Origin of the sequence: Thermocoleostomius sinensis A174, from assembly GCF_026802175.1 — a bacterium.
GTDB lineage: Bacteria > Cyanobacteriota > Cyanobacteriia > Elainellales > Elainellaceae > Thermocoleostomius > Thermocoleostomius sinensis.
The window spans coordinates 3,860,721-3,976,063 of sequence record NZ_CP113797.1; the positions used below are offsets into that span (position 1 = coordinate 3,860,721).

The window sequence follows — 115,343 nt, forward strand, 5'->3', positions numbered from 1 at the left end:
GCCCCAATCCGGGCATATATCGGGCCCGCGACCCTCTAGCATAGAGATCAAACAATCGATCGTGTTGTTCCACTGGAATGCCCACGCCGTTGTCTTGAATGATGCAACGTAGCCACAAAAACGGCTGAGATGAATTGCGAGCGTCTTTAGTCAGCCCCAACCCTGGCTGCCGCCCTGCATTGGGCTGTCCCCAACTTAGCGGCACCACATCAGCCGCTAAGGTTAAACAAATGCCGTTGGGATTGTGCTTTAGTGCATTGCCAATCAGGTTGCTAAATACGCGCCAAAGCTGATGAGTGTCTGCGTAGACAAGCGGTAACTCTGAGGAGACTTGATTACATAGCTGTACTTCATGACGAGTGAGGGCGTGGTCTAACTCAGCCAACACGGATTCTACTAGCAGACTTAATTGCATGGGTTGGCGGTTCAGCGAAACGGTTTGCATCTCGCTGGTGTGGGCTTCTAGAAGCGAATTAATCAGAGTTAACTGCCGATCGCTACCTTCCAGAAGCCGTTTTAATACAGAGCGATGCACGGCAATGGTAGAGTCAGGACTGTTTAACAGACCCTTCAATACCATGGATGTTCCCATCACAGGTGTGCGCAAATCATGAGAAACTGAGTGCAGAAATACCTGAAGCTGTCGCTGTGACTCAAATTCCGATCGCTTCAAACGTTCATATAAATACACTGCCAAATTGCAGATCAAACAAACCCAGAATAGGTTAGCAAAGTTGCTAATCGAAAACGAGTCGTAAATCGATCGCTCTCCCAGTTGAGTAATTCCTAGCATCGGGTTAACGATCAGGGAATAGGCAATGGGCAGCAGTTGAGACAGCAAATGCAATCGCCAGTGTACCGGAATGAGAATCGCCTGAGCTAGCAACACGAATGTATCTGGAAACACTGGAATTTGGAAAACTGTTCCGACTATTTGATCAGTTAGCGTCAAGCTTAGGGAAAAACAGAGAAATATGACTTCCGGATGCTGTCGTAGTCGGGTACGCTGCAACATCACGCAACCCAGCAGCAAGCTAGTGGTGATCAGAATGGAAGTGATCAGCGCAATGCCATAGCGTTCTGCCAGGGTAGAATCTTGAAAAAGCTGAGTAATATCTTGCTCAAACCGCTCTGGATTGGAAAAAATGGCATAAAGGTTAAAGCCTGCCAAGGTCAAGAAACAGGGAATCGCAATCCAGAAGGTTAAACCGAGGCGATCGATCATAAACTGATGTCGCCAAACCCGATAATCTGCTGTTTCTACTGGAAACAACAGCCGCTTTAACGCTGCGCGCCAGCCTTCTGAAGGCTTGGATAGAGACAAAGGAGTCCGTCTCGACAAAACGTTTGACAACGGGTTCGATCGCCTAACATGAAAAGACATAGCTGTTCCTCGTCGGCCCATCAAAACCCTAGTTCAGCCCTATAGGTTACACATCCTCCAATCGGTCATTAGCTATGTTAAGACTCGATTCTTGTTCAACTTCCGTTGCAGCCGCTCTTAATGAGAATGAAACTTTGGATAAAGCATTGGCTCGATCGGGGTTCCCTGTTGCAAATGCCGCTGAATAATAGCGGGTACTTCGTCGGGATTGACTCGGTTGTACCAGATTCTTTCTGGCAATACCAACACCATTGGCCCATTGCCACATTCTCCTAGACATTGAACAGGCACGATCGCTACATCAGGTAACGGTGAGGTTTGAAACAAAGCGAAAACCTGCCTGGCTCCGGCTTTGCGGCAAGCTTGATGCTGACACACTAAAACTGTGCGACGGACAGGGGGGTCAATGATGTTATTCACGTCTTACCACTAGGAGAATGCGAGCATCTAAGGTCAAGGAAGGCGATCGCTCAGTACCCTCCCTCAGCCCTCCCATTCTAACCATTAGGAAACGGCTAGACCTTTTGATGCCAACCACTCTGGATTAAACAACCGCGATTGATATCGAGCACCACCATCACACAGAACCGTAACAATGGTGTGTCCGGGACCAAGTTGCTTCGCCAAGGCTACGGCGGCTCCGACATTAATACCCACTGACCCGCCCATAAATAAGCCTTCTTTGTTCAGCAGTTGGTAGATAACGCGCAAGGCCTCGCGATCATCTACTTGAATCGCATCGTCCACCGGAGCACCTTCCAAATTGGCGGTAATGCGGCTAGTGCCAATCCCTTCAGTAATTGAGCTTCCCTCTGATTTCAATTCCCCAGTTTTAAAGTAGTTATATAAAGCACTGCCCATTGGATCGGCTAAAACACAGCGAATATTAGGATTTTTTTCTTTTAAGAACATTGATACGCCTGCATAGGTGCCGCCAGTGCCAGTAGCGGCCACCCACGCATCAATTTTTCCGTCAGTTTGAGACCAAATTTCGGGTCCGGTGGTTTCATAGTGAGCACGACGATTAGCTAAATTGTCGAACTGATTGGCCCAGATCGCATTTTCCATGTCCTCAGCTACTCGACCTGATAGCTTCACATAGTTATTTGGATCGCGATAGGGAACAGCCGGAACAGGTCGCACTTCTGCACCCAAGGTGCGCAGCATGTCCATTTTTTCCTGTGACTGGGTTTCTGGAATGATAATCAAACACTTGTAACCCTTGGCGTTGCAGATGTGCGCCAGTCCAATGCCCGTGTTTCCTGCTGTACCTTCGACAACGGTTCCTCCCGGTTTAAGTAGCCCCCGCTCTTCAGCATCTTTAATAATGTACAACGCTGCCCGATCTTTTACAGAGCCGCCGGGGTTAAGAAATTCAGCCTTGCCCAAAATGTTGCAGCCTGTTTCTTCGCTAAAGCTATTGAGCCGAATTAGTGGGGTGTTGCCAACCGTACCAACAAATCCATTCGTAATATCCATGCTGTGTTCCTAAGGTCTTTCCTTGCCAAAATTCTAAGGCTTTGCTTGAACTTCTTTCGTGATGATCTGCAATATGCATTGTAAGCAACAACCGTTCAAGGAAATAGCAATTGCCGTCGCCGAGTCGAAGGGGACACTTGTGACGGCTCAACCTGCACTACGGCTGTTTCAAGTGGCAGCGATCGTTGCTGGGACTGAAACACATTCACCTGATAAACTTGCTGATTGGTGTAATCAACCCCAGTCAGCCAACCGCTTTTGGGATGATACGCTCCGGTATCAATATCCAACCAACCCTGTCCAGATGCCAATTCCCCTGGCAATACTCCTGGCAAGGTGAAGGTAATTGTATGACCTGTGATGATCAATTTGTCAGAGAAGTAGGGTTTTTTGCTGCAATGAAATTCTTCGCGAATCCAACAAAACTCTTGAGTAGTTTGAGCATGGATCGGTAGCTTAGGATGTAACCCAGCATGAACGAGCCAAATATCTCCAAGGTCAAGATGAGTTGGCAGCGATCGAAACCAACTTAAGCTGTCTAATAAGTGTTCAGGGTCATCAAAACTGGCGACGGTGGTGTGCCCACCGCTTTGCAGCCATGCTCTTAGGGCTAGCTCCGAGACTTTGTTATCGGGAAATGCATCCAGCAAAAGTTGCTCATGGTTCCCCAACACGCAAGCGTAAGCATTTTCACGGATAAACTGAACCACTTGCGCACTTTTGGGGCCACGATCAATCAAGTCGCCCACAAAATACACTTGATCGCTGGCATCTACCGCCATAGACTCCAGTAACTGCATCAGTCCGTCGTAGTGGCCATGCACATCACCGACAAAAATTCGACGCCCGTTTGTCACTCAACCCATCCTCAAGCGATGACCGACACTAGATTAAGCTAGTCACTCTACCATAGCTTTCTATCTCCCTTCATGACTGAATTGCTCACTTGGTTAGTAGCAAAAGCTACGGCGTTGGGCATTCGCTGTTTCGATGTTAGTCAAGTCTATTGGCTCAAGGCTCTGAGGAATTGTTGCATCGATGCCAACAGTCCTCGCCGTCGAGGAGCGGTTCCTTCCAAACTGGATGATTCGGCATTCTCACCGGCTAGCAGTCGATCGAGCGCTTCTCCAACGGGTTTGCTTGGGGTTTCTGCCAAGAGTTCGTAGGTATCGCCTTTTTCGACCCATACTTGCCACGGGGACGGATAGGCTCGAAATACCGCTGCACCATCCAAGGGACGAATGTAATAGCAAGATTCGAAAGTATTCAAAAATCGCTCGCGCAATTGCCGCCCTGCATAGCCAATGCCAATAATGGCAATATCTTCCATGCGTGGGTTCAGTAACACCACCGATCGATCGAGGGCTTCTTGACACAGTTGTTCAACCGCTTGCACCTCTACCGAAGACGGCTCCACAAACAGCAACATCTCTTCATCGGGCTGAATTGCTGCATTCATATCGCTAATGCCCCGAATCGCATAGGGTTTCTCGCCCCAATCTCGGCGCGCCAATGCCGCCGCTCCGGCATCGGGAAAATAAACCCGGAGTTTATTGCCTAAATCTTCAAAGGCGGGTAAAAATTGCTGAGCCACTGGCATGACTTTCAGCTCTGGAAATAGTAATTCCACTTGCAGCCGACCCCGGCCATCGGCGATCGCGGCTTTGGTGGATACTTGGGCTTGAGAGATAGCTTCTTCGAGGGATTGGGGGAGAGGCATGGGAAAGAAAGGCTAAAAAGAATACAGAGATGAGGGAGGAAGGAAAAAGGACAGAGAGAACGGGAGGGAGGAGTTATACGCTATTGGGATCAACGTATCCTTGCAGATTTTCGGGTTTGGCTTGGCGTAAAAGGCTGGTTGCTTTGTTGGTCAAATTGGGAGCGCCTTTGACCACCACAAGATATTTACCTTGTTTGAGGCGATTGCGGTAGGGTAGAGCATCGCCACCTCCCAGGGATAACCCGACTCCACCTCCGACAAAAAAGCTGCCCATAGCGCCAGCGATGGCTCCTAGCAACCCGCCAATCATCTGATTGCCAAAAGCACCTGCCGAAGGAACGAGTTGGTATTGGGTGGAAAGGTTGAACGCTACTCCGGCAATGAACCCGAATGGAATTAACCAAATCGACATGAGTTTGGCTTGCTTGCGTGCCTGCTGTCCGGGATCAATCAGCCCAAACTCGTCGGCGCTTTTGTACCCTTTGCCGAGAATGCTGACTTGCTCCATTGGCAATTCTGCTTTTTCAAGGGCAGAGTAGGCGGCTTCGGCTTGAATGCGATCGGGAAAAACAGCAACAACGTAGTTCATAGCGAGTGTTGAAGCGGAATCCTAGCTTCAAAGTCATTCATCTACAAGCTTAACCATACCAGCTATGCTGCCGCTTGTGAGTAGCCCTGCTTGATCCGTCGTTCTATCGCCCCACCAAAATCACTACCGATCGGGCACCTACCATGATCCAGTTCTGTTCGGCGATTGGGGGTTCGGTTCCTGGTTCATACACATCATCGGGCGGTTGCATCCAAGTATTGGCAAATACGTGCCACTGCATCAATGGTGGTAATTTCGGCAGTTGAAAGCCATGTGGTTCCCAATGCATATTCATCGCCACGTAGATAAAATCATCTTGAGCCGTTCCCGCTTGTGCATGTTTGCCACACAACAGAAACGCCAGTGTGTGGGTCTCATCTGACCAGTCTGGATGCCAAGCTTCTACCCCATGCCAGGAAATATCGGGATAGCCGCTGCCCATATAATCTTGATGGCGGAAATATTCTCGGCTGCGTAGGGCGGGATGGGCATGACGAAAGCTGATGCAAGATTTGACAAAGCGAAACAGAGCCGCATTGGTTTTCAGCAGATTCCAATCAAGCCAGGATAGCTCGGAATCGTGACAGTAAGCATTGTTGTTGCCCGCTTGCGTCCGTCCCATTTCGTCGCCCATTAAAATCATGGGAATGCCTTGACTCACCATCAAGAGCGCGATCGCGTTACGAATTTGTCGGCGTCGTAGGGTATTGACCTCAATATCGGTGGTTGGGCCTTCAGCGCCACAGTTCCAGCTTTCGTTGTGGTTGTCTCCGTCTTGATTGTTTTCACCATTGGACTCATTGTGCTTCTCGTTATAGCTAACTAAATCGGTCAGGGTAAACCCGTCATGGGCGGTGATGAAATTGATGGAACTGCTGACTCGTCGCCCGACTCGACCGTACATATCTGGCGATCCTTGCATTCGTTGCGCCACATCTTTCAGGCACCCTTGAGACTTCAAAAACCGCCGCATGTCATCGCGGAATTTGCCATTCCATTCGCCCCAGCGATCGTAATCTGGAAACGATCCGACTTGATACAATCCGCCTGCATCCCAAGCTTCAGCAATGAGCTTGCACTTAGCCAAAATTGGATCAAATGCCAGAATCTCTAACAGGGGTGGATTAGCCAGCGGAATGCCGCAAGGATCACGTCCCAAAATGGAGGCCAAATCAAAGCGAAAGCCGTCGATGTGATATTCCGAGGCCCAGTAGCGCAAGCAGTCTAATACAAAGTTGCGCACTACCGGGTGATTGCAGTTGAGCGTATTACCACAGCCGCTGAAGTTATAGTAAAAGCCTTCGGGCGTCAGCATGTAATAGGTTTTGTTGTCTAACCCGCGAAACGAGATGGTGGGGCCGTACTCATTCCCTTCAGCCGTATGATTGAAGACTACATCTAGGAATACTTCAATGCCGTTGCGGTGCAGCTCCTTCACCAATGTTTTCAGTTCTTGCACCTGTCCACCCGATCGCCCCGTCGCGGCATAGCCAGCTTTGGGAGCATAAAACCCTACGGTGCTATAGCCCCAATAGTTGAACAACCGATCGCCCGTGAGCGGATTGTGGCGCGGATTGTCAAGTTCATCAAACTCAAACACAGGCATCAACTCGACACAATTCACTCCCAAGGATTTCAGGTAGGGAATTTTCTCTTGTAATCCGGCAAACGTGCCCCGGTGGGCGGGTGTAACCTTTGAGGAAGGATGACAGGTAAACCCCCGTACGTGCATTTCGTAGATGATCAAATCTTCTTCAGCAATTTCCAGGGGACGATCGCCCTCCCAATCAAAATCATTGACAATCACCTGCGCACGATAAGGATAGATGTCATTGTCTCTGGGAGTTTCTCCCCACACACCGCGACCGCCGATACTCTTGGCATAGGGATCGAGCAGAATTTTGCTTTTGTCAAACCGATGACCGGCTCTAGGCGCATATGGCCCGTCTACGCGATAGCCATACTCAATATCTTCATAATCTAGGCCCATGACGACGATGCTGGCAACGTTGCCAAGGCGAAACTCTCTGGGAATGAGGATTTCAGCAAATGGCTCTGGCGTGTTTTTCTTGAATAGAACCAGCGTAATGGAGGTGGCATAGTTCGAGTAGATGGAAAAATTGATGCCACCCGGAACGGGAGAAGCCCCAAAGGGAAAGGGTTGTCCCCGCAACAGAACAAAGTTGCCGTAGGTGTAGGTGTGGTGAATTGACATAAGCGCAAAATTAGGTGCAGATGCGATCGACAACCAACTTTCCTTACAGATGGGCAAGCGTCAACCGAACAATTCTCTCAGATTCCCACCCACTTCGGAGGCAGTGGACCCTCTCGAATCGACTTTTCTTGGATGACTTTCTGACGCATCAGCCTAGAGCATTTGTTTGTGTCATTTTGTTCACGTTGCGAAACTTTCGTTCAAACTCACTCTAAACTGCAACAAATTTAGAATGACCTCGATTTTTTTAACTTTGGACTACTGTTAACCTGCTAGTTTTGAGGTAGTTTGGTACGATAGCCCGCGCTTCATCCGCAGAGAAGCCTGTTTGGACATCACCCGGTTCAACCTATCTTAATTCCGTCATTCCATCCAAAGAAGCAAACTAAAGAAGCAAAAAGGACATTGTATGGCGTTCGATTATCCTGAAGATTTGAGATACCTCGACTCCCATGAGTATGCTCGTCTAGATGGCGAAATCGCGACGATCGGCATTACGGCTTTTGCGGTCGATCAATTAGGCGATATTGTGTTTCTAGAACTGCCAGACGTGGGCGATGCTCTAGAAAAAGGGAAAACTTTTGGTACGGTAGAATCAGTGAAAGCCGTTGAAGATTTGAAAGCTCCTGTTTCTGGCACGGTCATAGAGCGCAATGATGCCCTGCTTGATACACCTGAACAACTAGCAGACGATCCCTATGGTGAAGCTTGGATGTTAAAGGTGCGGGTCGATGAACCGGATGAATTGGATGATGCGATGACCGCCGATGAATATCGAGCGCAGGTTGAAGGAGAGTGATAGAACAAGCTCAAGGCTGAAGGTTGAAAGGGAAAGGAGGATAGGTGAGGGAAGACTCAGCAGATCGTGGCGCCCCCTGTTAGTCTCTGTGCACTTGTCAAGGTTGTACAGATGCCGTTAATGAGACATCACTGGGCTTGTCTAAGCTGGAGATCTACCCATCAGCCAATACGTCAGCATCTCACCTTTCCCTTTCACCGCGATCGGGCCTCTGGCTTGAAATTCATAGGTTGCTTTCAGCAGTTCATAAGTAGCAGCGGAGACTTGAATCTTGCCAGGCTGCCCGTGAGATTCCATGCGGCTAGCAGTGTTGACTGTATCTCCCCATAAATCGTAGGCAAACTTTGTCGTGCCAATGACGCCTGCCCCAACTGCGCCTGTATGAATTCCAATCCGCATTGTCAGCAAGTTTGCATCTGGATAACTGGGGGGCAAAGCAATCTGGGTGATGGTTGCTTGCATGGCCAGCGCTAACTCTGCAATGGCAGCGGCATGATCACCCCTAGGAGTGGGTAACCCTCCAACCACCAGATACGAATCTCCGATCGTTTTAATTTTTTCAAGCTGATAATGTTCCACTAGGGCATCAAATTCAGAAAAAATTTGGTTGAGCAATGTCACTAGCTCGGTGGGCGTGAGGGCTGCTGATAGCTTGGTGAAGCCCACAATATCGGCAAACAAAACTGTTACTTCTGCAAAATTATCGGCAATGGTTTGCTGTCCTTGTTTAAGGCGATCGGCAATCGGTTTCGGTAACACATTCAGCAAGAGGCGTTCGGATTTTTCTTGCTCAATTTGAATTTGTTTCAGAAACGCTTGTTCTTGATCGCGTAACCGTTTCTTTTCTAAACAAGCGCTAATTCGAGCCTTTAATAATGTTTGATTAAAAGGTTTAAACAGGTAATCTTCAGCCCCCAATTCAATGCAGCGGATGACACTATCCATATCATCAATCGCAGAGATCATGATGACAGGAATATGTCGCAAAGTTGCATCAGCTTTGAGATATTCCAATACCTGATATCCGTTCAACTGCGGCATCATCACATCGAGCAAAACTAGATCAAACGGTTGCGATCGAATTTTGTCTAGGGCTTGTTGACCGTCGGCGGCCATCATAATAGTAAACCCTTGGCGCTGTAGCCGTCGCGATAACAGATCGCGGTTCATTTCATTATCGTCTACAACAAGTACTAGCCCCTGATTTAGCATAGTTTTTCAATGTTCTAGTCACCGCGATACCCTATCCCGCTTTATTGCCAATTTTGATGGAATGCAGTTAGTCTACAGAGTTCCCCGAATTGTGCATTGGGTAACTAGACGACGAACGGTTGTGAATAACTCTTCGCAACTGTAGGCTCCTTTCTCTAGGATGCAGTCTACCCGTCCTCGCAGCAATTGTTCATCGCGTTGTGTGATGTGTTTAGCCGTCACCACCACAACGGGTAACGATCGCCAAGCTTCCTGTTTTTGAAGTTCTGCCACAAAGTTAAATCCATCCATTTCGGGCAACATCAGATCAAGCAAGATTAACCCTGGTTGATGATGGTGGAGTTGATGAATGCCATCGCGTCCATTTTGAGCTTCAATCACAGACCAACCTTCGTCTTCAAGCATAGTGCGCACCATATCGCGAGTGACAAAATCATCTTCTACAACCAAGATGGGTGGCTTTGTAGAGGGTTGAAGCTCAACCCCAGTAGGGGCAACTTGCTGCACGGCAATGGGTCGCCGGGAGATGGATTGGTATGACACTTGCTGGTGTAAAACTTGCAATAACCGTGATCGATCGATCGGTTTGATCAAATAGTCTGCTGCACCCAAGGCATATCCAATCGGTTGATTATCAAAAATCGTCAACATAATCACCGGAATCGTTGCCAACTGTGGATCACTTTTCAATGCGGATAGCATAGTCCAACCGTCGATACTTGGCATTAACACATCAAGGGTAATGACACTCGGCTGTAGCTTTTTGGCTTGCTGTAATCCTTCTTGGGCACTATAAGCGCTTTCGATGTGGAAGCCTTCTCGATCGAGAAAACGATGCATCAAAGCATGAACGGTTGGATCATCATCAATGACTAAGATAGTTGAAAGAGTTTTAGAAGGGGTTTTAGAATCGGTCGTATTTGCAGTAGAACATGGGGAAGCAAGTCTGGAAAACGGTTGTGAGTCAATTTTTGACAAATTTGATGACTGTTTGGAAGGTTGCACAATCGTCGGCAGTTGCATGGTAAAACAGCTTCCTTGTCCAAGTTCACTTTCGACGCGAATCTCTCCTCCCATTAGATGACAATATTGCTGAGTAATAGCTAATCCTAGCCCTGTACCTCCATACTTGCGCGTGGTTGATGCATCAGCTTGAATAAACGCTTCAAATATTCGCTCTACCTGTTCTGGCGTCATGCCGATACCCGTGTCAGAAACTTGAAAAAGCGTCAGTGATGTATCTTTCTTGACCTCATTTTTGTTGTTATCTCTATCTGGAGTTGAATCGTTTTGAACCGATTGAACCGTAAGTGTAATCGTTCCATTTTCTGTGAATTTGCAGGCATTACTTAACAGATTCAGCAGGTTTTGCCGGATCTTAGTTAAATCAGCGTGCATTGTTCCCAAATTCGGTGCACAGTTCAACACCAATGTATTTTGATTGGCCGCTGCCAGTGGTTCGATCGTGCCAATAATTTCCTGAATTGCTGGCAAAATCTCAAACGTTTCTAAATACAAGTCCATGCGCCCTGCTTCAATTTTGGATAGATCCAGAATGTCATTAATGAGTGTCAGTAAATGTTTGCCAGCCCCATGAATCTTTTTGAGGTCAGAGATGAAACTGTCTTGGGCTAGATCGATCGCTTCTTCTTGCAACATTTCGCTATAGCCGATGATGGCATTGAGCGGTGTACGTAATTCATGACTCATGTTCGCCAAAAATTGGCTTTTGGCTTGATTAGCCTGCTCAGCAGCTTCTTTAGCGGTTTTCAATTCTTCAGCCTGTTTTCGTTCAGTAATGTCGCGCAGGTTGAGAATGATCCCAGCAATGGCCGGATCATGCAGCAGATTGTTGCTGATGGCTTCCATGATTACCCAGGTGCCACTGCGGTGCCGAAACTGAAGCTCAAACGGCAATCCTACTCCTTCCTGCAACTGTTGATGCAACGCGGCTTGCACCGTTGCCACAGAATTGGGGTGAACAAAATCAAATAAGGAATGTTCCCAAAAGTCAGACAAGGAATAGCCCAAAATGGTTGTAAACGAGGGGCTACCGTATTCGACATTGCCTTGCCGATCCAAAATTAAAACAATATCAGAGGAGTATTCAATCAACGATCGGAAATAGGCTTCGCTGCGATGTAGGGCTTCTTTGGCATCCCGTAACCCCTGTTCTCGTTCGTGCACCTTATGCATCATGCGCTGGAACATTTGGGCTAACAAACCGAGTTCATCTTGACGAGTGGTGGCCGAGGCAAGGTGGCGGGGGTCAAATTGATCGCGCTCAACAGCCGCGGCAGCCGCGGTCAAATCAGCCAGGGGTTGAGTGACCTTGCGCGCCAATATAAAAGATGCTAGCAATCCAACGGCAAAGACCAGCCCTGTCATGAGCGCTGTTTGTTCTAACCCGTTAATGATAGCGTCGCGCAAATGCTGGGTTGATAGATACAACAGCGTTGCTCCACTGACCCGATCGCGTTCATCAAACATTGGCACAATGACCTTAAGCAACAGCTTGTCTCGATAGCTCAACGTTTTGCCCTGCTCGATCGCGGTGCGCAGATTGACCAAATCCGTTGGATGATCTAGGCTGGCGGTACCGTGAAACCCAGATGTAACACTGCGAGCCAAGTTCTTTAAATCTCGATCGACAATGCGAACCGCTATGATGGTTTCGCCATCCACGAGTTCATTCACCAAGCGAACAACGCCTATTTGTTGCTGCAAACGCGCCAATATGTTCACTTCCTCCCCTACTTGAACAATGCGAGGTTGATCGACACCGCTAACGCCCACATACTTAAAGATCCGATTGTCCACCTCACGCTGACGCGCCTCTTGCGTTACCACAGTCTCACCCCTTAGTAAGGGCCAGAAGGCACTAGCTTGGGGTTGCTTCACGGGATCAGGGTCAAATTTGAAGTCAATCTCTGGATCAGTGCGGAGATAGGCATGGCCGTGCTCATCTGTCACCCACACTTCATCAATCACCGTCTGTTCAGCGATAGCTCGCAGGTGAGCATTTATTTCTTCCGACGAGCGCCCGGCTGCTTCGGCCACAGCAATGAAACGACTGACAATCGCCGCCTGCGCCACCATTTGTTCACCAATAGCTTCATCCACGTCATGGGGAACCCGATCGGAAAATCGCGCCATGCGAGCCAAAAATTGCGCCACCAAAATGCCATTCGCTTCGGTTTGTTTTAGGATGGCTTGCCGTACCCCTAGTACAATCATTGTTGTGGTTAGCATCACGGTTCCTGCCAGCAAAGAGGTAATCATTAGCAGGATGCGAATTCGCAGTTTCATAAGGAGATCCAGAAGAAAGAGCACGTAGCGAAAGCGAACGGAAAAATGTTCGGAATATTAGAGGAGGTCTGTGCTACTGGAGAGCGCCCCAACTCAGGACTAACTCGCCAACTCTTTGATGAACAAGCAAGCACCAACTAGCAATTGCCCGTGCAGCCAGGAATGATTCTGATTCTATAGTTCCCATCTGGCATAACCGAGCAACAGCCATCACGTCGATCGTCTGAAGTGACCCTCAATCGACCGTGCTTTAGATGTTGGATTCAGCCTTAGATTCTAGAGCCTGATCCAAATTCCTATGTCAGTAGTTCTCCACGCAAAACGGTAATGGCCTGCCCTGCCAAAATCACCCGATCGCCCTCGCAGCGCACCTTAATGATCCCCCCCCTTGGCGATGCTTGATAGGCCAAAAATTCCGTTTGATTGAGCCGATCGCGCCAAAATGGGCCTAGACAACAGTGGGCCGATCCAGTAACCGGATCTTCATTCACGCCGATTGCAGGTGCAAAGAAACGCGAAACAAAGTCATAGTCTGACTGGTCGCCCACACTGGTGACAATCACTCCGTGAACAGGTAATTCGCTGAGCAGGCTAAAGTTTGGCTGCACTTGGCGAACGCAAGCTTCAGAGTCTACTTCAACCAAATAGCCAAGCGAATTGATATAAACTTCCCGAATGGGTACATTCAGGGCTTTGATCAATGTTGGTAGAATCCTGGCATCTTGGGACGGTGTAGCCGGAAAGTTTAACTCAATCCAACCTGCTTGATGTTTTGCTGTCAGCAGACCACTGCGTGTATAAAATCGAGCTTCTTGATCGATCGGTAAATGCCCTTCCGACCACAATACATGGGCACTAGCTAGCGTCGCATGTCCACACAAATCGACTTCTACTTTTGGCGTGAACCAGCGTAGCTCAAACCCATCTTCTTGTTTTGACACAAAGGCCGTTTCAGATAGGTTCATTTCCTGGGCTACCTGTTGCATCCAGCCATCTGTTTGAGGCGTTGGCATGATGCAGACAGCCGCTGGATTTCCTGCAAAAGGCTTGGATGTGAATGCGTCAACCTGAACGATCGATAGCCCCATAGTGTCCTAGCAGAGAGTGCATATTTTAATAACGATGAAGGGTGATTTAGGGAGCGAGAGGGATGGGGGAGTTGAAGATTAGAGGTTATTCGACTCATCCATGCGATCGACTCATCCACCTCTGTACATCCCTCTCATCCTACCCTGTAGCTGACACAATCACGACGCGCTGACAAGACGACCGTATTACGGCTGTAAAATTACGGCTGTACAATCACCGTTGTTCCCACATCTGCCCAGCCAAACAACCACGCCGCTTGATCCACGGGAAGATTGATACAACCGCTGCTGACTGGCGAGCCAAACTGCTCATGCCAGTAAGCTCCGTGAATGGCGTAACTGCCGGAATAAAACATTGCATAGGGAACATTGGGGATATCGTAATTCTCCCCTTGCATCCATGCTCTTTCCGACTTCTGCTGAATAGCAAAGATGCCGATCGGTGTTGGTTCATCCGATCGTCCCGTTGACACAGAGGCCGAGTAAACCAGCGTGTCACCTTCCCAAGCATTGAGTTGTTGATTCGAGAGATTGATGACAATCCAACGCGCATCCGATTGCTTCAAGTCGTCAATTTGGGCAGCAATAGCCCTTTCTCGGGGTGAAAGGAACGCTTCTTGGGCAAAGACGACGGTCGATCGCACTGTTAATAGTGCAGATGCAGACCAGCATAAGCCGATCAAAGTAGCAAACGACGCTCCCTGTCTCAACGATTTCATAATAAATTGAACTCGCTTTGCGCCTCCGATAGCTTTCACTGTTGTAAAACTCCTACCAGTCACTTCAATAACACAGTTGAAACAGCGCGACAATTTCTAGAAACGCTACATATAGCGTTTTCTGTGAGGTTGTCACACAAATCGTATTAATTCTAGAAGTTTTATGGCGGCTTTGAATCCGCAAACCACCTATTTTCTGTAAAGAAACAATAAAGATTCAGCCCAGCTAGTTGGCATATTAAAAAGTGTTGCGCCAGTTGGCAGATTTGCTCTTCGTCTCCAAGAGCATTGCTCTACGGTAGTAGGATGGCAGTATTGCTGTGCGTGGCTGAAGGTATTCTATGCGCTCATTCTGGGTTGATCCTTATCTCTGGATTCACTTAGTTGGTATTGCTGCCGTCCCCATTTTTCTAGAGTTTTGCCTGTTGGGATTGTCACTCGGCGAACCGCTCTTTCCTGTATGGTTTGAGCTTTTGTTCGTAGGAACGATCGGCATTTTGCCGATTCTTTGGATGCAATGGCAGCGCCCATTTTCGATATTCAGCTTGCTGGTGCTGGCCCTCAAACCTACCCATCTCACCGAAGATCAGCGCCGGATTTTGGCTCTATTTAAGGCTCCTCTGAATCGGGTACTGGCAGTGCTGGTTGCGGTTGGCATGACTTGGGGATTGTGGCAGCTTTACCAGCTTGCACCAGCGGTTTCTCCAAATTTATTTCCTGGAATTGCACGGGGTACAGCCTTGCTAATTGCTGCCCTCGCTTTCTTTGGGGCTAATTTGTTTCTCCAAATTCCCATCAGCGTGTTAGGTGTCTTGTGGACAAGCAATAGCCAATTCGCGGCCACGACTCCCTATCCAGTTGAGCACATTCGCCAAAGCTTCACAATTCCAGGCATTCGAGTTGGAGCGATCGTGCCACCGCTGTTTTCAGAACCAGTTCAAGCCACAGTTTCTACATCTCCACCACCTCCCACCGTTGCCCCACTCTCTAGCACGCCATCGGCGACCGCCGCCGTTGCAACCCCTAGCCCAGCAGCGTTAGAGGAAGATGACTTTGAGGATGAAGAGTTCAACACGGGTGTCGAGGATGCGATTGAACCCTCTGATGTAGATGTAAATGTATCAGATGCTACCCCAAACGCTGAACTCAGCGCCCCAGCCGATATCAGCCCAACGGATGAATTTATTGATGCAGACGCTCCGATTGCAGCAGAATTTGTGACCGATGCGGCAATTGCTGATTCTGTAGACGCAATTGAAACAACCGATCTTGAAACGGCAAGAGACACTATTGAAATAGAACCCACGCCAGATGCCAACGAAACGGCAGAAAGTTCCGACGATGTGACTGCTAGCGCTGGTACAGTAACCGACGAGTCAGGAGTAGAGCGACCTCCATCTTTCGACTCAACTCAAGTTGAGCCTCCCTTGCCTGATCCATCAACACCGACAACGCTGTTACGAGAGTCGGAACCCTTGCGTCTGACTGAATCGGCTGATGTTGCTGAAGAAATACCAATCGCAGAATCCGTTGTAGAACGCCTTGTCAGCCCTGAAGGCTTGCAGGAAGACGCTATGATAACGGAGACAACGGGGGGCGCTTCAGAGTTTGATCCCGGCTTTGATCCCAATTTTGGGGATTCCACCTTCGCTCAAGAGTTCCAGCCCGAACAGTCTGATGCCATCGATCGCACCTTAGATCCAGAGGACTCTGTAACCAGTAGCGCAGGTAATAGGGCTGAATCGCTCGACCCACCGCCTGATCTAGTTGAAGATGCAACTCTTAGCGAAACGATCGAAGGGCACGATGAAGAAGAAATAGCCGATCGATGAGGTTGGCGGCTCGGCGATTTCAATGCCTAATTTCACCGCTAAAGCCGCCAGCGATCGATATCTAAATCGGTCATTTTAATCGGCATCTGCCCCACGATACTTAAAAACTCTTGAGCATCAATTTTGCGCTGCTTCAAAAGTTCGTGCAGGACGCGGCTAAGAGCGATACAGGCAGTTTCTAGCCCTTGATGGTCGAAATTGTCTTGGAGCATTGCAGATCTCCTAAAGGAACGATTGGCAAGCAATCTTCATTGATCTTTACCAACACCATTTCGCTACATCCGTACAAATTTGTCAGCAAATTTTTGTCAGCAAATCGGTTCCTAGTCATCACACACCAGTTATCACACAATAGAGCAAAGAACCGTCGCGATAGACTATAGTAACCCACCCGTAGTGACATAGAAACTACTCTGTCACATGACTGTCACATTGACCCAGCATAATAGAACTATCGAATTCTACTTGAATATCTATCTACCTATGTCTGGTAATGGTTCACTTCACAAATTGATTGCTAATGTGTCTTTGTTAGCAACCACCATAATCGGTGGTGGATTTGTAGAACCAGCGTTGTCTGTTCCAGCTTCACAGTCAGGTTTGCAGCCTGTCCCCCAAGTGATGCAAATTGGTGGATCTCAGGCTATTCAGAAATCAGAAGATTCAGTGAATGGCCTAGCTGTGATTGGCATCGCCCTCGCTGGCAGTGCAGCGATCGGGTTAGGATTAAGTGCAATCGTAGACCGCAAGCGTCCTACTAAGCTAATGTGGAGCACTTCGACCGGAAGAACGATGCCCCCTCAGCATCCAGTAGTAGTTTTGATCAGATGAGTTCCAGTCTTCAGCGAAAACTACTACGACTGCTGCACGACGATCGCGGGGCCGCCCAACGCCTGTTTGCGCACACCCGGTTGAAATATCCTGGCAAGTCGCCTAACTGGTACGCTGAAAAGATTATTTATGACCTAGAGCGCGATCGCGGGAAGTACTAGCATTTTCCCTTAGCCCACCACTTGCGACCAGGTTGAAAGGACAAATACTGCCATTGCCAAAACGGCTAGTAATCCTTCAATCAATTTCCCGACGATCGACCCGACAACAATACCGATCGCTGACTTTGCCGCTACCTTCAGGTTGAGATCGCGACGATACAATAATTCGCCGATGATGGCACCCAACAGTGGTCCAATTAACAAGCCCAGTAATGGCCCGCCAAAGGGCAAAGCTGGCAGAAGCCCAAACACTCCTAATAGAAGCCCAACAATAGCGCCAATTTGCCCCCACTGGCTGCCTCCTGCCTGTTTGACGCCCCAATAAGCAGCCAAAAAGTCGATGCCAATACTAGCAGCAAACACGAGCAGCGCCACTGTCAAAGGGATACCTAACCCAGCAAAGCCCTGGGTAAAGCCCCAAACAATAATGCCAATCACAATCAAAATTGACCCTGGAATCCCTGGAACGAATGCTCCAATCACCCCAATTGCCATCAGTGCAACTAAAAACCAGTAGAGTGTCACCATTGTTGTCTCGCGATAAAAGTTTCAATAAAGACCATTTCAATACAATCGATGGCGTAGCATTTATGCTAGCGGCAGAAAATAGCCGATTCTATTGCAATTTAGAGTTGCCTAATTTCCTACACTGGTTGCGCTTGCCTCAGCGTTATCTCTAGTTTATCGGCAATGCCAGCAATCCAGTTCTCGTCTTGTTTGGTGTAACTGCGAGGGGCATTGGCTGCCAAAATTAATACCCCTTGGCTGCCAATCGGCTGACAAATCACGCCCTGCGTATTTTCCGGTAAGTAGTTAAACTCGATTTTGCCTGGATACAGATTGAGATTCACCAAATAGACGGGGCGTTGTGTTGTGAGCACCCGCTGTACAATTGCACCTGGTTGAACCTCAACCGCTGGTCCCAAAATGCCGCGTCGTAGCAGGACATGACCGTCATACCAGAGGACGATCGATTTTGTCACCGTATTTGTTAACAGCAAATGGGTGGCCCAAGCGAGTTCGGTTTTGACCCCTTCGGATAGGTCCGGAGCTAGCTCGAACCCTTCTTCTCCGGCTAATATCACAGCATCCGGCGGTGTTGGTTGAATGCGCTGCCACAGCAACCCAGTCAAAATCAAGAGCGCACTTAAGATCACCCCCAGCACATCTGAACGGGCTTGAGAGTCAGTTAAGACGGGCGTCAGCAGGCGATTAATCAGCAGAAGGGTTCCAGCTAATATTCCCGCTACGATTGGCAACTGCCGCAACACTTGATTTTGATCTGGTTTTGCCATTGTTCAATTGCCCTGGATGCGATTACCGCTATGTCGATCTTGACACAAAGCTTGCGCTTCACCCTGACCATTCCAGCAATCGTGTGTACGATATCTAGAGGAATGGTTTGAATTGCTCTGTAAAAATCCTTAAAAAGGAGCAGTCGTGTGGATCTACTCAGTAGTCTACTTTCGTTGTTTCTGGGTGGGCCGCCCAACGTTGGAGCGCAGTCTGTGAATTGGTCAGGGGTAATCAGCGAAGCCACGATCGACTCGCTAATTATGGAAGTAGCAGACCCCGATCCGATGGCCACAATAGCCGTGCAGCAACATCTAGAGGCACTTGCAAGCCAAGGGCTATCGAGCGAGCGGCAGGGAGTTTGGCTGCGGATAGGAGATCAGGTTGTGGCAGAAAATATGGGAACGGTACCCCTACCAGCGGCCTCTCTGACCAAAATTCCCACCACGCTAGTGGCCCTGGCAACTTGGGGTCCGGATCACCAGTTTGAAACCATTGTTAGTACGACTGGAGCCATCGAAGCCGGAGTGTTGCAAGGGAATTTAATTGTGCATAGTGAAAGCGACCCCTTCTTTGTGTGGGAAGAAGCGATCGCCTTAGGAAATGCATTAAATCAAGCCGGGATTCAACAGATAGCAGGTGATTTGGTGATTTCTGGTAACTTTGCCATGAACTTTGAAACCGATCCGATCACTGCTGGAACGTTTCTAAAGCAGGGGTTCGATTCTAACCTGTGGACGGACGAAGTAGAAGCACAATATCAACAGTTGCCACCTGCTACACCCCGTCCTCGCCTTGCTTTGGCTGGAACTGTGCGCCTTGCTACTGCCGCCGATCGCGAGCGTTCAACGCCGATTGTGAAACATCAATCGCTGCCGTTGATTAATATATTGCGAGGAATGAATATTTACAGCAATAACATTATTGCTGAGATGTTATCTGACATCTTAGGAGGGGCTGCCGCCCTAGCCGAGCAGGCCGCTACCATCGCTAACGTACCACCCGAAGAAATTCAGTTAATCAACGGATCGGGACTTGGTGAGGAAAACCGGATTTCACCTAGGGCGGTTACCTCGATGCTGGTCTCAATTCAAAAATATCTGCAACCGCGACAAATGTCGATCGCAGATGTGTTTCCAGTCATCGGACGAGATGGCGGCACGCTAAATGGGCGCAACATTCCACAAGGAGCCGTTTTAAAAACAGGAACGCTGAATGCCGTCAGTTCCCTAGCAGGTGTGATTCCAACTCGCAATCGTGGCCTAGTGTGGTTCACAATCATTAACTTAGGGGCGGGCGATCTTCAGTTCTTTCACGATCAACAGGACTTTCTGCTGCAAAAGCTGCAAACCGCCTGGGGCGTCGCCGCGGTCGTACCGCCTACGATTACCCCTAACCCTGCCCGACTCAGAACCTTCCAGTTAGGAGCCGCCGATCGCAATCAGCGAATTTAGTTCCATCCTAAGGCAGGGCTTTATTGCTGATGGGGGGTGAATGGGTAATGAGTAATAGGACTACCATTTCCCATCACCCACTACCCAGTTCCGACCTTTATTACACCGCTGCGAAGAATTCCTTCGACTTCACCGGGTCAGGATTCATCGTGGCATCGCCAGGTTTCCAGTTAGCGGGGCAAACTTCATCGGGATGCGACTGCACATATTGAATCGCTTGCAGGGTGCGCAGCGTTTCGTCTACACTCCGACCAAAGGCTAAGTTGTTCACCGTTGAGTGCTGAATTACACCATCTTTATCAATGATGAACAGACCTCGCAGGGCTACACCTGCTTCTGGGTCAAGAACATTGTATGCGGTGCTAATTTCTTTTTTGATGTCAGAAACCAGCGGATAGCTAAGATCGCCAACACCGCCCGATTTCCGATCGGTTTGAACCCAGGCTAAGTGCGAGAATTCGCTGTCTACCGATACGCCCAAAACTTCGGTGTTGATCGCTTTGAATTCTTCGTAACGATCGCTAAAGGCAGTAATTTCGGTTGGGCAAACGAACGTGAAGTCTAGCGGGTAGAAAAATAGCACCACGTACTTGCCACGATAGTCAGACAGCTTGATCGTCTTAAATTCTTGATCGTATACAGCGGTTGCTGTGAAATCTGGTGCAGATTGACCAACCCGAAGACAACCTTCAGTCGCGTAAGCCATGAACGACACTCCTTAAATATGCAACTTGCGTCTACTTGATTTCGTTCGTTTTGATTCGTTCTGTACTTGCTGATTGGACCGAGGGATTAAGCCAAGCGTTGGAAAGCACGCGAACCCCTTGCCAATTCATAAATTACGAACTGTTACAACTATATCATACTCATAACGATTTTGAGTAGGGGTTCCAAGTTGCTACGACAAATGTCTGCCTGCTTAACGTAACATCAATGACTTACATGATGCGTTCAATAACGCCATTTTGTCCCCCTTACATGCCCATAATTTCATAGCCAGCGTCAACGTACAAAATTTGTCCGGTGATGCCGCTTGCGAGATCGCTGCACAAAAACGCGGCTGTATTTCCAACTTCACCTTGAGTGACCGTCCGACGCAACGGTGCAACCGTCTCTACATGGTGGATCATATCCAAAATACCGCCTACTGCCGACGACGCCAATGTGCGAATGGGCCCTGCTGAAATGCCGTTGACTCGCACCTGTTGCGGTCCTAACTCAGAAGCCAAATAGCGTACATTCATTTCTAATGCGGCTTTGGCGATCCCCATCGTGTTGTAGTTAGGAATGACCCGCACGCCTCCCAAATAAGTCAGCGTCACAATGCTGCCTCCTTCAGTCATCAGGGGTTTGGCAGCACGGCTAAGACTAATCAATGAATAGGCACTGATCTCGATCGCTTGCGTGAAATCTTGACGAGAGACGCTGCTAAAGTCACCACTGAGGGACTCTTTGCTGGCAAATGCCAAGCAGTGAATTAAGCAATCCAATCGTCCCCATTTTTCGCGGATCGCCTCAAAGGTGGCTTGAATCTGTGCTTCATTTTGGACATCGCAAGGCAAAAACAAGGTCGGTTGCAGTGGCTCAACCAACTCGGCCACTTTCTTTTCAAACCGTCCCTTTTCGTCGGGTAGATACGTTACCCCAAGATTGGCGCCAGCTTTATGAAGTTGTTGTGCAATGCCCCAGGCGATCGATCGGTTATTGGCAATGCCCGTTACTAGGGCGTTTTTTCCGGTCAAGTCCAGCATGTCATGTTACTCATTGCAAGGTTTAGCAATAGGAGAATACTGAAAAATGGGGACGGAAGGCTAGCGAGGAGAGGGTGGGGAGTAGAGAGTCGGGAGTCGGGGAGAGGAATTCACCTCATCTACTCATTTACTTGTCTGCTCTCTTTTGCTCCTATCTTTTCAAAGTTCTGGTTTTTGCTCTAGGTAGGTGTCTAGGTCAAGGGCGGCTAGTCGTTCGTAAGCACGATCGATGTAGCGTTGTCCGCGCAAAAAGCCGGTGTTGGCTCCGGGGCACAGATAATGCAACGTTTCGGGAGAGAATCGATCGCGCAAGTATTGTACGCTGTTAAGTTGTCTGCGCCAGTGAAACGTTTTGCCGATACGAAGTGGAACTGGATTGCCTTGCTGATTAGGCAAGAGGTGTCGCCCGGTGAACAGAACCCCACCTTGATCGCAATGATAGAGACAGGACGAGCCAGGAGTATGGCCAGGAGTCCAAATGGCTTGACTGGTGGGGCTAAGCGTAAAGTCATGCTGGAATCGGCTAACCTCTATGCCAGGGAGTAGGTACGCTTCTTGCTCTTGAATTAGAATTTGACAGTTGAGAGTTTGCTGTATCTCCTTAACATTGGCGATCGCGGTGCGATGGGTCAAAAATAACCAACGGACGCCGTGCTGCTGCAAAAACGATCGATTGGGTTCGTCCCAGACTGGACAATCAATCAGGATATTTCCTAAGTTTTCTAAAATAAAGTAAGACGTGCCTCCCATTGTGTCGCGATTTGGGGGAAAGGCAAATATTGTATTAAAAACGGGACGGGGGTTTTTGGGCGGAGTTTGCTGCATTCGCGTGTATGAAGGCTTTCAGCGGACTGATTGAAGAGGGTATCCTGGAGATCTACCCACTGTAGGTATGAGTGTGGTTTTTTATTAAGGGTTGTTTCTGGAAGGGCGGTTTGTCGAAGGATTGTTGATTGCTTCGCTGGCCGACTATGATTGACCGATTTGATGACGCTGGCCTGCTTAAAAAATTCTGTTGAGATTCACAGCATGATTTGGTTCATTCTTCTGCTACTAGGAATCCTAACGTACTTCTCCTACTTCATCGTAGAACGAAGCGTGGCGCATATTACCAAGACTCCAGTTTGGGTGCTTTGGCTGGTTATGATGTTTCCTGCCTTTGTCTGGGCAGGATGGATCGTTATCAATGGAGAGGCCCGCACGCCGATCGGACTGATTCTTGGCGCTATTCTGCTTAGTTCAACACTGTATTGGTTCCTAGTGCAGTGGGGACGTGTACCACAGCCCAATTCAACCCAGTCTCAACCGAAGGACACGGAACAGAAACAAGACACTTTAAAAGCTTTAACTGCTGTGACTGAACGACAACCAAGCCCACGCCCAATTAACAAGGAAGAAGAAGCCAATCTGCAAAACTGTTTTCCTTGGTCGGTTTACTATCTACAAAATATTGAACACCGTCCCCAAGCATTAATTTGCCGAGGTCAATTGCGAACATCGCCGGAGGTGGCGTACAACACGGTGCGAGACAACATTGAGTCGTATTTTCACGATCGCTTTCTGGTGGTGTTTCAGGAAGGATTGAATGGCAAACCATTTTTTGTGCTGGTTCCTAATCCTAGAGCCAAAACAAAAACAGCCGCCAACGATCGCTCCGTTCGCCCCGGCTTAGCGCTGGGATTGCTATTTGCCACGCTGGTAACGACCACGTTGGCAGGCGCTATGTTGCTCAATAGCAGTGATACTTCTCAATTGCCTAGCGATCTGCCGTCTTTGTTGGCGGGCTGGCCCTACGCCTTGGCGCTGATGACCGTGCTAGGCATCCATGAGCTTGGCCATTACTTAGCGGCTCGCTATTATCGGGTTCGTGCCACGTTGCCCTATTTCATTCCGGTGCCGCCAGCGGCCATCTTTCCATTCGGTACATTTGGCGCTTTTATTCAACTGCGATCGCCGATTCCTAACCGTACAGCGTTGTTTGATGTCGGTATTGCTGGCCCCCTATCGGGCTTCATTGCCACAATTCCGGTGTTATGGTGGGGATTGGCCAACTCCGAGATTGTCGATCTCAGTGAGCAGTCGAGCATTCTCAACTTTGATTCCTTTCAACCAACGGCATCTCTGTTAATTGCCCTACTTAGTAAGATTGCCTTGGGCAGTGCTTTGACCAGTAACCATGCGCTCAATTTGCATCCAGTGGCGATCGCAGGCTGTTTGGGGCTAATTATTACAGCATTGAATTTAATGCCTGTGGGCCAATTAGATGGTGGGCACATTGTTCATGCCATGTTTGGGCAGCGAACAGGAGCCATGATTGGGCAAATTACTCGCCTATTAGTGCTGGCGCTGGCGCTGATTGTGCAGCGAGAGTTATTTCTGTGGGCAATTTTGCTGTTTTTTATGCCTGTGGTTGATGAACCTGCCCTTAACGATGTCAGCGAATTAGATAATGGTCGTGATTTTCTGGGTCTCTTGGCGCTAGGACTGTTGCTGATTATTATTTTGCCGCTTCCACAACTGTTGTCCCGGCTATTGTTTTAAGGGATAGACTCGATTGAGTTGGTTGAGTTTTAGAACCTGTACGATCGTCACCAGCGCAAGGCTCTACAGCTAATCATCAAGTTTTGCTACATGACTCTTGATTCCCAAAATCCTGTCCTAGCATCATGGCAATCAGTTTAGAGACTTGTTAGAGACTTGTTAGCGATGACTCAAGACGTTCGGCCATGGCTCAATGAAATTCAAGGCTTGCAGGAGAAATTAGCGGCAGCACATCAAGAACGCGACGAAGCGTACGCCAGTGCGGCGAATTGGCGACGTTTGTATGAATGTGAAGCGAATCAGCGGCGCGCTGACACAACCCTAGCACAGCAAACAATCGACGCACTCAAAATGCAACTTCAACAGATGCAAACCCTTCCGCCCGAAACCGAGACGGATAATGCAATGCTCCTGAAACAGTTGCAACAGGAGCTTGAACAATTACAGCATCCAGAAGAGCTAAAAGCTGCTCTGTTAAAGGCGCTGTTGGAATGCGATCGCATGGCGCGGCGGTTGCAAGCAGAACAAATGGCCCACGCCAAAACACGAAAAACCCTAACAGCCGCCCTCGGCGATACGGTACAAATGCTGAGTAAAGAGCGATCGGGGCGCCAATCCCAGCTATCCTCTAGGAACCTGTCATCCAGGGCTGCTTCAAAATCAGCAACTGAGACAAGTGAGGGAATGACCACCGTTGCCATTTCATCAGTGTCCTCCGTAACCACAACGGCTGAAACTACTAAAATCCCATTGCTTGAGCTACCGCCGCTCGAGTAGGTTCAATGCCGGTTTTGAACTGGTTATTGCCATGTTTGATGGCAGTATCTGGGTCTTTTAGCCCATTGCCAGTCAACACACAGACGATCTTAGCGTGGGCCGGCACTTGGTCTTTAACTTTCAATAAACCTGCTACCGAAGCCGCGCTGGCTGGTTCACAGAAAATACCTTCTTGAGATGCCAACAGTCGATAAGCCTCTAAAATTTCCTCATCGGTGACAGCATTAAATTGTCCTTGGCTAGCGTCTTTGACAGCCATAGCCTTTTGCCAACTAGCGGGATTGCCAATACGAATAGCTGTGGCCAAGGTTTCGGGATGGTCGATCGGCACTCCTGTCACCAACGGAGAAGCTCCAGCCGCCTGAAACCCCATCATTCGGGGTAATTGACGGCAACGTCCTTCCTGGTGATACTGGCAGAAGCCCATCCAATAGGCCGTGATATTTCCAGCATTTCCAACAGGAATACAGAGCCAATCGGGGGCATCACCCATTATATCGACGATCTCAAAGGCGGCGGTTTTCTGTCCTTCTAAGCGATAGGGATTGACCGAATTCACTAGCGTCACTGGGTAATGCTCTGCCATTTCGCGCACAATGCTGAGGGCACAATCGAAATTTCCCTGAATGGCCAATACTTCTGCACCATACAGTAGGGCTTGTGCTAGTTTACCCAACGCCACATAGCCATCGGGAATTAACACATAAGCCCGCATTCCCGCCCGCCGAGCATAGGCGGCGGCAGCAGCCGAAGTATTCCCCGTGCTAGCGCAAATTACTACCTCGGCCCCGTCTTCTTTCGCCTTCGAGACCGCCATTGTCATACCTCGATCCTTGAAACTGCCCGTGGGGTTAAGTCCGTCGTATTTCACCCACACCTGCACTTGTTTGCCAATCTGCGCAGCAAGAGCAGGGGCTGGAATCAGCGGCGTGTTGCCTTCTAATAACGTGACAACCGGGGTCCGATCGCTGACGGGCAAATACGATCGATACGTTTCAATCAAACCTTGCCAGCCGTTCTGGGGTGGAATTGCTGCTATCGGAGAATTAATCGATGTAGTCGATGAAATCGGAATCACAATGATGCTCTAGAAATAATGAAAATATTCAGCAGTAGCCTTTGAGATCCAAATTAAAATCATTCGGCTTTCTCAGTGTATCCTGAGGCTACTCTTCTAAAACCAACAGGGCCGATTTCACCGGACGCTCTATACGAGTTCCGCTTTCAGCAACTTTGCCGTAATGAATTTGTCCAGCATAGAACAGCGACGACGAACTGCCACCGTCTAGGTTTAGCGCTTTGACCGCACCCAAGGTCGCCATGAATTCGGCTAGGGCGGGCAGCGACAGTCCAGAACCGATCGGTGTATCTGGTGTCTGTGCCGCCATCACGAGAACCACATCACCTGTGGAGGTGATACCGACAGCGGTTCTAGCATTGGGTTGAGCACTGCCCAAAGCATCCCGCACGAGTTCCCCATCCGCATAGTCAGCAAACGCTTCTTCCACAAGTCGCAAGGTTGGCAACAACTGTGGTCCTCCTCCGAGAGCACTGACCAATTGACAGGAACTTGGAATAACCGCGTCGTGGGGCGCGATATCATACTGCACCGCTTGACCACACTGATATTGTCGAAATTCCGATCGCCGAAAGATTCGATCGAGATAGGGAGTCAGATCAGGGTTGCCAACAAGTCGTTCATTCAGACGCGGATCAGCAACTACCTCGCCCTGTAACACGACATAAGAAGTCGTTTGTTGATTCACTGGGTCAAAAAAACCGCCGTTAACCGCTGCGATCGCCCCAGTTGACTCGACAAACTCCGCGAGAGAAGCCGTTGTGTCAGCCACGGCTGGGTACAAAATCAACGGCGCATCTGCCGCCACTTGCAGTACATGCACCAAGCTTTGCTCGATTGTATACTGGCGATAGGCTAGCCCAGTCGAGAATGTGACTGACTCTGCCTTTGATGAAACTGCTTGCAAAGGCACTACTGCTGGTGTCAACTGCTGAGTCGGGGGCGTTCTGATGCTACAGGCATAGCATAGCCACAACGCTAACCCAAACAGCCACAGGGATCGACGACGAGACTTCACCACTTGTCTGCCTAACCGAACGAATCCAAATCCAGTGCTTTAGAACCCCCTTGCTCTAGTTGCACCAGAATTTTACCCAATTGCGACCAAACGAGTAGCCCAGTTCCAATTGTGAGAGGAAGTGCGATCGCATACGCCAAATTGGTAGGAAAGCCAAAGATTTGTACACCCGACGCCAAGAACACACAGACACCGATACAAATTCCTAGATAGGGCAACCGCAATGCCGCTCCTTGCAGTGTGGCCAGCGTGCGGGTCGATCGCTCATTCGACCATTTTTGAACGCCCTGTTTCAGCGTGGCATCAAAGGCAACCCCCGACGTAATTCCTACCAACAATCCAGCAATCAATAGCACATAGGGTGGCTCTGGAAAATAATAATAAGGCACTCGCAGGCTCCTTGATGGATAAGGGACGGATAAAGGGTGAGAGTAAAAAACAATGAAAGAAAGAATAAAGCAATAAAAGAAAGGGCAGCGGATCAAAAGCGATGGTGGGTCGATGAGTGAGTAAGCGAAAAAAGTTTCTAGCCTTTCGCCTGACATTCTTTCGCTTTTTCTTCAACCTCCAATCTTCAACCTCTAGCGACTACTCCTCGCGGAATGGCATAAATGCTGATACTGGGGGGATCAGAGTAGAGGTCTGCTCATTCGAGAAACCCGCCAACGCTCCTATAGCCACACTGAACAGACGACCCGGTCTAATGTCGTCTTTGATCAGGTTCCACAAACGCCGGACCTCTTCGGTATGAAGCCGATCGTCCTCAACCAAAGCCAGAATTAGCTGACGCCGCAGGTATTGCCCTTCTTCTGATAACAGGTATTGTAAGCCGAGTTGGGCTGTTGGCAAAATATCGAAGTTTGTATCGGTACGAGCGATCGCAATCAGGTTCTCTAACCGCTCCCACTGAAACTTACCATCTTTAAACAGCACTTCCAACAATCGCCGCCGCAACTCTGCCGACTCACTGGTTAACAATCGCCGCGCGATATAGGGATAAGCAATGTCAATAATCTTAAATTCAGGGTTGAGGCTCAGCGCCAGTCCTTCCTGAGTAATTAGCGAACGAATAATCAGCGCAAATTTAGCAGGCAGACGGAACGGGTATTCATACATCAATTCAGCGAACTGATCGGTGATCGTTTTGAAATTGAAGTCCTTAACGCTTTCTCCCATCGCATTGCCCAGCACTGACTCTAATGCTGGAACGATCGGCGTAATGTCAGTATCGGGGGTCAAAAAGCCAAGCTTGACAAAGTCGTGAGCCAGTGCCTCATATTCTTTGTTAATGAGATGAACTACTGAATCTACAAGAGTTTCCTTAGTCTCCTGGCTGAGTTGATCCATCATGCCAAAATCGATGAACGCCATCTGCCCATTCGGTGTGGCAAACAGATTGCCCGGATGCGGATCGGCATGGAAAAAACCAAACTCTAGAAGCTGCCGTAGTCCAGAGGTAACGCCAATTTCAATTAAACGATCGGTATCTAGATTAGATTCTCGAACTTTGGTTGTGTCTGTCAGCTTAAAGCCATCAATCCATTCCAAAGTCAGCACCCGTCGGCTGCTGTAGCGCCAGTAGATGTCTGGAACCTTGACAGTCGCATCGGCTTGAAAATTTGCGGCAAACTTTTCAGCGTTGCGCCCTTCGTTGATGTAGTCAATCTCCTCAAATAATTTGGTGCCAAACTCATCAACAATCAGTGTCAAATCGTGCCCTAAGTTCAGCGGTAGCCACGGTCCCAACCATCTAGCCGCCCACCGCATCAGGTATAGATCCAGCGTCAGGGTTGGCAGTAAATTAGGGCGTTGCACCTTCACTGCTACTGCTTCTCCAGTATGCAGCTTAGCGCGGTACACTTGCCCCAAGCTTGCAGCCGCAATTGGTTCAGCAGAAATTTGACGATATACTTCCTCAATACTGCGATCGAGTTCTCGTTCAATAATGCTAAAAGCTAAAGGCGATGGAAACGGGGGCAACTGATCTTGTAACTTGGTCAATTCATCTAGGAAATCTTTTCTAACCAAGTCGGGGCGGGTAGAGAGTGCCTGACCGACCTTAATAAAGGTTGGACCCAGCCGGGTTAGAATCTGCCGCAGTTGAATCGCCCGCGTTGACCGATTCCTTTCAACCTGGTTGAACCACTCATCTTTCTTTAAGCCAACCAAAAATCCTGTAAATTGCCAAATGATATTGAGGGTACGCCACAGCGCTCTCCAAGGATGGCGACGATAGTAGCGATCGATGGTTTCCCAATCGTAGCGTCGCATCTGACCAAACTGATCTTGACTCACGTCGTTATCTGCCTCTCTAACCGGGATTAAATCGTCATGCATAGCGTGCAATACCGAGCTTACCCCTCGTTATTTTGCTCCAGGGTGGGCATGTTACCGCTCAGACTTTATACCAAGCAAGTACAGCTTTCTGGAGACAAAGTCCGGGCAAGTCTATACCGGCTTCAGATTTGACCCCGCTAAATTGCCCGTTTTTCAGAAGGTTAACTCTAGTATAAGAAAATACAAGTTTTTACTGCTCAAACCATAGATAGAGTTAACTTTTACATCAATTCTGTTTGAAATCTTGATGTATTGTTTGTCATGATCCCATAAAACTATAGACTTTAACTAAGTTTCAATACCAGGAAATCTTCAACCCCTTTTATGAATAAATATTAAAATAATTGAAGCTTTCATGAGCAAAATGACGTTTTATTGCAAAAATCTGGGATGCTCAGCGGAAATGGCGATAGTTGAGTGTTTCGTCGCAGATAAAGCGGATGTCGAGGTTGTCCGTTCTGCGTCACGCCCAGACAGTAGAGTGGTGGAACAACACAGTGGTTGGCACGGTGATGAGTCAACAGTTGCAGCACTGATCGATCGCGTTGATATAGGCTACCGCCCTTTCCCCACGCCAGGATGACTCGATCGGCTCGAGAAATAGCTCCTATCAAATGCCGATCGCACTCTACCCCCACTGGATCAGTCACCTGTTGAAGTTGACGGGGATGGGTTGCCATTCGCGCAAATAAGTTGACAACTTCTAAAGATCCATAACCCCAGCTTTGGGCAAAGCTAATACAGCGGCGAATCGTAGGGTCATTGGTATGAGCGTCGGCAGTGCTTGGGTTCAGCATCACAAAGGCGAGGCGAGGAGCCGCAAGTTCCCAGGTTCGCCACAGCAAGTAGCGATACCGATGATCTTGATCAAAGATTGCTCCCCCCTGAATGTCTTGATTCTGTATAACCTGGCTTTTCAGCATCGATTGTCGGCATCTAGGAGAAAGACCAATTTTGTACCTGCTTATGTACTATGCCAACTTATGACCAACTCTGAACCGATCTCATGAACCGATTCGATCGGGGCTGTTGGCAATTGCATTCATTCGTAGAATACAAGTAATTGGTAGATACAAAAACCGGGTTGTCTCTATCCTGCGTGCCCATTAGGTAGACTAGTAGAAACGCTTTAGAACGCCCAAAAATCTTGAGCTTCCCCTCGTACACCCCAAGAAGGAAAAGAGAGTCATGGGACTATTTGACCGTGTGAGCCGAGTTGTTCGGTCTAACCTGAATGCTGCTGTCAGTTCTGCCGAAGATCCTGAAAAAATCTTGGATCAGGCCATCATTGACATGCAGGAAGATTTGGTACAGTTGCGTCAAGCCGTTGCTACTGCGATCGCTAGCCAAAAGCGGGTACAACAGCAGTACATGCAGGCTCAATCTGAAGCTGATAACTGGCAACGTCGTGCCCAACTAGCCCTGCAAAAAGGCGACGAGAACTTAGCTCGGGAAGCCCTAAACCGCAAGAAAGTCCAAGCGGAAACAGCAACTGCGCTTAAGACTCAGTTTGATCAACAATCCGCTACTGTCGATACGTTGAAGCGGAATTTGATTGCCTTAGAAGGCAAAATTTCAGAGGCGAAAACCAAAAAAGACATGCTCAAGGCTAGAGCGCAAGCGGCCAAAGCCAACGAGCAACTGCAACGCACCGTGGGCAACTTGGGCACCAGTACTGCCATGTCCGCCTTTGAGCGTATGGAAGAAAAGGTGATGCAAATGGAAGCTCGATCGCAAGCTGCTGCTGAGTTAGCTGGGGCTGATTTGGAAAGTCAGTTTGCTCAATTGGAGGCAGGGGGCGATGTTGATGCCGAATTGGCTGCTATGAAGGCGCAACTGTTGGGTGGATCGGCTGCCGATCAAGCTCAACTCCCGTCTGAAACTGCTGCTCCTAAGGATGCTTCAGTCGATGCAGAACTCGAAGCCCTCAAGCGACAACTCGATCAGCTATAGGCGGCTAACGTAGATGGGTTGACCTCAAACTCCTCAATCAACGAACGGCGCTTAAAGCAGGGGTGAGCATTGACTCACCCTATGGCACGGACAACGTTAAGCAAACGTTAAGCAAACGTTAAGCAAACGTTAAGCAATAGTAAAGTGGGGATCGATTATCCGCAACAGCAACGATATTCTTGATGTTGTCGATCGATCGCATCAGTCACTAATCTAGAGAAGGACAGTCTGTATAGATTTACAGTCTTTGTTTACTTAAGATTCAGAGTAGCAAGTTACCCCTGTGTTATCTGTGTATGATCAGCAGTACTCCTACAACCGTCACCGATCGAGATTTTGCAACAGAAGTCCTGAGTGCTAATCAGCCTGTGTTAGTCTACTTTTGGGCAAGTTGGTGTGGCCCTTGCCGCCTGATGTCGCCCATTCTCGATAAATTAGCGGCTGAGTATGGTGATCACTTAAAGATTGTGAAGATGGAAGTCGATCCCAATCCTGAATCTGTGGCTGTCTATCAAGTGGAAGGCGTACCTGCATTTCGCCTGTTTAAGGCAGGGGAGGTTGTGGAATCCTCGGAAGGAGCCATTAGTCAGCAAAAGTTGCAAAGTTTGATTGCTCCCCATCTTGCTGCCCCAAATTAACGAAAAAATGCTGTATGGAATTTACTCCACCGCCTGCGGCTCCTCTTTCCCCAATTTAGGCAGCACAACACGACAGGCTAAAGCAGCCGTCTGGCCAGGCTTTTGGTATTCTTGCCACAGCGGTTGTTGCGCGATTGGAAGTTGTCGGAGCGCATCGAAAAACTCCAAAGCAATAACGTGACTATCGGTATCCAGGACCATCAGGAGAAATCGAATAACGCTTTCCTAATTTTGCTACCTTTCCTCCCCTTGATGAGAGATAAAGTTGAGCTTAGGCGATCGGGTGGAGTCTGCGAATTCTTCAAGGCAGACATGCCCAAGGTTTCTAGATCCTTAATCTAGCGCTTCAAAATTTCATCATCTACAGAGAAATCGACCTCTACTTTGTCACGGCCGGTTGACAAGTAATCATTTTCAAATGAATCACGTAACCCAGAAATGAGATCAAATTCCGGCTGCCAGTACAGATCTTTTTGCGCTTTGTGAATATCGGTAAAAAAGTGTTGTACACGCAGCGGAAAGGCTTTGCGCTTGCCAAAATCAAACGCTTTGGGATCATAGTGAACTAGTTTCAGCGTATCGGGGTCTTTGCCTGCGGCCACAGCACAGGCCCGTGCCAATCCATCAAACGTCACCGATCGATCGCCCGATAGGTTGTAGATTTGCCCCACTGCCCGACGATTTCCTAACACGGCAGCCATCGCGGCGGCCAAATCCTGCACATGTCCAAACTGCGTCAAGTGCAACCCATTACCCGGAATTGGAATTGGACGATCGCGAACAATGCGATCGAAAAACCATGCTTCCAGATCGTTGTAATTTTGTGGCCCGTAGATATAAACCGGACGCACCGATGTAAAGGGAACGCCTTGTTCCTGTAAATACTGTTCGGTCTCAAACTTGCCCTTGTGGCGACTATTTGGATCAACCGGATCACCTTCTACATGCGGCATTTGATCTGATTTGAGATACACGCCTGCTGAACTGACATAAACAAAGTGCTGAATTTTGTCTTGGAACAATTCAACCAGTGGTTGAGTGTCGCTGAGTTCACGGCCGTTGTTGTCAAAAATTGCATCAAACGACTGAGCGGCTAATTTTGCTTTTAGGTCATCTGCGTCAGTGCGATCGCCCTGAATTTGCTCAATGCCTTCGATCGGTGCAGGCCTGTTACCCCGATTAAACAGTACCACTTCATGATCTTGATGATAAAGCAGGCGCGTTAGATACACACCAATAAACCGCGTGCCGCCCATCATCAAAATTCGCATAACTGCCTACTCCAACACATTGCCTGTTTTCATCCTACGGCGTAATGTCGATTTTCTAATGATTGCTGCAAATCTTTCATGAAATCTGGAACCGAGGATTGTACTCAGAAATCAGGCATCTTAAAGAAGGAACCTAATCCATGCATCGAGGATTGCAATTTATTTCTGGAATGGCGATCGGGGGGTTGTTTATCATCCTCTGCGCTGGAGTCGTGGCGTTGCTTTCGATGGCCCCCGTTTTAGTGCAAGGGGGAATTGCTAGCGTGTATCTGGGAGAACCCGGGCAAGGTGTGCGAATATCTGGACATCACTTGACTTGTGCTCAAGCGCCAACCATTGATCGCTGTACGATTCAACTTGAGGGGACTCCCTTAACGCTGCAAGTCAGCTATGGTGACGCCGAACGCCGAATTTTTCACGAAACCGCCCGCTGTGAAGCCACCTATGGCGATCGTCCGCTTGGCTGCGATCTGCATTACTACTATGGCACCGGAAAATTACCCATACTGACCATCCGAGAATCCTTGGGGCTGAGTCCGTCAACCTTGCAACGCCTGTATCAAGATAATTTTCTGATTCAATTCGGCGGCGATAACTTGCTGAAGCAGAGTACTGTCATTGTAGTCACTTGCGGCGTATTGGCCGCCCTCAGTCTCTCGATTTCCTCGTATCCTGCCAATCCATGGGTTGCCATTATGATGAACGGTATGGCAGGGTTGTTAGGAGCGCTGATGATTCGTAACCCACTTCATACTCTGTGGGGTGAATGGTCACTGCTGGTAATCACAGGAGGAGCGATGGCGGTGGGAACAATTGCATGGTTTTGTAGCCGCCGAGTTTCTAGAATTTTATATGGCTTCAGTGGCGGACTAGTTATTACGGGATTTTTATGGGGGTTCTCGTTGCTGCTGCTGATCCTATTGGGCTATGCAGCTTAAGTGAGCATACTACAATGAGCAAGGCAATCAGCAAGGCAAATCGTTTTGCATGAGACGATCGAGCCTTGCCATCCCAGCGTAGTATTAGAACGCTCATTTATTCGGGAAAGGGGGTCTATGCTGTTTTCGAGTTCAAATCCGGCTCTCCTCGTCCTAGCCGACGGCACCGTCTTTAAGGGGTGGTCGTTTGGGGCAACTGGAACGACGATCGGCGAAGTGGTCTTTAATACCGGTATGACGGGGTATCAGGAAGTGTCAACTGATCCCAGCTATCTGGGGCAGATTGTCACTTTTACCTATCCAGAACTAGGGAATACAGGCGTCAATTTAGAAGACGAAGAATCAGAGCGTCCTCAAATTGCCGGAGCGATCGCTCGCAACGTTTGCTTCAAGCCGAGTAACTGGCGATCGACACAATCGTTTCCGGACTATCTCAAGCAGCATGGCATTCCAGGCATTTATGGCATTGACACGCGCACACTGACGCGCAAGCTGCGATCGAGTGGAGCCATGAACGGGGCAATTTCTACCGAAATTCTTGATCCAGCCGATCTATTGATGAAGGTGCAAGAGGCCCCTAGCATGGCTGGTCTTAACTTGGTCAAGCAGGTTTCTACTAAAAAAGTCTATGAGTGGTCTGATCCAACTAGTCCAATTTGGGAATTTCGTCCCACTCTCGATGTGTCTACTTCTGAACAGCCGCTTACGGTAGTGGCGATCGATTTTGGCATTAAACGCAACATTTTGCGCCGCTTGGCTAGCTACGGTTGCCGCATTATTGTTGTGCCTGTCAATACATCGCCTGAAGAAATTCTGAAGTACAACCCCGACGGTATTTTTCTATCTAATGGGCCAGGCGATCCTGCGACCGTGACAGAAGGCATTGAAACGGTACGTGCCCTCATGTCTAGCCAGAAGCCGATGTTTGGTATCTGCATGGGGCATCAAATTTTGGGCTTATCGTTGGGTGCAGAAACCTTTAAGCTGAAGTTCGGGCATCGCGGCTTAAATCACCCGTGTGGCTTGAGTCAGCAAGTAGAAATTACTAGCCAAAACCACGGCTTTGCTATTGATGCCAATTCCCTATCCGCGTCTGAGGTAGAAATCACTCACCTGAACTTGAACGATCGTACAGTGGCAGGCTTACGCCACAAGAGGTTGCCTGTTTTCTCAGTGCAATATCATCCAGAAGCGAGTCCTGGACCCCACGATGCTGACTACCTGTTCAATCAGTTTGTTCAGTCCATGCGAGACTATCGCCAGCGACAGCAGCCCAGTCTATCGCTTTAAGCGTCAAGCAAATCTCCATCTAACGTTTACTAACTGCCCCCTGTGCTTAGGCAGGGTATGGGCACAACTGAGTAGGGACACCATTGTCGTGTCTCTTTTTTTGAGCCAGCGAGGTTAAAGTTTGACTGGCTCTGCGCGATCGATTCTGGGCATCCTACAGCTACCTAGCTTGGCGATCGGTGTGCTCGATGCTTTGCTAAGAGTCCAATTCCGTCCTCATCGCTCATTACTCCTCCCTTCTACAGGACTGTACCCATGCTTTGGAAGCAACGAACTTGGTTTCAGCTAGCCCTTCAACTACGCGGCTCGGTTGTTCCAGCGGTTTTGCCTCGTACTCTACTTTACGGACTCTTCGCCACCCTGCTGGTGCTGCTGAATCAAAATGGACGATCGTTCAATTTGTCATCGTCTGCCAGCATTCTGCTCAACCTTGTACTGGGCTTGCTGCTTGTTTTCCGCACCAATACAGCCTATGAGCGGTTCTGGGAAGGGCGGCGGTTATGGGGAATGATGATCAACACTTCCCGTAATTTGGCTCGGCATATCTGGGTTAATGTACTTGAAAAAGATCCGCAAGACCGAATGGAGAAGAAATCCGCGCTGGACCTCATCGTGGCGTTTGCTGTGGCAACCAAAAACCAGTTGCGACAAGAACCAGTGAATGAGGAACTATTGCCCTTGTTATCTAGCTCTCGCTATCAGTCGCTAAAATTGATGAATAATCCAGCTTTGGAGATTGCGCTTTGGCTTCAAGATTATCTACAGCAGCAATATCATCAGCAATGTCTAGATAGCTATCAATTAGCTAGTATGAATAAGCTAATTAATGATCTGGTGGATTGTTTAGGCGGCTGTGAACGGATTCTGAAAACTCCCATCCCAATGGCCTATGCAATTCATCTGAAGCAATTGTTATTAGTGTATTGCCTAATTTTGCCGTTTCAATTTGTTCAGGATGTCGGTTGGTTAACTGTTCCGATCGTTGTTATTATAAGCTTCACCTTGTTTGGAATTGAGGAAATCGGCATTGAAATTGAGAATCCATTTGGAAAAGATCCCAATGATTTACAACTAGATGCTTTTTGCGAAACCATGAAGCGTAATACCGACGATTTAGCCACACTCGAACCAGTCAGCGCCCGCAAAGCTATTTGGAATGCTCCTTCAACAAATCTTCCTTGGGACCATTAAACAATTAAAAAACTATTAATTAACAAATTGCAAGATAATTAGTTTCAGAGTAGTAATAACTGTAGCAATAACTGATTTTGCTACAGAGTTTAAGCGACAACTAATTCAGCACACGCCCGTTACATGCACTTTACTATCAAGGAATTTTATGTTAATCATGTTCTGAATTAAGTAAGGCTGCATTGCCACTATAGAGTTACATGCAAAACAGCGTGACCTTTGTTTCAGTAAAGCAACCAGCAAAAAAACTAATAAGAACTTGCATTTTATTAAGCCCTATTCAAATTAATTTGAGAATGTTTTGCATTAATTTAGCCGTAAAGATGAAATTCGGTAATTCTAAACATTGACTCTTGAGTTGAACCTCGATACATTAATAAAAGAACGAAAACGTTTGTGTTAGAAATGCGCTAGAAAAATTGAGAACGCGCCACAGATTTTGACAAGGAGGTCAAGATGTCTACCACCGAAACGCTGATCCAACCCTTTGATCAAATGCGTGAAAATCCAGTTCTTCTGGAACTGAATGTGACAAAAGCCATCTGCGAAGGGTTAAACATTGCGTTAGCTAGTTTTCAAGCTTTGTATTTGCAATATCAAAAGCATCATTTTGTTGTTGAAGGCTCAGAATTCTATCAACTGCATCAATTCTTTGAAGATGGCTATGACGAGGTACAAGGACACGTTCATGACATTGGCGAACGCTTGAATGGATTGGGCGGTGTACCGGCAGCTGGCTTCATGAAGTTGGCAGAGCTTTGCTGCTTTACCCCTGAGGAAGACGGGATCTTCAACTGTCGGCAAATGGTGGAAAACGATCTGCGGGCTGAACAAGCAATTATTCAGGTAATTCGCCGTCAGGCTGGTCAAGCTGAAAGTTTGGGCGATCGAGCAACGCGCTATCTCTATGAGAAGATTCTGCTAGAAACCGAAGATCGAGCGTTCCACCTCGATCATTTCTTAGCTCACGATAGTCTCACCTTGGCGTTTGTGGCTGCTCGCAACGGCAACTAATTAAACGATCAACTTCTAACTTCTAACTATCCACTTCCAACAGAGAGGATGGTTGAGCCGTTTCAATGCTGGCTCAAATGCCCTTACTCTCATCCTTTCCCGGAGAGGCAACCGGACATTCGCCGCCCTGCTCCTGTAAGAGTAGAGGTTTGGGGATGAGGACGTAAACTTTGCGACGTTTCAGCTATCCTCTGATGTCATGAAGCAGCAGGGTAAGTTCTGGCTTACTCTGTTTGTCTTATCTGCGCCCGCGAACGCCGCCTAGCAGTGTTTCTACTCTTCTTGACCTGATGCAACCAGCAGATTGGCACAATTCTATATAAACTGTTAGGAAGACCTTAAAGTTTGTTCCTGTCGGTTTAGGTGTTGCCTTTGAAGTCTTCTGCCTATCTTTTGATTACACATGGCAGTCGTGATCCTCGACCTCAAATAGCCATCGAGCATCTAGCCAATTTAATCGCTCGGCGGCTGTTGGAGTATGCGTGGTCATCGGTGGCGGTTGCCCCTACCGCCGAGAAGAACATCTATGGTCAGTCTCGATCGCCTAAATCTATTCCTCTGGTAGGAACAGCAACCCTCGAACTAGCCCCGACGCCACTTCATCATCAGATTCAACAGTTTGCGGAACAGGCTTTGTCCCAAGGCTATCACCATCTCCAAATTTTGCCCTTGTTTTTGTTGCCAGGGGTGCATGTGATGGACGATATTCCAACGGAAGTGGCGATCGCTCGACAAGCCCTATCAGCAGATTTGACATTAGAGATTCGCCCCTATGTAGGTAGCCATCCGCAGTTAGCCCAATTGCTAGTTAATCCGATTGAACCACTGGAAACATCCGCAACAGCCGGCAAAATTGTATTAGCCCACGGGAGTCGTCGATCGAACGGCAATCAACCAGTCGAGGACATAGCCATCCAGCTAGGTGCAATGCCTGCCTACTGGTCTGTTTCGCCTAGCCTTGAAGATCAAGTCAGTGATTTTATTCAAAAGGGCTACCAGCAAATCACAATTTGGCCCTATTTTTTGTTTGAAGGTAGCCTCACCGATGCCATTGAACAAGAGGTGCACCGCTTAGCGCATCAGTTTCCTTATGCCCAGTTGCATCTTGGCCGGGCAATCGGCCCCACACCTCAACTAGCAGAATTAGTGATTCAGTTATTGCGCGATCGATTGAGTGGGTGATAGGGTGCAAAGACGTGGCTGAATTCAGACATGATTGCCAGCCTTGATTCAGATAGTCAGGGGATTTCGCGAAACGCTCCTACAAAATCTATCCAATCAGCAACGCCCATGCAAAAAATACATCGAGCCGTATAGAGAATCGCATGGCAGCGCAGACTGAGAGGTTAATTTGCCATACTTGATACCGTTTGCCAATTTTTGCCGACCCATACTGAGAATAGGTCTAAGTGCTAGGGTTGATGCAGCTAAATACTCAGTCTCCTAACCATCACTCTTCTACGATAAACCTCGCGAATTAGCGTTGTATAATAAAATACTCCGCTGAGGCGCGCTGTGTGAAGTAATCCTGGTTCAAGCAACATTGTTCCAAGCAATCGTCCTTATGGTTCAAGGCTCTACGTCTATGCAACAAATTGGTAAGGTTTATTTAGTGGGAGCGGGCCCTGGTGATCCAGGATTATTTACGTTAAAGGGAAAAACGCTGCTAGAGTGTGCGGATGTGGTTGTGTATGATGCACTGGTTAGTCCTCCCATCCTGGCGATGATCAATGCCCACGCTGAGCGAATTGATGCGGGTAAACGGCGCGGACGGCATTCAATGGTACAGGAAGATATTACCCACTTACTAATTGAAAAAGCGCAAACAAATGCGATCGTGGTGCGGTTGAAGGGGGGCGATCCGTTTGTGTTTGGTCGTGGGGGTGAAGAAATGGAGGAGTTGCTTCAGGCGGGGATATCGGTGGAGGTTGTGCCGGGCATCACCTCAGGCGTGGCGGCTCCAGCGTATGCCGGAATTCCTCTTACTCATCGAAGCTATAGTTCATCTGTCACATTTGTTACCGGGCACGAGTCGGTCGGGAAATATCGTCCGACTGTCAATTGGCACGCAATCGCTCAGGGGTCTGAAACGATTGTGATCTATATGGGAATCCACAACATGCCCTATATTGTGGCGCAATTGCTGCAAGCGGGGCTGACTAGCGCAACTCCGATCGCACTAGTACGGTGGGGCACTCGTCCTGATCAAGCAGAATTGATTGGCAGTTTGGGTACAATTGTGCAGCAAATTGAAGAAAGCGGCTTTGAAGCACCTGCAATTGCCGTGATTGGCTCGGTTGTTAAGTTGCATGAAACGCTGTCGGTCTGCCGACCCGTTATAGTGGGAATGAGATAGCACTAGAAACATTTAGAAACATTCTTTTGAATTCGCCAGTTTTGAATTCGCCAATTACTGTCCACGTTCAATCTGCGGCCGATCGCCTCGATCGCTACCTGTCTGAGCACTTGCCAGACTTGTCTCGATCGCGTATTCAAAAATTGATTGAACAGGGGCAGGTTTGGATCAATGGGCAGCCTTGTCCATCCAAAAAAGTGGCTGTGCGAGTGGGCGATCGGGTAGACATTACCATTCCCGCTGTTGCACCGCTGGAGCTACAGGCCGAAGCAATGGCGCTCGATATTCTCTATGAAGACGAGCACCTGATTATTTTGAACAAACCGATCGGGCTAGTGGTGCATCCGGCTCCTGGTCATGCAGAGGGAACGTTGGTGAATGCGTTGCTAGCTCATTGTGGTGATCAATTAGCGGGAATTGGCGGCGTGCAGCGACCAGGAATTGTGCATCGCCTAGACAAAGACACCAGTGGAGCGATTGCCATTGCCAAAACCGATCGCGCCCATCAGCATCTGCAAGCTCAATTCAAAGCTAAGACGGCTCGGCGTGAGTATCTGGCGGTTGTTTATGGTGCGCCTTCTAGGGCCACTGGAACGATTGACGCGGCCATTGGTCGGCATCCAATCGATCGCAAGAAGATGGCTGTCATACCGGAAGATAAAGGAGGCAGGCGAGCCATCACCCACTGGCAAATTCGCGAACGCCTAGGCAACTTCACCTTGATGCTGTTTCAATTAGAGACCGGACGTACCCACCAAATTCGCGTGCATAGTGCTTATATTGGTCATCCAGTGGTGAGTGACCCAGTCTATGGGTCAGGGCGATCGATCGGTGTTAACTTGACTGGACAAGCCCTGCACGCCTGGAAACTACGGCTGCAACATCCTGTTTCTGAACAATGGCTCGAAGTCACTGCACCTCTGCCACCAGAATTCCTGACATTGCTAGACATCTTGCGACGGCGAGCCGGAATTTAGGAGTGGTGGAGTCAGGGGTAGGGGTTAGAGAATCGATCGAACAGAAAAATGCCACCTCCTAGCAGCCCTACCTACTTCAAGGGCAAGAGGTAAGCTAGCCCCAGCAACCAATTCGAGACGTTGGAGCTAGCTTCAATCAGGTCATGATTTAGGCGATTAATGAATTTCAACGGTTTGTTGCTCCAGTACCTGGGTTAAATGTCCGGCCAATCGCAGCGACAGAGCCACGATCGTTAGGGTAGGATTGGCGTAACTGCCCGTTGGAAATACAGAGCTTCCAGTCATAAATAAATTCGAGATGCCATGCACGCGCCCATTGACATCGACCACCCCTTGCTTTGGATCGGGGTGCATCCGAGTTGTACCAAGGTGGTGGGCCAACCCTGCCGGATAACAAACGTCTGGTTGCCCATTGGCATTTCGCTTGATTTGATAGGTTCCTAGTCCAGCCCGCGACAGTTCCTCGGCAAGAATTTCCTGCGATCGGGCAATGCTTTGGTTGTTAAAGTCTCCCCACTTCCAATGCACTTCTGCCTTGGGAACACCGAAGCTATCACGCTGCGAACTTAGCGTCACGCGATTGGCTGGATCGGGAGCTTGCTCTGTCAAAAAGAAAACTTGAAACGCCTTGAATCGTCGCTGATTATTGGATAGCTCTGACCAGCCGCCCCGCCCAAACCCATGCGCTAGGGATTGATGCTTGGTAGCCGCTAGATAACTGGCCAGGACAACATAATCAAGCCCGGCAAGAATTTTAAACACTTCTGATGGAAGGTGAGAAGGCAAAGTTTTGTCAAGCAGGGATTCTGCCAGTCCCTTGAAGGCAACAATCGCGTCAAACTGTCGCTGGCTTGGTCGGGGAAATAAAACGGCCGCAAAATTCAAGAGATGCTCTTGTTGCATTGTTTGCTTCGATAATCCCAACCTGCCCAGAATAGGAGCATTATTCACTCGACGCAGGTCATACAATGCCATGCGATCGTACAAGCCAGGCTCAGACGGAGTAAACATGCCGCCATCCACTAGCGCATGATCCATGAAATATCGCCCTACTAAATCATGGTGGTTGCCCAAGCCAGTTGGCTGTTGCTGATTCGACGCTAGTAGGAGCCGGGCGTTTTCTATACCGCCTGTGGCCAAAACAAATACTTTCGCTTCTACCCAAAATTGCCGATCGGGAGTACTTGCGACCCGAAGCCGCTTAACGGTTTGTGCCAACTCGTCAGCTTCAATATCTAATACCGTTGCATTGACGCAAATTTTGATGTTCTCTGCCTGTTTAAGTTCTTCGCGATAGTGCTGATAGAACACATGGCGGGGGCCAAACTGAAACACATTTGTAACCAGTCGATCGGTTTTGAGCGGTAACGGGGCCGCGTCGTCAGTTTGCCAAAAATCCGCGCTATAGGCATAAGGTCCCGCTTGACACACTACTTGCGCTCGCTCATAGAACGGATCGAGATCGGCTTTTGTCAACGGCCAACCGCTATAGGGAAGCCAATCGCGTTGCTCAAAGTCAATCTCATCCAGCGGCACATAGCGAACGCCAATTTCTCCATTGCCAATCTTAATCGACCAAATATTAGAATTACCGCCAAACTGTCGATGGCGCGTTAAGTGAGGCGCTAGATAAGGATCACCCGTCGTTTCTGCTTGGCTCAGTGCTTGAACTTGAGGATTGAGTTCAACTCCACCACTTTCTAATAAACAAACTTGCTGGCGTTGACCCAGAAACTCACGGGCAAGGGTAATTCCGGCTGGCCCTGATCCCACGATACAAATGTCTACAGAGATAACTTGTTCACTCGAAAGCTCATGGGCATCAATTAACATAGATTTCTGCTCTATACCTGATTAATTAACCTGCTCAACCTGTTCCAATTGGATGGAAGTTAAGATGCGTAAACCCCACATCAACTAAATCAATTCCTAGTTCATAGCAAGTTCAACGACTTCTCGAAAATGGGAAGAACCTTTGGTTTATCGAATCTTTATTTGCCAAATTCTTAAAGTTTGTCCTTAAATTTGATTGCATTTATTTTTTTAATCAAAAAAGGCAGGCGGTTTACCTGCCCAGAGCATGACCCAAGGTAACTAAAGCGTTGTCAACGAATTTTAAGTGAGCGCTTCTAGATAATCTCGCACTCGATTCCGGCGCTTCGGTTGTCGCAATTTTTGCAGAGCTTTGGCTTCAATTTGACGAACTCGTTCACGGGATAAATCTAAGGCACGACCAATTTCGGCTAGAGAATAGGGCTGACCATCACCTAGCCCAAACCGCATTAGAATTACGTCTCGTTCGCGGCTAGTTAAATCGGTAAGCAACTGCTGTAAATCTCGATGGAGGGCTTCTCGCATGAGTCGCTCTTCCGGAGATGCGCTGTCTTCTGCTACCAGTTCACCCAGTTCTGTATCTCGCTCTTTACCAACTTTGGTTTCCAGCGAAACGGCACGCGGCACGCGCAGCAACACTTCTCGTACTTGTGGCGCCGACATGTCGAGTTCTGCGGCAATATCTTCGATCGTCGCCGTGCGTCCCTTTTCTTGAGAGATTTTGCGCTGTGCTTTCTTGATTTTGTTTAGCTTTTCAGTGATGTGAACTGGCAGGCGAATGGTGCGACTTTGAGTTGCAATTGCCCGCGTGATGCCTTGGCGGATCCACCAGTAAGCGTAAGTACTAAACCGATAGCCTTTAGTGGGGTCAAATTTTTCAACAGCGCGTTCTAGCCCCAACGTTCCTTCTTGGATCAAATCCAGCAGTTCTAGTCCACGGTTTTGATACTTTTTGGCGACCGAGACTACCAAACGCAAATTCGCTTTGATCATGTGATCTTTGGCGCGAGTGCCTTCGGTTTTGATTTGATCTAGTTCTTCCAGTGATAGCTCAGCTAGTTCAGCCCAACGGCGTTTGCCACTAGCAAGGATGGGTTTCAACGACTCTACAGCAACACCCGCCTCGGTTGCCCAGCGTTCCAAGGAGGGACGATGCCCCAAACTAGAGGCTAAGCGATCGTGTGTATCAATCAACTGAACATATTGCTGAATGGTTGCATCTCCTTTTTCCGCTGCCTCATTGCGCAGATCGACCAGCCGCATATAGCGCTGCACCCGTTGCGCCTCTGACACTTCCTCATCACGACCCAGCAGGCGGACTCGACCAATTTCCTGGAGATATAAGCGCACTAAATCAGTGCTACGCCGCCCCATTCCTCTAGTAAGACCAGTGGCAGAGCTTGCGTATTCTGCTTCGAGGGTTGCCAAATCACTCTCTAGTTGAACATTCAGTTCAACATCGCTGCCTAGGGGAAACTCGACAACGTTTGGAGATTCATCATAATCGGCATCTGTGTAAAAGGGTTTTGCAGACATAGTGCTCGTTTCAATTGCTCCAGGTAACAATGGGGCTGTTCTACTGCTTACTGCTATTGTTCCCAAGTTTCGGGATCAAATCATCATGACTTAGCAGAGAGACAAAAGGTTGCATTCCTTAAGTCAACGTAGCAGTGATAGGTCTAAGTAGCTGTGATCAGATCACTCGACCATATACTTTCGATTGATTTGTTTGTAGCTGTTTCTTGCTTGTACCTTGATGTCTGGTTAAGTTGGCGTGAACGATTTTTTGCTTGTTGCCTTTGGTGAATCTTCTATAGATAGTTTGTAAATGAACAGAATCAGCAGCTTGATCACAGTTGTGATGCTCGTTATTAATGACGTTGATCTGCGGTTTTTGAGTCCATTTGCTCCGGTTTACATCTACTTGATTCAGGTGACAACACGACAAACTACATTCCTTTTACCTCTAATTCCAGACGTTTTTCTTGAAAGATTAATAGTTTTTCTATCAAGTAAGAGTGAAGATCTAGGGGCGATCGAAAATTATCGGTTCGCAATTATTTCCCTCACGAATAAGTTGTGATCCTGCCCACTCTGGGAACTTGAAAATCTTTGACATTTCAAGATTGCTAAAAGGGTATTTGAAGCGTCGCAACTTTTACGCCCTCATCCTCCAACCCCTGCTCCTACAATAGAAGGGGAGCGAGTGGTTGAAAGAATAATGCTTAACTTGGTTCTTGTTGAGGGGCTGATTGACGGAGAAAAGGTTTCCGCCCGCACCCTACATCCCGCTCCCAGAGACAGAGAGGGACATTGAAACCCACTCAGAAATTCACTTAATCGTTGTGACTTCCCTTCCACCACCTGAGGAGAAGGGGGTGAGGGATGAGGGGACAACGAGTGGTCAGCTAGGTTGAGGGGGAGTTTGAGGTTGAGACGGAATCAGGTAAATAGCTCCTGAAATCACAGTCAAAACCACTGCAATCCAGAAGGCCCCAATTGCAACCTGTTCCCAACTAGACGGCAACGGCGCAATTAACAGGGCAATAGCGGCAATTTGGCTCACGGTTTTCAGTTTGCCCCAAATGTTTGCCCCCGAAATTTTGGTTTGATTGACCCGCCACCCGGCGATCGTTAACTCTCGTGCCAAGATCACAAACACGCCCCACGCCGGGATTTGTCCTAGTTCAATTAGACAGAGCAATGGTGCAAACACCAGCAGTTTGTCAACCAGTGGATCGAGAAATTTTCCCAGATCGGTGATTTGGTTTAATCGTCGGGCTAAGTATCCATCCAACCAATCCGTTCCCGCTGCCACTACAAACACCACAACGGCAATCCAGCGCATTCGATCGGTGGGCTGAGAGAGTAAATAGAGCAGGAAGGGTACGCCCAGTAAGCGAGAAACGGTGATCCAGGTAGGGAGGTTCATGGGGGTTAGGAACTGGGGTTGGGGGTAGCATCACGATCCAAAGGGTCTCGGCTCGATCGCCAATTCTCGCACGATTGCTTCAAAAAATTTGCTGGCCAGCACTTGATTCGCCTCGTCTGTCAGGCTGGTAGGGCTTTGAAACGCTTGTCCCTCATAGGTTTCGTAGAGTTTATAGAGATCCAGTAATTGAGCATTAGCAGACGATTGGGCTACCTGCTCAGCGGCTTCGGACAGTTTGGTATAACCCACTTGCATGCGTTGGGCGTAGGAGTCTCCTAATTTGGTCAGAATGGCGGCTTCTTCGGGCGGCATGGCATTGGCAGCGCGCCCGGTGATTTCGGGCTGTAATCCTATAAACAAGCGTTTGCGCGTGGCGGAACTCCATCGCACCATTTGCAGCAGATGATTTCGGTAACGAGCAATGCGCCGATCGAGTTCAGCATCATCGGCGGCCAAGGCTTGATCAAGCGGTTGAGGGTTGCCTGCATTCACCAAATTGAGTGCAATGGCTAGTTCTTCTTCTGGCGATTGAGATTGCAACACATAGCGATCGACCGCCCGCACCACATAGAGCCGATCGAACCAATCCTGTACTGACTGCGTGAATTGAGCCGTTGGGCTTTCCCGTTCGCCTTGAATCAGAGCATCTAGCCCTGGAATATCAGCTCCTACTTGCGAACTCGGCAACATTAGATCTTGATAGCTGTTCAAAAGCACTACCATATCGGGATTGTAGGCCACAACCTGCTGCATCAGCATAGCCAATTCATTCCCAGAGGCATAGCCTGGTACAGCGGCATTGATAACGCGATACTGCTGTTCTGGAATCCGTGGTGGCAAAGCTAGCACCTCTGCCACCTGATCGGCCCGATAGGGCAATGTGGCGGGTTGAAAGCGTGTAGGATTGGTTTTCTGGTTCGTAACGCGATCGTTCAATAGCTTTTCCAGATGGCTCGCAAGCGTCATCTGATTGTCAGAATTGAGTTGCCCAAAGGCGGTTGAGCCTCCCAAGACAAAAATTCGCACTTCTCCTGCGGCTTTCTCAGGCGTTACGGGTTGATCATCGCGGAAGCCTTGAGCGTTAATCGTCCAGAATTCGCTGGTTTGATCGGGCAATAACTGATATCCCATCAAGGGATTTCGCACAGCCATCAGATGACCTTGATTGGGTAACGCTTCATAGGGTTGACCATCTGGACTCAGAAACCCCAAGCGATAAGCTTCGATTAGCTCTGATTTGCCAGCCGAGTTAGCGGTGAGTTGCTCGCTTGTACCTGTAGCATAAGCAATTCCGCGTACCAATAATTCCAACGCGATTGGTACTCCAACCAAAAGCAAAACTATTGGAAACCAGGAGCGGCGACGTGATTTCCGCTTCCAACTACTGCGTCGGCGCGTAAACATGACCATCAATCCCCATAACTGCAACTAACTGCAAAAAATCTCGAAATCATTGCCTGTAATGCCTAAGGTTTGAATGAATAGCCAGTCATCTTCCTCACAATGAAATCTTTGCCCAACGTGAAGGGCATCATTTTTCAAACATCATTTTTCAAACAAACCGTTCATTCAATGGTTAGCACCCGTTCAAGAATCACTAAAAAATCTGCAACAATTTCTGCCTTGTTAGTCGGAGTGAGGATGGGAACATGCACAAAAAGACATTGTACGGCGGGATGGTGACTTTGCAGATGATTTAGTATCGCATAGTATAGACCATTACAAACAAACCGGCCGGCATCTTGGCTAATCTCGGTTTTTCTCAGATTTTTAACTAATTTTTCTAACGACAAAGAAGTAGAAATGATGCGATCGCCGACCACGGCTCTCGATTCTAGATGAAGCTGATGCCGGGATTCTGCCATCCCACAGCAAATCACTACCTGTGGTTGCAGTTGTTGAACTTTGTCTAGAATCAATGCCTTTGCAACTGGGACATTAACAGGCAACTGTCTCAAAACATGAATAGCAGAGAATTGTTTGACTTTCAACACTTCTGACAGTAAGTCATCGGAGGCATTCGAGCGTTGATGAGGTCTCCAAGGGGCAAAAGATGTCACCAAACTGGTTGAGGCAGTCTTTACTGAAGTCATTCAAAAATAACGTCAAATCTTATACGCTTCATTCACACTATATCTGAATTAATATTATTGATTTCTGCCATTTTGACTCGATTGAAGCATCAAAACTCATCTCTGAATCTGCACCGCAAACGTTGGCATAAATCGCTACATCTTTCTGATTCAACTCCTTAAAATCCACTGTGTCTTTGGCGGTTCTTTGCGGTAATGTCTACATACTCAACTATGAAACGATCGATTCTCGATAAAGTCTTTCAATTTAATTGGGGACGCGATCCGGAGCGCTTGCTGTTGAAATATCGCAAAATGCAATTAAGTAGTTTTGCCTTTTTTCGGGCTACCTGCCATTTGTTCTATGAAGATTGGGTTGTTAATACACCACCTATTGAGTCGCCACTGGCTTGGATCTGTGGAGATTTACACCTAGAAAACTTTGGCAGTTTCAAAGGAGATGATCGGCGAGTATATTTTGGTATGAATGATTTTGATGAAGCGGTGCTCGCTCCCTGTGTCTGGGAATTGGGCCGCTTTCTCACCAGTGTCTTGGTAGCCGCACATCAACTCGCCATTGAGCCAGCCGCTGCCAAACACCTGACACAGGTTTATCTGACGGCCTATACTGAGGCGCTGAAGCAAGAAAAATCCAGAACTATTCGCTTGGAAACCGCAGAAGGACTAATTAAGCATCTACTTAGAGAACTGGAAGAACGCAAACGTAAACAATTTCTCGATCGCTACACCAAGCTGAAGAAAGGAAGGCGGCAACTTACCATTAACCCCAAAAAAATGGTGACGGTTTCAGCCGATCGCCAAGCTCAGATTGAAGCTTTTATGGACACATGGGCCCAAACTCAGAAGAATGCGCCGTTTTTTCGGGTGATTGATGTGGCAGGGCGCTTGGCGGGCACGGCTAGTCTTGGGATGATGCGCTATCTGCTACTTGTAGAAGGAAAAGGTGCTCCCGATCGCCATTATCTGCTGGATCTCAAACAAGCCCATCCCTCTTGCCTGCACCCCTTAGTTCCTGTTCCTCAGCCCCAATGGACCAGTGAAGCCCAGCGCATTGAGACAATTCAAGCCCGAATGCAAGCTGTTCCTCCGGCTCTGCTGCACGGTGTGATTCTAGACCACATTCCCTTTGTATTGCGTGAACTGCAACCAACTCAAGATAAACTGAGCCTCAATCGCTGGAACGGTAAGCTGAAACGATTAGAAGTGGTGTTGAAAACCATGGGGCAGATCACCGCCTGGACCCAGCTTCGCAGTACTGGCAGAGATGGTTCTGCCACAGCCGATGAATTGATTGAATTTGCTAAACACTCTGATTGGCACAAATTACTGCTCGACTATGCTGAAGATTATGCTATCCAGGTAGAGGCAGATTATCAGAAATTTCAAGTCGAATTTGCGGAATTCATAACAAATGAATCGTTGAAAAACTGCCATACAAATAAATGATTTTAAAATAAAAAAAAGATGTTTTCTGCGCTGCTGTCATGAGGGAAGAGATCGGCTATGATCACGGTCGAAGCGACGTTCGGCAGCAGAGTGAAAAGGTATCCTATTATTCAATTCCTTGACTTTTCTCCGAACCGCCCCCTGTTTCATATGGTTTGGAGAGGATCGTGACTATTTACATTGGCAACCTGTCTTTTCAGGCTACTGAAGACGATCTGCGGGAGGTTTTCGCGGAATACGGCAAAGTCAGCCGGGTCAGCTTACCGACAGACCGAGAAACTGGCAGGAAGCGCGGTTTTGCGTTTGTGGAGATGGAGACTGAAGCTCAGGAAGATCAAGCAATTGCTGAGCTTGACGGTGCTGAGTGGCTCGGTCGAGAAATCCGGGTTAACAAAGCAAAGCCCCGCGAAGCAAGTAATCGGCGTAATGGTAGCTTCTAAGCAAATGGGATTTTAGAACTGAACCGGATTGGGTAGACGATCGGACCGCGATCGAGGCCCAGGTTGGGCAAAGGGCGCTTCTTGCCGCACGGGTGATTTAGGGGTGGGAACGTCGTCCCCAATTCTGAAGCAAACTTCTAAAATCTAAAGATGTACGCACTCGGAGCCGCAGATGACTGGGTCACGCCTGCTGACGGTTGTAGTCGGTCTTATCCTATTTTTGGGATTGGTGGTGTGGCTGATCGATTCGCTCTATCGGCTCTACATCAGTGTATCCTTCACTTCGCCACTACTAGGAAATCTCCTGCTGGTGGTGTTGCTTGTGTTGCTAGCAGCCCTATTAATAGGCATTGTCTATTATGCCCTGCTATTTCTCAAACCTCGATCGCGCCGCCCTCCTCCACAGGTTTCAGCCCAACGACCGGATGCGGCTAGGGAATCGCTTGAGGCTGTGCGGCAGCAGGTCACTCAAATTCAAGATGAGGTGGCTCGTCAAGTTCTGCTAGAACGATCACAGCAGTTAGAAGCTAGCTTTTCACGGCGCGCTTTTCGTGTGATTGTGTTTGGCATTGGCTCTGCCGGAAAAACATCTATCGTCAATGCTATCTTGGGGCGAATGGTTGGGGCTATAGGCGCACCGATGGGAACCACCACCATTGGGCAAACCTACCAATTTCGCTTTAAAGGACTCGATCGCGACATCGAAATCACGGATACACCGGGAATTCTGGAAGCAGGGATCGTGGGCACCGATCGTGAGCAACAGGCTCGACAACTGGCTGCTGAAGCCGATTTGCTGCTGTTTGTCCTCGATAATGATCTGCGCAAGTCAGAATTTGAAGCCTTGCGATCGCTCAGCGAGATTGGCAAACGCTTGATTGTCGTCTTCAACAAAACAGATTTGTATCCAGAGTCCGACCTTGATGCTATTCTGCAACGACTATCCAATCGATTACAGAACTTGGTATCCCCCGAAGACATTGTGGCAATTGCCGCTAATCCTTCGCCTATACCGCTAGAGACGGGCGAATGGGTGCACCCCGATGCCGATATTGTGCCGCTGCTGCGACGGCTAGTAACGGTGTTGCGAGCAGAAGGCGAGGATTTAATCGCCGATAATTTGTTGCTTCAAGCCCAGCGCTTGGGGGAAGAAGCCCGTCAACTAATCGACGCCGAACGACTGCGGCAAGCTGAAAAAGTCGTCGATCGGTTTCAGTGGATTGGAGCTGGTGTGGTGTCGGCGATGCCGTTACCGGGCATTGATCTCCTAGCAGCGGCGGCTGTGAATGCGCAAATGGTAGTGGAGTTGGGACGGGTGTACGGCTGCGAACTAAATTTAGAACGAGGCAAAGATTTGGCTCTGTCTTTGGCAAAAACTCTCGTCAGTTTAGGCATTGTACGAGGTGCCACCGAATTGTTTTCGATCGCCCTGCAAACAAACGTTGCCACTTTTCTAATAGGACGAGCCATTCAAGGCGTGACCGCCGCCTACCTGATTCGCATTGCGGGCAAAAGCTTCATTGAATATTTTCGACGGGATCAAGACTGGGGCGATGGCGGCATGACGCAGGTGGTGCAAGAACAATTTCGCTTAAATCAGCGCGATGAATTCATCAAAGGCTTTGTGCAGCAGGCGATCGATCGAGTCGTACAACCTTTATCGGAACGCATACAAGACACTAACCCCTGATCCTGTGATCCTGCATCCATTTCCCCACTCCCCTCCACCTTGTGGGATAATAGGGATCACAGTATTTTTAGATTTTTCCAGTGAGTAACGTCCGCACTGTTTCAGATACCAAGCGCGCCTTCTATACCATTCATACCCGCCCCATCAATTCTATTTACCGACGGGTGGTCGATGAATTGATGGTAGAGATGCACCTGCTGACCGTTAATGCGGACTTTCGCTACGACCCGATTTACGGGCTAGGCGTTGTAACAGCATTCGATCGATTCATGCAGGGCTATCGCCCCGAACAGGACAAGCCCTCAATTTTTGTAGCGCTCTGTAAGGCGCTTGAGCAAAATCCTGAGCAGTATCAACAGGATGCGGAGGCCCTTCGCAATGAGGCGGTCTCGCTTTCATTAGAGGATTTTTTGGCGCGGGTCAAACAGCTAGACACTGAAGCAGCAAGCGGTTTGTTCGGGCAGTTCCGATCGATTGCCGAGAATTCTAGCTTTAAGTACAGTCGTTTGTTTGCCATCGGTCTCTATACTTTGTTGGAAACAATGGCTCCCGATGTGGTAAAGGAAGAGGCAAAACGTAACGAAGCCCTACAAACCGTGGCAGAGAGTCTTCATATTTCGGCTGATAAGCTACAGAAAGACTTGGAACTGTATCGCGGTAACTTGGAAAAAATGGCACAGGCGCAACAAGTGATGGCCGACATTCTTCAAGCCGATCGCAAGAAAAAAGAAGAACGGGCACGGGCTAAAGATGCAATGACAACTCCGTCAACGCAGGAGCCGTCTGAACCTGCTTCGTAAATAGGCAGTCTGAGTAGGCGTGGCGGTAGTCTTCAGCAGCGTTTTGTTAGGCTCTGAGCCTCTCAAATTCTCTCTGCCATTAGACTACCGCCATTGCTGTCCGTCAACCCTTTACAGCCGCATATCCGATAGATGAAAGCGGTTCTGTCCTCGCCGTTTAGACTCCTCTAGAGCCGCTTCTGCCTGTTGCAATAAGATTCGACCTTCTACAGTAGAAGCTTGGGCGATCGCCCCTCCAATGTTGACCACAATCGGGACAGTTGCCCCGTTGTCTAGTTCAACTGGATGGTCTGCCAGCGTTCGACGTATGGCTTCACCCAGTTCAGACAGCGCCTTGGAAGGCAGACCTGCTGCCGTCAACACAAAGTGACCGTATCCATTGTGATACAGCCAACTGTCGCTTGGGCTAGTACGGTGTAATTGCCGGGCGATCGCTCTCAGAACGTCTTCCTCACGTGCAGCATTACTATTCAACAAATCGCCAGGATGAGTATCAATTAACAAGACACTCACCAATCGATCGGGTTTGGGCGTTGTCGCATTCGCGGTGCGCTGTAAGAGGTGACGAATGCCGTTCAGGGCAAATTCTTCTTTCAGCAATCCAGTTCTTGGTTCGGTCACGGCCAACGCTGCCAGTAACTCGCGGTGTTTTCGCTGAACCGACTCTATTTCCTGATCTTTCTCCTGAAATTTCCAGCCCATCTCTTCAAGCTCACGACGGCGATGGGAGAGCTTAATATTGCGCTTAATTAAAGAAGGAACAGAAATTAATAAACCAGCGATTACCCCAGCCGCTAGGGTAATTAACAGCACAAGCGCCAGTGGTTCTTGAGCACTCCAAGTAAAGAAACTAATGGCAACAGGGGCCGTATTTTGTAGAGCAAACAACACGGCGAGAAGCGCGATCGCCAACGCTAAAATCACAAGGAACGGCATAGCGGTATACAGGTGAAATCTTAATGGCTTTGTTGGCGATCATACTATTCTCGAATCCTTTGCGCCTGTAGCGATAGAATTGCTTATGTACAAATCATGCTAAAGGGAGAAAGGATCATGCCAGAGGCAGTCGGCGTGATTGAAACGCTGGGATTTCCAGCCGTGCTAGCGGCCGCAGATGCCATGGTAAAGGCAGGACGGGTGACGATTGTATACTACGATATTGCTGAAAGTGGTGAACAAGTGGTGGCTATTCGCGGCCCTATCTCCGAGGTGAGACCTGCCATGGATGCAGGAATTGAAGCGGCCGGAACGGCCCCTCCCAACGGCAAATTAGTCACCTACTATATCGTTCCTAACCCTCCCGAAAACGTGGAATCGGTGTTGCCTATTCACTACACCGAGAAAGTAGAAGAGTTTCGATGGCGATGATGCCAGTTGGCATAAAAGGTGGGATAACTTATGTCAACCCTAGACACTCAAGGAACTCTAAATCTGGTAAAGATGCAAGTGAAATTATTTGTTTTTCTTAATTCTAGATTTTGAATTTGTAATTCTTCTACGTCAATGCAACCAATGGTTTGAATAGAACTTGGGCAATGGCTCACGTAGAATATTAGAATGGCGTTCACCACATACAAAGCGAGGAGATAGCGATGCCTGTTGCGGTTGGAGCACTGGAGACAAAGGGATTTCCTGGGATATTGGCTGCCGCTGATGCCATGGTTAAAGCGGGTCGCGTGACATTGGTGGGGTATCAGCGCTGCGGAAGTGCTCGTTACTGCGTCATGATTCGGGGTGATGTGTCAGAAGTGAAAACCGCGATGGCGGCTGGCGTTGAAGCAGCCGAAAGCTGCTATGGTGGAACGCTGGAGTCCTGGGTAATTATTCCCCGCCCCCATGAAAATGTAGAAGCCGTGTTGCCGATCGCCTTCAGCGAGAGTGTACAGCGCTTCCGAGACTCAGTGGAAATTCCCCTCATTCCTGGTCAGGGCGGCACAAATCGATAGGTTTACGGCACTTTAGCTTGCATGTAGCCATTCATGAAACGGGCGATCGAAAGGCATCTATTTCAACAACATTCCGGCGCGGCTGGTGGGTTTGCGGCACAGGTTCAAACCTTGGTTGCCATTTTTTAGCGATTGGCACTCGCCAACCTGTGCCAAAGGCGCGATCGGTGACCTTTAAGCCAGGTGGTGCTTGTTTCCGCTTAAATTCTGCCATTGAAACTAACCGAATCACCTTCTCGACAACGCCCCGATCGTGTCCTGATGCCACAATGTCCGCAGGTGCTCTATGCTCTAAGATGAGTTGTTCTAAGATGTCGTCCAACACCTCATAGGATGGCAATGAGTCTTGATCGACCTGTCCTGGCTTTAACTCGGCACTGGGGGCTTTTATCAGAATGTTTGGTGGAATAATTTCAGCCGATGAGGAACGGGGGATGAAGGAGACCGGCAAGCCGCTGATGTTGACTTCTTTCAGGCTGGCATTCAACCAATGGCAAATCGAGTACACGCGCGTTTTGGGAACATCGGCGATCGCCGCCAGTCCACCATTCATGTCCCCATACAAGGTACAGTAGCCCACTGCCATTTCTGACTTATTACCCGTCGAAATCAACAAGTGCCCAAATTTGTTGGAAATTGCCATGAGTAAACTGCCGCGAATTCGCGACTGAATGTTTTCTTCGGCAACCCCAAAGTCTGTACCGGCAAATAGAGGAGACAAGGTTTGATCATAGGCTTGCATCAATGAACCAATCGGCAAAAGCTCTGTTTTGATGCCCACATTATGAGCCAACGCTTGTGCGTCTTTGATTGAGTGAGCGGAACTGTAGGGTGACGGCATCAACACTCCTAACACATTCTCAGCCCCAACGGCTGTTGCGGCAATGGCGGCTACCAACGCCGAATCGATGCCTCCGCTCAGACCCAGCACCACCTTTGAAAATCCGCACTTGCGCACATAATCCTGCACTCCCAGCACTAGCGCTGCCCACATTTCTGCATCCTCACTGTCTGGTTGTGGGGCGATCGCTGCTTCATTCACCACCAAATCTTGCATGGCTGAATCAAACTCTGCCATAACTAAATCTGGTGCAAACGCTAGCCCTCGACAAACCTTATGACCGTGGCGATTAAAGCCAATGCTGTTGCCATCAAAAATCAAATCATCATTGCCGCCAATCTGATTTACATACAAAATCGGCTGTTGATAGGTCTGGGTAGCACGTTGCAGCATGGACTCTCGCAATTGCTGCTTACCCACACTGTAGGGAGAAGCCGATAAATTTACGATCAAATCTACTCCGGCTGCTACTAGTTCCGCGATCGGATCAATGGCGTAGTTACGCTTGCCCCAAAAGTTTTCATCGTTCCACAAATCTTCGCAAATCGTCACACCAATGCGAATACCGTTCAGAACGATCACATTGGAATCTAGTCCCGGTTCAAAGTAGCGATCTTCATCAAAAACATCGTAGGTTGGCAACAAGCGCTTGTGAAACACCTGCTGCACCTGTCCGGCTAACAGCAGCGCCGTGCTGTTAAATAAGGGTTTGCCGCCCTGAGCCGCACTGGGATTTGGAACTACCGTTCCAACCAATACCGCCAAGTCAGACGGTAAATTTTGCGCCAGTTGCTCTAACGTGTCGGCCATTGCTTGAACAAATGCAGGCTGCATCAGTAGATCACGCGGAGGATAGCCACAGAGAGAAAGCTCGGGTGTCAGGAGCAGATCAGCACCTTGCAAAATGGCTTGTTGTGCTGCTTCCAAAATTTGTCGGGCATTACCCGCTAAGTCACCGATTGTCGGGTTGAGTTGAGCGATGGCAATTTTCATAGGAGTTGGGGATTAGAGGTGGGATTCTGCCGCCTGTTGAAAGGAATTTGTTTAAGTGCTTGAGATATTTGAGTGATGATAGTCAATTTTTTCATGGGAAGCCGTATAGAAAGGCTCGAACTACTTCCATTAAAGCGTTGCAGAACAAAAGCCCTTCTCAATTTTCTGTGTGGTGGTTAGGCAGGGAAAAGTCACTGCAATGCTGGATCAATCTTGCTGCAACATATGACCGCAACACAGATTGACCCCGAAAGTTCATTGAACCCTGCCTTGTAGGGATGTAGAGTTAGTTCTGACTCCGGTTCCTGTTGAGAAGTCTGGGGTTAGGGGATGAGAGCAGTTCCGGATGTAAGATCAAGATTGCCAGGCTAATAACAATCGAAGATAGCTAGCGCTAAACCTTCTTGGGATGATGATAGCGAACTTTAACGACTTCGCTAGGCTGTAACTGGGTGGTATAGGTGGGCAACACTAACCAATCCTCTAGAACGCTAATTTGATAACGGAGATTGGCTTCGCTATGTTGCAGGTCTTGTCGCCAAGTTTGTGGCTGAGTGATCTGAATTAACCAACGGCAGATAATCAAACTCATCCACATCAAACCCAGCAAAATGCTAAGCACCCGACAACCGAATCCTGCCATCGAACTCACTTGCAACGGGTGGGTTACGAGAGGCTGGGCAGAGGTAGCAGTCAGAAATAGCAGCAGCGCGATCGCGATCGCAATTCCCGGATGTCGTAGGGAAGTTATGAGGAAAAACAGGCAAATTCGCAACCCCGCCAAACGGATACTGTCTTTAAGTCGTTGAGTAAAAGGAATTTGATAGAAGTAGAAAGGGAGAGGAGGTTTCATCCGCGTTCTAGAGAAGCTGACATCCCGATCGGGGATTGACCATGCTACCTGACCAATTCCCTAAATCGATTTTTTCATCTTATCTGCCCAATGGCAGAGAAAGTATTACAGCTTTTGAACAAGTCTTCGCTCAACCGTTGCATCAAAACAGCCTCTCTCGCTTGAGTTCTACCCGCCGTTGCTACTTAGGCAATGAAGTTTCAAGAATTGATTCTAACCGTCGTCCATCAAACCCAACGCTAGAGGTTAGCACTGTTCCCCCTGGGCTGACAATGCCGCCAGAAATCAGAATTTTGAAAGCATCTTCGATCGACAACGAGAGATTGATTACTTCGCTTTCGGGAATCACCGCATACCAGCCCGTAGTGGGGTTTGGTGTGGTGGGAATAAACACACTCAATAAAGGCACTCCCATTTGAGCTTGGATGTAAGGGCTGACCGTTCCCGTCACAAAGCCGATCGTCCAGATATTTTTGCGGGGATATTCCACCAACACCACTCGCCGGAACTTGTCACTTGAATCTCGCAACACGGTTTCAAGCAATTGCTTGAGCGTTTTATACACCGAACCTGCCAGGGGAATGGCTTGTAGAATTTGCTCTCCTACATCCAAAAGCCAGCGCCCAACAATGTTGCGTGCCATCAGTCCAATTAGCAAGATGCTCAGCAATGGAACCGCAAACCCAATCAACAAGTTGAGCAAATCTCCAACAATAGGTGGATGCAGATCATTGAATGGATTGAGTTGTTTAGGAATGCGAGTTAAAAAATTAATTACCCATGTGGCGATCGTAATAGTCAGCCAGATGGTAGTTGCTAGCGGAATCACTACTAACAACCCTGCAATCAGATCATTTTTGAGATTTTGTTTGAGGCGATGCAGTGCAGACAATGGCTTCTCCCTTCATGTTTAATAGTGACCCGATACCCAATCATCCTGGGGAGGACATCCTCTATGTATATAGTTGTAATTCGTGTTAAGAATTGTTTCAAGTTTTTCAGATAATCTCGCAACTATTTTGTTCGGCTTTTTAGAGTGTTTGGGGTATGAGAGTGTCTTGCGCCTAGTTGCCTCGATCGTCGCGCTTAGCAGACTAGGGAGGACTAGGACAGCAAATGGGGGATAGACCCAATTTGCCTACCCCCCCTATGTAATTGAATGCTGTAATGACTGTATTGTTATCCCTGATCCGCATTAGATTCAGGATGCCGGTTGCGGATGCGTTCTGCCTCGGGGCAGTCATCCGAAACCAGCGGTTCTACATCGCCACGGGGGACAGTTGCTAATCTTTGCATTACAGACCCAATGCTCTCAAGACGAATCATTTCTTCCCAAGAACAAATTTCGTCATCTTCCTCGGTCTCGTATCGAACAGTCACCAAATCTCCTTCAATATCAAGGATGCGTGCCCGTTCAATCCACCGTTGTTGATCCCGCAAAAAGATCCAAACCTCGCGACCATCACAACAGAGTTGATAGATCTTGCGGTGTAGCATGTATCGCTTCTCCTGAGCAAAACTTCTGCAAATCCTATGGAAACGTGAACGCTAGCTCAAAGCCCCTCATCTAATAGCCTAATAACAGCTAGTACTAGTAATAGTCTAGGGCTTATTGATCGAGATACCCGACCCCCAAGGCCAGAAAATCTTCCGGAACGAGGTCTAGGCAGAAACCAGCGTTAAAAGCTATGACGTAGTTTACAAAATGCCGTCTGTTCATAGGCTCAAATCTGTAAAACATATCGGTCTGCACTAACCATCCTGAGACGAACCTGGCGTGTTGCAAGAGAGCCTGAAGCGCCGTTTAAACTGGAAGATAACGCTCAAATTCATGATGTCAAAGCAAACAAGGTTCTTTTCTAAAAGGCTTTTTGGAAAGAAAACCAACAGGATGTTGCAGACTAAATTAACGCAATTAAAACCTGAGGTAAACCAGTTTGTGAAGAGGGTTGTCGGTCTAAAAGCTCAATCTTTAAAAAAGAATCAACAGCAGTCCACAATACTATATTCACAATACTCAACAAAACTCACAACAACGTACGTCAATCTCAAACTGCTACAGTGTCAAGCTGCTACAGTGGTAGAGCTAACCAGGCAGGGGGCTGACGCCAACCTGCATAGAACTATTCTTATTCTAACGAGCTTCGGTTGAAATTGGGGATAATATAGTACAAATGTTGTTGCATCTGTGTACGTGGCTAGAAGTTGAAACATATTTGACCCAGTCTCAGGGCATTATTTTGCCGATCGGTTCGACCGAACAACACGGGCCAACGGGCTTAATTGGGACAGATGCCATTTGTGCAGAGGTGATCGCTAAAGGAGTTGGCGAAACTACTCGTGCGCTGGTGGCTCCCACCATCAATGTTGGCATGGCACTGCATCACACGGCATTTCCGGGTAGTATGAGTTTACGCCCCAGTACTTTGATTCTGCTGATTCAAGATTACGTCACCTATCTAGCCCAAGCGGGCTTCACTAAATTCTTTTTCATCAATGGCCACGGCGGCAATATGGCCACCCTGAAAGCAGCGTTTGTCGAAACCTATGCCGCTTTGGCGCATCTGAATGTGCCGAATGCCGATCGGATTCAGTGTAAGCTGGCGAATTGGTTCATGTGCGGATCAGTATATCAGTTAGCCAAAGATCTGTATGGCAACCAAGAGGGGTCGCACGCCACTCCCAGCGAAGTGGCTTTGACGCAATATGTTTATCCTGAATTCATCAAGCACGTTCCCCTTGAGCCGCCCGTAGCCCCAGCAGGGCGACCAATTTATGGGGCGATCGACTTTCGACGAGCTTACCCCGATGGACGGATGGGGTCGAATCCAGCGTTGGCAACGCCAGAGCACGGCAAACAGTTGTATGAAGCAGCAGTAAAGGAACTGAGTACAGCCTATTTAGAGTTTTTAAATAAAGATTAGGTTCACAGTTAAAACTTGCCTGAGCTATTTTCACACACCCGGAAAGGCTGGGTAACTTCCTAGCCTCATCCATGTTTGAACTGAAACTATCTAGCGAGTTACGCGATAGCGAGTGTTAATACTCATGAAAATCCCTGGTTTCGGCGACAGCAGCAGGGGACTCTAAGTCGTTGCTTCTCTGTGGCTATGCGCAATTGATGAATCGCTTCTCGATAGAGGTGAGAATAATCCATTAGCTGAGGGCTTTGATGTAGGCATGATGCAGCCGGTTCGTGTAATTTTGCAGACTGAAGGTTTCCGCCCGTTGTTGACCCGCGACAATTAAGCGCTCGCGCAAGGGTCGATCGCTCAACAGGAGTTCGAGCTTCTGTTTAATATCTTTCACGTCGTAGGGATCGACATAGAGGGCAGCATCGCCACAAATTTCAGGTAAGCAGGAAACGTTGGAGGTAATCACCGGACAGCCAAAGTTCATCGCTTCGACAGGTGGCAAGCCGAATCCTTCATACAGCGACGGAAACACCAGGCTATAGGCCCCCCGATACAAATAGCGCAGTCCTTCAGTGCTGATGTATTCCAGCAGTTTGACTTTCTTGACTGAAGTTTTACTGTCAAACAGATATGCTAATTTGCCCAGTTCTTCTTCCCACAGCCAGCCTTTCTTGCCGACAATCACCAGTTGCAAATCGGTATCCAAAGTAGCATAGGCATCTAACAAACGCCCTACATTTTTCTTTGGTTCGATTGCCCCCACAAACAGTAAATACTGCTGTGGCTTTAATCCAAACCGCTGCAAACCATCAGCCAAGTCTTCCTCAGAAATTCCATCTAGTGGACTGAGGGCGATCGGTTGATAGGTAACAATAATACGATTAGGGTCAGTATCAAAATACTTCAGTAGATCTTGCTTAGAGTTTTCTGAAACCGTAATAATTACCTGCGAGTCCTTCAGGGCATCGCGAATCTTGAAGTAGAACACTTCTTTGTCATCCAGCGTGGCATAGGGCAATCTCAAGGGAATCAGATCGTGAACGGTGGTGATTTTGGCGGCTCCGCGTACCCGTATTGGTAGAGGATAGGTGGCGTGCCAGACATCAATCTTTTCGGGAATAGTGATGTTTGTCGTCAAGCGAAATTTCTTATAGAGACCGTTGGCCAAGTCATAGCACTGGGGCAGGCTGAAAGACGTGGCATAGCGCAAAAAGTCTTCGCTGTACTGTCCCCGTTTCACGACAAAGCCAGTAAAGGGTTTGCGACGTTTGGCGCGATAAAAAGGTGAGATGGATTTAATCAGCCACTTCGATAAATTAATCCAGTTTTGTTGACTAGATTGATTGTCAAAGAAAATTACTTCATCGAGGATTGCGTTTTTCTTGGAACCTCCTCGACTCAGCAACACATCCACATTAGCTCCTAACCTATCCAAAGCCTGCATCAAACTCAATCCATAGGTTTTGATGCCCGTACCTTTAGTTAGTTGCAGGTTGTAGCCGTCTACTAGCACGTTGACGCCTTTGAGGCTGCGATCGGGTTCTACCTCCACACTAATGCCACTTTGATTCCCCCAGGTTGATCCCTGCGCTTGGGGGCGAAAGGTGGTGACAAGTCCCGGTATACAAACTACATACCCGCCCTGCTTGACGATCGAATTGGGCGACCAAGCGGTAATCCACCAATCTTCGTCGGCTCCTTGACCAGGTTTGCCTTTGTCGGCTTTGGGGGCACCGAGGTAAGGGGTGGGAATTGGCAATACGGCTCGCCAGTAATCGCGATGGGCGTGTAGGTGCTGACCGGGCATCGATCGCTTCAGCAGCACAGTGTAGCCTGCTATCTCGGTGGTGTTAACGATCGGGTGTTCTGGTCCTTCTTGACCAGCCAGCAAAGGACGATCGATCGGGTGTTGCAGTTTGGCCAATACATCAAGAATATCGGGGCGAATGTCTACGTCGTCCTGAAAGTAGGAGATCCAGGTAATGGCCGAATCGGCCAACCAATATTCCACCCCCACGTTGATCGCATTAGGCAAGCCTCGATTTTCGGGAATGCGAATCAGTGTGGCGCTGTAGAGGTTGGCAAGTTGCTGATTTTGGCTGGCGTTGGTAGCCGTGGAACCATCATCCACCACCACGATCGGGACATTGAGTTTATAGAACTGGGGCAGCGATCGCTTTAAGCAATCTGGGCGATTGTGGGTTGTGACGACGATCGCATAATTGCGCCGTGTGAGATGGTGTGGCAAGGCTGGGCGATTTTTTAGAGCTTGAAGTAGCGACTCTACATGAACAGCCGGGGGGGAAGAAATCTCTGGAATGGCGGTTTTAGCGTAGACAACAAACACAGGATTCGCCAACACGGGCTGAAACTCCGCCACCACTTGATGAGCCAACTGTGCGTCAACCTCTGCCACCATGCCCTTATGAAACACCACAAACTCGAAGTGATTGGCCGGAAATAAATAGGACACGTTGTAGTGATAGGTTCCGGGGAAAAACTCAAGAAAATCGTTGGGCGCGAGGATGGCTGCTTGGGGCTGGGCATGTTGCGCCAGAAACGACTGAACCTCTGTCCAATAAGAGTCTTCGCGAGGAAATGGCATGGGAGATTAACATGGAAGATCAATAAATGTCAGAACTTGACCCTAACGTTGTATCACGGATTGTGCCAATCGCCGCTTATTCCTCATCGGTTGGTAAGCCGATCGCCCGCTTCACGCGAAACCACGCCGATCGCAGTTGCCAAAATTTACTGGTTTGCATTGCTTCAATTTTGGACTGAGCCGTTTGCAGTCGATCGCGAGTGTATTGCAATTCCGCCTGATTCGTCTGATGCGCTTGACGCAAGCGCTTTAGCTCTTTCTGCTGCTTTTCTAATTTCGATTTCAGGGCTTCATAATGAGGAGATTGGGGGGAAGCTCCCTCATGAATGCTTTGTAAGCTCTTGCCCGGCGCAAATTCTTGATACCAAAAAATGAACTTGAAGCGTGACAGTTCGCTTGACCAATCATGGAATTGTTGAATCAAAATCTCGGATGCGATCGGAGTGATAGAACTTTCGCAGGTCAGTTCGTAGCTAAACAAAAACGGCGTTCGCTGTGCCAGGTGAAATAGTAAACACAGAGTTGCATATTCCTGTAATTCCGGGTCTTGCAGCAACGTTTTATCCAACACCGATCGCCGCGCCACAAAACTGTGGGGCAGGATTGTCTGCTGAAATTGCAACCATCGATCGAGGTGAAACGGTTGAAATAGAACGATTGGGTTAGCATTGACATCTGCTGGTGATGCATGCAAGATACTACCACTATAGGCTACGCCTGCTACTGGATGCTGCTCTAGCAAAGCAACCAACGTTTGCACATGGTTCGGATAAATCACGCTAGATTCATCTAGTAAAGCGAAGTACTCTGCTTCGATCGCGTTCAAGCCTTGCCATAAAACCGTACTAGAAAGTGCATCCGGCGGCACATCCAGGACTTTTAGCGGCAAAGAATTCTCAGTAAGTAACGGCTTGCTAAGCTCAAGCGTGTTCGGTTTAACGATTGTGACCGACAGATTCGGATAAGTTTGTTGGCTCAGGTGTGCCAGCATTGGAGGGAGGGCCTCTGGTCGGTTCACTGGCAGAATCACTTCAACGGCTGGCGGTGTAGTGAAGGAGATTCGCTCGATCGCGCCATGCTTAAACCCTTTGTCCACCACAAGCGATTGATGATGCGGCAAAATTCCTTGCAGCAAGATTTCTAATGTGTAATGCGTTGCAAAAACCTCATGGGCGGCGGCAGCCATCTCGATTGCTGTTTGCGGATGAGCCTGAATCCACTGCATGTGTGCTGTAATCTGTTGCAATTGTGCTGGGATTGGCAGATCTGGATTGATATACAACACTGTGTCGCCAAAGGCCGATCGAATGAAGCAATGATCGCTACAGATAGCCACGGCTCCTGCTGCCACAATTTCAAAAATCCGCATCGACGGTAAAGCCGCATCCCGATGTTCCGATCGATGTAAACACAATCCCACCCCCGCTTGATTCAACGTTTTCAGCACACTCGCGCCATCAAACGGCAGCGGTCCTTTGTAAGTCGATTGCAGATGCGTCCAACCGTCTGGATTGCCGTACACCTCCATAAAGTCCTGGCGATCGAGTCCTGCAAACAGTTCTTGAAATCGCGTTCCGTCCCAATTTGACCCCAGATACATCAACCGAGGTTGTTCGAGCTTGGGTGGTTGAAACGGCGTGTGCGGGCAACTGGTGTAGAAGGGAGCCGTGAAATAACGCTTGGGGGTGGTGTAAAGCAGTTGATGCAGCCATCGTTCCAGCACCGATGAAGACGTAAGATAGCTGTCATAGGTCAACACATGCTGCACAAACGGTTCTGTGCCTTCAAAAAACGACGGTGGATTCCACATACAGCCATAGGTGGGGTGCTCGGTGAGCTTGGGGCTATTATTGTGCAACGCGATCACAAAATCGGGATGAAACGATCGAATGTCACTGGCAGTATGCACTTCTGCTGCTTGCCAGCCGATGTGACTGGCTGCCAAAGCGATGCGACGCGAGAGTTCAGTTTCGGCAACAAACTGCCCTGCAAACGGGTTTTGAATAGCAACCTTCATGCAACTGATAAAAACGCACCAAGTGATAACAGGTTTAATTTATCCTTTATTAGTTCGATTGTTAGTTCGATGTTGAACTCAATTCATCCAATCTGCTGAGGCTACAGCCAAGCTTTTAGTCTGGATTGCTCATTCTTGATTCTTTCCCTATCTCTATGCCAACTTACTCTGTGCGCCTGCTCAATCCCAATCTCAACCTCGATCGCACGATCGCCGTTCCTGATGATCAATACATTCTGGATATAGCTGAAGATGAAGGTATTCGCCTACCGTCGGGCTGCAAGTTGGGCGAATGTTCGGCTTGTATTGCTAAATTGCTGGACGGTGAAATCGATCAAAGTGAACAGAACTTTCTTGGCGCTGAAGAAATAGCCCAAGGCTACACGGTCACGTGCGTGGCCTATGCTCGATCGAACTGCACGCTGTTGACGCATCAAGAACAAGTGCTGTATCGATCGTCGTTGTATTACACACCGAAGGATAGCTGAGAACCGATCGTTCCTACAACCATTTCATCGATCCTCAAAATAACAAACAGGTTGGTTTCCACCTGGGCGGGAATAAGCCGATCGACCGCCACAGCGCCGCCCTGCTCTGTCTGTATCATAGGGACAATCACAACTGCCACTAACGGCTTCACGGATTGGACCAGTTGACACCGGGGTTGAAGAAGGAGACGGAATGACAACTGGTGCGGGCGCAGGAGCGGGGATTGGAGAAGGACTCGGTTCGGCAGAAGGGGTAGGTGAGGGAGAGACGATTGGGGAAGGACTCGGTTCGGCAGAAGGACGATTGGGGGGGGGTGACTCGGATGCAACTGGGGAGGAGATAACTGGCGGTGGCACAATCGCAGCAGGCGGTGCTTCTGGTTCGGTCGTACTGCCGATTAGAAAGAAGCCAATCGCAAAAATGCCAACCTTCCACCATATCCAGTGCCGAAGCCCTTGACTCTGAACAAAGCGATTGATGGGCGGAAGGCAAATCAGTAACCAGAGGAGCAGAACGAGTGTCCCTACTGGAGAATCAGACAGCAGAGAACCAAGGAACGCCATCCCAAAAAAGGTGGCAAAGCTCCATCCCAAAAATGATTTTATTCGTTGCATTGCATACCTGTTGGATTCAAAGTTACATACCAATTTGAATAGCTTGCCTGAGACGAGCTACATAAGAAGGGTGATAGGTTGAGAAAACAGATGGAACTCAAGAAGCGATTGAGTAATGAACGGAACTCATTAACTTATTCGTTCGGCTTACTTAAGGGATTCGCAGGCTATGCCATCCTCATCCTTGTCAAGATAGGTATGCCCTTCTGCGAAAAGCCGTTGTGCTGTTTCGCGATCGCCAATCTCACTACAGGTGTAGCGCTGGGCAGTTAAATCAGAGGGAAGGCGATCGGATGCAGGTTGCTCAATTTCAGGTTCATTCAAGATGGAGGGCGACTTGTCCTGTAGGAAAGTTCCTATCCCCACAGAACCTCCACCCAAAACCAGAGCAAAAAAGATTGGAGCGAGCCTGCTTAGGCTAATACCGTTTAGCGACCACTGAAATTGTCCGTTTAGGTCAAGACGAGGATCATTCTGAGGATCTGCTTGATTTGATCCATTTGGAGAGTCTTTATTAGCAGCCATTGGTCATATCAGGGAATTTACGGAGATAACTACCCATAAGCCTGAGTACATTTCGCAAACTCATGTTGGATTTACTTGACTGACAAATTACGGAAAAGCAACGATGAACTCTGCAACTATTTCAATCATTTTGCGTCACTTCAGTTGCACAACGCACAAGAAGTTGCCAAAACTGATGCGGATTTTTGATGTTATTAAGTCTGGCTCTCTTCTCCCTATTGAGAGGGGTTGGGGATGCGGACAATTCATATCTGAGTTCAGCAACGCCCTACCCCGTTGTAGGGCATAAACGTGGTTATCTATAAAGATTTGGGAAAACTAGGGCTATCCTGATGGGGTTTTGTCTGAGCTTTCATTAGGAGCTAGTCCTCAAGGGAACAACGTTTTGCTCACTATGAAAATTTCCCACAAGTTGCTCGGCAGCTTCATTGGTGTTTCCCTACTAACCGGAGTAGTTGGCGCGGTAGCGGTTATTCAAAGTCAAAAAATTGCGGAAACCTTAGCGATCGCCGAAGCCAAACATGTGGCGGAAGTCATAGCAATTTCGATTACCCACCATCTCTCGCCTCATCGGGGTGATGTTGCTCAACCCTCCCTGTTTGAATCCGACTCAGACGAACTACAACGCTACACCGATCTCTTGCATGACCTGCAACAGCGTGACATTGTGGTCGTCGATCGCCAAAAGCTGATCTTGGCAGACGCTATCCCTAGGAATGTGGGAACAGTTTTTAACCATGATCAGGGCAATGAAATTCAGCAGACAATGCAGGATGGCAATCCCAGAACTTTTCTGGAAAAAAGTGACGATTATCCTCAGGGTATAAAACTGATTGTCATTCCACTAAGAACCTTGCGAAATACGATCGAGGGTGCCGTCATTTTAGAGTGGTCATCTCTATATAACGAAGCGATCGCCCAAGCCAAACCTACCTTAGTTGTGATTGGGCTTACCAGTCTAGGAGGAATTACTTTCGCATTGTTCATTGGGTTGCAAATTGCAAACAGCATTGCCAAGCCCCTACAAGCCGCCACTACCATTGCTCAGCAAGTGACGCAAACCTCTAACTTTGCTTTGCAAGCTCCCGTCACAACAACCGATGAAATCGGCACCTTGGCAATGGCACTCAATAGCTTGATTCAACAGGTCAAAATGCTGCTGAATGAAAAAGAGCAGCACTCTAGAGAACTTCAGCAAACCTTAACCCAACTTCAAATGGCGCAACTCCAATTGGTTCAAACTGAAAAGATGTCAAGTTTGGGGCAGTTAGTTGCTGGCGTAGCTCATGAAATCAACAACCCGATTAACTTTATTCATGGTAACGTCACTCACATTGATCACTATACTCACGACCTGTTGAAAGTTGTGCAAGCCTATCAAACGTATTACCCTAATCCCCCTCAGACGCTCCAGGAACTATTAGATGATGTAGAACTTGACTTTTTATTTGAAGACTTAGAAAATCTCCTTCAGTTGATGAGGCTAGGTACAGATCGAATTCGTCAGATTGTTTTGTCTCTGCGTAACTTTTCTCGATTGGATGAATCTGAGTTTAAATCTGTTGACTTACATGAGGGCATTGACAACACACTACTGATTTTGCAACATCGTCTGAAGGCAAAGCCAGAGTCTCTAGCAATTGAGGTCATTAAAGAGTATGGTCAATTGCCCTTAGTAGAGTGTTACCCTGGACAGCTAAATCAGGTGTTTATGAACTTGATTGTTAATGCGATCGATGCCTTACAAGATTCTGTTCGGCATCAATCAAATACCAAACAGCTAGCGCAACCGGGCATGATTTGGATCTCGACTCAAGTAAAGGCTGAGGATCGAGTACAGATTACGATCTCAGACAACGGTTTAGGAATACCAGAAACAGTCCGATCACACATTTTTACTCCTTTCTTCACAACTAAACCGAACGGTAAAGGCACGGGCTTAGGGTTGTCGATCAGTTACCAAATTGTGACTGAAAAGCACAAAGGTACTATCTGGTGTGATTCTGCGCCAGGAGAAGGCACCAAATTCGTGATTGAAATCCCAATTCGCCAACCTAGATCAACATCCACTTGAGGAGGGTACACCAGTGGCTACAGCGATTGATGATTTTCATAGATAAACTGCTCGCTGATTCTGGTGTAATGTACCGTAACGATCGCGACGATTCAATTGACTAATCTGAACTAATCTGAGAAACGTGAAAAGAATATTAAGAAGAATTTAAGAAACCTTGAGAAAGCCTAAAGAGTATCTTACACACTCACTAAAACCCATGAATAGGTTTTAGGCTTAAATTCAAGCTATTGCGGGACTTTGCTATGCCAAACAGCCGCTGCATTCCTGTGTTTCTCGATCGCTATAGTAAATAATCAAGCAGAGGCTCTAGAACATGTTGTGAGTTCGTTGATTATTCAGTCAATAGGCTGGATCTTCTTGAGCTAGCTAGCGTGATCTAGATTGTTGGCAGAACTGTCAAACTTGAGTCACTAACCTTAGAACCCAATTGGAGCAAAATTCGCTACCCAATACGGGATCTGAAAAACTCTTACAGGTTGGCTTTTGCAGGTAATAGCTTGATTCAGTCGGTAAACCAACCAAAAATGTCAAAATCTGCTGACTTTTGCAACATTTATTAATATAATTGGGGTGGTGTTAGCGTGAAAATAGAAAATATTCAGTATACTTCACTACAAAGACAGGGTCTCGATTAATTTTTTGAGACATTTTAATTCTGTTACCGATCCGGCGAAGGACTGAACTTTTCTAGGGCGACACACCTACTATTCTTCTCATCACTACAATGGCTAAAGCAGAGGGTGAATTATGATTCAATCCGTTCAGTATTCTATGGGTATCATCCAAGATGAAGCCCGACAGCTAGTGCAGAAAGGAGTGGTTGGTCGTAATCAACCCATTTATGTTCTCTGCCAGTATATTCCGGCTCGAGAATGGGCGTGTGTAGAATGTGTATTAGAGAACAATGATTTCCTTCTGCGCGATCGCATTGGTGACTTACTTGGTCGCGAAGACTGGGAGAATGATTAAGCCTCGCGCTCGTTGTATCTAAACATACTAAGCATCTGAACATTCCAATGTTCAGATCAAAAAAGCTCCAACGGGGAGCTTATAGTCACGACGCGCCAGCTTTTACGATGTTTAGTGGATAACAAAACAAGATTCAGACAATTTTTGTTGATGGTATTAAAAGGCTATGAGTTAGGCTCTCGTAGCCTTTCTAATTCGGCTCGAATACTAGCTAGTTGGGCTGTCAAATCTTGCAGGTCTTGCTGAATGGCCGATGCAGGGGTGGATGAGAGGGCAGCAGGAGTAGAGGTTGAATCCGAGGCAACGGTTGGTGCTGGAGGTGTTTGAGTTTGGTTTGCGGTGGTTTGTTGGTTCAGTAACCCATCTACAAAATTACGAGCTTCTTGCTCGGTGGTAGCTCCTTTCACTTCCCATGCTTCGGCTAGCTGATTGAACTCAGTTTTGAGTCGGGCTAAACTTTCTTCACGTCGCTGTGAATCTTGTAGCGTTTCTAGCAAATCTGCGGTGGCTCCAAGGGTGACGCGAAAACTTTTTTGCGCTAATTGAATGAGATTGTCCGAATTCATGACAAATTGCCAATATTAATGAATTTTTTGAGAGCACGACTATTTTAATGGATTTGATGAGCCGCTTCACCTCAACCATATTGCTCTAGATATTGTTGAATATCTTCATGAATGCGTGTTAACTCTGCTTCAGTGCTGAGACGAATGCGATCGTCCCGTAGGGTAATCAGCACTTTTGCGGCAAACGGCGAGGGCCAAATATTAGGATTACAAAAAATTTCTAGAAACACGTCGCCTGTGTAGCGATATTCCATTGCTCGTTGGGGTATGGGCTTGCTGCCGCCGCTGCTGCTTTGGGTGGAGGCAACTTTCAGTGTTTCCATCAATGCAGCGATCGCGGTTTGAAGATCGCGGGCGGCTTCGGGTGTGAAGCTAAAGACAACGGAACCCTCGGAAAGATTAAGTCTAAGTGGTGAAACTGACATCATGATTCATGGTTGAGGTGTTAAAAGCATCGATTGACGATGCTCGTTAATACTCAATAGTAGCGAGGAAGGGGCAGAAGGGAAGAGGGAACAGGAACGACAACGTCCATCAAAGAAATCTAGGACAATGATGAATAAAAGGATTTGCCTGAGTGCTTATAGAGGGGAGGAAGGGGATGCATCCGTTGAAGAAAAGGAAACCAGTGAAGCAACGGTTTGAGTCCAGTCGCGATCGACAACGGGCGGTGCGCAATGTATTGTTGCTGACGCTGGTGCTGAATTTGTTTGTGATGGTTCTCAAGGCGGTGCTAGGGGTATGGACCGGATCGTTGAGTCTGCTGGCCGATGCTATTCACAGTGTCACCGACAGCGCTAATAATGTGTTGGGCTTGGTTACGAATCGGTTAGCATCACCACATCCCGATCGCGATCATCCCTATGGTCATCAGAAATATGAGGCCATTGGCGCACTGGGCATTGCTGCGTTTCTGGGCATTGCCTGTTTTCAAATTCTGCAAGGGGCGATCGAACGAATCCTGCACGGCGGCAGTGAGGTAGAAATTTCTGCGACTGAATTGTGGCTCTTGCTGATTGTGTTGGGGGTCAATATTTTTGTGGCGTTTTATGAACGGTATGTGGGGCAAAAGGTCGGTAGCCCGATTCTGATTGCTGATGCTAGGCACACCATGAGCGATATTTGGGTAACGGTGAGTGTGCTAGGAGGGCTAATTGGGATCTGGATTTGGCAGGTGCAGTGGCTCGACGTGGTGCTAGCGTTTCCGGTAGCGTTGTTGGTGATTCGTAGCGGTTGGTCGGTGCTTCGGGAAAATTTGCCGTGGCTGGTAGATGAAATGGCGATCGCCCCAGAATCGATCTATGACATTGTGATGAGTGTACCGGGGGTGGTCAATTGTCACAGTATTGCTTCGAGGGGGTTGTTAGGACGACAGGTCTTTATTGAGATGCATTTGATTGTCGATGCCAGCGATGTGGAAACTGCCCATACGATTACAGAAGCGGTGGAAGCCCGATTAGTCGAGAAATATGCTCCGGTTCGCATCAGTATTCATGTAGAGCCGCCAGCTTACGAGTCTGATCAAATTAGCTATGAATCTGGCATTGGCTGAATCGAGCTATGAATCTGACCGTCCCCCTCACCCTCGCCCGCTCCTCATCAGCGAGGCAGCGATTCGGCTCTCTGCTCCCAGAGGAAGCAGGGGTGGGGATGAAGGCAACTCCAACGGGAATGCAGCAGCCATGAATCTTAATTGTGAGTCTAATTGTGTATCGGAGCGATCGTCGTAGGGATGTCTCGTGAATCCCCGGATACTTGTACCAATTCCCAACCGATGCGAGTGGGTTGTTGGTAAATGCGCTTGAGGGTATTGATATCGCGGGCAGAGATGGGCGGTGAGGTACGCACTTGCGAAAAGTAGAGAGCATCTGTTTCCAGAGGACTATGCCCCCAAATGCCTAAGGCATGACCAATTTCATGTCGGGCTGTGGCTTTTATGTACTCGATCGTTTGATTAGGGGTAATTTGAATAGTGAAACGCTGGGCCAGTTTGGCAGGGCCATGCAGGGGACGATCGACAAAGAGGTGATACCGAGTTTCGGCCGATCGAACTCGAGGTAATGGTAAGGAAGTGAGGTCAGATCGATTCGATCCAGATTCCAGTTGCAGAGGAGGCACCGCTCGCCAAATGACAATATCGGCGGTTTCGGCTGTAACCACTTCTTGCAACGGCAAGTAAGTATGCCACTCTTGCACGGCTTGCTGTACTGCGTCTACCCAAGCTTGCGATCGAGCCGCGTCTGCTGGATTTTCTGTCGCTAGGGCAGGTTCCACAAACACCGTTATAGGGAACTGTGACCACACCAAATAGCCGATTGGAGTAGGTTGAATGTCCGCAAAGTAATCGCCTTGCTGATAGTGGTCATGCCACTGGGCCAATGCTGCTGGCAATGGGTGCGATCGGGGTTCTGGAAGCTGTTCTTCAACCGTAATGGCGCGATCGATCATAGTGCGATCGATGTCAGGAGCTTGGGTTCGTCCCCATGATATTTGCCCAATCACAACCATTAACGTACAACCGATGGCAGCCACTGTCCACCTCGTCAATCCTGTTCTATGAAACCGCCACCACGCTGCAAATAGCGCTCTAAATAGACGATTCAGGGTACAGACAGGCTGAGAAGACTGCCCAATCCTCAACCACAGTGATCGAACCATGCCTTGATCACTGTGGAGTTGTGAGCCAACCAGCACTGAGGACGACCGTTAGCCCTAAAAACACAGCCACCAGCGTCCAAGTGACGCGATTCAACGTGATCTCAGCGCTTTTGGTGCTGGTAAACAGTTGTGCCTGCCCTCCCAAGCCACCGAGTCCGTCTCCTTTGGGGCTATGCAGCAGCACCAGCACAATTAATCCAATGCCAGAGATCGCCCAGATAATTTCGACAATATTGGTCAAAGTCATAGAGATAACGGTGAAATTAATTTAGGTAGCCAATACTACTCTCCATTCTACCGATCTTAGGATTGGAGAGATGAAGGATAAAGTTCTATCTTGATTCGCTACAGAATTGAGGAAACCCAACTAATCCAATCGTTCTTTGCCTGATAGAGCGTGACTTTTAAGCATTGCCGTTCGCTATAGCGACACCCGTACCGGGGTACGGTTTGATCGCACATCCAATTCGGCTGGTAAAATCATGGATTTTCCAGTCATTTCCGTGGGTTGCGGAATGCCCAAAATTTCCAGGATGGTGGGGGCAATGTCTGCCAATGTTCCGTCCGATCGCAGTAACACATCGGTTCCGTGACCAGGAATTTTGCGCTGTTCTCCTTCAACCAAAATGAACGGCACAGGGTTAGTCGTGTGGGCTGTCCAGGGGTTGCCGTCTTGATCGCACATGTATTCAGCATTGCCATGATCGGCGATGATGATGGCTGTGCCACCCATTTTGCTAATAGATTCTAGCAAACGCCCCAGGCACCGATCGACGGTTTCAATGGCTGTTACGGTCGCCTCAATGTTGCCCGTGTGTCCTACCATATCGGGGTTAGCATAGTTGATAACAACAAAGGCATATATCCCTTGCTCAATGGCAGCAATTGCTCCATCAGTTACTTGCTCAGCCGACATGGCTGGGGCCCGATCGTAGGTGGCTACCATTGGGCTATTTACCAGCCCTCGCTCTTCACCCTCGAATGGATCTTCAATGCCGCCGTTGAAGAAGTAGGTGACATGGGCATATTTTTCGGTTTCTGCCGTGCGAAATTGCCGTAACCCCTGTCGCGCAATCACTTCACCCAAGATATTGTTAAGGTTCTGCGGCTCAAACGCCACAGCTACGGGGAAGTCGGGGTCATATTGGGTGAAGGTGGCAAAGCTGAGCGGCTGAATTTGTTTGCGTTCAAACGCGGTAAAGTTGGGATCGACAAACGCTTGAGTTAGTTGCCGGGCGCGATCGGGACGGAAGTTAAAGAAAATCACGCCATCTCCGGGTTCTACGGCTCCAGGTGCTATCCGAGTGGGAAGGACGAACTCATCCGTGACGCCAGCATCGTAGGACGCTTGCAGAACATCCAGCACCGATCGCCCGTCTCCATCTCCGTCGGTGGTCATGACATCATAGGCGGTTTGTACTCGATCCCAACGGCGATCGCGATCCATACTGTAATAGCGCCCGCTGAGTGTCACGATACGACCTATGCCAAACTTATCAAAATAGCCTTGAATCGTTTGCAGTTCTCGCAGCCCATCGGTAGGTTTCGTATCCCGACCATCGGTGATGGCATGAAGGCAAACATCGGCGATTTCTTGTTCTTTAGCCAATTTCAGCAAGCCGGATATATGCACCAAATGCGAATGTACACCGCCTTCTGAACATAGCCCCACCAAATGCAGCTTACCGTGGCGTTGGCGTACCTCCTGACAAATTTGTACCAAAGCCGCATTGTTCAAAATCGTGCCATCTTCAACCGCATCCGTAATGCGTACCAATTCTTGGGGAACAATTCGTCCTGCTCCAATGTTGAGATGTCCGACTTCCGAGTTACCCATTTGACCTTCGGGCAGCCCCACGCTTTTCCCCGACGTGCGAATCAACGTGTGCGGATACACTTGCCAAAGGCTATCCATGACCGGAGTGTTAGCGGCGGCAATGGCATTCCCATCCACCTCCTCGCGATAGCCCCAACCATCTAGAATCACCAGCACGACTGGAGAGATCGGCTTTTGTGCCATGTAAATAGCCCTTCAATCTTTTAATTTCTCAGCAATAATACCATTCCCAGTTTCGATCGGGTTGCCATGAATCGAGAAGGTGTCAATCCTTGATTTGCCAACTCTTCATGTGCCCGATTGCACCTAGAATCCAGTTCGACTATAGCTTAGCTTTCTTAGATTGTTGCTTTTGTTTTTGCTTCTCTTTTTGTTTTTCTCGCTTGGCTGCGGCTTTGGCAGCTTTTTCCGCTTCAATAGCAGCCAGCCTAGCCCGTTCCTTTTCTTCTTCAATCTTCTCTAGATAGTAGTGATAATCACCTCGATACAACCGTAGTTCCCCATCGCGAATTTCTACAATTTTGTTGGCAACTTGAGAGATGAAGTAGCGATCGTGCGACACAATCAACACCGTACCGTCATAGTTTTGCAGTGCTTCTTCCAACATCTCCTTGGCAGGAATATCGAGATGGTTGGTTGGCTCATCCAGCATGAGTAAATTGGCAGGTTGCAATAGCATTTTTGCCAGCGCTAGTCGGGCCTTTTCGCCACCACTCAGGGATTCCACCTTCTTGAAGACAGTATCCTCGCTGAACAAAAACCGTCCAAGTAGAGTCCGGACTTCTTCGTTTTTCCAGTCTGGAACTTCATCATGGATAGTATCCATTACCGTTTTGCTGAGATCTAACGCCTCGGCTTGATTTTGCTCAAAATAGCTGGGGATCACATGATGCTCGCCCATCTTGACGATTCCTTCGGTGGGCTGTTCCATCCCCATAATTAAGTGCAGCAGAGTAGACTTACCGCAGCCATTTGGCCCCAACAGTGCAATGCGATCGCCCCGTTCTACCAGCAGGTCTGCCCCCAAAAACAGAATATTGTTGTCATAGACATGGGTAAGATTTTTGATAATTACCACTTCACGACCGCTGCGGGGAGCCGGAGGAAACCGAAACTTCAGCGATCGCAAATCTCCAATTGGGGCTTCAATGCGTTCAATTTTCTCTAGCTGCTTTTCCCGACTTTTAGCTTGGGTGCTGCGGGTGGCGCTCGCTCGAAACCGTTCGACAAACGCTTGCTGTTTTTCCAGTTCTTTCTGCTGATGTTCAAAGGCGCTCAGTTGCGCCTCGCGAGCCATAGTTTTTTGCTCCAAGTAAGTGCTGTAGTTGCCAAGGTATGTCGTGGAAACGCCACGTTCAGTTTCTACAATTTGCGTACACAGACGATCGAGAAATTCGCGATCGTGCGACACAATCACCATTGGCGTGGTCAGTCCCTTGAGGTAGGTTTCCAACCATTCGATTGTTTCTAGATCTAGGTGGTTCGTCGGCTCGTCCAGTAATAACAAATCTGGCTCTTGCAATAGAATTTTGCCCAAGCTCATGCGCATTTGCCAGCCGCCACTGAAGGAACTCACCAACCGATCTCCGTCTTCTGGCTTAAAGCCAATCTCTGGCAAAATTTTCTCAATCCGGGCATCTAGTTCATAGCCATTCAACGCTTCAAACTGCCGCTGAAGCCGATCGAGCCTGTGAATTAACGTCTCTAATTCTTCGGGATCAGCCGTTTGCATGGCGTGCTGCACCTGTGTCATCTCCTCGTGAATTTGGTTGGCTGCTGCAAAAGCGCGCCAAAATTCATCGCGGACTGGCCGATCGGGATCGACTTCAAATTCTTGTGTTAAGTAGGCAATACGGAGACTGGCCGGTTTGATGATTTCTCCAGCCGTCGGTTCAACTTCACCTGCAATAATTTTCAACTGCGTTGATTTTCCTGCCCCATTTACGCCCACTAAGCCGATGCGATCGCCCGGTTTCACTTCCCAGTTGACATCTTTAAGAACTTCTCCGGTCGGGTAAATTTTACTGATGTGTTCAAGTCGAAGCATGGCAGAAATAGGGGATTAGGGATTGGGATTTGAGGGTTAGGAACTGGGGTTAAGGGTTAGGGCTTTGAAGAAGAACTTCTAAATGTCTTTAACAACTGTAACAAACAACAACGGTAGCAAAAGAGTGGGTGGGTCAAAGGATGGTGGTTCTATCAAAATCTTCCAGAAATGAGATGTGGAACGATCGCTTGTCGCTTCATAGTGGAGTTATGGTCTCTTAGGGGATGGCGAAAAAACGCCGATCTCGATGCTGATACCCATTCTCTATCCGGTTGCACCGGATGCCGACCCCCCAACCTCCCTTGGTAAGGAAAGGAGCCGCAGGCGGTAGGGTAACTGTGATGCAACATGACAAAGCATGGGTATGACTCGATAGTGTTAGATGGCTGTATTCAGGAATATGAACATGTCAGATCCAAACATCTCTAATCATCCACCCGATGAATCGTTGGGAGTCGAACAGTTGCCTCAATCGGAACTAGAGACTGTACCCGGCAGTAGAGCAAACCGAGGGGAGGAAGTGGATAACCCCAAAACTGATAGAAAAAGCTCTGCTGAAGCGGCCGATCGCGCCAGTAATACCCAACCGGAGTCGTTCGATCCCGATCAATCCGATCGCTCCACTCAACGATTCATCACAACAGAGGATGCACCCGATGAATTAGCTCTTTGAGGCTGGCTTTCAAGGAGGATTGCTTTGAGCTAGCTTCTCTAAAAAAGTGCGACAGCCCATTGATGAGTCGAATAGGTGCAATTCAAAGCGCTCTGATAGTTCCTCGCAAACTTTAACCCCACGGACACTGTTCGCCCGATGATCGAGCAGTGGGGAGAAAACGGCAATACCAATCTGGTTGGGGACAACCACGATAATGCCGCCAGAGACACCACTTTTAGCAGGTAGCCCAACGCGATAACTCCACTCGCCTGCAAAGTTATACATACCGCAGGTGTACATGACGCTGAGCATGTCGCGAATGTAACCCGCTGCCACGGCTCGATCGCCCGTAACCGGATTCACACCTCGATTGGCCAGCGTTGCAGCCATCACCGCCAAGTCGCGGCAACTGACCATCACAGAGCATTGCTGAAAATATAAATCCAGTGCTTCCTCGAGGTTGGTGTCAATCATGCCAAAGTTACGCATCAGGTAGGCCATAGCTCGGTTGCGATCGCCCGTGGTGCGCTCACTCATGAACGTAGAAGCATCAACAAAGATATCGTGTCCGATGTAGCCGCGAAACATTTCCAGCAGCCGATTGAGCCGTTCGGTGGGGCCGTTGCCTTTAATTAAGCTTGTAGTAGCAATGGCGCCAGCATTCACCATTGGGTTGTAAGGACGTTTTGATTGTTCATCCAAAACGATCGCATTGAAAGCATCGCCCGTCGGTTCCACGCCAACGCGCGTTAAAAAGTAATCGCGTCCGTGGTCTTCTAAAGCTAGCCCTTGCACAAAAACTTTAGAAATTGATTGAATTGTAAAGAGGTGATCGGCATCTCCAACGCTGAACACTTGTCCGTCCACCGTAGCAATAGCAATGCCAAACCAGTCTGGATTCGCTTTGGCTAGTTCGGGAATATAGTTAGCAACGTTGCCATCACGTAGGGCTTGATATTTGCGATGCAAAGATTCGAGATAAGACTGAAAGTTTTGTCCGGTTACAGAGTTTGAGAGACGATCGCTAGGCATATTCAACCGTATTCTTCTTCAATAATTCGCCAACTTACGGCACTGACGCCAGGCTCCAAACTCAGACGGCTGACGATCGTTTCTAAAAACGCATCATCCCGTTGTTGCGTCACTAAATCGGCTTCCACTTCTACCTTATTAGGCGTATCAGTAATGTCTTCGCTGTATAATGCCCGCAACTTCATCTTACTGGAAGTCACTGCTTGCAGGAGCAACGCTCGAATGTGGGCTTCATGATTATCGCGACAAACAACGCTACAGCGGTAACACAGTTCAACGTCTGTGCCTTTGAGGGGTTGCTGATTGATGTGATAACCAATGGGACGTAGCAGAATGTTGGCCACGAGTACCGCTAGTGCACCGATGAATGCCTGTGAAAACCACCCTCCACCTGTCAAACAGCCGATCGCCGCGGCACACCAAATTGTTGCAGCTGTGTTCAAGCCTCGGACGTTTGCCCCCTCGCGCAGAATGACTCCACCAGCCAGAAACCCAATTCCAGAAACGACCTGGGCCGCAATTCGGGTAGGACTGGCCTCATCAGGAGTCATGACCGATAACATGACAAAAAGAGCCGCTCCAGTAGATACCAAAGCGCTGGTTCGCAATCCTGCCATTCGTTGTCTCCATTGACGCTCTAACCCGACAACCGAGCCAAGCAAGAGCGCCATTGCTAATCGAATCGCAAAATCAACCCAGGTCATTGCTCACCTCACCGGAATTTCAACACAACTAGTACCACCCAGATCCAGCTTGAGGGGTCGAAGGTATTCGACATGTCGTTTAGAACACAACTCAATACGCACTTTTGCCATTACCTTCTCCGTACTCCTTTGCTAATGCCAGCAAGCAAAGCAAAACTCATCGGCATTTCAAGAAGAACCTATCAGCAACCTAACTCAGGTGGAAATACCATGCAACAAGCTGACCAAATAGAAGTAGAGGAAAAGTCTCGTAAAATCCTTGAAACCCTAAGTTCCTATAACCAGGTTTTGAACCGTCGTAGATACCAAACTTTGACCACTTGAGTAAGCAAACAATAACTAATCAGAATGACTATCAGCCAAGGGAAGTACAAGGCAGGTAATGGTACCAATCCCAGCTTGGCTCCAAGGTGGGTAAAAGGCAGTAGGAGCGCGATCGCCATCACCAGTCCCGTCGTTAGCAATACGGGCAGCGTTGCTCGACTTTGAATAAACGGAATTTTTTCAGTACGCAACAGATGAATGATCAGCACTTGGGAGAGCGACCCTTGAACAAACCAGCCGGATTGAAACAGAGAGGCGTTCGCTTCTGTAGTTGCTCCTAAGCCGAACCACAACAGAGCAAACGTGAGATAGTCAAACACCGAACTTACAGGCCCTAGGCAGAAGATAAAGCGGCGCAGATCGGAAACTGACCAAGTGCGGGGTGTGGCTAAGTAGGTTGAGTCTACCCGATCGAAGGGAATAGTAATCTGAGAGAGATCATAAAGCAGATTTTGGATCAGCAGTTGCAACGGTAGCATGGGTAGAAACGGAAGCAATGCACTGGCTCCTACCACGCTGAACACGTTACCAAAATTGGAACTGGCGGCCATCTTCAAATATTTGATCAGGTTGCCGAAGGTACGACGACCTTCTACAATCCCTTGCTCTAGTACCATCAAGCTTTTTTCTAGCAGAATGATATCGGCAGATTCTTTAGCGACATCGGTAGCGGTATCCACTGAGATACTGACATCGGCATCGCGTAGGGCTAACACATCGTTAATTCCATCTCCTAAGTAACCAACAGTATGCCCCTTTTGTTTGAGCAGGCGAATCACACGAGCTTTCTGCGCAGGTGACATGCGAGCAAAAACGGTTGTTTCTTCTATGACGTTTGCTAATTCAGATTCCGTCAGTTGTTCAACGATCGATCCTAGACAAATCTGATTCACTGTTAATCCCACATCCTGGCAAATTCGGCGCGTGATGGTTTCGTCATCTCCGGTAATTACCTTGATGGTTAAATTGTGCTGTTGCAGTGCGGCAATCGCGGCTTTTGCACTTGCTTTTGGCGGATCGAGAAACGTGAGATAGCCCACTAACGTCAGATCAAATTCATCCTCGATGCCATAGTGTGCTTTTGGGGTGCTGAATTGGCGATAAGCAACAGCGAGCACCCGTAATCCGTCAGTATGCAACGACTTTGCGACTTGCCTGACTGATTCATAGTCAGCCTGGGTCAACGGTAAGATCTGTCCTTGACATTGCATCGTTGTGCAAAGTGTGACCACTTCCTCAATTGCCCCTTTGCAAATCAGTAATGGTTGTCCCGTGTGTTTAATGACAACCGACGATCGCCGCCGCACAAAATCGAAAGGCACTTCTCCCATGCGGTCAGCCGCCTCTAGAGTTAGTAGCTGGTTAGACGGAGGATGCTCCAGAATTGCTTCATCTAACGCATTCCGAATGCCAGTTTGGTAATAACTGTTGAGATAGCCATAAGTAAGTGGTTCCTCCGTTGGGGTTCCATCAATGCCCAGAGGGTTGACGAGAGCAACCCGATTTTCGGTGAGGGTGCCCGTTTTGTCAGTGCAGAGAATGTCCACTGCACCTAAATTCTGCATCGCATCTAGCCGTTTAACTAGCACTTTCTGCTGTGCCAGCTTAGTTGCTCCCTGAATTAATGTCGCACTTACCACCAGGGGCAGCATTTCAGGTACTAGACCCACAGAAACGGCAATGGCAAACACGAAGGCTTCATTCCAGTCTTGCTGAGTGATGCCATTCAAGAAAAACACGATCGGCACCAAGACACACATGATGCCTACCAAGAGCCAGGTAATTTGATTAATCCCGGTTTCAAAACTCGTCAATGCTCGTTTGCCTGCAACCGCTTGTGCCAAAGAGCCGAGATAGGTTTGTGCACCTGTTGCCACTACCACTGCCCGAGCCTGACCACTCATAACCGTTGTACCCATAAAGCAAACCGTGGGAGTGTGGAAGGGATCATTGTCGGAGGAGTGAACGTGTTGAATGGCCAGCCTTTCGGATTGGTTGCCCAGCGTATCGTGCTTTTGGATTGGGGTTGATTCTCCGGTCAGAATGGCTTGACTGACAAACAAATCGTTTGCCTGAAGAAGCCGCACGTCGGCAGGCACCATCATTCCTGCGGATAGATGCACAATATCACCAGGAACTAACCTACGAATGGACACCTGCTGCTGGCGTTCTCGTAGCATGAGGTCATCGTAGCGGCTGATGGTGGCACTGGCCCCTGCAACAGCCCAAAGTTTCGTCGCTGCTTGGGTCGATCGATATTCTTGAATAAATCGTAGTATTCCGCTGAGAAACACCATGCCTAATAGCACGATCGTTTCTCTGGGTTCTCGAGTTAATCCAGTCGCAATGGCCAGCCCCAACAGCAAATACACAAAAGGATTATTGAAGGACTTGAGCAATTGTTTATACCAAGGCAGTGGCCCTTCATGAACTACATCATTCCACCCATATTTCTTCAGCCGTCGGCGTGACTCCGAGGCGGTCAGTCCATAGCGATAGGTGTCAAGTTTGGTGAGTAGAAGTCCTAATTCAGTCTGAGCTTCCTCTACCACTTGCAACGAAAAGCGAATTGGGGGCACTGCCGGAGTCGCGCGATTAAAACGAGAAAACTGAAACGGCATAACGGCTCTAATGACAAAACGCCAGACCGACATCACGCCTTCTAATTTACCGTTGAACTGGCTCATGAATAGGTTAGCGTCCTGACACCCCTCCTTGGGGAAGCGATTCATTCGCCAGATCTGGTTCAAACTGCCCTCACTCCTTGTATTCCTCCCTTCCAAAATGGGAGAGGGGAAAGGGTTTGAAGCTTCTCCTCTTGACTGTTAACAACGCCCTTAAGCTAGCAACTGGCGTAGTACGTAGGGCAAAATACCGCCATGCAGATAATAATCCACCTCGATCGGCGTATCAATTCGCAAAATGACAGGCACCGTTTGTGCCGAGCCATCTGCCCGATGAATCACCAACGACACATCTTGACGCGGTGTGATGCCAGCTTCTAGTCCAATTAAATCGAAGGTTTCGCTGCCGTCGAGTTGTAAGGATTGAATCGAGTCGCCGGACTGGAACTGACAGGGCAGCACCCCCATCCCTACCAAGTTCGATCGATGGATACGCTCGAAACTCTGAGCAATCACCGCCTTGACACCCAGCAATTTTGCTCCTTTAGCGGCCCAATCGCGACTGCTGCCCGTGCCATATTCCTGTCCTGCCAAAATCACCAACGGTGTGCTGGTTGCTTGGTAACGCATGGCGGCATCATAGATGGTCATCATTTCGCCGCTGGGCTGATGCACCGTGACACCGCCCTCTGTACCGGGAACCATTAGGTTTTTGATTCGCACGTTGGCGAAGGTTCCCCGCATCATTACCTCATGATTGCCGCGCCGCGACCCATAGGAATTGAAGTCGATCGGTTTAACCCCCTTGTCTTGCAAATATAGTCCGGCTGGGGAATCGGGCTTGATCGCACCCGCCGGACTGATGTGATCGGTGGTTACAGAGTCACCAAACAACGCTAGCGATCGTGCCCCTTTAATATCTTCAGCGGTTCCAGCGGCCATATTGAATGAGTCAAAGTAGGGCGGTTCTTGAATGTAGGTAGAGTCAGCCTCCCACGCACAGACTTTTCCTGTGCGGCTGGGCACTTCCGACCACAGGGGATTTTGCCGAGCAAAATCCCGATAGAGCCGTTGGTAGGTGGCAGCATCATACGCCGCTTGCAACAAGGACTTGATCTCTTCTGAGCTAGGCCAAATATCGCTTAGATACACCGGATTGCCACGGCGATCGGTTCCCAGTGGTTCCTGTGACAGGTCAATATCGATTCGCCCTGCCAAGGCAAAAGCGATCACCAACGGCGGACTCATGAGAAAATTGGCTTTCACACTTTGATGAACCCGCGCTTCAAAGTTGCGATTGCCGCTTAGGACACTGGCAACGACCAGATCATGGGAGGTAATCGCGGCTTCTAAATGAGGTTCCAGCGGGCCACTATTGCCGATGCAGGTAGTGCAACCATAGCCCACTGTTTGAAATCCTAATTGATCTAAATAGGCTTGTAGTCCCGTTTTCGTTAAGTATTCTGTCACCACCCGCGAACCAGGAGCCAACGATGTTTTTACTCCGGGCGCAACTGTCAGACCATGCTCCACCGCTTTTTTAGCCAACAGTCCAGCTGCCAACATGACACTGGGATTTGAGGTGTTAGTACACGAGGTAATTGCTGCAATGACAATACTGCCGTGGTGCAGTTCAATCGGTTGCTTTGGAGTCTCCACAGATGACGCCTCGAGGCGATCGGGCGTTGGGCGATTTTGAATCATTTCCATTTCGGTCAAGGTGGCCGTATTGTGTTGGCTTTGCAAAGCATCTCCAACTGGAATCGTATCTGGATCTTGCTTGCCCCCCCCTGCCATTTCTAAACCAGATTGAAGAGCGCTCATCTGTACCGTGACAGTCTGCTGTAAAGCCTCGCTCGACTGACCATAGCCATTCTGGCTGGTTGGTGTTTGCAGCAATGCTTGAAACGTCGATTTCACCGCCGATAAAGCAATCCGATCTTGAGGGCGTTTGGGTCCTGCCACACTGGGTTCGATCGTCGTTAAATCAAGCTCTAGCTGTTCGCTGTAGGCAATGTCGCCCGGTTGGGGAATGCCGAATAATCCTTGGGCTTGGAAGTAGGCGCGGAATGCATTCACCTGTTCTGCCGATCGGCCGGTTGCCAGCAAATAGCGACAGGTTTCTTCATCGACTGGGAAAAAGCCCATCGTTGCGCCATATTCTGGAGCCATGTTGCTGATGGTAGCGCGATCGGTCACGGTTAAATTAGCCGCCCCTTCGCCATAAAACTCGACAAACTTACCGACCACTTTGGCTTGCCGCAGCAGTTCCGTAATTCGCAATACCAGATCCGTCGCAGTTACACCGGGTTGCAGCATCCCAGACAAATGTACCCCCACCACATCCGGCGTTAAAAAGTAAATGGGCTGTCCCAACATACCCGCTTCGGCTTCAATGCCACCCACGCCCCAGCCCACAATACCCAAGCCATTAATCATCGTGGTGTGCGAATCTGTGCCAACTAGTGTATCTGGGTAATACACGCCGTCTTTGACTAAGATCCCCCTTGCCAAGTACTCCAAATTTACCTGGTGCACAATGCCAATCCCAGGCGGCACAACTGAAAACCCATTAAAAGCCTGCATTCCCCATTTCAAGAACTGATAGCGGGCTTGGTTGCGCGCAAATTCCATTTGCATATTTAGTCGCAGGGCTGCATCTAGCTGGCTAAAATCCACCTGCACCGAGTGATCGACCACTAAATCGACGGGCACCAATGGTTCTACAATGCTTGGATCGTGACCCATGCGATCGGCCGCCGATCGCATGGCAGCCAAATCCACCAACACCGGCACCCCTGTAAAATCTTGTAGCAGAATTCGCGCCACCACAAACGGAATTTCAGCCGTGCGCTCTGCCTGCGGCTGCCAGTTGGCTAGGGTGCGAATGTCGTCTTCTGTAATGCGCTGGTCATCATAGTTGCGCAACACGGACTCTAATACCAGCCGAATGCTGACAGGCAACTGGGCGATCGGGCCGATTCCGGCTTCCTCAAGCTTAGGCAACGAGTAGAACCAAGCCGGCTGATTTCCCATTGGAGTAAAGCGTTGCAGCGTATCAAACAACTGATGAGGTGAGTCCATCATCTTTGTTCTCCTCGGAAGTTCGTTATCAGATCAGTTAATAGCGTTGCACTGATGCTAAAAGTCTAGTTGTCTTGCGTCCTGCAAAATGTTCTAGGATAGCGATAGTTCATTCGTTAGATAAATCATGGCTAGTCGCGCCGAGCAAGAAGAATATTTGGCATCGATCGCCCAAGCAGTTGACGTGGGTGATTTTGATTATTTACCGCCCGACCAAATTCGGGTGCTGAATGATCTAATTGCCGCCGCTTGGAACGCTCTAAAACAAGGCGAAGATGTTGCTCCTCACATTGATAAAATTGAACAGGTTCGGGAACGGCGGTAGTTCATCGGTAGAATGGCGGTGCTTGGCAGATCGCTGCCTCTCTTGCCCAAGAGGCAAGACTTGGTGCGGTAAGCTAAAAGAGATACGTTGCTTTTCTTAGCGGTTTCATTAATTTATCTATCATTTATCCATTGTCATCTATTAGTGTCATCCTATGCCTCCTCGTTGGCCCCGACAACCCACTCGCTCTGATCCGGCCTACCGCAAATTAGACGATCGCATGAACTTTGCGATGCATGTTGCCATCTTCGCGGCAACTAACTCTGGGATTTGGTTTGTGCGCACGTTGCGATCGGCATCTTGGAGTTGGTCGGTTTGGTTGACCGGACTGTGGGTATTGGCACTGGTGGCTCATGCTGTTTTTATCTTTGCGTTAGCTAACTATTCTGATTCAACGTCTGCTTCAGGCGAATGACTTTAATGACTTTAGAAGCCAGATAATCTCCCATCGAAATCATAGAGGGTCTGTATCCTATGGCATATTCCAGCACTGAAACGATTGAAAAATTAGCGGCGGCGATCGGTGAAAATGTCTACATTGATATTGCCAAATGGCATCTTTATTTGCGCGATGCTCACCTCCACACTCCCCTAGCCGAACAACTCTATCCCATGATCACCGCCGGGAGTTTACAAGAAAACCAAGTGCTTGAGGTATTAAAGCAAATTTCCGTCAAATTAGGCGGCGGCAAGCTGGAGGTTCCTTTATCAGATTTATTGCCAATGCAGGCACAAGTCCATTTAATGGATGTGCTTGAAGAGTTTCAGCGCGATTTATAGCACTCTTTGAAGGCAACGAAACTCAGTTAGTAGGGTGGGCAATGCTCACCCTATTTGTTTCATGTTTGTTTCATCACACTCCTTGATCGTTAGTTTTTAGGTTCATTCACAGTATCTCTATACAGTTTCATAACTTTTGTAAAAAATATCTGAAACCATTCCAACTAGTAGTTCGTTCTTGATATATTTCTTTACCTAAAACTGTTTCTGACTATACATTTAGAGCGATGTTTTCGGTGCAGTACCTCCCTAAAGTTAGGGATATTGGTTGATTTTTCAGATGTTGTTATGTCACCGGGTGTATTAATTCTGATTGCGGTAATCGGCATCGCACTGTTACTGTTTTTAGTCATTAAACTGCGAATGCAAGCATTCCTTGCATTGCTGATTGCTAGTTATTTTGTCGCGATCGCGGCTGGAATTCCCTTAAATGAAATCGCTCAAACGCTGCAAGAGGGCATGGGAAATACGCTTGGCTTTATTGCCATTGTTGTAGGCATTGGCACGATGCTAGGCGAAATGTTGCGGGTGTCGGGAGGCGCCGAACAGCTAGCCCGAACCTTAGTCAACAAGTTTGGCGAAGAGAGAGCACCCTGGGCTTTGGGGTTGACGGGTGTGATCGTCTCGATTCCCGTCTTTTTTGATGTGGGGTTAATTATTTTGATTCCGCTGGTTTACGGTTTAACTCAGCGCACCGGGCGATCGCTGCTCTACTATGCCATCCCACTGGCGGCGGGTTTGGCGATCGGTCATAGCTACATTCCTCCTACTCCGGGTCCGGTTGCTGTGGCCTCTCTGATTGGAGCCGATCTAGGGTGGGTGATTTTGTTTGGATTGATTGCTGGCATACCCGCTATGATTGCCGGAGGCATTCTATTTGGCAATTACATTTCCAAGCAAATTCACGCCAAAGTACCAGAATATATGATTCTGGAGAACTACAACATCTCGGCGGTTGATGATAACGACGAACCAGAAACGATCGCAGCACACGAGCAGTCTGCCCTAGCACCCCAAGGACGGGCTGTCGCCACGCAAGAGCGGGTTGAGACCAATTACCCCGTTGAAACTGATCATCCTAGAGCCAAAGACTTACCCAGCTTCGGCTTAGTATTAGGGTTAATTGCCATTCCCCTCGTGTTGATTCTGCTCAATACCGTATCGGGTGTGCTGTTACCAGAAGGCAATGCTGTACGCAACTTCTTGAACTTCATTGGGCATCCCTTCTTCGCACTCCTCGTTGCCACATTGTTGGGGTTCTATACATTAGGAACTCGTCGTGGTTATTCGCGCCGTGAAATTCAAGAAATTGCCACCAAATCCCTAGAGCCAGTCGGGCTGATTATTCTCGTTACTGGTGCAGGTGGTGTATTTGGGCGAACGCTGGTAGCAACCGGAGTGGGTGATGCCTTAGCCAATGCGATGACTGCCTTTAATATGCCAATCATTGTGCTAGCTTTTCTAATTGCAACCGCCGTGCGCGTCTCGCAAGGTTCAGCTACGGTGTCTATGGTGACAGCCGCCGGGCTAATGGCTCCCGTGATTGAAAGCGGCAGTTATTCTGCCCCCATGTTGGGACTAATTACGATCGCCATTGCATCAGGAGCTACTGTTCTTTCCCACGTCAATGACTCTGGATTCTGGCTAGTCAGCCGATATTTAGGCATTTCTGAAAAGAACACACTGCGGTCTTGGACAGTGCTAGAGACCATTTTGGGTGGTGTGGGTTTCTTAATTGCGTTGATTATTAGTTTCTTTGTTTGATCTCCGGGCTAATTGGTAATTGGTAATCGGAAATTAGTAATTCGGGATGAATTGTAGCAGGAGTACATACTCCCTATTCTCTACTCCCTCCCCTTCTCCTAATCTAAATGGCGTGCACTATAGTATCCAACGATGAACAACAGTTACTTCATTGGCGTCGATGTTGGCACAACCAGTACAAAAGCGATCGTCTTTAGCGTGACTGGCGAAATGAAAAGCATTAGCAATCGCGGCTATCCGATCGCGGTTCCACGTCCCGGTTGGGCGGAACAAGATCCAGAAGAAATTTTTAGCGATGTGCTGTTGGCAGTGCGGGAAGCGGTGCGACAGGCCAATATTGCTAAATCTGAGGTGGCGGCGATCGGCTTTAGTGGAGCGATGCACAGTTTGATTGCTGTGAATGCCGAAGGACAACCCTTGACACCTGCCATCATTTGGGCTGATAACCGCAGCATTGCGCAAACTACGCGCCTCAAGCAAGATGGAACTGGGCAAGCGCTGTATCGACGCACAGGTACTCCCATTCACCCCATGTCGCCTTTGACAAAGCTGCTATGGATGCGCGAAGAAGCCATCGAAATGTTTCAGCAAGCCGCCCGGTTTATTTCTATTAAGGAATATATCTTCTATAAGCTGTTCGATCGCTTTATTGTAGACTACTCGATTGCTTCGGCTACAGGGTTATTTAACCTGAAACAGCAACAGTGGGATGCAGAAGCCCTAGACTATGTGGGAATTGCTCCCGATCGCTTAAGCGAACTGGTTCCTACGACCTATGTGCTGCGGGGCTTTAAGCGCGAATATGCCGAAACAATGGGTATCGATGCTGACACGCCGATGGTGGTTGGGGCCAGCGATGGAGTGTTAGCCAACTTGGGCGTAGGCGCGATCAATCCACGCCAAGTGGCCATCACCTTGGGAACTAGCGGAGCCGTGCGCACGGTTGTTCCTACTCCCTTGACCGATCCACAAGGACGAACCTTCTGCTATGCTCTCACCGAAAATCATTGGGTGATCGGTGGCCCGTCTAACAATGGCGGCATTGTGCTGCGCTGGTTGCGAGACGAGTTTTGCCAAACCGAAGTAACGTTGGCTAAACAAATGAACGCCGATCCTTACGAAATTATGATCAAGGCTGCTTCAGAAATTCCATTGGGGGCAGAGGGTTTGATTTGTCTGCCGTTTTTATCTGGAGAGCGGGCCCCTTACTGGAACGCAGAAGCGCGCGGAATTTTCTTTGGAGTTGGGCTGCATCATCATCGCGCCCACTTCATTCGTGCCGTTTTAGAGGGAATTTTGTTCAGTGTGTATAGTATCAATTTGGCGTTGCAAGACTTAGTAAATCCGGCTGAGGAAATTCGCGCGTCGGGTGGATTTGCACGATCGGGCATTTGGCTACAAATGGCAGCCGATGTGTTTGGTTATGATGTGGTTGTCCCACAAGTTTATGAAGGCAGCAGTTTTGGGGCGGCTGTCTTGGCAATGGTCGCAGTGGGACAGCTTTCCCAACTAGAAAATGTAGAATCCCTGATTCAAGCAGGCGATCGATATCATCCTCATCTAGATTACACGCACCGCTATCATCAATTGTTCGATATTTACGATCGACTTTATCGCACCAATGTCAACGACTTTTCGCTACTCAATCAACTGCGATAAGTTCCTACCTATTCCGCTAGAAGGTACGCTGAATGGTATCACGACATTTTTTTAGGCGTGATACCATAGAATTCCTTGAATTGTTTGATCAAATGACTTTGATTGCCAAAGCCACATTCTAGGGCAGTATCAGCAATGGTTTGATCGCGACGTTCTAACAATAGCCGTGCCCGTTCTGCTATGACGAGCAATAATAAAACCTGCTCTTCGAATCAGTGATTCCTGGAAGACCACTGCGTCGAAAATGAGCAGGTATGAACTTATTGATACGGTTTAATTACCCAATAAAGGAGACGCTCGAAAAGGCTAGCTATTGCCTTTTCACGTTAATGGTTAAGTTCTAGTTGCTAAAAGTGTCCCTAATATTGTCAACGGCACGTTCAACAACATTCTTCGTGTCGTCGATCGCCTTTTGAGTGCGGGCTGCATCTTCTTCGGCTCGCTTCTCAATGCGGGCAGCGTCACGCTGAGCTTTACGTCCAATAGCACTGCCATTGTCCGTTGCATCATCCACACGGTCAGCATTCTTATAGGCTGTTTCTTCTAGCTTATCGGCTGTTTCACGCACAAAGCTTTTGGTGCGACCCGCATCTTCGCGAGCTTTGTCTTGGACATCATTCGCTGATGCAATCAGAGTGCTAGTCGGCTCAGCCATAGCCGTCATTGAGAATCCACTTTGCCAAACAAGCGTCATCGCCGATACACAAAGCAGGGCAACAGCCATGCAGCGTCCAATGATCGAGAGGGGTTTTACAAATCTATTTAGTCTCATAGGATACAGTCTTAGTAAGATTGGCATTCTAGTTCTACTGCATTTGATTACACGACTAAATCGTTCCTGGGGCAGAGGTTTGAGGAGTGGATTCTCAGGCGCGGGAGAGAAGCTCGATCGGTTTCTGGATAGGGAATAGGGAATCGGCTATTGGGAATACATAAAGATGACGTTTTATTCCAACCCTTAACCCTCAACACCCTTCAAATCTCTCTTTGGGGGGACGCTAAGCTTGCCTACGATCGCTAGCGTAGAGGGCGGTATGCTGCGGTTTAACCCTGTTGCGAGCAAGAGTGAGGATTAAATATGCAACTGGCGGGAAAGGTAGCGCTAATTACAGGTACAGGATCAGGAATCGGAAAGGCAGCGGCGTTGCTAATGGCGAAAGAAGGAGCGAGAGTTGCGGCGATTGACCGGAATTCAGCCGAAAGCCAACAAACAGTGGAACAGATCCAGCAACAGGGGGGCGAAGCGATGACGGCTGTTGCCGATATTTCTCAGCCAGACCAGATGCAACAGGCGATCGAGCAGGTAGTAGCTACGTTTGGACGTCTTGATATTGTGTTTGCGAATGCAGGTATCAATGGCGTTTGGGCACCTATTGAGGAGTTACAACCGGATGAATGGGACAAGACGATCGACACCAATTTGCGTGGCACATTTTTGACGGTGAAATATGCAATTCCTTATTTGAAGCAACAGGGCGGCGCGGTGGTGATCAATTCTTCGGTGAATGGAACTCGAATTTTTAGCAACACTGGTGCAACGGCCTATGCCTGTTCTAAGGCAGCACAGGTGGCGTTTGCCAAGATGGTAGCCCTAGAGCTTGCCAAGTACCGCATTCGTGTGAATGTCATTTGTCCTGGGGCGATCGAAACGGATATTGACGAAAGTACCCAACAACGCAATGTAGAGCAGGAAAAAGAACCGGTAGAGTTTCCGTCTGGGCGCATTCCTTTGACCGATGGCAAGCCTGGTTCTGCTCATCAAGTGGCCCAATTAGTGCTGTTTCTCGTCTCTGACGCCGCTAGCCACATCACGGGCACAGAACTATGGATCGACGGCGGTGAATCGTTGCTGCAAGGATAACTTTGCCCGTAAATGCTTTTTGTAATTCTCAACTCGTATGCCACAGTATTTTGGACAATTGCCCACAACCGCCCAAGCTTGGACAACGCCCGATCCAATCGCGTCTGTGCAAACGCATTCGCAAGGAGTGGATTGCCGCAGCGGCCCAACCTGTTTAACCGTAACAATCTTAGCAGCCAACTTAATTCGAGTCCGCTTTACCCCAACGGGTGAGTTTCTGCCGCGTCGATCGTGGAATGTGACCAGGAATGATGCCGAGTGGCCTGCTGTTTCGGTTGAGGTTACAGAGGATGCAGATTCGATCGAACTGAAGACAGAACAACTAACAGTACAAATTCAGCGAGCGACTTGTCAAATTACCTGCCTTGACCCAACGGGAATGCCCTTTGCTCAAGATGCTGATCCGGCGATCGGTTGGTCGGACAGCGGGATAGCGGCTTGGAAGCACATTGCGGCAGATGAGCATTTTTATGGGTTTGGCGAACGAACTGGCTTGTTGGATAAATTGGCAGAACGCAAAACCAACTGGACCGTAGATGCGCTGGATTACAACTCGCAAACTGACGAGATGTACCAGGCGATTCCATTTTTTATGGCGCTGCGTCCAGGCTTGGGGTATGGGATGTTTCTCAACTCCACCCACTGGAGTCAGTTCGACATGGGGGCTAGCGAGCCAGGTGTTTGGCAAATGCACACTCATGCCCACGAACTGGACTACTACATTATTTATGGGCCAAACCCTGCGCAAATTTTAGCCACTTATGCCCACTTAACCGGACATATGCCTTTACCACCTAAGTGGGCCCTAGGCTATCATCAGTGCCGTTGGAGCTATGAATCATCAGCGATCGTTCGAGAATTAGCGAACGAGTTTCGTCAACGCCGCATTCCCTGTGATGTGATTCATCTCGATATTGATTACATGCAGGGATACCGAGTATTTACCTGGCATCGACAGCGATTTGCCGATCCCAAAGCATTAATTGGTGATCTAAAAGTAAATGGATTTAAGGTTGTTACGATTGTTGATCCGGGTGTGAAGTATGAACAAGAAGCGGATTATGCAATCTTTGACGAAGGATTAGAACAGGATTGTTTTGTGCGGCGGGCCACAGGCGAACTGTTTCATGGTTATGTCTGGCCCGACAAAGCAGTGTTTCCCGATTTTATGCGTGCTGATGTGCGGCAATGGTGGGCTAATCAGCACCACGTCCTTACCGATGTGGGGGTAGCAGGCATTTGGAATGACATGAATGAACCTGCGCTTGACGATCGACCATTTGGCGATGGTGGCAACAAAATCCCCTTTCCAATGGACGCCCCCCAAGGAGCAGCCGACGAACGCACAACGCACACAGAAGTGCACAATCTCTATGGCTTGATGATGGCCCGATCGTCTCACGAAGCCTTAGAGCAGCTACGTCCAAAGCAGCGATCGTTTGTGTTGACGCGATCGGGCTTCGCAGGCGTACAGCGTTGGTCATCAGTGTGGATGGGTGACAATCACTCCCTATGGGATCATCTGGAAACGTCACTGCCGATGCTCTGTAATATGGGGCTATCCGGTGTCCCTTTCGTCGGATGTGATATTGGCGGGTTTGCAGGCAATGCCACAGCAGAACTGTTTGCCCGTTGGATGCAAGTAGGAATGCTGTATCCCTTGATGCGCGGTCATTCAGCCATGACCACAGCCCGCCATGAACCGTGGGTGTTTGGCGATCGAACCGAGCGCATTTGTCGCGAATACATTGAGTTGCGCTATCGATTGTTACCCTACCTCTATTCGCTGTTTTGGGAAGCGGCAACCACAGGTGCGCCCATTCTGAGACCGTTGTTGTACCATTATCCCAACGATCGCCACACCTATGCCCTGCATGATCAGGTGATGTTGGGTCCCTTTCTGATGGCGGCTCCTATTTACCGCCCAGGTCAGGAATGTCGAGCCGTATATTTACCAGAAGGAACCTGGTATGACTGGTGGACGAACGATCGTTATGATGGCCCAACGCACATTCTGGCCCATGCCCCCCTGGAACGAATGCCACTCTATGCCAAGGCGGGAGCCATCATTCCTATGCAGCCTGTGATGCAGCATGTAAATGAGCTTCCACTGACAGAGTTAACCTTAAAGATCTATCCTGGCAACGAGCAATGGACACTTTATGAAGATGATGGCGAAACGTTTGATTACAAAAATGGAGTTTGGCAAACGACGACGTATCGTACCATTCAAGAGACCGATCGGGTGATTTTGGAAGTACTCGATCGTCAAGGGAATTGGCACAGCGAGCAAACTATTCAGGCAGCATTAGCGGGTAACACGAATCTAGTGTTGGAGGTGCGTTCTATCTAAGTAGAAACCTCGGTAAGCAGCGCCCACCAAGCAAAACCGGAGACTGGATTAGAAACCTCCAGAATCTCTAGAAAGTAGAGGGTGGCGAAAGCTAACCCCTGTTCTCTTAGCTAAGTAGTCAATTTTCTCGGTTAAGCAGGTGGCACGAAAGGAATTTATCTGCTAAGAGTAGACATTGGTTATCACCACTAAGGGAAATGTCGCCAATGTCGCACACACCTACACCTCGTTTAATTCTGGAAACGTTGCTTCCTCACCTAAAAGTTGCAGCGGCATATGCCCATCAGATTCAAACTCAAATTGCCACTCGTCCCGAAAAGGAGGGATATGATAACTTCTTTGCTACGGCTCTAAGCGATGCAGATTTGTCAATTCAAACGTTTGTTGAAGTGTTGTTATTAGGGTATTTCCCTAATATTCGGTTCTATGGCGAAGAACATGAACAAACCTACAACACCAAGTATTTTCGATCGATCGAGCTTGGTCCACCGGATGATTACTTAGTGACCCTTGATCCGATCGATGGTACCCGCTTTTACCTAGATGGACATACTAACTATCAAATTATTCTGAGTGTATTAAATCGAGATGAGTTTGAAGCTGTATTAGCGATTTCGCCGGGTCAGAACATTTACTATTACGGTTTGCGAGGGCAAGGAACATTTCAAGGCACGTTGGCAGATACGTTGGAGGCGTGTCATCCGCTCAAGCTGGCGCCGAGCGGGGAAACGATCGTCTTGGGGTGGGGAATGGAAACCTTGGCCGAACCGTTGCGCCCTAAATATCGGGTGATTGATGTAGCCAATTCCTATTCCAGAGAGCAGGAAATTCCCGGTTTCAGCAGTATTTTGCAAGGGGAAGTGGTTGGCTCTGTCAATCGGGCTGGTCAGTTTATTGACAGTGCCGCCTTAGCCTTTTTGGCCCAGGAAGCTGGTTGTATCGTTACAACCTTAGACGGCAATCCGCCGCCGCCGCTATACACCTGCCACCACTATCGTCGGGGGGGGTTAGTAACGGCCGTGTCCGAGTCGGTGCATCAGGACATTTTACGAGCGATTCAAATGACTCAGCTAACTTCCCAAAAGTAACCCCCATCTCCGGGCAGGGAAATAGGGGCGATCCAATATGGAGTATTTCTTATCCTCCCATCAAATGAGTTGAGCGGGACAGTTTGTAACAGAATGTTGTAACGTCGCTATAGCTATTATGGCAATGCCGCTTGAATGATCGATCGCACGTCTTGGGCTTGACGATAGGTACTTGCGCGAGTTGATTGGTTGCCTGTGGCTCGATCGATGGTTTTCCAGGGTTTATAGAGCGGTAGGACATAGTACCGTAGACGGGTGCGATTCGCCCAAAGTCCCATCGATGGAAACAGCAAAAACAACCCTAGGAATCCAGAGAGCGGAAACATGGGTAAGCCCACCCACCGCGCTAACCGTTTGACATTCATCGTCCACGGATGTAACCCTTCATTGCCAACGCAAGCAATTGGCAGAATTGGCACGTGATGACGATTGCTCAACTGAATGAAACTGGGGTCAAACCGCTGCAATTGGTAGCGCTGTTGCCAGCCTTTGGCCAACCCGCGCCAACCTTCTGGGGCCACCAAGATAACCGATTGATTAGAGGGCGATTGAAAAGCCGCATCAAACTCGTTTTTGGTCGCTCGGATACCGCCCAATACCTGTGACCAGCCACTTGGCAACCACCAACGTAGCCAGGGATGATCGAAAAAAATGTCGTGAGCTAGGGGTTGCACAAACCAGCCTTGGGACTGGCTCAACAGCACGCCTAAGCTAATCATGTCCCATGGGAAACACATGCCAGCGTGGTTCATGACCACAATCAATGGCCCGGTGTCGGGTAGGGGGGCACTCAAATGCAATTCTGCTCGAAAATAGCGCTGGACGATCGGTGTCAGAATTTCCTGACGAAAGGATTGCTGATAAGCGGGATTGATAGTCGGAGGCTGGGAACGCGGCGCCCGGCAACCCAATCGCAACCAGCGAATCAATAACGCTAGATAGAATCCGCCCGGAATTAGAAATAATAAGTATTCAAACCCCCTCCAGCCATCGGGATCAGCATGATAGTGCTGCCAGTGGCGATTGAATAAAATCAGCCACCCAGGAGGATACCAAAGACAAAACCAGTCAAACCAGCTAAAGCGGTAGCCCGTTTGCGCGAATGTTTTCCCTATTTGATTCGGGGGTGGTTCGGGTAAGGGCGATAGTGGCTGCGAAGTGTCTGAAGAAATCATGGCAGTCCCTCGATCGTCACGTCGCATGCAATCATTCCAGTTCCTATTTTGTCCAGTTAAGGCGATCGGATGAATGCACGACATCCCTATCTAGAAGGATAAAAGATGAAAAGATAGAGGAGTTCAAAGGTGAAGGAGTTCAAGAGCCGGTCTCATCTTAGGTAGAAAGCCGATCGCGCCAAGCTTGTACCCGTGCGCGGAGATGCGGAGATAGCCATGCATCATAGGCTGGATAAACCGGCAAGCGAGGAATCAGTCGCCATCCTACCGCTTGTAACCAATCTGCCAGCGCTGCATCGTGCGGATGCGGATAATCCGGATTGACTTCATCTTTAGGGCCAATGCCGCCCAAATCGCGAGCACCTGCTTGCAAGCAGCGCCATAGTTGCTGGCGATCGGCAATCAGATTCGGGGGAATTTGTAGCGTGATTTCGGCTGGAAGAATTTGACGCGCTAGTTTGACCACGGTAGCAAGATTTTCGTTCGGAAAGGCATCGCCCTGCCAAGCTTGGGTAGAACCGGGGCAATGGGGCTGCAAAATGACTTCCTGAATGTGTCCCCATTGTCGATGCACCTGCGCAATCGTTTCTAGGGTTTCAATACGATCGGATTCCGTTTCGCCGATGCCCAACAGTAGCCCCGTGGTGAAGGGAATCCGGAGTTCTCCGGCCCACTGGAGTTGCTGCAAGCGCAAGGCCGGCACTTTACTGGGGGCATGACGATGTACCGTGCTCAGTAGGGCTGGAGTCATTTGCTCTAGCATCAACCCCATCGACACGTTAACGGCTTTTAGCTGGGCCATTTCTTCGTAGCTCAGCGGGCCAACATTGGTATGGGGCAAAAAGCCCAGCGATAATGCTAGGTCTGCCAACTTGTAAATCCGCTGAAACCAATCTGATCGCCGCCAACTGTGGGGATGCACTTCGCCACTCAGAATCAGAACTTCAATCACACCGCGATCGTGCAACTCTCGGAGTTGACGGTCGGCTTGCTCTAACGTCAGCCAAGCACTTTGACCCGGCTCAGCACGAAAATTGCAGTAGCTACAGCGGTTAAAACACTCGTAGGTGGGAACAATCGTATAGGCAGGGCTATAGGTGACATAAACGGGGGGCGGTGGCTCCCCCGGTTGTCTTAGCTCCTGTGTTTGCCCATCAACTAAAGGCTGCACGGTTACAGGCGGGTGTAAGCACGGCTGACGCTGGACAACGCCTCGACCAAGCTTTGCACCGCTGCGATCATGGCTACTTCGCTATTGAGTTTGTTGATCGCCGAGCCGACACCAATACCCGACGCTCCCGCCGCGATCGCCATCGGAGCCGTAACGTTTGACAGCCCAGAAGCACACAGCACCGGCACATCGACAGCCCGAGAAATTTCGTAAGTGGCTGCCAGTGTTGGAGATGCCTTTTCAATTAGGCCCAGCGTACCAGCATGAACAGGTTGGCTGCTGGTTCCTCCTTCAGTTTGAAGGATATCTGCCCCTGCCTTTACCAGTGCTTCTGCTAATTGCACTTGTTGATCCAGTCGCAGCGTATGGGGAACCGTTACCGATAGCGTAATCGTTGGCAGCAGCAACCGAGTTTGCCGCGTCAATTCCAAGACTTCTACTGCATCAAATTGGCGTCCCTGGCTGTAGAAGGCATCGTAGTTGCCAATTTCAATTAGATCTGCTCCGGCATCCACTGCTCGCACAAATGCTTCAGGGTCGATCGCCGATACGCAAACTGGCAAATGAGTGAATTGCTTTGCCATCCGCACTAGAGCCGGATCAGCGGCAATGTCTACAAACGTGGCGCCGCCGCGATCGGCTGCTTTTACCGTTGCTGCAACCCGATCGGCATTAAAGTTCGTCAAACCACTAATAATTTTGAGCGCGTTTCCCTGCTTAAACGCTGTTTGAAGTTTGGGATGAATCATCATGGGTCTTTCCAAGGGTCAACAAATGAAGTCACTTCATTGTGCCACTGTTGGGAACCGGAGACTAGGGGAAGAGGAAAGAAGACAGGCTTTGAAAGCCGCGTCATTGTCTATGACAACGTACAGCGATTTACTTCTTGAAACCCACCTACTTCTGCTAGGGTATATAACGGTCTACCTTTGATTTCTTCGTATATGCGCCCGATATACTCCCCCAAAATACCAATGCTGATTAGCTGAACGGCTCCTAAAAAGAACACAACAATCACGATCGTGGCATAGCCAGTCAATGGAGAGTTAGGCGAAAACAGCCGCCAATATACTACTAAAATCGCCATTAGTAGGGCTATGGCGGCTGCTACCAGTCCCAAATAGGTAGAAAGCCGCAGTGGTACTCTGGAAAAAGACACCAGACCGTTGATTGCCAACCCCAGAGATTTGCGAAAGGTGTATTTCACAGGCCCGGCAAAGCGCGGATCACGATCGAAAAGAATCGCAGTTTGACGAAACCCTACCCAAGCCCGTAGACCCCGAATATATCGGTTGCGTTCGGGCATTGCATTAAGTAAATCTACTACGCGCCGATCCATGAGGCAGAAGTCGCCCGTGTCCGTAGGAATTTCTACATCTGCTAAATGCCGCAGCACGCGATAAAAGCCGTAGGCCATCAGTCGTTTGAACCAGCTTTCGCGATGGCGTTGGTTTCGTTGGGCATAGACGACATGAAACCCGCACTGCCACCGTTCCGCCATCTTTGGAATCAGTTCAGGAGGATCTTGTAAATCGGAATCCATGACAACAATGGCGTCGCCACGGGCAAAATTAAGACCGGCTGTCACAGCAATTTGATGACCAAAATTACGTGCAAAACTGAGATAACAAATGCGCGGATCACGATGATGTAAATCGCGAATCAACGACAGCGATCGATCGCGGCTACCGTCGTCTACAAATAGAATTTCAGCATCTCCATCGAGGTAATTTATAACTTGACTTAAGCGGCGATAAAGCTCTGGGAGATTGGCTTCCTCGTTATAAATTGGTAGAACAATAGAGTAGCGAGGACTCATGAATGGCTCCAAGTGAAGTTGAGAGTGAGGAGGGGTCGGGAGTCGGGAATAGGGCTTCTGGCGTTGGGTTTATCGAGTTATTTTTTAGCGACTACCGCTAGATTCCAAGCAAACCGTTTCATGAAGGGCAGTTTCTTCAAGACCTTATCTAGTGTTTCTAAACGCAAATATTCTTTTTCTAACCTTTGTTGTTCAACGATAATTTTTTTCCAATAACGCTCTTCATTCGGATTGACTCGCTCAATTAGATAAAACTGAAGAAAAATCCATAAAGAAGCGAGCCAAAATGTATCATATAGAGTTTGTGAAAACAGCGATCGAATGAAATCAACGATTTGAATATCGAGGGGCATTTCATCGGCGGTACGAACGTCTGTAGCCATGCGGCGATAGACGTTAATGATAGGATTATGCTTCAGTGGGTCCCAAAAGCAAGCGATTCCTCCTGGTTTCAGGACTCGGTGCATTTCCTGTAGTGTCAGTTTGGGGTCGGGGATATGGTGCAATAGATTAGAAGCATAGACGATATCAAAGGTATTATCGGGAAAGTCAATGGCCATTGCATTGATGACTCGTCCCTGGATGGTCACTTGGTTTGTTGCTGCCAGTTTCAGCGCCACTTCCACCATGCCTGGCGAATAGTCGCTCGCGACACAATTGGCTCCACGACTGGCAAAATAAACGCTATTTTCTCCGGCTCCACACCCCAAATCTAATAAGTATTTGCCGCGCACATCACCTAGATGCTGAAGAATGAAGCGATTTTCTGGGGCCGTGCAAGCTTCAAAATAGTCGCTGACCCGAATCCCTTCTACATCGATCGCGGCAGCCCAGCGATCGTGAAATACTTGTTCTTTTTTGAGGATTTCGTCTTGCATAGGAGTTTGGGCATCAACGATGGTTACTGAGGTTCAATGGCCTAATTAGGAGCATAGATTGTTTCACATTGCTATTTATCTCCCGTCCATGAGTTGGGCATGATGGGATGATCAACCGACAATGTAGGGGATTGTTGATTTAGAGTCAAGCGACTGAAGCTTTTAGAGCAAATCGCAATGGTAACTAAAGCTTTGGAAAAACAAATTCTAAAAATCGTGAAAGGTTTATAGCGTCAATTAACAACGTTTTTATGAATTTGTTAATTATTCTAAGATGATATTTAATTGAGAAAAAAATTACTTTCAAAATCCTTTTTAGGACTCTGGAAGCGACATCACCCAAACTCCTAAGGTAAGCCATGCGCCCAAGGTAATTAAGGTGATTGCCCAACCAATCGGATTTGTGTGCAACAAAGGATAGGTGACAACAACAAAGAAAGTGAAGAGACTAGATGCCACAACCTTAAGCATAGATTTCTAAGGACATCACACGAACAGGACAGCGTAGAGATCGTCCTAAATTCACTATTCCATAAGGAGGTGGCTGTATCCGGAAACCTAATCAACAGCATGGCGATTGTTAAAACAGGTTGTAGAAACAGGGGCGCAGCCATTCAGAGAATGCAATCGGTAAACTAAAGAAAGTTGGTGTAGTTGGTGTTGCTAATGGGATGGATGGATCTCATCAGAGTGTTTCGTAAATTGTAACTATCATTCGATAGCCGAGGTGGATACGCTTGCCGATCGAAGTATCGAAGCCTTATCTTTCGAGATTAAGAGAGAATAATTGCAGGGAATGCAGTTTAAATCATTTTTAGCAGCACATGACTCAATTTGATCACGCTCAGCCTATTACGGGACAATCTATCCATACAGCTTCTATAGCCTTCATATTTGATATGGATGGCACAATGATCGACAACATGGCGTTTCATCAGCAAGCCTGGCAGCAGTTTTTAACCAGCTTGGGAATTGAAATGACCAACGAAGAACTCGATCGCCACAACCACGGTACGATCACAGAGGTGTTGCGTCGCATCTGTGGAAATCATTTGACTGATGCAGAGGTAGTGGAATTAGGCAATCACAAAGAGCGGATCTATCGTGAGCTTTATCGCCCTCATCTCAAATTAATTGCCGGGCTACCAGCGTTTCTTGAACAGGCAAAGCAGCTTGGTATTCCGATGGCCCTTGCTACGTCTGCTGGTAAAGCCAATATTGATCTGCTGCTCGATGGATTAAAGCTGCGCTCCTACTTTGACACGGCTGTTGGCGGAGATGATGTAACGTTTGGCAAGCCGCATCCTGAGACGTTTTTAAAGGCGGCTCAACAGTTACAGCGTGCTCCTACACAGTGTCTTGTATTTGAAGATACGCTCAGTGGTGTTGAAGCAGCCCAAAATGCCGGTATGAAGGCAATTGCAGTCACAACGACCCTTCCGCCTGGAGCCTTTCAAGCGTACTCGAGTGTGCAACAAACGATCGAGGATTTCACCACGTTGCAGCCTAGTTCCTTACTGAAGCAATTTACTATGAACTGAACAAATAATTAGTTTTGGAGTCAATCTTCAAATTCTAAAACAATAGGTTAGCCACGTTTCAAATTCCTCTGCCGAGAGTAGAAGCGTTGTTCGACCTGTTTTGGCATCAAAAATATTCCAGTACACATGCCCCGATTCACTGATTGTTTTCCAAACAAAAGGAATGGTGGGTTTTGTTAGCGCAGTTTTTAATCGTGCCCAGCTTCGGCAAATCCAGGAAGTATTTTCAGACGACTGAATGTGCTTTAATGCTTCATCAGGAATTAGTTCAAGGGCTTGGTATACTGTCCAATTGGTCATTGATGCTACTCCATGTCCTGCTTTAAAATTCTCGATCGGACGATACCTCCTGTTAATCGCTCGATCGGCAGAAGTCTGGTTTACTGAAACACATCAATAAAAGTTGAGCGCTGGTTCATTAGCAAGCTCATCGGCAACAAAAAGCTCCACCTTGTCAACGCAGATAGAGCTTTAGAGGATAATTGCTTTTAGAGTCGCTTATCGATCGCGAGATTAATGGTGTCTATTGAGCCATGGCTAAAATTTGGGCTTATCGGTACTTCTTAAAAGCCAAAGTGACGTTGTGTCCACCAAAGCCAAACGAATTGGACAGTGCCACCTCTACAGGCAGGGATCGGCTTTGATTGGGAACATAGTCGAGATCGCAAGCTGGGTCAGGGTTGATGATATTAATAGTGGGCGGAACGCTGTCGTTTGCTACTGCCATTACTGTGGCCACAGCTTCAATGCCGCCTGATCCTCCCAGCAGATGTCCAGTCATTGATTTGGTCGAGCTAATGGCTGTTTGGTAGGCTCGATCGCCCAGCGCTGTTTTAATCGCGGTGGTCTCTGTTGAATCGTTTGTTGGTGTACTGGTTCCATGCGCGTTGATATAGCTGATCTGATCGGGCGTCACGCCAGCATCTTTCATGGCCAACTGCATAGCTCGGGCGGCTCCTTCACCACCGGGAACCGGAGAGGTGATGTGATAGGCATCGCAGGTCATGCCATAGCCAATAATCTCTGCATAGATCTTCGCTCCTCGGCTGAGGGCATGTTCCAATTCTTCCAAAATCAGGATGCCAGCCCCCTCCCCTAAGACAAAACCATCCCGATCGCGATCGAACGGACGACTGGCATGAGCCGGATCATCATTACGGGTAGACATGGCTTTGCAAGCACAAAATCCTGCCACCGATAGGGGGGTAACGGCCGCTTCTGTCCCACCACAGATCATGGCTTGGGCATAGCCCCGCTGTACCAACCGAAAAGCATCACCGATGGCGTTTGAGCCAGCCGCACAGGCTGTAACGGTGCAATTATTGGGGCCTTTGGCTCCAGTATGAATGGCTGTTAGACCAGCCGCCATATTGGCAATCATCATCGGCACCATAAAGGGACTACAGCGATCGGGGCCTCGGCTCAGATAGATTTCTTGCTGGTCTTCCATTACCTTCAACCCACCGATGCCCGTACCAATAATTACCCCAACCTGTTCTGCGTTGAGATCGGTGATGACCAATTTAGCATCCATCAAAGCCTGCTTACTGGCCGATACCGCAAACTGGGCAAATCGATCCATGCGTTTTGCTTCCTTGCGATCCATGTAGGCTTGCGGATCAAAGCCCTTCACTTCTCCCGCAATTTGGCAATCGTGCCGAGAGGCATCAAATAGGGTAATGGGGCCGATGCCATTACGACCTTCCAATAGCCCTTCCCAATAATCGGAGAGCGTGTTGCCGATAGGCGTGATTGCACCTAACCCGGTGACTACAACTCGCTTCAATCCAGAATCAGAACTTGTCATGACAGCAGTTTTAAGAGGGCTTTCACCCGAAACGCACAACAGAGGTGAGGTAAACAGAGAAAGTTGGGGGTTGGGAACCATCCGCACACAGGATCAAACCACCTTAAACAACGGTCTGTTTCTTAGCGAATCCCTAACCCCTAACCTCCATGATTAAGCGGCAACCTTATCTTGAATGTAATCGACAGCAGCCTGAACGGTGGCAATGCCCTCGGCAGCTTCATCGGGGATTTCAATATCGAATTCTTCTTCTAGCGCCATCACCAGTTCAACGGTATCGAGGGAGTCAGCCCCTAAATCGTTGGCAAAACTTGCTTCTGGAGTCACTTCACCTGGATCGACACTGAGCTGTTCCGCCACAATTTTTTTGACCTTCTCAAAAATCTCTTCCTTACTCATATGACTCTTCTTGTTTGGATGCAAATGCTGTGTAGGTCAGCCCAAGTGCCTCAGACCCTGTGTGGATGAGAGAAACCGCAAAGCTCCCGTCCAGATACCGAGCGATCGCAAGCGGGCATCTCTTCATCTTACGCTAAACCGTGACGGGATTAGCAAAAGGCGCTAGGGATTAGCACCAGACAGCGGTTTATCGGCGCAGAAGCCGCTAGTCCATTTCTGAGAGCTTAATGCGGGGATCAACTGCCTTAAGGGCGAGATCAGCCAACAAATTTCCCACAATCAGCATTACGGCTCCAATCATCAAACTTGCCATAACAACATATAAATCTTGCGCCTGAAACGCCTGCAAAATTAGTCTGCCCAGTCCTGGCCAGTTGAAATAGGTTTCGGTAATAAACGCACCGCCCAACAAGCTCGCAAACTCAAACCCGAGTAAGGTAATCAACGGGTTGACGGCATTGCGAAGGGCATGGACATAAATCACGCGGTTTTCCGATAAGCCCTTGGCTCGAGCCGTTTGAATATAGTCTTGACGCAACACATCTAGCAATTCGCCGCGCATCAACCGTTGTAACCCAGCAAAGCTAGTGATGCTGAGGGCCAAGGTTGGCAAGATCATGTGCCAACCGATATCTAAGATCTTGCCCAGTGGCGTTAAATCGGCATGGTTAATACTAGTCATGCCGCCGATTGGAAACAGCGGTGAAGTCAGTTGGGCAAAAAACAGCAGCAGCAAACCAGTAATGAGCGTGGGAAACCCTTGTCCTAAGTAGCTAATGAAGCGCAGCACGCGATCGGCCTGCTTATTTTGATGCACGGCTCCCACAATCCCCAATGGAATGGCAATAGCCCACGTCACAATCAACGACGAGATGGATAGCAGCAAGGTTGCGCCTACCCGCTCCCATAGCAGCGACGAGACTGGACGTTGATAAGCAAAACTAATACCAAAATCGCCCTGCGTCACCACTCTTGTTAGCCAGAGCCAGTATTGTTCAATGAGTGATTTATCCAACCCAAATTGCTGCCGAAACTGTTCGATCGTCTCCTGCGAAATTTGCGGATTTTCTAGATAGGTATCCAGATAATCCCCCGGAGCCAATTGAATGATTGAAAAACACAAAATTGAAGCCAATAACAGTGTCGGAATCGCTTGCAGCAATCGCTTCAGGGTGTAGCTGAACATGTCGCCAGTGATAACACGAGCGATCGAGTCCCTCAAAGATTGAAACCGTTGCTGAGTAGAAGAAGCGCGGGTAGAAGTCATTGACGGTTGGCAAGTGGAGGAAGTGCAAGGTTGGGAAAAGAGAGGCTAGAGAATAGGAGAGCGGGAAAAAGAGAATTTTTGATCTTGAATCTGAATCCTAATTGATTTTTCTTTTTTGCCTAAATCTCTACGCCTAACGCCTAGCCCCCGATTCCTAATATTGAACTAGCGTAACAATTGGAACGTCAGACGGCAGGCTTTTTCGTCCCTCTAAAAACGTTAGCTCGATGATAAACCCAAATCCAGCGATCTCGCAGCCAACCTGCTGCACAAGTTGGGCAGTTGCTCCGGCGGTTCCGCCTGTGGCAATTAGATCGTCTACAATCAGTACTCGGCTGGCAGGATGAAGCGCATCTTGATGAATTTCTAGGCGATCGGTGCCATATTCCAACGCGTATTCAACCGAGTAGACATCAGACGGCAGTTTACCGGCTTTTCGCACCGGAATGAAACCTGCGCCTAACTTGTAAGCCAGCGGAGTTCCGATGATAAAGCCTCTGGATTCCATTCCCAGCACGTAATCAATAGATGCATCAGCAAAATGGTCTGCCATTACATCTACTGTGTAGCGCAGTCCGTCTGGGTCTCGTAGCAAGGTAGTAATGTCCCGAAACAAAATACCAGGTTTGGGAAAATCGGGAATATCGCGGATCAGAGACTTCAAATCCATACAACTAGCGTGTGATTGCAGTAGAGGGTCGTAGCAATCCTACCAAAGCCAGGGGAGGTGGAGATTGGGGATAAGAAATTAGGGTTGAGAATTGAAGATTAATGTTTAATGCCGGAAAAATTATCGAACCAGCCTCGTCGTTTGAAGTAAAGAATCAATGCGCCTGCAATCGCTAGCATGACAATCCAACAAATTACGTAGGCGTAGGGTATTTCGAGTTCTGGCATGTTGCCTGGTAACTCCGGGTTGAAGTTCATGCCGTAGACCCCTGCAATAAACGTGAGGGGAATAAAGATGGTTGAAATAATAGTCAGAACTTTCATCACCTCGTTCATTTTATTGCTGATGGAAGATAAGTACACATCCATTAAGCTAGAGGCTAGTTCTCGATAGTTTTCAATAATTTCTAAGACTTGAACAACATGGTCATAGCAATCGCGCAAGTAAATTCGCACAGTATCACCCATCAGCGCAGTCGTATCTCGCAGTAGCGAATTGATCACTTCTCGCTGGGGCCAGATAGCACGGCGCAGACCTAATAAGTCTCGTTTCACTTGGTGAATTCGCTCTAGTGTGGCGCGAGAAGGATTATCAACCACGTCATCTTCTAGGGTTTCCAACTCCTCGCCGTAGGCTTCTAGAACCGGAAAGAACCCATCGACGATCGCATCAATCAAAGCATAGGTCAGGTAATCAGCCCCGTGCCGACAGATCATGCCTTTGTTAGACCGAATTCGCTCCCGAACTGGACCGAAGGGATCATAGTCCGGTTCTTCTTGGACGGTTAGCAAGTAGCGATCGCCCAAAATGAAGCTTACCTGTTCGCTAACGAAGCGCTTGCCATCTTCTTTGGGGGTCACCATACGCAGAACAATGAGCAATTGCTTGTCATATTCTTCCACCTTTGGGCGTTGAGGAACGTTGACAATATCCTCTAAGACTAGGGGGTGTAAGCCAAACACTTTGCCAAGTCGCCTCAGCACGTCTTCATTACCCAACCCTTGCACATCAATCCAAGAAACAGAGTCACTATCAAGGTAGGGACTGATTTCTTCAGGGGTATTCAGTTTAGAGCGGGTTGCACCTTCTTCGTTATAGTCAATCAGAAATAGAACAGGTGGAGCCGCATCGTCTTCAATTAGCAACGTACCGGGGATGCTTCCGGGTTCATTGTAAAAGTAATCAAAATAGTCTTCTTCCTCCACTTCGATCGGCAGGTTCATTGAAGCTTTAGAAGGCGGGTGGCTTGTTTCATTGGGCGATCGCAGCGGACGGTTCATCATAGATCTCGATTGAGTATCTCGGTTTAACCTGGTTTGACAAAAGAATCTAAACAGTTGTATGCAATTCTGACATCAATTCATGGAAGATGGTGTCGTGCCAATTCCGAAAATTAGAGAAATCAGGTGGCTGAGGAGATGTCCTAGTTGACCGACTTCACTCAGGCTCTTAAAGCCATCAACCTTCGCAGAGCGGCGATTAATCATAAGGGTAAGAAACACTCGTGATTCATTCTTACAGAAAATATTGACTCGCTCTTTTGGGGTCATGGCGTCTTATAGTGGAATTGCTGCTAATTCTTAATTGATTGTGAAAGCGATTACTCTGCTCGGCTCAACAGGATCGATCGGGACTCAAACCCTAGACATCGTGGCTCAGTATCCCGATCAGTTTCAAATTGTGGGACTGGCAGCCCGCAGCAATGTGGAATTGTTGACGCAGCAAATTCGGCAATTTCGACCTCAAATGGTGGCCATTTGTGACGAAACGCAGCTTCCTCGGTTGCAAGCCGCGATCGCCGATCTCACTCCTCAACCCCTGCTGTTGGCTGGAGAAGCCGGAGTCACAGAAGTTGCTCGCTATGGTCGCTCTGAGGTAGTAGTGACGGGGATTGTTGGCTGTGCCGGGTTATTGCCAACCATTGCGGCGATTGAAGCTGGAAAGGATATTGCCCTTGCCAATAAAGAAACGTTGATTGCGGGTGGCCCAGTGGTGCTGCCACTCGTGAAAAAGCACGGGGTCAAGCTATTGCCGGCCGATTCTGAACATTCTGCTATTTTTCAATGCCTGCAAGGTGTGCCTGATAAAGGGTTACGGCGGATCTTGCTAACAGCATCTGGGGGCGCGTTTCGAGATTTGCCTGTCGAGAAGCTATCTGGTGTCACCGTGGCAGATGCGCTCAAACATCCAAACTGGTCAATGGGGCGCAAAATTACGATCGATTCGGCCACACTGATGAATAAAGGGCTGGAGGTCATTGAAGCTCATTTCTTGTTTGGTATGGACTACGATCACATCGATATTGTGATCCATCCACAGAGCATTATTCATTCGCTGATTGAACTACAAGATACGTCGGTATTGGCGCAACTGGGCTGGGCTGATATGCGCTTACCGTTACTTTATGCTCTCTCCTATCCCGATCGCATTGCGACTAATTGGGAACCGCTGGATTTGGTCAAAGCGGGGACGCTGACATTCCGCGCTCCCGATCATCAGAAATATCCCTGTATGCAGCTTGCCTATGCAGCCGGGCGGGCGGGTGGAACAATGCCAGCTGTGCTAAATGCCGCCAATGAACAAGCAGTAGCGCTGTTTCTAGATGAGCGCATTGGGTTTTTGGATATTCCTCGATTAATTGAAACGGTTTGCGATCGCCATCACCCCCACAACCAATCGCAACCAACCTTAGACGACATTTTGGAAGCCGATCGATGGGCCAGGCAGGAAGTGCTGGTGTCCAGTCGTCAACTGGCAAATCAAGCTGTCTCTAGCCATCCAACCACGGTCGCCTCATGACACTTGCCTGATCCAGGTTCCAATCATAGGAATAGGGATTAGAAGGGAAACAGCATCTGGCATTGTCCCTTCTGTATTGGGATTAGTGCGTAGGATTAGGGTGGCAACTGAGAGGAGCTTCAACAAAATCTGAATAAAATAGGCTAGAGCGAAATAACTGTCTACTGTGACAGAGCAGATCACGTGTGAACGAGAATACAACGATAAGATTAGGATTGAGTTAAGTATAGAAGAGCGGATATTTGCCATACGCTTACGCAACCATCCGATTCCTCAACTTCAACCGCCAGGGTAATAGCAACGATCGGTTAACAGCGACCCATTCGCTGCGTTCGACAGTTCAAGGTTCGGCAACCGCATGTTCGGTGACTTTGGTTCAACGGCATTCGCCCCCGCTTTTTCTAAACTAGGTCTAAACTAGGGACGCATCTACTAGCCTTGCATCTACAACTAGGCTGTATGCATGACCCCGCATACTCTAAATGCCTAAGTGACTGCCTGAATCAAGCGCACGTGTCTCAGCGTCTGATTGTGACTGAATTTCGACGATACCAATGCAATCTATGAGTCGTTCAACTCCCCAGATCAACTCAAATCAACCTCTGGGCGGGCGCTATAAAGTGATCAACCAGTTAGGTGTAGGTGGGTTTGGTCGAACTTTCCTAGCTGAGGATCTGCATCTGCCAGGACATCCTCGTTGTGTAGTCAAACAATTAAAACCTCAGTTTCGCAGCGATGACACGTTGCAAATGGCGCGGCGCTGCTTTAATACCGAAGCAGAGGTGCTCTATCAGCTAGGTAATCATGAACAAATTCCGCGGCTGCTGGCTCACTTTGAGGATCAGCAGGATTTTTACTTAGCTCAAGAATTTATTGAGGGGGTTCCGCTCACTAAAGAATTAAAAGAAGGCCGACCTTGGTCAGAGGCGCGGGTCGTGGCACTATTGCAAGACATTTTGCAAGTATTGACCTTTGTTCATCAACAGAATGTGATTCATCGCGATCTAAAACCCTCAAATCTAATTCGACGCTCGACCGATGGCAAAATCGTTTTAATTGATTTTGGGGCTGTTAAGCAGGTTAGTACGGCAGTTTATGAACCGGACACCGGAGAAACAAACCTAACGATTTCGATCGGCACACAGGGCTACATGCCCAACGAACAACTGGCCGGAAAGCCACGGTTTAGCAGCGATATTTATGCGGTTGGAGTACTGGGCATTCAGGCACTAACGGGCATTCACCCAAAACACCTAATCGAAGACGAGAAGGGCGAATTGGCATGGCGGCATCGAGCTGGTCATGCGCATCCCGAATTAATGGACATCCTAGAACGGATGGTACGCTATGATTTCCGCGATCGATTTCCAACAGCCGTTGAAGCGCTGGTGGCAATGGAACAGCTACCTCCTGCTTTTAATACAGTTCCTCCCGCTTTCCATGCCCCACACTCAGAGGATTCCTTGGAAACAGATCTTACCTACCAATCACACCATCACTCACTGCCTCGGACAGAAGCCAGTTCGTCAGATTTGACAGTCACGGGTGAAGACGGCGCTTCGACCGCAATCTGGGTACAATCGTCATCTGAGCAAGCGGTCCCTTCAACGAACAGAACAGGCAACTTTGGTAGAACAGACGGCGCTGAACTGAATCTGGAATTCAGCGAAACTAGTTTAACGCAGGCGATCGATCGACCCCGTCGAGATCCCAACATTATGATCGAGGTTCCTACCAAGCTCCAAAAGCCAGCCCATTCGGTGCTGTGGATAGGGCTTGCCGCCGCCGTTGCGGCAATAACAACCTCGGTGTTGGTGATTGCCTTGCTGCCGCGCATGGGGCCTTGGATGCAAAATGCAGGTGGTCGCTCGCCCATTCCGTCGCCGTCAGAGTCTCCCGCTCCACCAGACTTATCCTCTACTAATGCCACCGAGGTGTATGACTATGCCAATCAGTTGATGGAACAGCAGCAGTACGAGACCGCCTTGTCGTTTTACGATCGCGCGATTGAACTGTCGCCAGATGACGCCGCTGCCTATGCCGGGCGATGCGAAGCGCTGAATCAACTCAATAGCCCAGAATCAGCCATTGTGGCTTGTAATGATGCGTTGGCCTATGAGCCTGACTCTGTTCAGGCGTTGTGGAGCAAAGGTAATGCCTTGCTGTTGCAAAATCGTACCTACGAGGCCCTGAGCTTATACGAAACCGTCACTGAAAAAGATGCCAAATTTGAGCCAGGTTGGGTGAAGCGGGGGGTGGCGCTGCAACGTTTGGGACGATCGTCCGAAGCCCTCGATGCCCTCGATCAGGCCATCGCCCTCGAACGAAATTCTGCCGAAGCTTGGAGCACAAAAGGGGAAGCCCTGGTAAATTTGCAGCGATATGATGAAGCGAGCATTGCCCTCGATAAAGCCTTGCAACTTCAAGATCCCAACGATCCAAAAACCATGGAACTGCGCCAGCAAGTCAGAGCTATTCTGAATCGATAACGATCGTTTCTGATTCAGGGTTTGCCTACTGTTTCCCTTTGCTTCTTAAGAGGGTTTTTAGCCAATTGCCAAAAACTTGCCGTTAAACTAGAGAGTGGCGTCTGGAAGAAAATGTAGATGGCAGACCAAATGGAAGCACGTGAATTAATGCGAGCCGCATACGAGAATCGGTATACCTGGGACAAAAACTTCCCTGGTTACACAGCTGATGTCACCTTCAAACGCGGTCAACAAACCAATACTGGCAAGGTGCGCGTCAATCCGAATCTCAGTGTTGAAGTATTAGACGTGGCGGATGAGCAAGTTAAGCAAGAGATTTTAGGTCAGTTGCAAGAAATTGCGATTCACCGAGTGCGTCGCTCGTTCGATGAGACTCATGGCAAAAATACCTTTTCCCTTGGCAAAACCGATGAGACGGGGGCTGTCGAAATCCTCGTAGGTGGTAAATCCGAAGGCGATCGCTACAAAGTGCGCAACAACGAAGTGTGTATGGTGCATCGTCACATTCATGGGGTTGTTGTCACCATCAACACCTTCAGTAGCCATGACACTGGCGAAGGCTATTTGTCCCATCGGTATGATTCGATCTATCACGATCCTAAAACGGGTGAGCAGAAAGCACCCCAAAGCGACTTTGAAGATAATTACCAAAAAGTTGGAGACTACTTCATTCTGACGCAACGCATCATCTGTTCTGGTGAAGAAGACGAAGAAACAACCGATTTCAGCTTCTCGAATATCAAGTTGCTGCAACCTGCTGTTGTGTCCTAATTTCGCCAGTCCTGTTTGCACTCCGTAAGGGCAGGTGATTTGCCCTTACCAATGGGTTCTAAGCAAGGCAAGAAACGTTAAGATGAGGATACTAGGGCGATCGGGTTCCCTGTCAAACGCTCCATTTTATACAATTGAGTGTTAACTAAGTGTCAACGTGAATTTCCACCAGTGAATTATGCCTCAAACCATGGAACTCACTTCTGAAAACGTCGAAAAAGTTTTAGACGAACTGCGACCTTACCTAATGTCCGACGGCGGCAATGTGGAATTGGTTGAATTGGATGGCCCCATCGTGAAGCTGCGCTTGCAGGGAGCTTGTGGTTCTTGCCCCAGTTCAACTATGACCCTGAGAATGGGCATTGAGCGCAAGCTCAGAGAATCAATTCCAGAAATTGCCGAGGTTGAGCAAGTGCTGTAGGCAAATGTTGTAGCTCCATCGATCGGTGCTATCGCCAAAATCGGATAGGAACTCTACAAGTGCCTCCATGTCGAATCGTCTCTTTTTTTTAGTAGAGATTGGTAATCTGTGTTGAACCATATAGAGTTGAGAACAGGGAAAGCAGCGATGTTTTCCCTGTTTGTCTTTCTGCTTAGGCTGGTTGTAATTTCCACGCGAGTCATCTCTTGTCACGATCCTTGTCGCTATGTCCTATCCTCTTTACGTTGCGTTCATTTGGCATCAACATCAACCTCTGTACAAAAGTTATCTCGATGGTGAATACCGCCTCCCTTGGGTACGACTGCATGGCACGAAAGATTATCTCGATTTGGTGTTACTGCTAGAACAGTTTCCTAGACTTCATCAGACGGTCAACCTAGTTCCTTCATTGCTGTTGCAGATCGAAGATTACGTCGCAGGAACAGCCTTTGATCCCTACTTGTCAGCCGCCTTGACTCCCACGGAAGCACTGCAAATTGGGCAAAAGCAGTTCATCGTTGAGCATTTCTTTGATGCCCATCATCGCACCATGATTGATCCTCATCCGCGCTATGCCGAACTCTATGAACAGCAACAACACAATGGGAAAGCGTGGTGCTTGGAACACTGGAGCTTACAGGACTATAGCGATTTACTGGCGTGGCATAATTTGGCCTGGTTCGATCCGTTGTTTTGGCAGGATGCGGAGATTGCTTGTTGGTTAGAGCAGGGCAAGAACTTTACGCTTAGCGATCGACAACGCATTTATTCTAAGCAGCGAGAAATTCTGAGTCGCATCATTCCCCAGCACCGCCGAATGCAGGAAAACGGACAACTGGAAGTGACCACCACCCCCTATACACATCCCATTTTGCCGTTGTTGGCTGATACCAACGCTGGACGGGTGGCTGTACCGCAAATGACCCTGCCCACCCAGCGATTTCAATGGCCCGAAGACATTCCACGCCATCTCCGCAAAGCCAAGCACCTGTATCGCAATTGGTTTGGTTGTAACCCTAAAGGGCTTTGGCCATCCGAACAGTCTGTGAGTCCTGCCATTTTGCCCGATATTGCCGAACAAGGATTTCAGTGGATTTGTTCAGATGAGGCTGTCTTGGGCTGGACATTACAACACTTTTTTCACCGGGATGCGATGGGTACCGTGATGGAACCGGAGTTGCTCTATCGCCCCTATCGGCTGGAAACTCCACACGGCGATCTGGCGATCGTGTTTCGGGATCACCGCATTTCAGATCTGATTGGCTTCACCTATGGCAACATGCCTCCTCGTCAAGCGGCGATCGATTTGGTGGGACAACTAGAAGCCATCAGCCGCACGCTAAAGTCTCGGCAATCCGGCGGCGTGGCGCTCGATCGCCCTTGGCTGGTCACGATTGCCCTCGATGGCGAAAACTGCTGGGAATACTACACCCTCGATGGCAAACCCTTCTTAGAGTCGCTCTACCAAATTCTGAGTGAGCATCCCAGCATTCAGCTAGTGACAGTTTCTGAGTATTTGGATAAGTTTCCACCGACTGAAACCTTGCCCAGCCATCAGTTGCACAGTGGTTCTTGGGTAGATGGGAGTTTCACTACGTGGATTGGTGATCCGGTGAAAAATCGCGCCTGGGATCTACTGACCGAGGCTCGGAAAACGCTAGATGCCTGTCCGGAAGCGACCGAGGAGAATAATCCAGAAGCGTGGGAGGCTCTCTATGCAGCCGAGGGATCAGACTGGTTTTGGTGGTTTGGTGCCGGACATTCGTCTAACCAAGACGCTATGTTCGATCAACTTTTCCGAGAACACTTAATGACGCTCTACCGAGCATTGAATAAGCCTGTTCCTGATTCAGTGCGCCGCCCCGTTGACGATCGCATCATACCAGCCGATTGCCGTCCCTCTGGGTTCATCCACCCAGTCATCGATGGACAGGCCGACCCACAGGACTGGGATCGAGCCGGGCGAATTGAAGTAGGTGGTTCTCGAGGTACTATGCATCAAAGCACTGCCATTCAGCGGCTATGGTACGGTGTAGATCACCTGAATCTGTATTTACGAGTTGATTTCAAGACAGGAGCAAAACCGGGTGTTTCTTTGCCATCAGAACTGCATCTATTTTGGTTCTACCCCGATCGACCAGTGGCTATCAGCCCAATCCCCCTAGAAAACCTACCAAATACTGCCCCGCTTAATTATTCCTATCATCATCATTTGGGGATCAACTTAATGACTCAATCTGCCTGGTTGCAAGAGGCCGTAGAGAGCAATCAATGGCATTCGCGCATGACTCGCGCCAATGTGGCGTTTGGGGACTGCCTAGAGGTATCCATTCCTTGGGCAGATTTGTCTACCGTTGAACCGGATTGGTCCTTGCGGTTGTTAGTCATTCTGGCAAATAACGGTAGTTATCAAAATCATGTGCCAAATGATACACTGATTCCTGTGGATGTCCCATAGTGAATAACGTCGATATGCCCGTATTCTAGACATGCCGAATACAATGCCGGATGCTAACCTTCTGCTAGTGTTTGAGTGAGTTTGTATTGGCATCGATTCGCATCGAACCGATGTGCTTGAATGAAGCAAGCCTTGGGGATGATTTGCAATTGGGTGCATTCACGGCAAAAAAGATTGTCCCGTAATTTCTACGGCACAGTCGGGTCAGCCCATCCCCATCCCGTACTATTTATGAGAGCCTCTAATGAAAAGGAGCTAGATGGTGACGATAGGATCAGAGCTACCTCCCGGAACACTCATCGATCGGCGCTATCAAATTCAGCGTGTGTTAGGACGAGGCGGCTTTGGCAGAACGTACCTAGCCTCTGATCAGCGGCGATTCGGCGAACTCTGTGTTCTGAAAGAGTTCGTCCCCAAAAATCAAGGCGATTCGGTCGTAGCCCAAAAACTGCATGAACTGTTCCAGCGAGAGGCGCAGATTTTACATCAACTCAATCATCCGCAAATCCCCAAGTTTTTTGCTGTGTTTGAGGAAAACGATCGTCTATTTATTGCTCAGGAATATATCAACGGCAAAACCTATTGGAAGCTTCTGCAAGAGCGGCAACAACGGGGAATTGCCTTCAGCGAAATGGAGGTATTTTGTTGGTTACGGCATTTGCTGCCGGTCTTGGACTATCTGCACAAGCAAAACATTGTGCACCGAGATATCTCTCCCGATAACATCATGCTGCCGCGTCAAGGGCGATTGCCTGTGTTGATTGACTTTGGTGTGGTCAAGCAAGCGGCCCCACACTGGTATGAAATCAGCACCATCAATCCGGATGGCTCGGTGGAAGCGTCGGTGTCGGTCGGGAAATTGGGCTATGCGCCCTATGAGCAGATTCGCATTGGGCAATGTTCTCCTCGCAGCGATCTATACGCCTTGGCGGTGACAGCCGCTGTGCTGTTGACGGCTAAAGCACCCAACTCGTTGATTGATCCGAAGTCACTGGAATGGCGGTGGCAGTCGTTTGTCAAAATT

107 protein-coding genes (2 of these 107 cut by a window edge) are annotated in these 115,343 nt (G+C 48.6%); 44 read left to right on the plus strand and 63 right to left on the minus strand.

What is annotated here, in order from left to right:
* The 7 genes from OXH18_RS16740 to glgX form a co-directional block, all read right to left on the minus strand.
* Nucleotides 1-1,384, minus strand: the 5' portion of a protein-coding gene (locus OXH18_RS16740) for a sensor histidine kinase (protein ID WP_268608245.1). It extends 140 nt beyond the left edge of the window; 1,384 of the gene's 1,524 nt are visible here — the first part of the coding sequence; the start codon lies at nt 1,382-1,384; its stop codon lies beyond the left edge, outside the window.
* A gap of 117 nt (nt 1,385-1,501) precedes the next feature.
* A complete protein-coding gene (locus tag OXH18_RS16745; RefSeq protein ID WP_268608246.1) occupies nt 1,502-1,804 on the minus strand; it encodes a (2Fe-2S) ferredoxin domain-containing protein in 303 nt (100 codons plus the stop codon).
* A gap of 84 nt (nt 1,805-1,888) precedes the next feature.
* The gene (locus OXH18_RS16750) at nt 1,889-2,863 is read right to left on the minus strand and encodes a cysteine synthase A (RefSeq protein ID WP_268608247.1); all 975 of its coding nucleotides are present in this window, start codon (nt 2,861-2,863) and stop codon (nt 1,889-1,891) included.
* A gap of 95 nt (nt 2,864-2,958) precedes the next feature.
* Complete coding sequence (locus tag OXH18_RS16755) at nt 2,959-3,663, minus strand: metallophosphoesterase (protein WP_315874745.1); 705 nt, start codon at nt 3,661-3,663, stop codon at nt 2,959-2,961.
* A gap of 203 nt (nt 3,664-3,866) precedes the next feature.
* Nucleotides 3,867-4,583: a DUF1995 family protein gene (locus OXH18_RS16760; protein ID WP_268608249.1), complete on the minus strand. Its 717-nt coding sequence runs from the start codon at nt 4,581-4,583 to the stop codon at nt 3,867-3,869.
* Between the two features lie 73 nt (nt 4,584-4,656).
* On the minus strand, nt 4,657-5,172 hold the full coding sequence (locus OXH18_RS16765; RefSeq protein ID WP_268608250.1) for a hypothetical protein: 516 nt from the start codon (nt 5,170-5,172) through the stop codon (nt 4,657-4,659).
* Between the two features lie 103 nt (nt 5,173-5,275).
* On the minus strand, nt 5,276-7,387 hold the full coding sequence (gene glgX / locus OXH18_RS16770) for a glycogen debranching protein GlgX (protein ID WP_268608251.1): 2,112 nt from the start codon (nt 7,385-7,387) through the stop codon (nt 5,276-5,278).
* Between the two features lie 409 nt (nt 7,388-7,796).
* Between glgX and gcvH the strand changes: the two genes are divergently transcribed.
* A complete protein-coding gene (gene gcvH / locus OXH18_RS16775) occupies nt 7,797-8,186 on the plus strand; it encodes a glycine cleavage system protein GcvH (protein ID WP_268608252.1) in 390 nt (129 codons plus the stop codon).
* Nucleotides 8,187-8,327: 141 nt separating this feature from the next.
* Here the strand turns inward: gcvH and OXH18_RS16780 are convergent, their stop codons facing one another.
* From OXH18_RS16780 to OXH18_RS16795, 4 genes are all read right to left on the minus strand, one after another.
* The gene (locus OXH18_RS16780; RefSeq protein WP_268608253.1) at nt 8,328-9,398 is read right to left on the minus strand and encodes an adenylate/guanylate cyclase domain-containing protein; all 1,071 of its coding nucleotides are present in this window, start codon (nt 9,396-9,398) and stop codon (nt 8,328-8,330) included.
* Nucleotides 9,399-9,470: 72 nt separating this feature from the next.
* Nucleotides 9,471-12,707 carry a response regulator gene (locus OXH18_RS16785; protein ID WP_268608254.1) on the minus strand — a complete coding sequence of 1,079 codons (3,237 nt, stop codon included), beginning with the start codon at nt 12,705-12,707 and terminating at the stop codon, nt 9,471-9,473.
* Nucleotides 12,708-13,003: 296 nt separating this feature from the next.
* A complete protein-coding gene (locus OXH18_RS16790) occupies nt 13,004-13,795 on the minus strand; it encodes a PhzF family phenazine biosynthesis protein (protein ID WP_268608255.1) in 792 nt (263 codons plus the stop codon).
* 200 nt (nt 13,796-13,995) lie between these two features.
* On the minus strand, nt 13,996-14,514 hold the full coding sequence (locus OXH18_RS16795; RefSeq protein ID WP_268608256.1) for a L,D-transpeptidase: 519 nt from the start codon (nt 14,512-14,514) through the stop codon (nt 13,996-13,998).
* Between the two features lie 341 nt (nt 14,515-14,855).
* Here OXH18_RS16795 and OXH18_RS16800 point away from each other — a divergent pair, with 341 nt between their 5' ends.
* Nucleotides 14,856-16,346: a low-complexity tail membrane protein gene (locus OXH18_RS16800; protein ID WP_268608257.1), complete on the plus strand. Its 1,491-nt coding sequence runs from the start codon at nt 14,856-14,858 to the stop codon at nt 16,344-16,346.
* A gap of 38 nt (nt 16,347-16,384) precedes the next feature.
* Here the strand turns inward: OXH18_RS16800 and OXH18_RS16805 are convergent, their stop codons facing one another.
* Nucleotides 16,385-16,558 (minus strand): hypothetical protein, encoded by a 174-nt coding sequence (locus OXH18_RS16805; RefSeq protein WP_268608258.1) that lies wholly within the window; start codon nt 16,556-16,558, stop codon nt 16,385-16,387.
* Between the two features lie 271 nt (nt 16,559-16,829).
* On the opposite strand from OXH18_RS16805, the gene OXH18_RS16810 reads away from it, so the two are divergent.
* Entirely contained in the window at nt 16,830-17,177 is a 348-nt protein-coding gene (locus OXH18_RS16810) for a hypothetical protein (protein ID WP_268608259.1), read from the plus strand.
* Entirely contained in the window at nt 17,174-17,338 is a 165-nt protein-coding gene (locus OXH18_RS16815; RefSeq protein WP_268608260.1) for a hypothetical protein, read from the plus strand. The genes OXH18_RS16810 and OXH18_RS16815 overlap by 4 nt, the downstream gene beginning before the upstream one ends.
* 9 nt (nt 17,339-17,347) lie before the next feature.
* Here the strand turns inward: OXH18_RS16815 and OXH18_RS16820 are convergent, their stop codons facing one another.
* Together OXH18_RS16820 and OXH18_RS16825 are read right to left on the minus strand one after the other, a co-directional pair.
* Entirely contained in the window at nt 17,348-17,866 is a 519-nt protein-coding gene (locus OXH18_RS16820) for a DUF456 domain-containing protein (RefSeq protein ID WP_268608261.1), read from the minus strand.
* 116 nt (nt 17,867-17,982) lie between these two features.
* Entirely contained in the window at nt 17,983-18,633 is a 651-nt protein-coding gene (locus OXH18_RS16825; RefSeq protein WP_268608262.1) for a cofactor assembly of complex C subunit B, read from the minus strand.
* Between the two features lie 147 nt (nt 18,634-18,780).
* Between OXH18_RS16825 and OXH18_RS16830 the strand changes: the two genes are divergently transcribed.
* On the plus strand, nt 18,781-20,085 hold the full coding sequence (locus OXH18_RS16830; RefSeq protein ID WP_268608263.1) for a D-alanyl-D-alanine carboxypeptidase: 1,305 nt from the start codon (nt 18,781-18,783) through the stop codon (nt 20,083-20,085).
* Nucleotides 20,086-20,185: 100 nt separating this feature from the next.
* Here the strand turns inward: OXH18_RS16830 and OXH18_RS16835 are convergent, their stop codons facing one another.
* From OXH18_RS16835 to OXH18_RS16845, 3 genes are all read right to left on the minus strand, one after another.
* A complete protein-coding gene (locus OXH18_RS16835) occupies nt 20,186-20,791 on the minus strand; it encodes a peroxiredoxin (protein WP_268608264.1) in 606 nt (201 codons plus the stop codon).
* A gap of 268 nt (nt 20,792-21,059) precedes the next feature.
* Entirely contained in the window at nt 21,060-21,836 is a 777-nt protein-coding gene (gene fabI / locus OXH18_RS16840) for an enoyl-ACP reductase FabI (RefSeq protein ID WP_268608265.1), read from the minus strand.
* Nucleotides 21,837-21,995: 159 nt separating this feature from the next.
* Nucleotides 21,996-22,661 carry an MBL fold metallo-hydrolase gene (locus OXH18_RS16845; protein ID WP_268608266.1) on the minus strand — a complete coding sequence of 222 codons (666 nt, stop codon included), beginning with the start codon at nt 22,659-22,661 and terminating at the stop codon, nt 21,996-21,998.
* Between the two features lie 204 nt (nt 22,662-22,865).
* On the opposite strand from OXH18_RS16845, the gene OXH18_RS16850 reads away from it, so the two are divergent.
* Both OXH18_RS16850 and OXH18_RS16855 read left to right on the plus strand, forming a co-directional pair.
* Nucleotides 22,866-24,377 (plus strand): site-2 protease family protein, encoded by a 1,512-nt coding sequence (locus OXH18_RS16850; protein WP_268608267.1) that lies wholly within the window; start codon nt 22,866-22,868, stop codon nt 24,375-24,377.
* A gap of 165 nt (nt 24,378-24,542) precedes the next feature.
* Entirely contained in the window at nt 24,543-25,154 is a 612-nt protein-coding gene (locus OXH18_RS16855; protein ID WP_268608268.1) for a hypothetical protein, read from the plus strand.
* Here the strand turns inward: OXH18_RS16855 and thrC are convergent.
* The 5 genes from thrC to OXH18_RS16880 form a co-directional block, all read right to left on the minus strand.
* A complete protein-coding gene (gene thrC, locus OXH18_RS16860; protein ID WP_268613201.1) occupies nt 25,117-26,223 on the minus strand; it encodes a threonine synthase in 1,107 nt (368 codons plus the stop codon). The genes OXH18_RS16855 and thrC overlap by 38 nt on opposite strands.
* Before the next feature lie 97 nt (nt 26,224-26,320).
* A complete protein-coding gene (locus OXH18_RS16865; protein WP_268608269.1) occupies nt 26,321-27,253 on the minus strand; it encodes a phosphodiester glycosidase family protein in 933 nt (310 codons plus the stop codon).
* Between the two features lie 8 nt (nt 27,254-27,261).
* On the minus strand, nt 27,262-27,639 hold the full coding sequence (locus OXH18_RS16870) for a hypothetical protein (protein ID WP_268608270.1): 378 nt from the start codon (nt 27,637-27,639) through the stop codon (nt 27,262-27,264).
* Between the two features lie 199 nt (nt 27,640-27,838).
* Entirely contained in the window at nt 27,839-29,521 is a 1,683-nt protein-coding gene (locus OXH18_RS16875) for an ABC1 kinase family protein (RefSeq protein ID WP_268613202.1), read from the minus strand.
* A gap of 419 nt (nt 29,522-29,940) precedes the next feature.
* Entirely contained in the window at nt 29,941-30,510 is a 570-nt protein-coding gene (locus tag OXH18_RS16880) for a DUF1643 domain-containing protein (RefSeq protein ID WP_268608271.1), read from the minus strand.
* Nucleotides 30,511-30,775: 265 nt separating this feature from the next.
* On the opposite strand from OXH18_RS16880, the gene OXH18_RS16885 reads away from it, so the two are divergent.
* Both OXH18_RS16885 and trxA read left to right on the plus strand, forming a co-directional pair.
* Complete coding sequence (locus tag OXH18_RS16885; protein ID WP_268608272.1) at nt 30,776-31,540, plus strand: PspA/IM30 family protein; 765 nt, start codon at nt 30,776-30,778, stop codon at nt 31,538-31,540.
* A gap of 296 nt (nt 31,541-31,836) precedes the next feature.
* A complete protein-coding gene (trxA, locus tag OXH18_RS16890) occupies nt 31,837-32,178 on the plus strand; it encodes a thioredoxin (RefSeq protein ID WP_268608273.1) in 342 nt (113 codons plus the stop codon).
* A gap of 21 nt (nt 32,179-32,199) precedes the next feature.
* Here trxA and OXH18_RS16895 read toward each other — a convergent pair whose 3' ends face one another.
* Together OXH18_RS16895 and OXH18_RS16900 are read right to left on the minus strand one after the other, a co-directional pair.
* A complete protein-coding gene (locus OXH18_RS16895; protein WP_268608274.1) occupies nt 32,200-32,379 on the minus strand; it encodes a hypothetical protein in 180 nt (59 codons plus the stop codon).
* Nucleotides 32,380-32,516: 137 nt separating this feature from the next.
* Nucleotides 32,517-33,449 carry an NAD-dependent epimerase/dehydratase family protein gene (locus tag OXH18_RS16900; protein ID WP_268608275.1) on the minus strand — a complete coding sequence of 311 codons (933 nt, stop codon included), beginning with the start codon at nt 33,447-33,449 and terminating at the stop codon, nt 32,517-32,519.
* Nucleotides 33,450-33,589: 140 nt separating this feature from the next.
* On the opposite strand from OXH18_RS16900, the gene OXH18_RS16905 reads away from it, so the two are divergent.
* The 7 genes from OXH18_RS16905 (at nt 33,590) to OXH18_RS16935 (ending at nt 41,215) form a co-directional block, all read left to right on the plus strand.
* Nucleotides 33,590-34,387 (plus strand): hypothetical protein, encoded by a 798-nt coding sequence (locus OXH18_RS16905; protein WP_268608276.1) that lies wholly within the window; start codon nt 33,590-33,592, stop codon nt 34,385-34,387.
* 117 nt (nt 34,388-34,504) lie between these two features.
* A complete protein-coding gene (gene carA, locus OXH18_RS16910) occupies nt 34,505-35,677 on the plus strand; it encodes a glutamine-hydrolyzing carbamoyl-phosphate synthase small subunit (RefSeq protein WP_268608277.1) in 1,173 nt (390 codons plus the stop codon).
* A gap of 255 nt (nt 35,678-35,932) precedes the next feature.
* Nucleotides 35,933-36,868: a bestrophin family protein gene (locus tag OXH18_RS16915; protein ID WP_268608278.1), complete on the plus strand. Its 936-nt coding sequence runs from the start codon at nt 35,933-35,935 to the stop codon at nt 36,866-36,868.
* 456 nt (nt 36,869-37,324) lie between these two features.
* Nucleotides 37,325-37,882 carry a DNA starvation/stress protection protein DpsA gene (locus OXH18_RS16920; protein ID WP_268608279.1) on the plus strand — a complete coding sequence of 186 codons (558 nt, stop codon included), beginning with the start codon at nt 37,325-37,327 and terminating at the stop codon, nt 37,880-37,882.
* A 363-nt stretch (nt 37,883-38,245) separates the two neighbouring features.
* On the plus strand, nt 38,246-39,064 hold the full coding sequence (locus OXH18_RS16925; protein WP_315874598.1) for a sirohydrochlorin chelatase: 819 nt from the start codon (nt 38,246-38,248) through the stop codon (nt 39,062-39,064).
* A 382-nt stretch (nt 39,065-39,446) separates the two neighbouring features.
* The gene (gene cobA, locus OXH18_RS16930; RefSeq protein WP_268608282.1) at nt 39,447-40,238 is read left to right on the plus strand and encodes a uroporphyrinogen-III C-methyltransferase; all 792 of its coding nucleotides are present in this window, start codon (nt 39,447-39,449) and stop codon (nt 40,236-40,238) included.
* Nucleotides 40,239-40,264: 26 nt separating this feature from the next.
* Complete coding sequence (locus OXH18_RS16935; protein ID WP_268608284.1) at nt 40,265-41,215, plus strand: RluA family pseudouridine synthase; 951 nt, start codon at nt 40,265-40,267, stop codon at nt 41,213-41,215.
* Nucleotides 41,216-41,371: 156 nt separating this feature from the next.
* Here OXH18_RS16935 and OXH18_RS16940 read toward each other — a convergent pair whose 3' ends face one another.
* The 5 genes from OXH18_RS16940 to OXH18_RS16960 form a co-directional block, all read right to left on the minus strand.
* Nucleotides 41,372-43,048 (minus strand): GMC oxidoreductase, encoded by a 1,677-nt coding sequence (locus OXH18_RS16940; protein ID WP_268608285.1) that lies wholly within the window; start codon nt 43,046-43,048, stop codon nt 41,372-41,374.
* Between the two features lie 282 nt (nt 43,049-43,330).
* On the minus strand, nt 43,331-44,584 hold the full coding sequence (gene sigC, locus OXH18_RS16945) for an RNA polymerase sigma factor SigC (RefSeq protein WP_268608286.1): 1,254 nt from the start codon (nt 44,582-44,584) through the stop codon (nt 43,331-43,333).
* Between the two features lie 868 nt (nt 44,585-45,452).
* Entirely contained in the window at nt 45,453-45,980 is a 528-nt protein-coding gene (pgsA, locus tag OXH18_RS16950) for a CDP-diacylglycerol--glycerol-3-phosphate 3-phosphatidyltransferase (RefSeq protein WP_268608287.1), read from the minus strand.
* A gap of 30 nt (nt 45,981-46,010) precedes the next feature.
* Complete coding sequence (locus tag OXH18_RS16955) at nt 46,011-47,384, minus strand: SGNH/GDSL hydrolase family protein (protein WP_268608288.1); 1,374 nt, start codon at nt 47,382-47,384, stop codon at nt 46,011-46,013.
* 161 nt (nt 47,385-47,545) lie between these two features.
* Nucleotides 47,546-48,073, minus strand: a complete 528-nt coding sequence (locus OXH18_RS16960; RefSeq protein WP_268608289.1) for a pyroglutamyl-peptidase I family protein — start codon at nt 48,071-48,073, stop codon at nt 47,546-47,548.
* A 213-nt stretch (nt 48,074-48,286) separates the two neighbouring features.
* Here OXH18_RS16960 and OXH18_RS16965 point away from each other — a divergent pair, with 213 nt between their 5' ends.
* The 4 genes from OXH18_RS16965 (at nt 48,287) to psb29 (ending at nt 52,449) form a co-directional block, all read left to right on the plus strand.
* Nucleotides 48,287-49,519 carry a DUF2252 domain-containing protein gene (locus tag OXH18_RS16965; protein ID WP_268608290.1) on the plus strand — a complete coding sequence of 411 codons (1,233 nt, stop codon included), beginning with the start codon at nt 48,287-48,289 and terminating at the stop codon, nt 49,517-49,519.
* Nucleotides 49,520-49,686: 167 nt separating this feature from the next.
* Nucleotides 49,687-49,959: an RNA recognition motif domain-containing protein gene (locus tag OXH18_RS16970; RefSeq protein WP_268608292.1), complete on the plus strand. Its 273-nt coding sequence runs from the start codon at nt 49,687-49,689 to the stop codon at nt 49,957-49,959.
* Between the two features lie 172 nt (nt 49,960-50,131).
* Nucleotides 50,132-51,649: a YcjF family protein gene (locus OXH18_RS16975; protein ID WP_268608293.1), complete on the plus strand. Its 1,518-nt coding sequence runs from the start codon at nt 50,132-50,134 to the stop codon at nt 51,647-51,649.
* An 80-nt stretch (nt 51,650-51,729) separates the two neighbouring features.
* Nucleotides 51,730-52,449 (plus strand): photosystem II biogenesis protein Psp29, encoded by a 720-nt coding sequence (gene psb29, locus OXH18_RS16980; RefSeq protein WP_268608294.1) that lies wholly within the window; start codon nt 51,730-51,732, stop codon nt 52,447-52,449.
* A 111-nt stretch (nt 52,450-52,560) separates the two neighbouring features.
* Here the strand turns inward: psb29 and OXH18_RS16985 are convergent, their stop codons facing one another.
* On the minus strand, nt 52,561-53,385 hold the full coding sequence (locus tag OXH18_RS16985) for a GGDEF domain-containing protein (protein WP_268608295.1): 825 nt from the start codon (nt 53,383-53,385) through the stop codon (nt 52,561-52,563).
* 117 nt (nt 53,386-53,502) lie between these two features.
* On the opposite strand from OXH18_RS16985, the gene OXH18_RS16990 reads away from it, so the two are divergent.
* Both OXH18_RS16990 and OXH18_RS16995 read left to right on the plus strand, forming a co-directional pair.
* Complete coding sequence (locus OXH18_RS16990; protein ID WP_268608296.1) at nt 53,503-53,817, plus strand: carbon dioxide-concentrating mechanism protein CcmK; 315 nt, start codon at nt 53,503-53,505, stop codon at nt 53,815-53,817.
* A gap of 224 nt (nt 53,818-54,041) precedes the next feature.
* Nucleotides 54,042-54,395, plus strand: a complete 354-nt coding sequence (locus tag OXH18_RS16995; protein WP_268608298.1) for a carbon dioxide-concentrating mechanism protein CcmK — start codon at nt 54,042-54,044, stop codon at nt 54,393-54,395.
* Between the two features lie 31 nt (nt 54,396-54,426).
* Here OXH18_RS16995 and OXH18_RS17000 read toward each other — a convergent pair whose 3' ends face one another.
* From OXH18_RS17000 to OXH18_RS17015, 4 genes are all read right to left on the minus strand, one after another.
* On the minus strand, nt 54,427-56,229 hold the full coding sequence (locus OXH18_RS17000; RefSeq protein ID WP_268608299.1) for an NAD+ synthase: 1,803 nt from the start codon (nt 56,227-56,229) through the stop codon (nt 54,427-54,429).
* A gap of 394 nt (nt 56,230-56,623) precedes the next feature.
* Nucleotides 56,624-57,082: a hypothetical protein gene (locus OXH18_RS17005; RefSeq protein ID WP_268608300.1), complete on the minus strand. Its 459-nt coding sequence runs from the start codon at nt 57,080-57,082 to the stop codon at nt 56,624-56,626.
* Nucleotides 57,083-57,263: 181 nt separating this feature from the next.
* Nucleotides 57,264-57,974 carry a DUF502 domain-containing protein gene (locus OXH18_RS17010; RefSeq protein ID WP_268608301.1) on the minus strand — a complete coding sequence of 237 codons (711 nt, stop codon included), beginning with the start codon at nt 57,972-57,974 and terminating at the stop codon, nt 57,264-57,266.
* A 287-nt stretch (nt 57,975-58,261) separates the two neighbouring features.
* Nucleotides 58,262-58,579, minus strand: coding sequence for a DUF6679 family protein (locus OXH18_RS17015; protein WP_268608302.1), 318 nt, complete (start codon nt 58,577-58,579; stop codon nt 58,262-58,264).
* A 677-nt stretch (nt 58,580-59,256) separates the two neighbouring features.
* Between OXH18_RS17015 and OXH18_RS17020 the strand changes: the two genes are divergently transcribed.
* Nucleotides 59,257-60,006 carry a creatininase family protein gene (locus OXH18_RS17020; RefSeq protein WP_268608303.1) on the plus strand — a complete coding sequence of 250 codons (750 nt, stop codon included), beginning with the start codon at nt 59,257-59,259 and terminating at the stop codon, nt 60,004-60,006.
* Between the two features lie 232 nt (nt 60,007-60,238).
* On the opposite strand, the gene OXH18_RS17025 is transcribed toward OXH18_RS17020, so the two are convergent.
* Both OXH18_RS17025 and OXH18_RS17030 read right to left on the minus strand, forming a co-directional pair.
* Nucleotides 60,239-62,602: a glycosyltransferase gene (locus OXH18_RS17025; protein ID WP_268608304.1), complete on the minus strand. Its 2,364-nt coding sequence runs from the start codon at nt 62,600-62,602 to the stop codon at nt 60,239-60,241.
* 76 nt (nt 62,603-62,678) lie between these two features.
* Nucleotides 62,679-64,619, minus strand: coding sequence for a glycosyltransferase family A protein (locus OXH18_RS17030; RefSeq protein WP_268608305.1), 1,941 nt, complete (start codon nt 64,617-64,619; stop codon nt 62,679-62,681).
* A 155-nt stretch (nt 64,620-64,774) separates the two neighbouring features.
* Between OXH18_RS17030 and OXH18_RS17035 the strand changes: the two genes are divergently transcribed.
* Nucleotides 64,775-65,107, plus strand: coding sequence for a 2Fe-2S iron-sulfur cluster-binding protein (locus tag OXH18_RS17035; protein ID WP_268608306.1), 333 nt, complete (start codon nt 64,775-64,777; stop codon nt 65,105-65,107).
* A gap of 24 nt (nt 65,108-65,131) precedes the next feature.
* Here the strand turns inward: OXH18_RS17035 and OXH18_RS17040 are convergent, their stop codons facing one another.
* Both OXH18_RS17040 and OXH18_RS17045 read right to left on the minus strand, forming a co-directional pair.
* The gene (locus OXH18_RS17040; protein ID WP_268608307.1) at nt 65,132-65,722 is read right to left on the minus strand and encodes a hypothetical protein; all 591 of its coding nucleotides are present in this window, start codon (nt 65,720-65,722) and stop codon (nt 65,132-65,134) included.
* A gap of 147 nt (nt 65,723-65,869) precedes the next feature.
* Nucleotides 65,870-66,247, minus strand: coding sequence for an excalibur calcium-binding domain-containing protein (locus OXH18_RS17045; protein WP_268608308.1), 378 nt, complete (start codon nt 66,245-66,247; stop codon nt 65,870-65,872).
* Nucleotides 66,248-66,641: 394 nt separating this feature from the next.
* Between OXH18_RS17045 and OXH18_RS17050 the strand changes: the two genes are divergently transcribed.
* Nucleotides 66,642-68,321, plus strand: a complete 1,680-nt coding sequence (locus OXH18_RS17050; RefSeq protein WP_268608309.1) for a sensor histidine kinase — start codon at nt 66,642-66,644, stop codon at nt 68,319-68,321.
* Nucleotides 68,322-69,071: 750 nt separating this feature from the next.
* On the plus strand, nt 69,072-69,293 hold the full coding sequence (locus tag OXH18_RS17055; RefSeq protein WP_268608311.1) for a DUF4327 family protein: 222 nt from the start codon (nt 69,072-69,074) through the stop codon (nt 69,291-69,293).
* Between the two features lie 164 nt (nt 69,294-69,457).
* Here OXH18_RS17055 and OXH18_RS17060 read toward each other — a convergent pair whose 3' ends face one another.
* Entirely contained in the window at nt 69,458-69,859 is a 402-nt protein-coding gene (locus tag OXH18_RS17060) for a hypothetical protein (protein WP_268608312.1), read from the minus strand.
* Between the two features lie 71 nt (nt 69,860-69,930).
* Nucleotides 69,931-70,284 (minus strand): hypothetical protein, encoded by a 354-nt coding sequence (locus OXH18_RS17065; RefSeq protein WP_268613203.1) that lies wholly within the window; start codon nt 70,282-70,284, stop codon nt 69,931-69,933.
* 176 nt (nt 70,285-70,460) lie between these two features.
* On the opposite strand from OXH18_RS17065, the gene OXH18_RS17070 reads away from it, so the two are divergent.
* A complete protein-coding gene (locus tag OXH18_RS17070; protein WP_268608314.1) occupies nt 70,461-71,411 on the plus strand; it encodes a cation diffusion facilitator family transporter in 951 nt (316 codons plus the stop codon).
* Between the two features lie 8 nt (nt 71,412-71,419).
* The gene (locus tag OXH18_RS17075; protein WP_268608316.1) at nt 71,420-71,545 is read left to right on the plus strand and encodes a hypothetical protein; all 126 of its coding nucleotides are present in this window, start codon (nt 71,420-71,422) and stop codon (nt 71,543-71,545) included.
* A gap of 15 nt (nt 71,546-71,560) precedes the next feature.
* Here OXH18_RS17075 and OXH18_RS17080 read toward each other — a convergent pair whose 3' ends face one another.
* From OXH18_RS17080 to OXH18_RS17095, 4 genes are all read right to left on the minus strand, one after another.
* The gene (locus tag OXH18_RS17080; RefSeq protein ID WP_268608317.1) at nt 71,561-72,517 is read right to left on the minus strand and encodes a hypothetical protein; all 957 of its coding nucleotides are present in this window, start codon (nt 72,515-72,517) and stop codon (nt 71,561-71,563) included.
* 7 nt (nt 72,518-72,524) lie between these two features.
* A complete protein-coding gene (gene secG / locus OXH18_RS17085; RefSeq protein ID WP_268608318.1) occupies nt 72,525-72,764 on the minus strand; it encodes a preprotein translocase subunit SecG in 240 nt (79 codons plus the stop codon).
* Nucleotides 72,765-72,938: 174 nt separating this feature from the next.
* Entirely contained in the window at nt 72,939-74,537 is a 1,599-nt protein-coding gene (gene gpmI, locus OXH18_RS17090) for a 2,3-bisphosphoglycerate-independent phosphoglycerate mutase (RefSeq protein ID WP_268608319.1), read from the minus strand.
* A gap of 139 nt (nt 74,538-74,676) precedes the next feature.
* Entirely contained in the window at nt 74,677-76,401 is a 1,725-nt protein-coding gene (locus OXH18_RS17095; RefSeq protein WP_268608320.1) for an ABC-F family ATP-binding cassette domain-containing protein, read from the minus strand.
* Nucleotides 76,402-76,807: 406 nt separating this feature from the next.
* Between OXH18_RS17095 and OXH18_RS17100 the strand changes: the two genes are divergently transcribed.
* On the plus strand, nt 76,808-77,074 hold the full coding sequence (locus OXH18_RS17100; RefSeq protein ID WP_268608321.1) for a hypothetical protein: 267 nt from the start codon (nt 76,808-76,810) through the stop codon (nt 77,072-77,074).
* A gap of 9 nt (nt 77,075-77,083) precedes the next feature.
* Here the strand turns inward: OXH18_RS17100 and glsA are convergent, their stop codons facing one another.
* The 4 genes from glsA to acnA all read right to left on the minus strand — a co-directional run bounded on the left by glsA (nt 77,084) and on the right by acnA (nt 84,824).
* Nucleotides 77,084-78,088, minus strand: coding sequence for a glutaminase A (glsA, locus tag OXH18_RS17105; RefSeq protein WP_268608322.1), 1,005 nt, complete (start codon nt 78,086-78,088; stop codon nt 77,084-77,086).
* A 2-nt stretch (nt 78,089-78,090) separates the two neighbouring features.
* Entirely contained in the window at nt 78,091-78,792 is a 702-nt protein-coding gene (locus OXH18_RS17110; protein WP_268608324.1) for an MgtC/SapB family protein, read from the minus strand.
* Between the two features lie 275 nt (nt 78,793-79,067).
* On the minus strand, nt 79,068-81,803 hold the full coding sequence (mgtA, locus tag OXH18_RS17115; RefSeq protein WP_268608325.1) for a magnesium-translocating P-type ATPase: 2,736 nt from the start codon (nt 81,801-81,803) through the stop codon (nt 79,068-79,070).
* 150 nt (nt 81,804-81,953) lie between these two features.
* Nucleotides 81,954-84,824, minus strand: coding sequence for an aconitate hydratase (gene acnA / locus OXH18_RS17120; protein ID WP_390904397.1), 2,871 nt, complete (start codon nt 84,822-84,824; stop codon nt 81,954-81,956).
* 127 nt (nt 84,825-84,951) lie between these two features.
* Here acnA and OXH18_RS17125 point away from each other — a divergent pair, with 127 nt between their 5' ends.
* The 5 genes from OXH18_RS17125 (at nt 84,952) to OXH18_RS17145 (ending at nt 89,352) form a co-directional block, all read left to right on the plus strand.
* Complete coding sequence (locus OXH18_RS17125; protein WP_268608328.1) at nt 84,952-85,149, plus strand: hypothetical protein; 198 nt, start codon at nt 84,952-84,954, stop codon at nt 85,147-85,149.
* Nucleotides 85,150-85,303: 154 nt separating this feature from the next.
* The gene (locus OXH18_RS17130) at nt 85,304-85,564 is read left to right on the plus strand and encodes a 2TM domain-containing protein (RefSeq protein WP_268608330.1); all 261 of its coding nucleotides are present in this window, start codon (nt 85,304-85,306) and stop codon (nt 85,562-85,564) included.
* 59 nt (nt 85,565-85,623) lie between these two features.
* The gene (locus OXH18_RS17135; RefSeq protein WP_268608331.1) at nt 85,624-85,929 is read left to right on the plus strand and encodes a DUF3181 family protein; all 306 of its coding nucleotides are present in this window, start codon (nt 85,624-85,626) and stop codon (nt 85,927-85,929) included.
* 288 nt (nt 85,930-86,217) lie between these two features.
* Nucleotides 86,218-87,693: a GntP family permease gene (locus tag OXH18_RS17140; RefSeq protein WP_268608332.1), complete on the plus strand. Its 1,476-nt coding sequence runs from the start codon at nt 86,218-86,220 to the stop codon at nt 87,691-87,693.
* 132 nt (nt 87,694-87,825) lie between these two features.
* Nucleotides 87,826-89,352: a gluconokinase gene (locus OXH18_RS17145; RefSeq protein WP_268608334.1), complete on the plus strand. Its 1,527-nt coding sequence runs from the start codon at nt 87,826-87,828 to the stop codon at nt 89,350-89,352.
* Between the two features lie 38 nt (nt 89,353-89,390).
* Here OXH18_RS17145 and OXH18_RS25370 read toward each other — a convergent pair whose 3' ends face one another.
* Both OXH18_RS25370 and OXH18_RS17150 read right to left on the minus strand, forming a co-directional pair.
* Nucleotides 89,391-89,543: a helix-turn-helix domain-containing protein gene (locus tag OXH18_RS25370; protein ID WP_315874599.1), complete on the minus strand. Its 153-nt coding sequence runs from the start codon at nt 89,541-89,543 to the stop codon at nt 89,391-89,393.
* A 149-nt stretch (nt 89,544-89,692) separates the two neighbouring features.
* On the minus strand, nt 89,693-90,124 hold the full coding sequence (locus tag OXH18_RS17150; RefSeq protein WP_315874600.1) for a hypothetical protein: 432 nt from the start codon (nt 90,122-90,124) through the stop codon (nt 89,693-89,695).
* Between the two features lie 306 nt (nt 90,125-90,430).
* Here OXH18_RS17150 and OXH18_RS17155 point away from each other — a divergent pair, with 306 nt between their 5' ends.
* The 3 genes from OXH18_RS17155 (at nt 90,431) to OXH18_RS17165 (ending at nt 94,654) form a co-directional block, all read left to right on the plus strand.
* A complete protein-coding gene (locus tag OXH18_RS17155; protein ID WP_268608336.1) occupies nt 90,431-91,213 on the plus strand; it encodes an SDR family oxidoreductase in 783 nt (260 codons plus the stop codon).
* 37 nt (nt 91,214-91,250) lie between these two features.
* On the plus strand, nt 91,251-93,566 hold the full coding sequence (locus tag OXH18_RS17160) for a glycoside hydrolase family 31 protein (RefSeq protein WP_268608337.1): 2,316 nt from the start codon (nt 91,251-91,253) through the stop codon (nt 93,564-93,566).
* A gap of 206 nt (nt 93,567-93,772) precedes the next feature.
* Nucleotides 93,773-94,654, plus strand: a complete 882-nt coding sequence (locus OXH18_RS17165) for an inositol monophosphatase family protein (protein ID WP_268608338.1) — start codon at nt 93,773-93,775, stop codon at nt 94,652-94,654.
* A gap of 116 nt (nt 94,655-94,770) precedes the next feature.
* Here OXH18_RS17165 and OXH18_RS17170 read toward each other — a convergent pair whose 3' ends face one another.
* The 6 genes from OXH18_RS17170 to OXH18_RS17195 all read right to left on the minus strand — a co-directional run bounded on the left by OXH18_RS17170 (nt 94,771) and on the right by OXH18_RS17195 (nt 100,168).
* Entirely contained in the window at nt 94,771-95,856 is a 1,086-nt protein-coding gene (locus OXH18_RS17170) for a 1-acyl-sn-glycerol-3-phosphate acyltransferase (protein WP_268608339.1), read from the minus strand.
* A 130-nt stretch (nt 95,857-95,986) separates the two neighbouring features.
* Nucleotides 95,987-96,907 carry a 7,8-didemethyl-8-hydroxy-5-deazariboflavin synthase subunit CofG gene (cofG, locus tag OXH18_RS17175; protein WP_268613204.1) on the minus strand — a complete coding sequence of 307 codons (921 nt, stop codon included), beginning with the start codon at nt 96,905-96,907 and terminating at the stop codon, nt 95,987-95,989.
* A 95-nt stretch (nt 96,908-97,002) separates the two neighbouring features.
* Nucleotides 97,003-97,752, minus strand: a complete 750-nt coding sequence (locus OXH18_RS17180; protein ID WP_268608340.1) for a DUF561 domain-containing protein — start codon at nt 97,750-97,752, stop codon at nt 97,003-97,005.
* 107 nt (nt 97,753-97,859) lie between these two features.
* On the minus strand, nt 97,860-98,819 hold the full coding sequence (locus OXH18_RS17185; RefSeq protein ID WP_268608341.1) for a glycosyltransferase family 2 protein: 960 nt from the start codon (nt 98,817-98,819) through the stop codon (nt 97,860-97,862).
* A gap of 77 nt (nt 98,820-98,896) precedes the next feature.
* Nucleotides 98,897-99,697 (minus strand): class I SAM-dependent methyltransferase, encoded by an 801-nt coding sequence (locus OXH18_RS17190; protein ID WP_268608343.1) that lies wholly within the window; start codon nt 99,695-99,697, stop codon nt 98,897-98,899.
* Nucleotides 99,698-100,012: 315 nt separating this feature from the next.
* The gene (locus OXH18_RS17195; RefSeq protein WP_268608345.1) at nt 100,013-100,168 is read right to left on the minus strand and encodes a hypothetical protein; all 156 of its coding nucleotides are present in this window, start codon (nt 100,166-100,168) and stop codon (nt 100,013-100,015) included.
* A 353-nt stretch (nt 100,169-100,521) separates the two neighbouring features.
* Here OXH18_RS17195 and OXH18_RS17200 point away from each other — a divergent pair, with 353 nt between their 5' ends.
* Nucleotides 100,522-101,238: an HAD family hydrolase gene (locus OXH18_RS17200; protein WP_268608346.1), complete on the plus strand. Its 717-nt coding sequence runs from the start codon at nt 100,522-100,524 to the stop codon at nt 101,236-101,238.
* A gap of 27 nt (nt 101,239-101,265) precedes the next feature.
* Here the strand turns inward: OXH18_RS17200 and OXH18_RS17205 are convergent, their stop codons facing one another.
* The 7 genes from OXH18_RS17205 to OXH18_RS17235 all read right to left on the minus strand — a co-directional run bounded on the left by OXH18_RS17205 (nt 101,266) and on the right by OXH18_RS17235 (nt 106,931).
* Entirely contained in the window at nt 101,266-101,538 is a 273-nt protein-coding gene (locus OXH18_RS17205) for a hypothetical protein (protein ID WP_268608347.1), read from the minus strand.
* Nucleotides 101,539-101,788: 250 nt separating this feature from the next.
* Entirely contained in the window at nt 101,789-103,045 is a 1,257-nt protein-coding gene (gene fabF / locus OXH18_RS17210; RefSeq protein ID WP_268608349.1) for a beta-ketoacyl-ACP synthase II, read from the minus strand.
* Nucleotides 103,046-103,198: 153 nt separating this feature from the next.
* Nucleotides 103,199-103,444 (minus strand): acyl carrier protein, encoded by a 246-nt coding sequence (gene acpP / locus OXH18_RS17215; RefSeq protein WP_268608351.1) that lies wholly within the window; start codon nt 103,442-103,444, stop codon nt 103,199-103,201.
* 205 nt (nt 103,445-103,649) lie between these two features.
* Nucleotides 103,650-104,630, minus strand: coding sequence for an ABC transporter permease (locus tag OXH18_RS17220; RefSeq protein ID WP_315874748.1), 981 nt, complete (start codon nt 104,628-104,630; stop codon nt 103,650-103,652).
* Nucleotides 104,631-104,865: 235 nt separating this feature from the next.
* Complete coding sequence (locus tag OXH18_RS17225; protein ID WP_268608355.1) at nt 104,866-105,381, minus strand: adenine phosphoribosyltransferase; 516 nt, start codon at nt 105,379-105,381, stop codon at nt 104,866-104,868.
* Nucleotides 105,382-105,479: 98 nt separating this feature from the next.
* Nucleotides 105,480-106,604, minus strand: coding sequence for a magnesium/cobalt transporter CorA (corA, locus tag OXH18_RS17230; RefSeq protein WP_315874749.1), 1,125 nt, complete (start codon nt 106,602-106,604; stop codon nt 105,480-105,482).
* Between the two features lie 132 nt (nt 106,605-106,736).
* Nucleotides 106,737-106,931: a hypothetical protein gene (locus tag OXH18_RS17235; RefSeq protein WP_268608357.1), complete on the minus strand. Its 195-nt coding sequence runs from the start codon at nt 106,929-106,931 to the stop codon at nt 106,737-106,739.
* 40 nt (nt 106,932-106,971) lie between these two features.
* Between OXH18_RS17235 and dxr the strand changes: the two genes are divergently transcribed.
* The 6 genes from dxr to OXH18_RS17265 all read left to right on the plus strand — a co-directional run.
* The gene (gene dxr, locus OXH18_RS17240) at nt 106,972-108,180 is read left to right on the plus strand and encodes a 1-deoxy-D-xylulose-5-phosphate reductoisomerase (protein ID WP_268608359.1); all 1,209 of its coding nucleotides are present in this window, start codon (nt 106,972-106,974) and stop codon (nt 108,178-108,180) included.
* Nucleotides 108,181-108,743: 563 nt separating this feature from the next.
* On the plus strand, nt 108,744-110,669 hold the full coding sequence (locus OXH18_RS17245; RefSeq protein ID WP_268608361.1) for a protein kinase domain-containing protein: 1,926 nt from the start codon (nt 108,744-108,746) through the stop codon (nt 110,667-110,669).
* A 117-nt stretch (nt 110,670-110,786) separates the two neighbouring features.
* The gene (locus OXH18_RS17250; RefSeq protein ID WP_268608363.1) at nt 110,787-111,440 is read left to right on the plus strand and encodes a DUF3386 domain-containing protein; all 654 of its coding nucleotides are present in this window, start codon (nt 110,787-110,789) and stop codon (nt 111,438-111,440) included.
* 190 nt (nt 111,441-111,630) lie between these two features.
* Nucleotides 111,631-111,861 carry a NifU family protein gene (locus OXH18_RS17255; protein WP_290428464.1) on the plus strand — a complete coding sequence of 77 codons (231 nt, stop codon included), beginning with the start codon at nt 111,631-111,633 and terminating at the stop codon, nt 111,859-111,861.
* A 226-nt stretch (nt 111,862-112,087) separates the two neighbouring features.
* Nucleotides 112,088-114,319: a glycoside hydrolase gene (locus OXH18_RS17260; protein WP_268608365.1), complete on the plus strand. Its 2,232-nt coding sequence runs from the start codon at nt 112,088-112,090 to the stop codon at nt 114,317-114,319.
* A gap of 259 nt (nt 114,320-114,578) precedes the next feature.
* Nucleotides 114,579-115,343, plus strand: the 5' portion of a protein-coding gene (locus OXH18_RS17265; protein WP_268608366.1) for a serine/threonine-protein kinase. It continues 1,857 nt past the right edge of the window; only the first 765 of its 2,622 coding nucleotides appear in the window; the start codon lies at nt 114,579-114,581; the stop codon falls past the right edge of the window.

What these genes read in the sequence shown, in the direction of transcription:
- OXH18_RS16750 (WP_268608247.1), bottom strand. Translation starts at nt 2,863, where the DNA reads ATGGATATTACGAATGGATTTGTTGGTACGGTTGGCAACACCCCACTA.
- OXH18_RS16755 (WP_315874745.1), bottom strand. Translation starts at nt 3,663, where the DNA reads ATGCAGTTACTGGAGTCTATGGCGGTAGATGCCAGCGATCAAGTGTAT.
- OXH18_RS16760 (WP_268608249.1), bottom strand. Translation starts at nt 4,583, where the DNA reads ATGCCTCTCCCCCAATCCCTCGAAGAAGCTATCTCTCAAGCCCAAGTA.
- OXH18_RS16765 (WP_268608250.1), bottom strand. Translation starts at nt 5,172, where the DNA reads ATGAACTACGTTGTTGCTGTTTTTCCCGATCGCATTCAAGCCGAAGCC.
- glgX (WP_268608251.1), bottom strand. Translation starts at nt 7,387, where the DNA reads ATGTCAATTCACCACACCTACACCTACGGCAACTTTGTTCTGTTGCGG.
- gcvH (WP_268608252.1), top strand. Translation starts at nt 7,797, where the DNA reads ATGGCGTTCGATTATCCTGAAGATTTGAGATACCTCGACTCCCATGAG.
- OXH18_RS16780 (WP_268608253.1), bottom strand. Translation starts at nt 9,398, where the DNA reads ATGCTAAATCAGGGGCTAGTACTTGTTGTAGACGATAATGAAATGAAC.
- OXH18_RS16785 (WP_268608254.1), bottom strand. Translation starts at nt 12,707, where the DNA reads ATGAAACTGCGAATTCGCATCCTGCTAATGATTACCTCTTTGCTGGCA.
- OXH18_RS16790 (WP_268608255.1), bottom strand. Translation starts at nt 13,795, where the DNA reads ATGGGGCTATCGATCGTTCAGGTTGACGCATTCACATCCAAGCCTTTT.
- OXH18_RS16795 (WP_268608256.1), bottom strand. Translation starts at nt 14,514, where the DNA reads ATGAAATCGTTGAGACAGGGAGCGTCGTTTGCTACTTTGATCGGCTTA.
- OXH18_RS16800 (WP_268608257.1), top strand. Translation starts at nt 14,856, where the DNA reads ATGCGCTCATTCTGGGTTGATCCTTATCTCTGGATTCACTTAGTTGGT.
- OXH18_RS16805 (WP_268608258.1), bottom strand. Translation starts at nt 16,558, where the DNA reads ATGCTCCAAGACAATTTCGACCATCAAGGGCTAGAAACTGCCTGTATC.
- OXH18_RS16810 (WP_268608259.1), top strand. Translation starts at nt 16,830, where the DNA reads ATGTCTGGTAATGGTTCACTTCACAAATTGATTGCTAATGTGTCTTTG.
- OXH18_RS16815 (WP_268608260.1), top strand. Translation starts at nt 17,174, where the DNA reads ATGAGTTCCAGTCTTCAGCGAAAACTACTACGACTGCTGCACGACGAT.
- OXH18_RS16820 (WP_268608261.1), bottom strand. Translation starts at nt 17,866, where the DNA reads ATGGTGACACTCTACTGGTTTTTAGTTGCACTGATGGCAATTGGGGTG.
- OXH18_RS16825 (WP_268608262.1), bottom strand. Translation starts at nt 18,633, where the DNA reads ATGGCAAAACCAGATCAAAATCAAGTGTTGCGGCAGTTGCCAATCGTA.
- OXH18_RS16835 (WP_268608264.1), bottom strand. Translation starts at nt 20,791, where the DNA reads ATGGCTTACGCGACTGAAGGTTGTCTTCGGGTTGGTCAATCTGCACCA.
- fabI (WP_268608265.1), bottom strand. Translation starts at nt 21,836, where the DNA reads ATGCTGGACTTGACCGGAAAAAACGCCCTAGTAACGGGCATTGCCAAT.
- OXH18_RS16845 (WP_268608266.1), bottom strand. Translation starts at nt 22,661, where the DNA reads ATGCAGCAAACTCCGCCCAAAAACCCCCGTCCCGTTTTTAATACAATA.
- OXH18_RS16850 (WP_268608267.1), top strand. Translation starts at nt 22,866, where the DNA reads ATGATTTGGTTCATTCTTCTGCTACTAGGAATCCTAACGTACTTCTCC.
- OXH18_RS16855 (WP_268608268.1), top strand. Translation starts at nt 24,543, where the DNA reads ATGACTCAAGACGTTCGGCCATGGCTCAATGAAATTCAAGGCTTGCAG.
- OXH18_RS16875 (WP_268613202.1), bottom strand. Translation starts at nt 29,521, where the DNA reads ATGCGACGCTACGATTGGGAAACCATCGATCGCTACTATCGTCGCCAT.
- OXH18_RS16880 (WP_268608271.1), bottom strand. Translation starts at nt 30,510, where the DNA reads ATGCTGAAAAGCCAGGTTATACAGAATCAAGACATTCAGGGGGGAGCA.
- OXH18_RS16885 (WP_268608272.1), top strand. Translation starts at nt 30,776, where the DNA reads ATGGGACTATTTGACCGTGTGAGCCGAGTTGTTCGGTCTAACCTGAAT.
- trxA (WP_268608273.1), top strand. Translation starts at nt 31,837, where the DNA reads ATGATCAGCAGTACTCCTACAACCGTCACCGATCGAGATTTTGCAACA.
- OXH18_RS16895 (WP_268608274.1), bottom strand. Translation starts at nt 32,379, where the DNA reads ATGGTCCTGGATACCGATAGTCACGTTATTGCTTTGGAGTTTTTCGAT.
- OXH18_RS16900 (WP_268608275.1), bottom strand. Translation starts at nt 33,449, where the DNA reads ATGCGAATTTTGATGATGGGCGGCACGCGGTTTATTGGTGTGTATCTA.
- OXH18_RS16905 (WP_268608276.1), top strand. Translation starts at nt 33,590, where the DNA reads ATGCATCGAGGATTGCAATTTATTTCTGGAATGGCGATCGGGGGGTTG.
- carA (WP_268608277.1), top strand. Translation starts at nt 34,505, where the DNA reads ATGCTGTTTTCGAGTTCAAATCCGGCTCTCCTCGTCCTAGCCGACGGC.
- OXH18_RS16915 (WP_268608278.1), top strand. Translation starts at nt 35,933, where the DNA reads ATGCTTTGGAAGCAACGAACTTGGTTTCAGCTAGCCCTTCAACTACGC.
- OXH18_RS16920 (WP_268608279.1), top strand. Translation starts at nt 37,325, where the DNA reads ATGTCTACCACCGAAACGCTGATCCAACCCTTTGATCAAATGCGTGAA.
- cobA (WP_268608282.1), top strand. Translation starts at nt 39,447, where the DNA reads ATGGTTCAAGGCTCTACGTCTATGCAACAAATTGGTAAGGTTTATTTA.
- OXH18_RS16940 (WP_268608285.1), bottom strand. Translation starts at nt 43,048, where the DNA reads ATGTTAATTGATGCCCATGAGCTTTCGAGTGAACAAGTTATCTCTGTA.
- sigC (WP_268608286.1), bottom strand. Translation starts at nt 44,584, where the DNA reads ATGTCTGCAAAACCCTTTTACACAGATGCCGATTATGATGAATCTCCA.
- pgsA (WP_268608287.1), bottom strand. Translation starts at nt 45,980, where the DNA reads ATGAACCTCCCTACCTGGATCACCGTTTCTCGCTTACTGGGCGTACCC.
- OXH18_RS16955 (WP_268608288.1), bottom strand. Translation starts at nt 47,384, where the DNA reads ATGTTTACGCGCCGACGCAGTAGTTGGAAGCGGAAATCACGTCGCCGC.
- OXH18_RS16960 (WP_268608289.1), bottom strand. Translation starts at nt 48,073, where the DNA reads ATGACTTCAGTAAAGACTGCCTCAACCAGTTTGGTGACATCTTTTGCC.
- OXH18_RS16965 (WP_268608290.1), top strand. Translation starts at nt 48,287, where the DNA reads ATGAAACGATCGATTCTCGATAAAGTCTTTCAATTTAATTGGGGACGC.
- OXH18_RS16975 (WP_268608293.1), top strand. Translation starts at nt 50,132, where the DNA reads ATGACTGGGTCACGCCTGCTGACGGTTGTAGTCGGTCTTATCCTATTT.
- OXH18_RS16985 (WP_268608295.1), bottom strand. Translation starts at nt 53,385, where the DNA reads ATGCCGTTCCTTGTGATTTTAGCGTTGGCGATCGCGCTTCTCGCCGTG.
- OXH18_RS16990 (WP_268608296.1), top strand. Translation starts at nt 53,503, where the DNA reads ATGCCAGAGGCAGTCGGCGTGATTGAAACGCTGGGATTTCCAGCCGTG.
- OXH18_RS16995 (WP_268608298.1), top strand. Translation starts at nt 54,042, where the DNA reads ATGCCTGTTGCGGTTGGAGCACTGGAGACAAAGGGATTTCCTGGGATA.
- OXH18_RS17000 (WP_268608299.1), bottom strand. Translation starts at nt 56,229, where the DNA reads ATGAAAATTGCCATCGCTCAACTCAACCCGACAATCGGTGACTTAGCG.
- OXH18_RS17005 (WP_268608300.1), bottom strand. Translation starts at nt 57,082, where the DNA reads ATGAAACCTCCTCTCCCTTTCTACTTCTATCAAATTCCTTTTACTCAA.
- OXH18_RS17015 (WP_268608302.1), bottom strand. Translation starts at nt 58,579, where the DNA reads ATGCTACACCGCAAGATCTATCAACTCTGTTGTGATGGTCGCGAGGTT.
- OXH18_RS17020 (WP_268608303.1), top strand. Translation starts at nt 59,257, where the DNA reads ATGTTGTTGCATCTGTGTACGTGGCTAGAAGTTGAAACATATTTGACC.
- OXH18_RS17025 (WP_268608304.1), bottom strand. Translation starts at nt 62,602, where the DNA reads ATGCCATTTCCTCGCGAAGACTCTTATTGGACAGAGGTTCAGTCGTTT.
- OXH18_RS17030 (WP_268608305.1), bottom strand. Translation starts at nt 64,619, where the DNA reads ATGAAGGTTGCTATTCAAAACCCGTTTGCAGGGCAGTTTGTTGCCGAA.
- OXH18_RS17035 (WP_268608306.1), top strand. Translation starts at nt 64,775, where the DNA reads ATGCCAACTTACTCTGTGCGCCTGCTCAATCCCAATCTCAACCTCGAT.
- OXH18_RS17040 (WP_268608307.1), bottom strand. Translation starts at nt 65,722, where the DNA reads ATGCAACGAATAAAATCATTTTTGGGATGGAGCTTTGCCACCTTTTTT.
- OXH18_RS17045 (WP_268608308.1), bottom strand. Translation starts at nt 66,247, where the DNA reads ATGGCTGCTAATAAAGACTCTCCAAATGGATCAAATCAAGCAGATCCT.
- OXH18_RS17050 (WP_268608309.1), top strand. Translation starts at nt 66,642, where the DNA reads ATGAAAATTTCCCACAAGTTGCTCGGCAGCTTCATTGGTGTTTCCCTA.
- OXH18_RS17055 (WP_268608311.1), top strand. Translation starts at nt 69,072, where the DNA reads ATGATTCAATCCGTTCAGTATTCTATGGGTATCATCCAAGATGAAGCC.
- OXH18_RS17060 (WP_268608312.1), bottom strand. Translation starts at nt 69,859, where the DNA reads ATGAATTCGGACAATCTCATTCAATTAGCGCAAAAAAGTTTTCGCGTC.
- OXH18_RS17065 (WP_268613203.1), bottom strand. Translation starts at nt 70,284, where the DNA reads ATGTCAGTTTCACCACTTAGACTTAATCTTTCCGAGGGTTCCGTTGTC.
- OXH18_RS17070 (WP_268608314.1), top strand. Translation starts at nt 70,461, where the DNA reads ATGCATCCGTTGAAGAAAAGGAAACCAGTGAAGCAACGGTTTGAGTCC.
- OXH18_RS17075 (WP_268608316.1), top strand. Translation starts at nt 71,420, where the DNA reads ATGAATCTGACCGTCCCCCTCACCCTCGCCCGCTCCTCATCAGCGAGG.
- OXH18_RS17080 (WP_268608317.1), bottom strand. Translation starts at nt 72,517, where the DNA reads ATGGTTCGATCACTGTGGTTGAGGATTGGGCAGTCTTCTCAGCCTGTC.
- secG (WP_268608318.1), bottom strand. Translation starts at nt 72,764, where the DNA reads ATGACTTTGACCAATATTGTCGAAATTATCTGGGCGATCTCTGGCATT.
- gpmI (WP_268608319.1), bottom strand. Translation starts at nt 74,537, where the DNA reads ATGGCACAAAAGCCGATCTCTCCAGTCGTGCTGGTGATTCTAGATGGT.
- OXH18_RS17095 (WP_268608320.1), bottom strand. Translation starts at nt 76,401, where the DNA reads ATGCTTCGACTTGAACACATCAGTAAAATTTACCCGACCGGAGAAGTT.
- OXH18_RS17100 (WP_268608321.1), top strand. Translation starts at nt 76,808, where the DNA reads ATGTCAGATCCAAACATCTCTAATCATCCACCCGATGAATCGTTGGGA.
- glsA (WP_268608322.1), bottom strand. Translation starts at nt 78,088, where the DNA reads ATGCCTAGCGATCGTCTCTCAAACTCTGTAACCGGACAAAACTTTCAG.
- OXH18_RS17110 (WP_268608324.1), bottom strand. Translation starts at nt 78,792, where the DNA reads ATGACCTGGGTTGATTTTGCGATTCGATTAGCAATGGCGCTCTTGCTT.
- mgtA (WP_268608325.1), bottom strand. Translation starts at nt 81,803, where the DNA reads ATGAGCCAGTTCAACGGTAAATTAGAAGGCGTGATGTCGGTCTGGCGT.
- acnA (WP_390904397.1), bottom strand. Translation starts at nt 84,824, where the DNA reads ATGGACTCACCTCATCAGTTGTTTGATACGCTGCAACGCTTTACTCCA.
- OXH18_RS17125 (WP_268608328.1), top strand. Translation starts at nt 84,952, where the DNA reads ATGGCTAGTCGCGCCGAGCAAGAAGAATATTTGGCATCGATCGCCCAA.
- OXH18_RS17130 (WP_268608330.1), top strand. Translation starts at nt 85,304, where the DNA reads ATGCCTCCTCGTTGGCCCCGACAACCCACTCGCTCTGATCCGGCCTAC.
- OXH18_RS17135 (WP_268608331.1), top strand. Translation starts at nt 85,624, where the DNA reads ATGGCATATTCCAGCACTGAAACGATTGAAAAATTAGCGGCGGCGATC.
- OXH18_RS17140 (WP_268608332.1), top strand. Translation starts at nt 86,218, where the DNA reads ATGTCACCGGGTGTATTAATTCTGATTGCGGTAATCGGCATCGCACTG.
- OXH18_RS17145 (WP_268608334.1), top strand. Translation starts at nt 87,826, where the DNA reads ATGAACAACAGTTACTTCATTGGCGTCGATGTTGGCACAACCAGTACA.
- OXH18_RS17150 (WP_315874600.1), bottom strand. Translation starts at nt 90,124, where the DNA reads ATGAGACTAAATAGATTTGTAAAACCCCTCTCGATCATTGGACGCTGC.
- OXH18_RS17155 (WP_268608336.1), top strand. Translation starts at nt 90,431, where the DNA reads ATGCAACTGGCGGGAAAGGTAGCGCTAATTACAGGTACAGGATCAGGA.
- OXH18_RS17160 (WP_268608337.1), top strand. Translation starts at nt 91,251, where the DNA reads ATGCCACAGTATTTTGGACAATTGCCCACAACCGCCCAAGCTTGGACA.
- OXH18_RS17165 (WP_268608338.1), top strand. Translation starts at nt 93,773, where the DNA reads ATGTCGCACACACCTACACCTCGTTTAATTCTGGAAACGTTGCTTCCT.
- OXH18_RS17170 (WP_268608339.1), bottom strand. Translation starts at nt 95,856, where the DNA reads ATGCGACGTGACGATCGAGGGACTGCCATGATTTCTTCAGACACTTCG.
- OXH18_RS17180 (WP_268608340.1), bottom strand. Translation starts at nt 97,752, where the DNA reads ATGATGATTCATCCCAAACTTCAAACAGCGTTTAAGCAGGGAAACGCG.
- OXH18_RS17185 (WP_268608341.1), bottom strand. Translation starts at nt 98,819, where the DNA reads ATGAGTCCTCGCTACTCTATTGTTCTACCAATTTATAACGAGGAAGCC.
- OXH18_RS17190 (WP_268608343.1), bottom strand. Translation starts at nt 99,697, where the DNA reads ATGCAAGACGAAATCCTCAAAAAAGAACAAGTATTTCACGATCGCTGG.
- OXH18_RS17195 (WP_268608345.1), bottom strand. Translation starts at nt 100,168, where the DNA reads ATGCTTAAGGTTGTGGCATCTAGTCTCTTCACTTTCTTTGTTGTTGTC.
- OXH18_RS17200 (WP_268608346.1), top strand. Translation starts at nt 100,522, where the DNA reads ATGACTCAATTTGATCACGCTCAGCCTATTACGGGACAATCTATCCAT.
- OXH18_RS17205 (WP_268608347.1), bottom strand. Translation starts at nt 101,538, where the DNA reads ATGACCAATTGGACAGTATACCAAGCCCTTGAACTAATTCCTGATGAA.
- fabF (WP_268608349.1), bottom strand. Translation starts at nt 103,045, where the DNA reads ATGACAAGTTCTGATTCTGGATTGAAGCGAGTTGTAGTCACCGGGTTA.
- acpP (WP_268608351.1), bottom strand. Translation starts at nt 103,444, where the DNA reads ATGAGTAAGGAAGAGATTTTTGAGAAGGTCAAAAAAATTGTGGCGGAA.
- OXH18_RS17220 (WP_315874748.1), bottom strand. Translation starts at nt 104,630, where the DNA reads ATGTTCAGCTACACCCTGAAGCGATTGCTGCAAGCGATTCCGACACTG.
- OXH18_RS17225 (WP_268608355.1), bottom strand. Translation starts at nt 105,381, where the DNA reads ATGGATTTGAAGTCTCTGATCCGCGATATTCCCGATTTTCCCAAACCT.
- corA (WP_315874749.1), bottom strand. Translation starts at nt 106,604, where the DNA reads ATGAACCTGCCGATCGAAGTGGAGGAAGAAGACTATTTTGATTACTTT.
- OXH18_RS17235 (WP_268608357.1), bottom strand. Translation starts at nt 106,931, where the DNA reads ATGACCCCAAAAGAGCGAGTCAATATTTTCTGTAAGAATGAATCACGA.
- OXH18_RS17245 (WP_268608361.1), top strand. Translation starts at nt 108,744, where the DNA reads ATGAGTCGTTCAACTCCCCAGATCAACTCAAATCAACCTCTGGGCGGG.
- OXH18_RS17250 (WP_268608363.1), top strand. Translation starts at nt 110,787, where the DNA reads ATGGCAGACCAAATGGAAGCACGTGAATTAATGCGAGCCGCATACGAG.
- OXH18_RS17255 (WP_290428464.1), top strand. Translation starts at nt 111,631, where the DNA reads ATGGAACTCACTTCTGAAAACGTCGAAAAAGTTTTAGACGAACTGCGA.
- OXH18_RS17260 (WP_268608365.1), top strand. Translation starts at nt 112,088, where the DNA reads ATGTCCTATCCTCTTTACGTTGCGTTCATTTGGCATCAACATCAACCT.